The organism is Janthinobacterium sp. GW460-12-1-14-LB5, from assembly GCF_059423585.1.
Genome location: NZ_JBWKYD010000001.1, coordinates 1 through 112,704, shown reverse-complemented (window position 1 = coordinate 112,704; position 112,704 = coordinate 1). Strand labels below are relative to the sequence as shown.

110 protein-coding genes and 1 tRNA gene (1 of these 111 only partly in view) are annotated in these 112,704 nt (G+C 60.9%); 46 read left to right on the top strand and 65 right to left on the bottom strand.

The annotated features are described in order from the left end of the window. From AC07X6_RS00555 to AC07X6_RS00515, 9 genes are all read right to left on the bottom strand, one after another. Positions 1-493, bottom strand: the beginning of a protein-coding gene (locus AC07X6_RS00555) for an L-threonylcarbamoyladenylate synthase (RefSeq protein ID WP_494789726.1). 530 nt of this gene lie to the left of the window's left edge; the window shows 493 of its 1,023 coding nt (coding positions 1-493); the start codon lies at positions 491-493; its stop codon lies beyond the left edge, outside the window. After that, on the bottom strand, positions 490-1,686 hold the full coding sequence (locus AC07X6_RS00550) for a 5-(carboxyamino)imidazole ribonucleotide synthase (RefSeq protein WP_494789725.1): 1,197 nt from the start codon (positions 1,684-1,686) through the stop codon (positions 490-492). The genes AC07X6_RS00555 and AC07X6_RS00550 overlap by 4 nt, the downstream gene beginning before the upstream one ends. A gap of 15 nt (positions 1,687-1,701) precedes the next feature. Then, positions 1,702-2,199 (bottom strand): 5-(carboxyamino)imidazole ribonucleotide mutase, encoded by a 498-nt coding sequence (gene purE / locus AC07X6_RS00545; protein WP_230539065.1) that lies wholly within the window; start codon positions 2,197-2,199, stop codon positions 1,702-1,704. Between the two features lies 1 nt (position 2,200). Continuing rightward, entirely contained in the window at positions 2,201-3,094 is an 894-nt protein-coding gene (locus AC07X6_RS00540; protein ID WP_436541375.1) for a phosphoribosylaminoimidazolesuccinocarboxamide synthase, read from the bottom strand. Positions 3,095-3,200: 106 nt separating this feature from the next. Then, positions 3,201-4,265, bottom strand: coding sequence for a class II fructose-bisphosphate aldolase (fba, locus tag AC07X6_RS00535; protein ID WP_010401625.1), 1,065 nt, complete (start codon positions 4,263-4,265; stop codon positions 3,201-3,203). Positions 4,266-4,343: 78 nt separating this feature from the next. Beyond that, positions 4,344-5,792: a pyruvate kinase gene (gene pyk, locus AC07X6_RS00530; RefSeq protein WP_494789724.1), complete on the bottom strand. Its 1,449-nt coding sequence runs from the start codon at positions 5,790-5,792 to the stop codon at positions 4,344-4,346. 110 nt (positions 5,793-5,902) lie between these two features. Further along, the gene (locus tag AC07X6_RS00525; RefSeq protein WP_230539068.1) at positions 5,903-7,114 is read right to left on the bottom strand and encodes a phosphoglycerate kinase; all 1,212 of its coding nucleotides are present in this window, start codon (positions 7,112-7,114) and stop codon (positions 5,903-5,905) included. Positions 7,115-7,191: 77 nt separating this feature from the next. Beyond that, the gene (locus AC07X6_RS00520; RefSeq protein WP_166446440.1) at positions 7,192-7,542 is read right to left on the bottom strand and encodes an AzlD domain-containing protein; all 351 of its coding nucleotides are present in this window, start codon (positions 7,540-7,542) and stop codon (positions 7,192-7,194) included. Next, the gene (locus AC07X6_RS00515; RefSeq protein WP_230539070.1) at positions 7,535-8,281 is read right to left on the bottom strand and encodes an AzlC family ABC transporter permease; all 747 of its coding nucleotides are present in this window, start codon (positions 8,279-8,281) and stop codon (positions 7,535-7,537) included. Before AC07X6_RS00515 ends, AC07X6_RS00520 begins: the two co-directional genes overlap by 8 nt. Before the next feature lie 258 nt (positions 8,282-8,539). Between AC07X6_RS00515 and AC07X6_RS00510 the strand changes: the two genes are divergently transcribed. From AC07X6_RS00510 to AC07X6_RS00495, 4 genes are read left to right on the top strand one after another with little or no spacing between them, the layout of a single operon-like run. Continuing rightward, positions 8,540-8,734 carry a zinc-finger domain-containing protein gene (locus AC07X6_RS00510; protein ID WP_034780619.1) on the top strand — a complete coding sequence of 65 codons (195 nt, stop codon included), beginning with the start codon at positions 8,540-8,542 and terminating at the stop codon, positions 8,732-8,734. A 58-nt stretch (positions 8,735-8,792) separates the two neighbouring features. Next, a complete protein-coding gene (locus AC07X6_RS00505) occupies positions 8,793-9,218 on the top strand; it encodes a YybH family protein (RefSeq protein ID WP_230539071.1) in 426 nt (141 codons plus the stop codon). Beyond that, positions 9,218-10,243 carry a YheT family hydrolase gene (locus tag AC07X6_RS00500; protein ID WP_494789723.1) on the top strand — a complete coding sequence of 342 codons (1,026 nt, stop codon included), beginning with the start codon at positions 9,218-9,220 and terminating at the stop codon, positions 10,241-10,243. The genes AC07X6_RS00505 and AC07X6_RS00500 overlap by 1 nt, the downstream gene beginning before the upstream one ends. Next, positions 10,236-10,826 carry a DUF2946 family protein gene (locus AC07X6_RS00495; protein WP_494789722.1) on the top strand — a complete coding sequence of 197 codons (591 nt, stop codon included), beginning with the start codon at positions 10,236-10,238 and terminating at the stop codon, positions 10,824-10,826. Before AC07X6_RS00500 ends, AC07X6_RS00495 begins: the two co-directional genes overlap by 8 nt. Before the next feature lie 3 nt (positions 10,827-10,829). Here AC07X6_RS00495 and AC07X6_RS00490 read toward each other — a convergent pair whose 3' ends face one another. Continuing rightward, positions 10,830-12,419 (bottom strand): M48 family metallopeptidase, encoded by a 1,590-nt coding sequence (locus tag AC07X6_RS00490; protein ID WP_494789721.1) that lies wholly within the window; start codon positions 12,417-12,419, stop codon positions 10,830-10,832. Between the two features lie 197 nt (positions 12,420-12,616). Between AC07X6_RS00490 and moaC the strand changes: the two genes are divergently transcribed. Next, positions 12,617-13,123 (top strand): cyclic pyranopterin monophosphate synthase MoaC, encoded by a 507-nt coding sequence (gene moaC, locus AC07X6_RS00485; RefSeq protein WP_494789720.1) that lies wholly within the window; start codon positions 12,617-12,619, stop codon positions 13,121-13,123. A gap of 212 nt (positions 13,124-13,335) precedes the next feature. On the opposite strand, the gene AC07X6_RS00480 is transcribed toward moaC, so the two are convergent. Together AC07X6_RS00480 and AC07X6_RS00475 are read right to left on the bottom strand one after the other, a co-directional pair. Beyond that, positions 13,336-14,220: a sialate O-acetylesterase gene (locus AC07X6_RS00480; RefSeq protein WP_494789719.1), complete on the bottom strand. Its 885-nt coding sequence runs from the start codon at positions 14,218-14,220 to the stop codon at positions 13,336-13,338. Positions 14,221-14,511: 291 nt separating this feature from the next. After that, positions 14,512-14,772 carry a hypothetical protein gene (locus tag AC07X6_RS00475; RefSeq protein WP_494789718.1) on the bottom strand — a complete coding sequence of 87 codons (261 nt, stop codon included), beginning with the start codon at positions 14,770-14,772 and terminating at the stop codon, positions 14,512-14,514. A gap of 23 nt (positions 14,773-14,795) precedes the next feature. Here AC07X6_RS00475 and AC07X6_RS00470 point away from each other — a divergent pair, with 23 nt between their 5' ends. Next, positions 14,796-15,353, top strand: a complete 558-nt coding sequence (locus AC07X6_RS00470; protein ID WP_494789717.1) for a hypothetical protein — start codon at positions 14,796-14,798, stop codon at positions 15,351-15,353. Between the two features lie 133 nt (positions 15,354-15,486). Here the strand turns inward: AC07X6_RS00470 and AC07X6_RS00465 are convergent, their stop codons facing one another. From AC07X6_RS00465 to AC07X6_RS00450, 4 genes are all read right to left on the bottom strand, one after another. After that, positions 15,487-16,248, bottom strand: coding sequence for a hypothetical protein (locus AC07X6_RS00465; RefSeq protein ID WP_494789716.1), 762 nt, complete (start codon positions 16,246-16,248; stop codon positions 15,487-15,489). Continuing rightward, positions 16,232-17,245 (bottom strand): acyltransferase family protein, encoded by a 1,014-nt coding sequence (locus AC07X6_RS00460; protein ID WP_494789715.1) that lies wholly within the window; start codon positions 17,243-17,245, stop codon positions 16,232-16,234. Before AC07X6_RS00460 ends, AC07X6_RS00465 begins: the two co-directional genes overlap by 17 nt. Positions 17,246-17,262: 17 nt before the next feature. Next, complete coding sequence (locus AC07X6_RS00455) at positions 17,263-18,054, bottom strand: sialate O-acetylesterase (RefSeq protein ID WP_494789714.1); 792 nt, start codon at positions 18,052-18,054, stop codon at positions 17,263-17,265. A 946-nt stretch (positions 18,055-19,000) separates the two neighbouring features. Next, a complete protein-coding gene (locus tag AC07X6_RS00450; protein WP_494789713.1) occupies positions 19,001-19,378 on the bottom strand; it encodes a DUF6713 family protein in 378 nt (125 codons plus the stop codon). Positions 19,379-19,541: 163 nt separating this feature from the next. On the opposite strand from AC07X6_RS00450, the gene AC07X6_RS00445 reads away from it, so the two are divergent. Continuing rightward, positions 19,542-20,264, top strand: a complete 723-nt coding sequence (locus AC07X6_RS00445; RefSeq protein WP_494789712.1) for a flagellar brake protein — start codon at positions 19,542-19,544, stop codon at positions 20,262-20,264. 21 nt (positions 20,265-20,285) lie between these two features. Here AC07X6_RS00445 and AC07X6_RS00440 read toward each other — a convergent pair whose 3' ends face one another. The 7 genes from AC07X6_RS00440 to recA all read right to left on the bottom strand — a co-directional run bounded on the left by AC07X6_RS00440 (position 20,286) and on the right by recA (position 27,334). Then, positions 20,286-20,750, bottom strand: coding sequence for a pilin (locus tag AC07X6_RS00440; RefSeq protein WP_230539078.1), 465 nt, complete (start codon positions 20,748-20,750; stop codon positions 20,286-20,288). 216 nt (positions 20,751-20,966) lie between these two features. Further along, positions 20,967-21,848: a succinate--CoA ligase subunit alpha gene (sucD, locus tag AC07X6_RS00435; protein WP_034746085.1), complete on the bottom strand. Its 882-nt coding sequence runs from the start codon at positions 21,846-21,848 to the stop codon at positions 20,967-20,969. Between the two features lie 13 nt (positions 21,849-21,861). Beyond that, the gene (gene sucC, locus AC07X6_RS00430) at positions 21,862-23,031 is read right to left on the bottom strand and encodes an ADP-forming succinate--CoA ligase subunit beta (RefSeq protein ID WP_230539079.1); all 1,170 of its coding nucleotides are present in this window, start codon (positions 23,029-23,031) and stop codon (positions 21,862-21,864) included. A 75-nt stretch (positions 23,032-23,106) separates the two neighbouring features. Beyond that, entirely contained in the window at positions 23,107-23,667 is a 561-nt protein-coding gene (locus AC07X6_RS00425) for a DUF2889 domain-containing protein (RefSeq protein WP_230539080.1), read from the bottom strand. Between the two features lie 278 nt (positions 23,668-23,945). After that, the gene (locus AC07X6_RS00420) at positions 23,946-25,484 is read right to left on the bottom strand and encodes a methyltransferase regulatory domain-containing protein (protein ID WP_494789711.1); all 1,539 of its coding nucleotides are present in this window, start codon (positions 25,482-25,484) and stop codon (positions 23,946-23,948) included. 155 nt (positions 25,485-25,639) lie between these two features. Further along, positions 25,640-26,095: a recombination regulator RecX gene (recX, locus tag AC07X6_RS00415; protein WP_494789710.1), complete on the bottom strand. Its 456-nt coding sequence runs from the start codon at positions 26,093-26,095 to the stop codon at positions 25,640-25,642. 135 nt (positions 26,096-26,230) lie between these two features. Continuing rightward, on the bottom strand, positions 26,231-27,334 hold the full coding sequence (gene recA / locus AC07X6_RS00410; RefSeq protein WP_230539082.1) for a recombinase RecA: 1,104 nt from the start codon (positions 27,332-27,334) through the stop codon (positions 26,231-26,233). 241 nt (positions 27,335-27,575) lie between these two features. Between recA and AC07X6_RS00405 the strand changes: the two genes are divergently transcribed. The 5 genes from AC07X6_RS00405 (at position 27,576) to AC07X6_RS00385 (ending at position 33,521) form a co-directional block, all read left to right on the top strand. Next, positions 27,576-28,310, top strand: a complete 735-nt coding sequence (locus tag AC07X6_RS00405; protein ID WP_230539083.1) for a response regulator — start codon at positions 27,576-27,578, stop codon at positions 28,308-28,310. After that, positions 28,307-29,845: a sensor histidine kinase gene (locus AC07X6_RS00400; RefSeq protein WP_494789709.1), complete on the top strand. Its 1,539-nt coding sequence runs from the start codon at positions 28,307-28,309 to the stop codon at positions 29,843-29,845. Before AC07X6_RS00405 ends, AC07X6_RS00400 begins: the two co-directional genes overlap by 4 nt. Further along, positions 29,838-30,152 carry a DUF4212 domain-containing protein gene (locus AC07X6_RS00395; protein ID WP_494789708.1) on the top strand — a complete coding sequence of 105 codons (315 nt, stop codon included), beginning with the start codon at positions 29,838-29,840 and terminating at the stop codon, positions 30,150-30,152. The genes AC07X6_RS00400 and AC07X6_RS00395 overlap by 8 nt, the downstream gene beginning before the upstream one ends. Next, positions 30,149-32,197 carry a sodium:solute symporter family protein gene (locus AC07X6_RS00390; RefSeq protein WP_494789707.1) on the top strand — a complete coding sequence of 683 codons (2,049 nt, stop codon included), beginning with the start codon at positions 30,149-30,151 and terminating at the stop codon, positions 32,195-32,197. Before AC07X6_RS00395 ends, AC07X6_RS00390 begins: the two co-directional genes overlap by 4 nt. A 109-nt stretch (positions 32,198-32,306) precedes the next feature. Further along, positions 32,307-33,521: a 6-phosphofructokinase gene (locus AC07X6_RS00385; RefSeq protein WP_494789706.1), complete on the top strand. Its 1,215-nt coding sequence runs from the start codon at positions 32,307-32,309 to the stop codon at positions 33,519-33,521. Positions 33,522-33,631: 110 nt separating this feature from the next. On the opposite strand, the gene AC07X6_RS00380 is transcribed toward AC07X6_RS00385, so the two are convergent. Beyond that, positions 33,632-34,489, bottom strand: coding sequence for an IclR family transcriptional regulator (locus AC07X6_RS00380; protein ID WP_494789705.1), 858 nt, complete (start codon positions 34,487-34,489; stop codon positions 33,632-33,634). Positions 34,490-34,652: 163 nt separating this feature from the next. Between AC07X6_RS00380 and AC07X6_RS00375 the strand changes: the two genes are divergently transcribed. Both AC07X6_RS00375 and AC07X6_RS00370 read left to right on the top strand, forming a co-directional pair. Continuing rightward, positions 34,653-36,269, top strand: coding sequence for a GMC family oxidoreductase (locus AC07X6_RS00375; RefSeq protein ID WP_494789704.1), 1,617 nt, complete (start codon positions 34,653-34,655; stop codon positions 36,267-36,269). 123 nt (positions 36,270-36,392) lie between these two features. Further along, a complete protein-coding gene (locus AC07X6_RS00370) occupies positions 36,393-37,724 on the top strand; it encodes an MFS transporter (protein WP_494789703.1) in 1,332 nt (443 codons plus the stop codon). A gap of 72 nt (positions 37,725-37,796) precedes the next feature. On the opposite strand, the gene purM is transcribed toward AC07X6_RS00370, so the two are convergent. Beyond that, a complete protein-coding gene (gene purM, locus AC07X6_RS00365; protein WP_034788683.1) occupies positions 37,797-38,840 on the bottom strand; it encodes a phosphoribosylformylglycinamidine cyclo-ligase in 1,044 nt (347 codons plus the stop codon). Between the two features lie 188 nt (positions 38,841-39,028). Between purM and AC07X6_RS00360 the strand changes: the two genes are divergently transcribed. The 6 genes from AC07X6_RS00360 (at position 39,029) to panB (ending at position 44,352) form a co-directional block, all read left to right on the top strand. Next, positions 39,029-40,111: an AI-2E family transporter gene (locus tag AC07X6_RS00360; RefSeq protein ID WP_034746048.1), complete on the top strand. Its 1,083-nt coding sequence runs from the start codon at positions 39,029-39,031 to the stop codon at positions 40,109-40,111. A gap of 76 nt (positions 40,112-40,187) precedes the next feature. Then, positions 40,188-40,856, top strand: a complete 669-nt coding sequence (gene hda / locus AC07X6_RS00355) for a DnaA regulatory inactivator Hda (protein ID WP_230539092.1) — start codon at positions 40,188-40,190, stop codon at positions 40,854-40,856. Next, positions 40,856-41,527 (top strand): histidinol-phosphatase, encoded by a 672-nt coding sequence (locus AC07X6_RS00350; protein WP_076566473.1) that lies wholly within the window; start codon positions 40,856-40,858, stop codon positions 41,525-41,527. Before hda ends, AC07X6_RS00350 begins: the two co-directional genes overlap by 1 nt. Beyond that, positions 41,520-42,890, top strand: coding sequence for a polynucleotide adenylyltransferase PcnB (gene pcnB, locus AC07X6_RS00345; RefSeq protein ID WP_474293065.1), 1,371 nt, complete (start codon positions 41,520-41,522; stop codon positions 42,888-42,890). The genes AC07X6_RS00350 and pcnB overlap by 8 nt, the downstream gene beginning before the upstream one ends. Further along, positions 42,890-43,366 carry a 2-amino-4-hydroxy-6-hydroxymethyldihydropteridine diphosphokinase gene (gene folK, locus AC07X6_RS00340; RefSeq protein ID WP_494789702.1) on the top strand — a complete coding sequence of 159 codons (477 nt, stop codon included), beginning with the start codon at positions 42,890-42,892 and terminating at the stop codon, positions 43,364-43,366. Before pcnB ends, folK begins: the two co-directional genes overlap by 1 nt. Before the next feature lie 110 nt (positions 43,367-43,476). Further along, complete coding sequence (panB, locus tag AC07X6_RS00335; protein WP_230539095.1) at positions 43,477-44,352, top strand: 3-methyl-2-oxobutanoate hydroxymethyltransferase; 876 nt, start codon at positions 43,477-43,479, stop codon at positions 44,350-44,352. Between the two features lie 98 nt (positions 44,353-44,450). On the opposite strand, the gene AC07X6_RS00330 is transcribed toward panB, so the two are convergent. The 7 genes from AC07X6_RS00330 to AC07X6_RS00300 all read right to left on the bottom strand — a co-directional run bounded on the left by AC07X6_RS00330 (position 44,451) and on the right by AC07X6_RS00300 (position 52,748). Beyond that, positions 44,451-45,938, bottom strand: coding sequence for an aldehyde dehydrogenase (locus AC07X6_RS00330; RefSeq protein WP_494789701.1), 1,488 nt, complete (start codon positions 45,936-45,938; stop codon positions 44,451-44,453). 30 nt (positions 45,939-45,968) lie between these two features. Further along, complete coding sequence (locus AC07X6_RS00325) at positions 45,969-46,820, bottom strand: ABC transporter permease (protein WP_230539097.1); 852 nt, start codon at positions 46,818-46,820, stop codon at positions 45,969-45,971. Beyond that, a complete protein-coding gene (locus tag AC07X6_RS00320) occupies positions 46,817-47,746 on the bottom strand; it encodes an ABC transporter permease subunit (RefSeq protein WP_494789700.1) in 930 nt (309 codons plus the stop codon). The genes AC07X6_RS00325 and AC07X6_RS00320 overlap by 4 nt, the downstream gene beginning before the upstream one ends. A 7-nt stretch (positions 47,747-47,753) precedes the next feature. Beyond that, the gene (locus AC07X6_RS00315) at positions 47,754-48,902 is read right to left on the bottom strand and encodes an ABC transporter ATP-binding protein (protein WP_474293075.1); all 1,149 of its coding nucleotides are present in this window, start codon (positions 48,900-48,902) and stop codon (positions 47,754-47,756) included. 184 nt (positions 48,903-49,086) lie between these two features. Next, positions 49,087-50,547 (bottom strand): aspartate aminotransferase family protein, encoded by a 1,461-nt coding sequence (locus AC07X6_RS00310; RefSeq protein ID WP_494789699.1) that lies wholly within the window; start codon positions 50,545-50,547, stop codon positions 49,087-49,089. Positions 50,548-50,558: 11 nt separating this feature from the next. After that, positions 50,559-51,929, bottom strand: a complete 1,371-nt coding sequence (locus tag AC07X6_RS00305) for a glutamine synthetase family protein (protein WP_086145915.1) — start codon at positions 51,927-51,929, stop codon at positions 50,559-50,561. 54 nt (positions 51,930-51,983) lie between these two features. Further along, positions 51,984-52,748, bottom strand: a complete 765-nt coding sequence (locus AC07X6_RS00300) for a gamma-glutamyl-gamma-aminobutyrate hydrolase family protein (protein WP_494789698.1) — start codon at positions 52,746-52,748, stop codon at positions 51,984-51,986. A gap of 281 nt (positions 52,749-53,029) precedes the next feature. Here AC07X6_RS00300 and AC07X6_RS00295 point away from each other — a divergent pair, with 281 nt between their 5' ends. After that, positions 53,030-54,175 (top strand): MFS transporter, encoded by a 1,146-nt coding sequence (locus AC07X6_RS00295; RefSeq protein WP_494789697.1) that lies wholly within the window; start codon positions 53,030-53,032, stop codon positions 54,173-54,175. Positions 54,176-54,179: 4 nt separating this feature from the next. Here the strand turns inward: AC07X6_RS00295 and AC07X6_RS00290 are convergent, their stop codons facing one another. The 5 genes from AC07X6_RS00290 to AC07X6_RS00270 form a co-directional block, all read right to left on the bottom strand. Next, a complete protein-coding gene (locus AC07X6_RS00290; RefSeq protein WP_494789696.1) occupies positions 54,180-54,962 on the bottom strand; it encodes a hypothetical protein in 783 nt (260 codons plus the stop codon). Continuing rightward, positions 54,959-55,525, bottom strand: coding sequence for a sigma-70 family RNA polymerase sigma factor (locus tag AC07X6_RS00285; protein ID WP_494789695.1), 567 nt, complete (start codon positions 55,523-55,525; stop codon positions 54,959-54,961). Before AC07X6_RS00285 ends, AC07X6_RS00290 begins: the two co-directional genes overlap by 4 nt. Before the next feature lie 49 nt (positions 55,526-55,574). Then, entirely contained in the window at positions 55,575-57,461 is a 1,887-nt protein-coding gene (locus AC07X6_RS00280) for a beta-propeller domain-containing protein (protein WP_494789694.1), read from the bottom strand. A 96-nt stretch (positions 57,462-57,557) separates the two neighbouring features. Beyond that, positions 57,558-58,181 carry a trimeric intracellular cation channel family protein gene (locus AC07X6_RS00275; protein WP_035822575.1) on the bottom strand — a complete coding sequence of 208 codons (624 nt, stop codon included), beginning with the start codon at positions 58,179-58,181 and terminating at the stop codon, positions 57,558-57,560. Positions 58,182-58,185: 4 nt separating this feature from the next. Beyond that, on the bottom strand, positions 58,186-60,615 hold the full coding sequence (locus tag AC07X6_RS00270) for a penicillin-binding protein 1A (RefSeq protein WP_494789693.1): 2,430 nt from the start codon (positions 60,613-60,615) through the stop codon (positions 58,186-58,188). A gap of 138 nt (positions 60,616-60,753) precedes the next feature. On the opposite strand from AC07X6_RS00270, the gene AC07X6_RS00265 reads away from it, so the two are divergent. Continuing rightward, positions 60,754-61,647, top strand: coding sequence for an HTH-type transcriptional regulator ArgP (locus AC07X6_RS00265; RefSeq protein WP_474293089.1), 894 nt, complete (start codon positions 60,754-60,756; stop codon positions 61,645-61,647). A 14-nt stretch (positions 61,648-61,661) separates the two neighbouring features. On the opposite strand, the gene AC07X6_RS00260 is transcribed toward AC07X6_RS00265, so the two are convergent. From AC07X6_RS00260 to AC07X6_RS00245, 4 genes are read right to left on the bottom strand one after another with little or no spacing between them, the layout of a single operon-like run. Beyond that, a complete protein-coding gene (locus AC07X6_RS00260; protein ID WP_494789692.1) occupies positions 61,662-62,534 on the bottom strand; it encodes an ABC transporter permease in 873 nt (290 codons plus the stop codon). Then, a complete protein-coding gene (locus AC07X6_RS00255; protein WP_494789691.1) occupies positions 62,531-63,376 on the bottom strand; it encodes an ABC transporter ATP-binding protein in 846 nt (281 codons plus the stop codon). Before AC07X6_RS00255 ends, AC07X6_RS00260 begins: the two co-directional genes overlap by 4 nt. A 1-nt stretch (position 63,377) precedes the next feature. Further along, a complete protein-coding gene (locus AC07X6_RS00250) occupies positions 63,378-64,391 on the bottom strand; it encodes an ABC transporter substrate-binding protein (RefSeq protein WP_494789690.1) in 1,014 nt (337 codons plus the stop codon). Between the two features lie 34 nt (positions 64,392-64,425). Beyond that, entirely contained in the window at positions 64,426-65,310 is an 885-nt protein-coding gene (locus tag AC07X6_RS00245) for a TauD/TfdA dioxygenase family protein (RefSeq protein WP_474293095.1), read from the bottom strand. Between the two features lie 211 nt (positions 65,311-65,521). On the opposite strand from AC07X6_RS00245, the gene AC07X6_RS00240 reads away from it, so the two are divergent. Beyond that, entirely contained in the window at positions 65,522-66,016 is a 495-nt protein-coding gene (locus AC07X6_RS00240) for a tetratricopeptide repeat protein (RefSeq protein WP_494789689.1), read from the top strand. Between the two features lie 18 nt (positions 66,017-66,034). On the opposite strand, the gene can is transcribed toward AC07X6_RS00240, so the two are convergent. The 7 genes from can to AC07X6_RS00205 form a co-directional block, all read right to left on the bottom strand. After that, positions 66,035-66,706, bottom strand: coding sequence for a carbonate dehydratase (can, locus tag AC07X6_RS00235; protein WP_131685712.1), 672 nt, complete (start codon positions 66,704-66,706; stop codon positions 66,035-66,037). A gap of 135 nt (positions 66,707-66,841) precedes the next feature. Further along, complete coding sequence (gene dnaJ, locus AC07X6_RS00230; RefSeq protein WP_086147258.1) at positions 66,842-67,975, bottom strand: molecular chaperone DnaJ; 1,134 nt, start codon at positions 67,973-67,975, stop codon at positions 66,842-66,844. A 160-nt stretch (positions 67,976-68,135) separates the two neighbouring features. Beyond that, positions 68,136-70,079, bottom strand: coding sequence for a molecular chaperone DnaK (dnaK, locus tag AC07X6_RS00225; RefSeq protein ID WP_070290878.1), 1,944 nt, complete (start codon positions 70,077-70,079; stop codon positions 68,136-68,138). 91 nt (positions 70,080-70,170) lie between these two features. Further along, complete coding sequence (gene grpE, locus AC07X6_RS00220; protein ID WP_230539110.1) at positions 70,171-70,707, bottom strand: nucleotide exchange factor GrpE; 537 nt, start codon at positions 70,705-70,707, stop codon at positions 70,171-70,173. Between the two features lie 346 nt (positions 70,708-71,053). Further along, positions 71,054-72,163 (bottom strand): ferrochelatase, encoded by a 1,110-nt coding sequence (gene hemH / locus AC07X6_RS00215; RefSeq protein WP_494789688.1) that lies wholly within the window; start codon positions 72,161-72,163, stop codon positions 71,054-71,056. Positions 72,164-72,269: 106 nt separating this feature from the next. Then, positions 72,270-73,937 (bottom strand): DNA repair protein RecN, encoded by a 1,668-nt coding sequence (gene recN / locus AC07X6_RS00210; RefSeq protein ID WP_230539112.1) that lies wholly within the window; start codon positions 73,935-73,937, stop codon positions 72,270-72,272. A 48-nt stretch (positions 73,938-73,985) separates the two neighbouring features. Then, on the bottom strand, positions 73,986-74,957 hold the full coding sequence (locus AC07X6_RS00205) for an NAD kinase (RefSeq protein WP_230539113.1): 972 nt from the start codon (positions 74,955-74,957) through the stop codon (positions 73,986-73,988). Between the two features lie 256 nt (positions 74,958-75,213). Here AC07X6_RS00205 and AC07X6_RS00200 point away from each other — a divergent pair, with 256 nt between their 5' ends. The 4 genes from AC07X6_RS00200 (at position 75,214) to gloA (ending at position 77,898) form a co-directional block, all read left to right on the top strand. Further along, positions 75,214-75,480: a hypothetical protein gene (locus AC07X6_RS00200; RefSeq protein WP_494789687.1), complete on the top strand. Its 267-nt coding sequence runs from the start codon at positions 75,214-75,216 to the stop codon at positions 75,478-75,480. A 51-nt stretch (positions 75,481-75,531) separates the two neighbouring features. Then, positions 75,532-76,842, top strand: coding sequence for a PQQ-dependent sugar dehydrogenase (locus AC07X6_RS00195; RefSeq protein ID WP_494789686.1), 1,311 nt, complete (start codon positions 75,532-75,534; stop codon positions 76,840-76,842). Between the two features lie 101 nt (positions 76,843-76,943). Continuing rightward, positions 76,944-77,366, top strand: a complete 423-nt coding sequence (locus tag AC07X6_RS00190; protein ID WP_494789685.1) for an OsmC family protein — start codon at positions 76,944-76,946, stop codon at positions 77,364-77,366. Positions 77,367-77,490: 124 nt separating this feature from the next. Further along, positions 77,491-77,898, top strand: a complete 408-nt coding sequence (gloA, locus tag AC07X6_RS00185; RefSeq protein WP_494789684.1) for a lactoylglutathione lyase — start codon at positions 77,491-77,493, stop codon at positions 77,896-77,898. A gap of 4 nt (positions 77,899-77,902) precedes the next feature. On the opposite strand, the gene AC07X6_RS00180 is transcribed toward gloA, so the two are convergent. Further along, positions 77,903-78,817 carry a LysR substrate-binding domain-containing protein gene (locus tag AC07X6_RS00180; RefSeq protein ID WP_494789683.1) on the bottom strand — a complete coding sequence of 305 codons (915 nt, stop codon included), beginning with the start codon at positions 78,815-78,817 and terminating at the stop codon, positions 77,903-77,905. Positions 78,818-78,901: 84 nt separating this feature from the next. On the opposite strand from AC07X6_RS00180, the gene AC07X6_RS00175 reads away from it, so the two are divergent. After that, positions 78,902-79,369, top strand: coding sequence for a DMT family transporter (locus AC07X6_RS00175; protein WP_230539118.1), 468 nt, complete (start codon positions 78,902-78,904; stop codon positions 79,367-79,369). A gap of 69 nt (positions 79,370-79,438) precedes the next feature. Here the strand turns inward: AC07X6_RS00175 and AC07X6_RS00170 are convergent, their stop codons facing one another. The 4 genes from AC07X6_RS00170 to AC07X6_RS00155 all read right to left on the bottom strand — a co-directional run bounded on the left by AC07X6_RS00170 (position 79,439) and on the right by AC07X6_RS00155 (position 82,728). After that, positions 79,439-80,779: a TolC family outer membrane protein gene (locus AC07X6_RS00170; protein WP_230539119.1), complete on the bottom strand. Its 1,341-nt coding sequence runs from the start codon at positions 80,777-80,779 to the stop codon at positions 79,439-79,441. A 141-nt stretch (positions 80,780-80,920) separates the two neighbouring features. Then, entirely contained in the window at positions 80,921-81,244 is a 324-nt protein-coding gene (locus AC07X6_RS00165) for a rhodanese-like domain-containing protein (protein ID WP_219132534.1), read from the bottom strand. 13 nt (positions 81,245-81,257) lie between these two features. Further along, positions 81,258-81,908 (bottom strand): protein-L-isoaspartate O-methyltransferase family protein, encoded by a 651-nt coding sequence (locus AC07X6_RS00160; protein ID WP_215403331.1) that lies wholly within the window; start codon positions 81,906-81,908, stop codon positions 81,258-81,260. A 169-nt stretch (positions 81,909-82,077) separates the two neighbouring features. Continuing rightward, positions 82,078-82,728: a TetR/AcrR family transcriptional regulator gene (locus AC07X6_RS00155; protein ID WP_230539120.1), complete on the bottom strand. Its 651-nt coding sequence runs from the start codon at positions 82,726-82,728 to the stop codon at positions 82,078-82,080. 318 nt (positions 82,729-83,046) lie between these two features. Between AC07X6_RS00155 and AC07X6_RS00150 the strand changes: the two genes are divergently transcribed. Together AC07X6_RS00150 and AC07X6_RS00145 are read left to right on the top strand one after the other, a co-directional pair. Then, entirely contained in the window at positions 83,047-83,916 is an 870-nt protein-coding gene (locus tag AC07X6_RS00150; RefSeq protein ID WP_494789682.1) for a head GIN domain-containing protein, read from the top strand. A 137-nt stretch (positions 83,917-84,053) separates the two neighbouring features. Beyond that, the gene (locus tag AC07X6_RS00145) at positions 84,054-84,314 is read left to right on the top strand and encodes a YkgJ family cysteine cluster protein (RefSeq protein ID WP_494789681.1); all 261 of its coding nucleotides are present in this window, start codon (positions 84,054-84,056) and stop codon (positions 84,312-84,314) included. A 9-nt stretch (positions 84,315-84,323) separates the two neighbouring features. Here the strand turns inward: AC07X6_RS00145 and AC07X6_RS00140 are convergent, their stop codons facing one another. From AC07X6_RS00140 to AC07X6_RS00115, 6 genes are read right to left on the bottom strand one after another with little or no spacing between them, the layout of a single operon-like run. Further along, positions 84,324-85,352, bottom strand: coding sequence for an alcohol dehydrogenase (locus AC07X6_RS00140; RefSeq protein WP_494789680.1), 1,029 nt, complete (start codon positions 85,350-85,352; stop codon positions 84,324-84,326). Between the two features lie 26 nt (positions 85,353-85,378). Continuing rightward, positions 85,379-86,491 (bottom strand): flavin monoamine oxidase family protein, encoded by a 1,113-nt coding sequence (locus AC07X6_RS00135; RefSeq protein WP_494789679.1) that lies wholly within the window; start codon positions 86,489-86,491, stop codon positions 85,379-85,381. Then, entirely contained in the window at positions 86,452-87,162 is a 711-nt protein-coding gene (locus tag AC07X6_RS00130; RefSeq protein WP_492957338.1) for a cupin domain-containing protein, read from the bottom strand. The genes AC07X6_RS00135 and AC07X6_RS00130 overlap by 40 nt, the downstream gene beginning before the upstream one ends. 34 nt (positions 87,163-87,196) lie before the next feature. Next, positions 87,197-87,541, bottom strand: a complete 345-nt coding sequence (locus AC07X6_RS00125; RefSeq protein WP_070220483.1) for a carboxymuconolactone decarboxylase family protein — start codon at positions 87,539-87,541, stop codon at positions 87,197-87,199. A 51-nt stretch (positions 87,542-87,592) separates the two neighbouring features. Beyond that, positions 87,593-87,874, bottom strand: coding sequence for a hypothetical protein (locus AC07X6_RS00120; protein ID WP_494789678.1), 282 nt, complete (start codon positions 87,872-87,874; stop codon positions 87,593-87,595). Between the two features lie 60 nt (positions 87,875-87,934). Then, the gene (locus AC07X6_RS00115; protein WP_070220755.1) at positions 87,935-88,708 is read right to left on the bottom strand and encodes an SDR family NAD(P)-dependent oxidoreductase; all 774 of its coding nucleotides are present in this window, start codon (positions 88,706-88,708) and stop codon (positions 87,935-87,937) included. A gap of 224 nt (positions 88,709-88,932) precedes the next feature. On the opposite strand from AC07X6_RS00115, the gene gcvA reads away from it, so the two are divergent. From gcvA to rfbD, 9 genes are all read left to right on the top strand, one after another. Next, positions 88,933-89,865 carry a transcriptional regulator GcvA gene (gcvA, locus tag AC07X6_RS00110; protein WP_494789677.1) on the top strand — a complete coding sequence of 311 codons (933 nt, stop codon included), beginning with the start codon at positions 88,933-88,935 and terminating at the stop codon, positions 89,863-89,865. Positions 89,866-89,962: 97 nt separating this feature from the next. After that, entirely contained in the window at positions 89,963-90,733 is a 771-nt protein-coding gene (locus AC07X6_RS00105; protein WP_494789676.1) for a DeoR/GlpR family DNA-binding transcription regulator, read from the top strand. A 33-nt stretch (positions 90,734-90,766) separates the two neighbouring features. Then, complete coding sequence (locus AC07X6_RS00100) at positions 90,767-91,915, top strand: MFS transporter (RefSeq protein WP_494789675.1); 1,149 nt, start codon at positions 90,767-90,769, stop codon at positions 91,913-91,915. Between the two features lie 156 nt (positions 91,916-92,071). Continuing rightward, positions 92,072-92,917: an undecaprenyl-diphosphate phosphatase gene (locus tag AC07X6_RS00095; RefSeq protein ID WP_494789674.1), complete on the top strand. Its 846-nt coding sequence runs from the start codon at positions 92,072-92,074 to the stop codon at positions 92,915-92,917. Positions 92,918-92,923: 6 nt separating this feature from the next. Continuing rightward, positions 92,924-94,747 carry a DNA helicase RecQ gene (gene recQ, locus AC07X6_RS00090; RefSeq protein ID WP_494789673.1) on the top strand — a complete coding sequence of 608 codons (1,824 nt, stop codon included), beginning with the start codon at positions 92,924-92,926 and terminating at the stop codon, positions 94,745-94,747. After that, the gene (locus AC07X6_RS00085) at positions 94,747-95,229 is read left to right on the top strand and encodes a hypothetical protein (RefSeq protein WP_494789672.1); all 483 of its coding nucleotides are present in this window, start codon (positions 94,747-94,749) and stop codon (positions 95,227-95,229) included. Before recQ ends, AC07X6_RS00085 begins: the two co-directional genes overlap by 1 nt. Before the next feature lie 44 nt (positions 95,230-95,273). Then, positions 95,274-96,254 carry a LysR family transcriptional regulator gene (locus AC07X6_RS00080; RefSeq protein ID WP_494789671.1) on the top strand — a complete coding sequence of 327 codons (981 nt, stop codon included), beginning with the start codon at positions 95,274-95,276 and terminating at the stop codon, positions 96,252-96,254. Between the two features lie 149 nt (positions 96,255-96,403). Further along, a complete protein-coding gene (locus tag AC07X6_RS00075) occupies positions 96,404-97,690 on the top strand; it encodes a Glu/Leu/Phe/Val family dehydrogenase (RefSeq protein ID WP_034785857.1) in 1,287 nt (428 codons plus the stop codon). 238 nt (positions 97,691-97,928) lie between these two features. Continuing rightward, on the top strand, positions 97,929-98,801 hold the full coding sequence (gene rfbD, locus AC07X6_RS00070) for a dTDP-4-dehydrorhamnose reductase (RefSeq protein WP_494789670.1): 873 nt from the start codon (positions 97,929-97,931) through the stop codon (positions 98,799-98,801). 16 nt (positions 98,802-98,817) lie between these two features. On the opposite strand, the gene galE is transcribed toward rfbD, so the two are convergent. From galE to AC07X6_RS00055, 3 genes are all read right to left on the bottom strand, one after another. Next, positions 98,818-99,837, bottom strand: coding sequence for a UDP-glucose 4-epimerase GalE (gene galE / locus AC07X6_RS00065; RefSeq protein WP_494789669.1), 1,020 nt, complete (start codon positions 99,835-99,837; stop codon positions 98,818-98,820). 154 nt (positions 99,838-99,991) lie between these two features. Further along, entirely contained in the window at positions 99,992-100,672 is a 681-nt protein-coding gene (gene trmB, locus AC07X6_RS00060; RefSeq protein WP_494789883.1) for a tRNA (guanosine(46)-N7)-methyltransferase TrmB, read from the bottom strand. A gap of 92 nt (positions 100,673-100,764) precedes the next feature. Then, positions 100,765-100,838: transfer RNA gene (locus AC07X6_RS00055), tRNA-Gly, on the bottom strand. A 298-nt stretch (positions 100,839-101,136) separates the two neighbouring features. Here AC07X6_RS00055 and AC07X6_RS00050 point away from each other — a divergent pair. The 7 genes from AC07X6_RS00050 to rfbC all read left to right on the top strand — a co-directional run bounded on the left by AC07X6_RS00050 (position 101,137) and on the right by rfbC (position 107,910). After that, the gene (locus AC07X6_RS00050) at positions 101,137-101,388 is read left to right on the top strand and encodes a hypothetical protein (RefSeq protein ID WP_230539130.1); all 252 of its coding nucleotides are present in this window, start codon (positions 101,137-101,139) and stop codon (positions 101,386-101,388) included. Positions 101,389-101,696: 308 nt separating this feature from the next. After that, complete coding sequence (locus AC07X6_RS00045; protein ID WP_230539131.1) at positions 101,697-102,053, top strand: diacylglycerol kinase; 357 nt, start codon at positions 101,697-101,699, stop codon at positions 102,051-102,053. 252 nt (positions 102,054-102,305) lie between these two features. After that, on the top strand, positions 102,306-103,724 hold the full coding sequence (locus AC07X6_RS00040; RefSeq protein WP_494789668.1) for a mannose-1-phosphate guanylyltransferase/mannose-6-phosphate isomerase: 1,419 nt from the start codon (positions 102,306-102,308) through the stop codon (positions 103,722-103,724). A 77-nt stretch (positions 103,725-103,801) separates the two neighbouring features. Further along, positions 103,802-105,265, top strand: a complete 1,464-nt coding sequence (wbaP, locus tag AC07X6_RS00035; protein ID WP_494789667.1) for an undecaprenyl-phosphate galactose phosphotransferase WbaP — start codon at positions 103,802-103,804, stop codon at positions 105,263-105,265. Between the two features lie 102 nt (positions 105,266-105,367). Next, on the top strand, positions 105,368-106,447 hold the full coding sequence (rfbB, locus tag AC07X6_RS00030; protein WP_494789666.1) for a dTDP-glucose 4,6-dehydratase: 1,080 nt from the start codon (positions 105,368-105,370) through the stop codon (positions 106,445-106,447). Then, positions 106,447-107,340 carry a glucose-1-phosphate thymidylyltransferase RfbA gene (gene rfbA, locus AC07X6_RS00025; RefSeq protein WP_494789665.1) on the top strand — a complete coding sequence of 298 codons (894 nt, stop codon included), beginning with the start codon at positions 106,447-106,449 and terminating at the stop codon, positions 107,338-107,340. The genes rfbB and rfbA overlap by 1 nt, the downstream gene beginning before the upstream one ends. A 24-nt stretch (positions 107,341-107,364) precedes the next feature. Then, the gene (gene rfbC / locus AC07X6_RS00020; RefSeq protein ID WP_494789664.1) at positions 107,365-107,910 is read left to right on the top strand and encodes a dTDP-4-dehydrorhamnose 3,5-epimerase; all 546 of its coding nucleotides are present in this window, start codon (positions 107,365-107,367) and stop codon (positions 107,908-107,910) included. 725 nt (positions 107,911-108,635) lie between these two features. Here rfbC and AC07X6_RS00015 read toward each other — a convergent pair. From AC07X6_RS00015 to AC07X6_RS00005, 3 genes are all read right to left on the bottom strand, one after another. Next, positions 108,636-109,874: a glycosyltransferase family 4 protein gene (locus tag AC07X6_RS00015; RefSeq protein WP_494789663.1), complete on the bottom strand. Its 1,239-nt coding sequence runs from the start codon at positions 109,872-109,874 to the stop codon at positions 108,636-108,638. A gap of 185 nt (positions 109,875-110,059) precedes the next feature. Then, positions 110,060-111,241, bottom strand: a complete 1,182-nt coding sequence (locus AC07X6_RS00010) for a glycosyltransferase family 4 protein (RefSeq protein WP_494789662.1) — start codon at positions 111,239-111,241, stop codon at positions 110,060-110,062. Positions 111,242-111,331: 90 nt separating this feature from the next. After that, positions 111,332-112,570, bottom strand: coding sequence for a hypothetical protein (locus tag AC07X6_RS00005; protein ID WP_494789661.1), 1,239 nt, complete (start codon positions 112,568-112,570; stop codon positions 111,332-111,334). Between the last annotated feature and the right edge of the window lie 134 nt (positions 112,571-112,704).

The following is a 112,704-nucleotide window of genomic DNA, read 5'->3' as shown; positions in this document are numbered from 1 at the left end:
AGCCGCTACCCAGTTCTGCCGCGAATTCATCGCGCACGTGCTGCGCCGTGGTGGGGCTGACGTTGCCGAACTTGTTCGCCGACGGCGCCGCCAGGCCGCCTTTGCCGCCCTTGAAAGTGCGTAGCAATGCGATAGCCACCGGATGCGACGGGCAGCGCAAGCCCACCGTATCCTGGCCGCCGGAAACGGCGTCGGGAATATGCGCGGCGCGCTTGACGATCAGGGTCAGCGGACCGGGCCAGAAAGCGGCCACCAGCTGCCGTGCTTCCTCGGGGATGTCGTCGGACCAGTGCCCCAGGTCGGCGCCAGGCGCCACGTGCACGATCACGGGGTGGTCCGAAGGCCGCCCCTTGGCTTCGTAAATGCGCGCCACGGCGACCGGGTTTTCCGCATCGGCGCCCAGGCCATACACCGTTTCCGTCGGGAAAGCGACGAGGCCGCCCCCTTCCAGCACGGCGGCGGCCGCCGCCAGGTCGTGTGCGGGCACGCTCACGGCGCGATTCCCAGGATCAGGCAAGCGTCGCGCAGGCGCTGCTGCGCCTGCGGCAACGTTGCCGCGATGAAGGTCAGGTGGCCCATCTTGCGGCCACGGCGCGGATCGTCCTTGCCGTACAGGTGCAAACAGGCGCCCGGCAAGGCCAGGATGCGGTCCCAGGCAGGTTCGCAGGCAACATCGCTGCCGTCGGCAAACCAGGCGTCGCCAAGGATGTTGAGCATCACGGCCGGCGAATGCTGGCGCACGTCGCCCAGCGGCAGGCGCGCCATGGCCCGCACTTGCTGCGCGAACTGGCTGGTGACGCAGGCATCCATCGTGTAGTGGCCGCTGTTGTGCGGACGCGGCGCCATTTCATTGACCACCAGGCTGCCATCTTCAAGAACAAAAAATTCGATGCACAGCACGCCGACATAGCCGAGTTCGGCAACCATCGCCTGCGCCGCCTGCTGCGCCCTGGCGGCGCAATCGTCGGACACGTTCGGGCCCGGCACCGTGGTAGTAAACAACACGCCGTCGCGGTGCACGTTTTCGGCGATCGGATACACGACCGATTCGCCGTCCACGCCGCGCGCCGTCAGCACCGACACTTCATACGCCAGCGGCAGCATCTTTTCCAGCAGGCAAGTTACATCGCCCATTTCCGCGAACGCGGCGCGCACGTCGTCGCGCGTGCGCACGCGGAACTGGCCCTTGCCGTCATAGCCCATGCGCACGGTTTTCAAGATGCCTGGCAGCAAGTCGTCGGCGATGCCGTCGATATCGTCCTGCGTGGCGATCACCATGTGCGGCGCCGGCAGCACGCCGGACTTGGGCGCGCAGTCGACAAAGAAACGCTTTTCCGCGATGCGGTCTTGCGCCACCGACACGCCATGGGCGTTGGGCGCCACGAACACGCGTTCGGCCAGGCGCGACAGGCTGCCGGCCGGCACGTTCTCGAATTCGGTGGTGACGGCCAGGCATTGCGCCGCCAGGGCGTCGAGCCCGGCTACATCGCTGTAGCCGGCATTCACCAGGCGCTGCGCCACCTGCCCCGCAGGGCAGGCGTCGGACGGTTCCAGTACGGCAACCTGGTAGCCCATGCTCTGGGCGGCCTGGGCAAACATGCGGCCGAGCTGGCCGCCGCCCATCACGCCCAGCCACGCCGGTGGGTTGGCGGCGGGCAGCAATGGGGAAGTCGATTTACTATTCATTATTTTTCAAACACATTATTCAGGCAAGACCATGGCCTTGGCGGCGGCCGTTTGCGTCACGCGGAACGCTTCCAGCCGCTCGGCCAGGGCGTCGTCATTGGCGGCAAGCATCGCCACCGCCGTCAGCGCCGCATTCGCCGCGCCCGCTTCGCCGATGGCGAAGGTGGCCACCGGCACGCCCTTGGGCATTTGCAGGATGGACAGCATGGAATCTTCGCCGCGCAGGTATTTCGATGGCACGGGCACGCCCAGCACGGGCACGATGGTCATCGCCGCCACCATGCCAGGCAGGTGGGCGGCGCCGCCGGCGCCGGCGATGATGGCGCGCAAGCCGCGCGCGCGCGCGCTTTTCGCGTACGCATACATCTCGTCGGGCATGCGGTGCGCGGAAATGACTTGCGCTTCGTATGGCACGCCAAACTGTTTCAGCATGGCAACAGCGTTCTGCATCACGTCCCAGTCCGAAGACGAACCCATGATGACGCCGACCAGCGGCTTATTCTGCTCGCTCATCTCAGGCCTTCAGCTTCTCGCCCGTCAGGCGTTCGATGGCTTCGAAGTACTTGGCCTGGGTTTTTTCGATGACGTCGGCCGGCAGCGCTGGCGCCGGTGCGGTCTTACCCCAGGTCAATGTTTCCAGGTAGTCGCGCACGAATTGCTTGTCGAACGATGGCGGCGAGATGCCAGGCTGATACGAATCGGCAGGCCAGAAGCGCGACGAGTCGGCCGTCAGCACTTCATCCATCAGATGCATGACGCCATTGTCGTCCAGGCCGAATTCGAACTTGGTGTCGGCGATGATGATGCCGCGCGTGGCAGCGTACTCGGCGGCCGTCTTGTACAGCGCGATGGCGACGTCGCGCATCTTGGCGGCCAGGTCGGCACCGATACGCTCTTCCATTTCAGCAAAGCTGATGTTTTCGTCATGTTCGCCCAGCTCGGCCTTGGCCGCCGGTGTAAAAATCGGTTCCGGCAGCTTTTCTGCCTGTTGCAGGCCCGCTGGCAGCTTGATGCCGCAGATGCTGCCCGTGTCCTGGTAATCTTTCCAGCCCGAACCGATGATGTAGCCGCGCACGACCGCCTCGACCATGATGGGTTTCAAGCGCTTGGCCACGACGGCGCGGCCCTTGACTTGCTCCACTTCCTCGGGCGCCACCACGGATTCCGGCGCCACGCCGGTCAGGTGGTTCGGCACGATGTGGCCCAGTTTCTCGAACCAGAAGTCGCTCATCTGGTTGAGAACCTTGCCCTTGCCGGGGATAGGCTCGTTCATGACGACATCGAAGGCCGACAGGCGGTCCGTGGTGACGATCAGGATCTTGTCGTCGCCGACGGCGTAGTTGTCGCGGACCTTGCCGTGGCCCAGCAATGGCAGGGAGTGGATGGAAGTCTGATAGAGGCTGTTCATAGCGGGGGAATAGTTGGATGAAACGAAACCGGCAGGCAGGGAAGGCGCCCGCCGGTCGAGAAAATCGGGCACGGAGCATTGCTTCCGGCCCGTTCCAGACAGAATTTTACTTCACAATTTGCGACAGCTCGCCGGCCTTGTAGCGCTCGGCCATTTTTTCCATCGTGATGACCTTGATTTTCGACGCCTGGCCTTCGCAGCCGAAAGCCTGCATGCGCGCGCGCACGATTTGCTCGGCGGCGGTGCGGGCTGGCTTCAGGAAGTCGCGCGGGTCGAATTTCGACGGGTTTTCAAACAGATACTTGCGGATCGCGGCCGTCATCGCCAGGCGGATATCGGTATCGATGTTGATCTTGCGCACACCGTGACGGATGCCTTCCTGGATTTCTTCGACTGGCACGCCGTAGGTTTCCTTCATGTCGCCGCCGAATTCGCGGATGATGGCCAGCAATTCCTGCGGCACCGACGAGGAACCGTGCATCACCAGGTGGGTGTTCGGGATGCGCGCGTGGATTTCCTTGATGCGGTCGATGGCCAGGATGTCGCCCGTCGGCTTGCGCGTGAACTTGTAGGCGCCGTGCGAGGTGCCGATGGCGATCGCCAGGGCGTCGCACTGGGTGCGCTGCACGAAATCGGCCGCTTGTGCCACGTCCGTCAGCAGTTGCTCGCGGGTCATGGTGCCGTCAGCGCCGTGGCCGTCTTCCTTGTCGCCCTTCATGGTTTCCAGCGAACCGAGCACGCCCAGTTCCGCTTCCACCGTCACGCCGATGGCGTGCGAGAATTTCACCACTTCACGCGACACTTCCACGTTGTATTCGTAGGAAGCGACCGACTTGCCGTCCGCTTCCAGCGAACCGTCCATCATCACGGAAGTAAAACCCGAGCGGATGGCGGCCATGCAGACGGCCGGCGACTGGCCGTGATCCTGGTGCATGACGACGGGAATGTGCGGATACGCTTCGACGGCGGCGTCGATCAGGTGGCGCAGGAACGCTTCACCGGCGTACTTGCGCGCGCCAGCGGACGCCTGCATGATCACCGGGCTGTTGAGCGCATCGGCGGCAGCCATGATGGCTTGCACTTGCTCCAGGTTGTTGACGTTGAAAGCAGGAATGCCATAACCGTTTTCGGCGGCATGGTCCAGCAGTTGACGCATGGATACGAGAGACATGGTAATACTCCAGAGAACAATAGAAACCGTTGCGGCGCTTCGCGGTTCATGACCGCGGCGGCGCCTGAATTCTTACGTTTAGTCGAATTCGCCTACTTTGACAATTTTCAAGGCATTCGTGCCGCCCACCTGGCCCATCGGCTCGCCCCAGGTGACGACGATCATGTCACCCTTTTTGACGATGCCCTGCGCCACCAGCAGCTCTTCCGCCTGCTTCAGCACTTGCGCGCTGGGGGCGTTCTGCATCAGATGATACGCCCGAACATTGCGGTACAGCGTGGCTTTGCGCAAAGTCGTCACGCTTGGCGTGAGCGCGTAGATCGGCGTATCGATACTGTGGCGGCTCATCCACAAAGCGGTGGAACCGGATTCCGTCAGCGCCACGATGGCTTTGACGCGCAGGTGATGCGCCGTAAACAGCGCGCCATAGGCGATCGACTGGTCGATGCGGGTAAACGTAACGTTGAGGAAGTCGGCGTCGAGCTTGTTGTATTCGGACTGTTCCGCTTCCACGCAGATGGCGGCCATCATTTCCACCGTCTCGATCGGGTACTTGCCCGAGGCCGTTTCGGCCGACGTCATGACGGCGTCCGTGCCGTCGAGCACGGCATTCGCCACGTCGGACACTTCCGCGCGGGTAGGCACGGCGTTGACGATCATCGATTCCATCATCTGCGTTGCCGTAATAGCAAGTTTGTTCGACGCGCGCGCCATCTTGATCATGCGTTTCTGCAAGGCCGGCACGGCCGCATTGCCCACCTCGACCGCCAGGTCGCCGCGCGCCACCATGATGCCGTCGGACGCGTCGAGGATTTCTTGCAGCGCGGGAATGGCTTCCGCGCGCTCGATCTTGGCGATCATCATCGGCTTGTGGTGGTACGGTTCGCCGGCGATATTGGCCAGCTGGCGCGCCATTTCCATGTCCGTCGCGCATTTCGGGAAGGAAATGGCCAGATAGTCGGCCTGGAAACTCATGGCCGTCTTGATATCTTCCATATCCTTGGCCGTCAGCGCGGGCGCGGACAGGCCGCCGCCCTGGCGGTTGATGCCTTTATTGTTCGACAACTCGCCGCCAATCTTGACGGTGGTGTGGATTTCGCTGCCTTGGATGCGCTCGACGATCAGCACGATGAGGCCGTCATTCAGCAGCAGCACGTCGCCCTTGTGCAAGTCGCGCGGCAGGGCCTTGTAGTCGAGGCCGACCCGCTCCTGGTTGCCCAGTTCACCGTTTTCGCCCCACTTGGCGTCGAGGATGAAGCGCTCGCCCGCTTCCAGCTCGATGCGCGTGTTTTCAAACTTGCCGACGCGAATCTTCGGCCCTTGCATGTCGGCCATGATGGCCACTTCGCGGCCGCACTCAGCGGCCGCCAGGCGTACCAGCGCCGCGCGGTCGATATGGTCTTGCGCCTTGCCATGGGAAAAATTCAAGCGCACCACGTCGACGCCCGCACGTATCATTTTGACCAGGATATCGAAGTCGGTGGAGGCGGGACCGATTGTTGCTACGATTTTTGTACCGCGTGGCATAGGATTCCTTGTGCGCGAGCGAAGGTGATCAAGGCCGGCTCGATGCTGCATCCGGCAAGGTAAAAGCGCAGCGGTCAGGCTGCGCTTGGTGGCACTACAGTCAGGCTGGATCAGCCTGCGCGTTGCATCAGGATCTCTACGGCGGGCAAAGTCTTGCCTTCCAGGAACTCCAGGAAAGCGCCGCCGCCCGTCGAGATATAGCTGATTTGATCGGTAATGTCGTATTTGGCAATCGCCGCCAGGGTGTCGCCACCGCCGGCGATGGAGAACGCTTTCGATTCGGCAATGGCCAGGGCCAGGGTCTTGGTGCCGTTGCCGAACTGGTCGAACTCGAACACGCCGACCGGGCCGTTCCACACGATGGTGCCGGCGGCGGCGATCTGCTGCGCCAGCAGGGCGGCCGTTTTCGGGCCGATATCGAGGATCATGTCGTCGTCCGCCACGTCGGCCACGTCCTTGACAGTGGCGGCAGCCGTCGGCGAAAACTCCTTGGCGCACACGACGTCGACGGGAATCGGCACTTGCGCGCCGCGCTTGGCCATGATCTCGATGATGGCTTTCGCTTCCTCGACGAGTTCCGCTTCCACCAGCGACTTGCCGACGTTCAAGCCGACGGCCTTCATGAAGGTGTTGGCGATGCCGCCGCCGACGATCAGGTTATCGACCTTGTCGGACAGGGCTTTCAGGATGGTCAGCTTGCTCGATACCTTCGAACCGGCGACGATGGCCAGCAGCGGGCGGGCTGGCGCGTGCAAGGCTTTCCCCAGCGCATCGAGTTCGGCGGCCAGCAGCGGACCGGCGCAAGCGACGGGCGCGAACTTGGCGATGCCGTGCGTGGACGCCTCGGCGCGGTGGGCCGTGCCGAACGCGTCATTGACGTAGATATCGCACAATTTGGCCATTTTTTGCGCCAGCTCATCGCTGTTTTTCTTTTCGCCCTTGTTGACGCGCACGTTTTCCAGCAGGACGACCTGGCCGGCGGCCAGGTTTTCCAGGCCGGCGCCATCGACCCAGTCTTGTTTCAGTGCAACTTCCTGGCCCAGCAGTTCGGACAGGCGGGCCGCCACGGGCGCCAGGCTGTCGGCTGGCTTGAACTCGCCTTCCGTCGGACGGCCCAGGTGCGACGTCACCATGACGGCGGCGCCAGCGTCGAGGGCGGCACGGATGGCCGGCACCGAGGCGCGGATGCGCGTGTCTTCGGTGATCTTGCCACTGTCATCTTGCGGGACGTTCAGGTCGGCGCGGATAAACACGCGCTTGCCTTGCAGTGCATTTTGGGCGATCAAATCTTGCAGACGGATGAAGTTGAGAACAGCTGACATGGCGATCCAGATGACGAGTGGAAGGAAGTGCGCTATTTTACCGCAATGCCCAGAGCAAATCCCCGATTTGTCCTGCTTTACTGAAAAACGTGCAACAGTCGCAAGCCCGTGAAAACCAGCATGCCGAAGACGATGGTTTGCAGCATATTGCGGCGAATCACAAAAAAGAGCGTGGCGGCAATACCGGACAACAGTTTCAAATTGGACAAGTCGAAGTGCACTTGCTGCCCCTCCATCAGCATGTCGGGCGCAATGATGGCCGCCAGCGCGCAGGCCGGCGCATAGCGCAGCATCTCGCCCACGCGGCGCGGAATGGTGATGTGGTGGCCGATCAGCCAGAAGGTGCTGCGCGTGGCGGCCGTGGCCACCACCAGCACGGCGATGGCGATCCACACGTCGGCCCTGCCCCAGTCTATGCCGTCAAACATGGCGTTTTGTCCATTTTTCTGTCAATTCTTCCACGGCCATGGCGCTGACCATGCCCGCCACCACAGCCACCAGCAAGCCCAGCTTATACGGCAGGCTGAAGGCCAGCACGGCCACCGCGCCCGCCACCAGCACGCCGCACAGGGCGGCGCGGCTGAGGATCAGCGGCACCGTCACGCACAGGATCGCCAGCGTGCCCGCAAAACCCAGCCCCCACTCGGCCGGCACGACGGCGCCCAGCACGATGCCGATGAAGGAACCGGTTTGCCAGGCCAGCCAGTTGGGGTAGATCAAGCCTTTCAGGAAAGGCAGCTTGGCCGGGTCCGGCGTTTCATGCGGGTAACGCTGCAGGAACAGGCCCACGGTGATGTCGCCCGCCACATAGCCGAGCGCAAAGCGCTGGCGCCACGGCAGATGCGCGAAATGGGGAGCCAGCAGCACGGAAAAGATAACAAAACGCAAATTGACGACGAGCGCCGTGGCGAAGATCACCCACACGGGCGCTTGCGCGGCCAGCAGGGGCAGGGACGCGAGCTGGGCCGAGCCGGCAAAGACAAACAGGGTCATGGCCCCAGCCTGCGCCACCGTCAGGCCGCTTTTCACCATGGCCACGCCTACCACCATGCCCCAGGCGGCGATGCCCAGCAAGGTGGGCGCCCCCAGGTTCAGGCCGGCGCGCCAGGCGTCTTTCAGCAGGGCATCGTCCTTGTCGGCCAGCACGGCGTTCACGCGGGTGTTCATGCGAGCCCCCGGCAGGCTGGGTGTGGTAACTGCACAACAATGGTGCATGGCGACAAGGGCGGCAACGGTGATACCGGCAAGGCAAATCCAGTCAGTGTGGCGCTGCAGCCGCCATATTTCCGCAAAAAACCGCGCCGCAGCCGTAGATGATCGAGCCGACATTTTAGCCATGATTTTTGCTGTCTGCCTGAATCCGTTAAAATCGTACTTTTGGCAGCAGCCGACTTCCTTCCATACAGCCTCACGGAGCATGACAAGATGACAAAAACCACCCAGCCAGCGGTCGAACTCGACAGTAAAGACTTGCCAGCCCACTGCCCTAACCCGGCCATGCCGCTGTGGTCGTCGCATCCGCGCGTGTTTCTGGAATTCAACAAGGACGGTATCGCCAAGTGCCCGTACTGCGGCACGGCCTACACCCTGAAGGAAGGCGCCAGCGCCGGCCATCATTAAACTGCCCAGCGGCGCGCCCCCAGCGCGCCGTTTTCATTTGCACCAGCCCGGAGTCGTCATGAAACGTCTGAAAGAACTCAATGGCAGCGCCGCGGAAGTCGAAGCGGCGTTCTACGATGCCTTGCACCGCGCCGACCTCGAAGCGCTGATGGCGCTATGGGCCGACGATGAAGAAATCGTCTGCATCCACCCGGGCGGCGCGCGCCTGATCGGCCATGCCGCCATCCGCGCCTCGTGGGAAACCATCCTGGCGGGCGGCGGCCTGCACATCGTGCCGGCGCAACTGCATGAAACGCACAACCTGATGAGTTCAGTGCACACGGTGATCGAAGGCGTGACCCAGGAAGAAGGCGGCCCGGCGCACTTGCTGGCGACAAATGTGTACGTGAAAACGCCGCGCGGCTGGCGCATCGTGCTGCACCACGCCTCCATCGCGCCCGGCGGCGCGCCGGCCGACGCTGCGGGAGCGCAGATCCTGCACTGATGTCTTTATCTCATTCCTACACCGCCCCGCTGTGGCTGCCCGGCGGCCATGCACAGACGATTTATCCGGCCGTGTGCCTCGCCAAGCCGGCCGTGGCCTTCCGCCGCGAACGCTGGCAAGCGCCCGATGGCGACTTCGTCGACGTCGACCTGGTCGACGGCCAGCCGGGCCAGCCCTTCGTGGTGCTGTTCCACGGCCTGGAAGGTTCATCGAACAGCCATTACGCGCGCGCCCTGATGGCCGAGGTGGCCGCACGCGGCTGGTCGGGCGCCGTGCCGCATTTTCGCGGCTGCTCGGGCGAAGCCAACCTGGCGCCGCGCTTTTACCACTCGGGCGATGCGCCGGAAGTGGACTGGGTCGTGCGCACACTGCGCCCGCGCGCCACGGGGAAATTCTATGCGGCCGGCGTGTCGCTGGGCGGCAACGCCCTGCTGTGCTGGCTGGGCCAGTCGCAGCACCAGGCCGATTTCATCGATGCGGCCGCCGCCGTGTCGGCGCCCCTTGATCTGGCGCAAGGCGGCAAGGCCTTGTCTTCGGGCGCGAACCGGCTGTACACGCGCATGTTTTTGAACACGCTCAAACCGAAATGCCTGGCCAAGCTGGAACAGTTTCCCGGCCTGTTTGCGCGCGACGCCATGCTGGCCGCGCGCGACTTGCACGCCTTTGACAATGTCGTCACGGCCCCCCTGCACGGCTACCGCGACGCCGACGATTACTGGCACCGCGCCAGCGCCAAGCACGTCTTGCCGGACATCACCGTGCCGACCCTGGTGCTGAATGCGCAGAACGACCCCTTCCTGCCCGGGCGCTTCCTGCCGCGCAGCGCCGCGCCGACGGTCACGCTCGAATATCCGCGCCACGGCGGCCACGTCGGCTTTGCGGCAGGTAAGTTGCCGGGAAGCACACGCTGGCTGCCGCAGCGCCTGATCCATTTTTTTGAAGGCGGCAACATGGCGCCACCGGCACCGCAAAGCTGTCACGCTGACGGTGCACGCACTCACACGGAAAACGCTACACATGAATGAACTCGTCAAGCAGGCCCTGGCCAAATGGCCGAACGTGCCGCACTGCTACGGCTGGCTGGGCCTGGATGCGCGCGGCCACTGGCGCATGCGCGACCAGCAGGCGCAGCAGCAGCAACTGCCTGGCGACAGGATCGCCCACGTGGCCCTGTTGAGCTTTATCAACCGCAATTACGCCCAGGACGAACGCGGCTGCTGGTTTTTCCAGAACGGCCCGCAGCGCGTCTACCTGAACCTGGAAGCGACGCCGTATATCGCCCGCAGCGATCCGCGGCACGGTTTTGTCTTGCAGACGGGCGCGCCGCTGGCGGCCATCGAGGCAGCGTATCTGTGCGACAACGGCGCCTTGATCTTGCGCAACGATCATATCGTGGCGCAGGTCGATGACCGCGACATGGCGCAAGTGCTGGACGCCTTGCACGTCGATGGCCAGGTGGCCAGCGACGAGGCCTTGCTGGCGTGGCTGGAAGAGCGCCGGGGCAAGCTGACCATATTGCATGACGGCAAGGAGATCGCCGTGCAGCCGCTGCGCTACGACGCCGTGCCGCAAACCTTCGACTTCCAGCCGATGCCGCAAGCCGAATAGGAGTCAGCCCTTCTGGTCCTTGATCTGCTCGCGGCGCTTTTCCTGCAGTTCCCGTTCGCGCGCATCGATCACGGCCTGGTCATAAAAGGTCGCGTCCGTCGACTTGCGGGCGATCGTCAGCTGGTCCAGCGCGGCCATGGTGGCGCCCTGCAACACATAGGATTCGGCCAGGGCCATGTGCTGCAAGGTCATCTTGCCCTGGTCCGCATAGGCTTTCGCCAGTAAATCGTACAATTCCGGCTCTTCCTTATAGAGCTGCACCTGATCGCGCAAATACAAGGTTGCCTGCTCCAGCTTGCCGGCAGCCATCAGCGCTTCCGCATACTGGTGGGCAATGCCGCGCGAGAGGGGAAACTGCTGGCGCGCAGAGTCCGCCGCCTTCAGGGCTTGCTGCGCCACTTCCTTCTTTTGCGCCGGCATCAACAGCACTTCCAGCCCCATCGCCGCCAGCAGCGAATTGGGGCCCTGCGTGCCGCCCGAGGTAAACACGTTGGGCCCGGCCGGCTGCTGCAGGGCGGCATTGGCCGCATCGAGTTCCTTCTGCGCCTCCGCCGGCTTGCCCTGCTTGACGGCGACAAAGGACAAGCCGTAATGGGCGGCCACCACCTGGAAGCGGCTTTGCTGTTCCAGCTGCGTCTTGAAGACGGCGCCGGCATTCAACAGGCCCTGCACGCTTTCATCCTGCAGCACGCGGGCGCGCGCCCGGGCCAGGTGGAAACTCAGGCTGTCCGGACGCTGCTTGTACGGCTGCTCGCGGATGCGCGCCTGGATGTCGGCGATGCGTTCCGTCGTCAGCGGGTGGGTCTGCAGGTAGGCGGGCATCAGGTCGCTGTACGAACGACTGGCCGCCTGCATGCGGCCGAAGAAGGCCACCATGCCAGTGGTGTCGAAACCGGCTTCGCCCATGATCTGGAAACCGATGCGGTCCGCCTCGCGTTCGGCGTCGCGGCCGAAATTGAGCTGGCGCTGGATGGCCAGTCCCTGGCCGGCGGCGAACACGCCCATGGCCACGTCGCCGCCCGCCCGCGAAGCGAGCGCCGCCAGCAGCATGGCCGCCAGCGGCATCAGGGCATCCTGGCGCTGCTGGCCCAGCATGCGCGCGATATGGCGCTGCGCCACGTGGCCGATCTCGTGCGACAGCACGGACGCCAGTTCCGCCTCCGTTTGCGCCGCCAGCACCAGCGCCGAGTGCACGCCGATGAAGCCGCCCGGCAAGGCAAACGCGTTCAACTGGGGATCGCGCACGGCAAAGAAGAAATAATCGTAATTCGTTTCGCCGCGCACGCTGGGGCGCGCCGCCACGAGGGCGTTGCCGAAGGTATTCAGGTATTCGAGCAAGGGCGCATCGTCGAGATAGTCGCGGTCGCCGCGGATGCCACGCATGATTTCCTCGCCGATCTTGCGCTCCATCGCTGGCGACAGGTCTTCGCGTGACGTATCGCCCAGGTTCGGCAGGTTCGGCGCCGGCGGCACGGCCAGCGGCGTCCAGCTGGAGGCCGGCTTGGCGGCAGCGCCGGCAACCTGCGCCGCAGGGGGGGACGTATAGGTTTGCGCCAGCGCAAACGGCGCCGCCAGCCACAATGCGGCCAGCATGGATCCGCGCCGGGAGCCGCGCCGCCATGCAGCACCGGCGTTTTCAAGTACGATCGGAAGGGGAGTTTTTGAATTCACGGGTGCTATCATACCTTGTTCGCGGCGCCGTTTCCGCGCGACAGGCATGCGATATGCTTGTGGCACGGCTTTGCATTCCGGCATGCCGCACCCTCATTTCCCGACCCTATTTTGACGCCATGACAACAGCAGACAAGCAAGCCCCCGCCGGGGAACTGACTCATTTCGACGCCACGGGCCAGGCCCATATGGTCGACGTGGGCAGCAAGGAAGACACGCGCCGCAGCGCCGTGGCCGCCGGCACCATCCGCATGCAGCCCGCCACCCTGGCATTGATCATTTCCGGCAATGCGAAAAAGGGCGACGTGCTGGGCATCGCCCGCATCGCCGCCATCATGGGCGCCAAGCGCACCAGCGACCTGATCCCCCTGTGCCACCCGCTGGCCCTCACGCGCGTCACCGTCGACTTCGAAGTGGATGAAGCGGCCAACAGCGTGCATTGCCGCGCCCAGGTCGACACCACGGGCAAGACGGGCGTGGAAATGGAAGCGCTGACGTCCGTGCAGATCGGCTTGCTGACGATCTACGACATGTGCAAGGCCGTCGACCGGGGCATGGTCATGACCAACGTGCACGTGCTGGAAAAGCATGGCGGCAAGTCGGGCGATTGGACGGCGGCGGTATGAATTCCAGCGGCAAGCACACGAGCTGAATCGACACCTAAGATCGTGGAGATCTCTGCGCCACGCAGGCACAAGCGTGGCGCTTGCATGAAGACAAGCAAGGCACCGATGCCCTGGCGGCTATCGCTGAAGCAAAGACATCAGGCCCGTTTTACTTTTCACGCAAACACCTTATGAAATTGCCACTCAAGCAACATAAATGATTCCTTCGGATATCATTCAAGAGCCGTTTTCATCGAATCAAGCCACATCGAGGACATTTTCTCTTGCCCTTTTTCGTTTAAATGACAGGCATCAAACCTATATTCATCGCTCAACAAATTATTGTTTGGCCCGGGATAATGCTTCAAATCAGGGGCATTGCCAAACTTTAATTGAGCAGATTCGATATTACGGTCATATGCCGCCCCGCAGCGAGAATGAACCGCAATCATCCAGCGGCGTACCATGACTTTGCTATTGACGTAGCCGATTACCGCACCCAATCGTTGGATATATAAATCCTTGTCGGTACCGTAATCGGAAGAACCTTGGTGCCAAAAAGCAAAATCAAATTTTATCCCCTGTGCCTGGATCACGCCGATCGCACTGTTAAGTTTCCCAAATGCAAAACCGCCTGCCTGCCAATCTGACACTTTAGTTCCAGCCACGCCGATCGGCATGAAAATCACTTTACGCGCGATGCCGGCGTCAATAATTTTCTTCCCCAGCGGCATCCACATGGACCCTTTATTGCAATCAGCCCATTCAAAGGGATCGCTTGCAACTTTGATCGAACCATCTTTTCCTATCTGGAATACATTATCCGCAACTGGATATGCATGTTCATTACAATTCGATGATATCGATTGACCTATGACCAAAATTCGTAGTTCCGGCGCGGGATCAGGGATGACGGGGGTAACTGGAGTGACCGGGATGACCGGGGTGACTGGGATAACTGGAGTGGTCGGGGTGACAGGGGGGACGGGAGCAACGGGGCTAATGATGGCAGCGTCAGGAGCGTTGCCAGAACCACCGCCACATGCGGCAATCAGCAAACCGCAAGTTAAGCCGAGAAGATACTTGGACAAGCGAAGATTTTTCATCATTGAAGTCATTTTGACATCCATAGAAAAACATCACGTCTCGCGCATACGGCGCCCGTATGCGCCCCACATTCAAGTAACCTTCCATGAAACTTCAAAGACATTGATATATTGACCACATATTTCGCAAAAGGCTAACAACACTCCACAAATATATCGAGTAACAAGCTCTCGTTATTGAGAAAAATCGAAGATTTGTCTTATGGAAATAAATGACATGGCTATCCTCCCCTACGCTTAGGCGTCGAGCAAAAAACCACAACGTGCTCAGTGTGTTACTGAGACGCAGGTGAAATACAGCTTTTAGAGGGTGTAGTCAAAATCAACAACGAAGTTGTGGCATGCTAGCTTGATGCAGGAGGAGCATGCCATGGCAACGACACAGCCACTCGACGGCACTGAGCCGTCAAGCAGCGCCGGCGGCAGACCGCCAGCGCTGAAGTCTGAGGTATCGCAATTTTGCACGATATCGTGATGGAGCGCGCCCTGGTCAGCTTGCAGGAAATCACCGACGAACTGCATCACCGCAGTGGTCTGCGCGTGTGCGCAGCAACGATTCGTCATGCGCTCCGCGCGCCAGGCGTCGTATGGTCGCCGTGCGAGCCGAGGGAGCCAAGCGATATGATTACACGGCAGCCCACAGGCCCGAGGCCATCTGTCCGTATGGCACGAACCTGGCAGATGCGGAATGGGAGCTGGTCGCTGATTTGTTCAAGCGTATGCCGGGACAGCGAGGCACGCCCATGCGTTACAGTTGCCGCGATCTCGTCAATGCGTGTTCTTACCTGCTGCGCAGCGTGTCGGTCACCGCCGCGAGCGTGCAAGACCGGGATGCGGCGGCAGCCGTGGTGACGCAAGCGTGCAACAAGAGCCCTCGCCTCGAAAAGCTCTATACCGACGGCGCGGATGGTGGGAGATGTGCACAGCCATCGACCAGGCACACCATATTCGCGTTGCAGCGGTTCGTCATCCAGCCAATGGCACGACCGGAACGCTGCACGATCCCAAGCCCCCCCCTGAATGCTGCAGATTTGAATGCCGGATTCATGGTTCTTCTCATGCGCTGGGTCGTCGAAAGACCCCATGCGTGGACTGAACGCTGGCGCCGCACGGTGATGCATCACGACCGCAAACTCGATATCTAGGCAGCCTGGGTGTGGTCATGCTAATCAACAGACTCACTATAAGAGCTGATTTCATCTATACCCTGTAAGATCACCTGACAAAAGCATGCTGCAATCAGCATCTATTACTATTGAAAATATAATATTTTCGATATTACTTAAAATAATACAACAAAGATTCTTTCTGATATTTCTCACTTGCAACATCTACGCTGTGTATCGTACTAAGCCATAACTGAGCCAATGCATCTTGCCCCAGCTCATTCAATCCACAATTTCCAGAACGATACTTTTCATCAAACTGCCTGACATCCGGGCCAGGAAACCGGTTCAATACAGCTTCCCAATTGACCGAAGAGGTATGTGCAGTATTTTTCTCGCCACATTTGCCATGGCGTCCAATAATCCATTTTTTCACAGGCATACCGAGACTCACGGATTTAACTATGCGCCGGACCTTGCCGTTATATTCAGACTCTACCAATTGAGCGTCAGCAAACCAACCTTGCCATAGCGCGTAATCAAATTTTATGTTTCTTGATTTTGCCGTTTTCATGACGGTCTGTAGATCTTTATACAAAATCTCTCCAGACAGCCAATCCGGTACTCGCTCACCCGATGGACTGAGAGGCATAAAAAAGACACGTTCCGCGAAACCCGCCTGGACTATTTTTTGACCTAAAAGCACAGAAATATTATTAGCGGCACAGTCGGCCCGCCCAGTCGAGAGACGTGCAGGACGCTCTTCTCCGGTTACATCAAGTAAATACACACCCGGAATCTGTTCATGTGCTGCTTCGCGACAATCCGAGGCTCCGCCCTCTTGCATCACAAGTATATGAAGGTCCCGGGCGCTTGTTGAAATCGAAAGCAAAAGCAACATTATTACTGTAAAAAACCTAACACCCAACAACATAGCGACTCCGTTTTTTCAAAACCTTCTTCATTACCAAAACAATAATTACAGACACAACAAAAACAACTCCAACTTCCAGGAATATTCTTCCAATTTCACTGGAAAATACATTTCTCGCCATTAATTTTGAAAAAGCATAAATTACAAACCCATGCACAAAAAATAAACCAAAGCTTATCTTTGCAAAATAGCCCAATACTCTATTCTCACGGTTCATGAACCGTTCAAAAATAAAAAATATAGAGACCAACAAAGCCAATTTTCCAATTGAAATATAATTTGGAAGCCCCAGTCCGCTAAAGAAATCTGGAGGAAATTTCGGCTGCTTAAAATAAAGCGATGCAGAAATGAAGAAAATAAAGAAAGACACTATGATAATTATTGTTTTAACAGACTTGCTAATATTATCCAGTGCGGCTGCATTACTTGCGGCCAGCACGCCAAACAAATAAAACCCCAAGAAATGCAAGAATGCCAGAATGGCATTTGAATTATTTATTGGCCTGGAAGAAAAAATACTAAAAAGCAATGCAAAAAATGTCACCACATACAATAATTTTGTTTTCGACAAAATATTAAAAATTGGCGTCATCAAAAAGAATACTATGATCATCGGTATAAACCATAGCGGGAAAACAATAGCCCATCCGACAAGCAAAGACCACAGCACATAGTTAACTGGCGTCAAATCAAACAGGATATTTTGTGAAGCATACAGCTTCAAAGACAAAGCAATAAATGCAAAGAAAAGATATGGCAGAATTACATATTTCACCTTCTTCAGCAAATACTCCACATAGTTAAATTTATTCGCCTCGAGATAACAAAAAAGATATCCTGAGATAAATACAAACCAAGCTGTAGCATCCGTTAAAAAAAAGTTAAGATACTTACCCACGCCTCCCATTCCCTGAATAGACGGGGTATGAGACAGAATGACAAACATTATTGCCATGCCGCGAAAATTATCCAAAAAATACCTAAAATCCAATTTCATTTATTATTCAATTCCATTTATTTAAGAGCAGACTTTACTGATTCCAACCACATCGCCGCCATTTCATCCTGGCCACTCTTCTTGAGGTGACAACTATCAGTTCTATACTCATCGCCCAATAAGTTACTATTCGCACCAACAAAACGCTTAAGCTGTGGCTTATTCCCTAACTCCATCTGAGCCGATTCAATATTACGATCATACGTCCCGAAGCAGCGCGAGTGTATACCTATCAGCCATCGGCTAATTTTTACCCGCTCATTGATATAATCAATTACTGAATCAAGACGATTCATATAATCAACTTTCCGCATTCCCGCATTTGATGAACCTTGGTGCCAAAGAGCAAAATCAAAACCAAGACCTTGCCCCTGAATTAAAGAAATTGCAGAATTCAATTTTTTAAATGCGACTCCATTCACCTGCCAATCTTCAACCTTGGATCCACTAACGCCAATCGGCATAAAAATCACTTTACGCGCGACACCAGAATCGATCAACTTCTTCCCAAGAGGCATCCACATTGAACCTTTTTCACAATCCGCCCATTCAAATGGATCAGCCGCCGCCTTTACTGTCCCATTGATCCCAATCTGAAATACATTATCGACCACACCATACTTATAATCATTGCAATTGGACGATATAGACTGTCCTATCACTAAAATACGAAGTTCTGGCAATGGATAAACAATGACAGGCGCGACAATGGGGTCATTTTGACTGCCTGCACTAGTGGAATTACCACCTCCACATGAGGTCACCATCCCCCCCATAAAAACAGCAAGAGCAAACTTAATTAATTTCATTTTTTCTCTGAATTGTCAATATTTTATGGTATGAAAAATACAAGACACATGCAATTTTTAGAATCTCACGACAGCCAGGCACTACAGATATTTACAGGCCTGCCGGTTATTGAAACCATACTGGCAGACACGTCTCATCACAGGTATGGGAAAAATGTATAGATAATCAACTAGAAAAAAATCAGAACCACGAAAAAAATACGATGTTGCACCACTGTGAAAAACCACGAAAAATCACTAAAGTGTAACATAGCCATGATGAAACAAGATTTTCCCTAAGAAAAATCACGCTTCGCGCCCTCACAGAAGAAACATTTGTTACAATTTGATACAACTCATGCGCATTATTGCTATCATTTCACTTCGGATTCGTAGCTACGGCACATCATGTCATCTTCGACTGAACTGGAAATAGATTGCCGAATCCGGTCAAGTTCGTTTCGTCATCAAAAAATGCGACACTAACGTGTGATGTTAATCACCTGATGGAGACCTTACCCTTTGTCGCTATGCCCGAAACTTACCTGCGGCAATACCGGGAGTTCCGCCTCACGATCCAAACATACTATTGGACAAACTAAGGAGGCCTATCAAAACTTACTGCGCGTCGTGATTTACGGTCTGCGATGCTCACTGTACCTTCGTACAGTTGCGCTTCTCGAGCCAACGGGGGCGCCGAGCCTCCCTTCCGCTCGTTACGGTTTTGTTAGGCGTTGTAAGGGTAATTGTCGCGCGCGACCTGTCCGGCATCCTGGTTATGAAGCAAAGGGCGTTTCAGGTCAGCCAACAAGGAAGTTGACGGTCAGGAGACTGATCTCAAGGTGACAACCATTTCCTGTCTAACGGCTCCAAGATATGACAAGGTTTGCACGCTGCGGCCTTCATGCGATGTGGTATCGCTTGCACATCCAAGATTATAGAGCGCGATGAATTCAGAGACCGCATTTCATAAAACATGCCGTGAGCGGTAAGCGCGCGTATGGTATGTAATCAACAACCATACGGCGCAGGCCAGGCAGAGCACGATAACGGCGATCGACAGGGGCAAGTGGAATTGCGCCTGTCCTGCCAGTGCAAAGCCTGCGTGGATCAGGAAGGTGGCCACACCCAGTACCGCGCAGCATATCGCATAAAAAGGCGCCTGCGGGCTGGCCAGCAACACATGCTTGTAGCCGGCCAGCAGCAGTGCAATGGCCGCGCCGTTAAACACCAGGAAACCCTGCACGCCGCCCGGCACATGAAACATCTCCCACTCTTTCCAGTAGGCAGCGTCGATTTGATGCAGGATCAGGAACAACATGGTCCAGAAGTAGCTGCGCGCCATAACATTGTCAGTCGTTTACGTTGACGCAATTGTAAAGCCTGAACCGCGTAGCGGCGCGCACGCACGGCACTTTTCGATGCCAATATGAAATTCATTGATATAAATGCTTTTTCATCAAGAAATCATGCATACTGCGTATCGACAATATTCAGATGAGCATCGCATGACTAGCAACAAACCCACCGCGGAAAGCAAGCTCCAGGACTTCGAATTCGAGGCCATGAATCTGCAGGTGGGTGGACGCATCCAGTTCATCACGCATCGCACCATCAAACCCATCCAGCATTTCTCGACCCTGATCGGCTATGTGAAAGATGAGTATCTGATCGTCAAGATTCCCATGGAAAACGGCGCGTCCATCGTGCTCAACGAGGGTGACAAGCTGACCATCCGCGTGTTTTCCGGCGTCACCGTGTGTTCGTTTTCCTGCAGCGTGCTGCGCATCTTCGGCCGCCCGCTCAACTACGTGCACCTGAGCTTTCCCGATGCCATCCAGGGCACCAGCCTGCGCACGGCCATGCGCGTGAAAGTGGAGATTCCCGCGCAGCTGAGCTACCGCGACGTGGCGGCCGTGCCCGTCTTCATCGTCAACCTCAGCGTCTCGGGCGCGCTGATCGAGGCGCCCGGGATGCTCACGCCCGACGACGACGGCGTAGCGCTCAGCTTTACCCTGCTTGTGCAGCCGAACAAGCATCAGATGCGCGTCAATACGCGCGCCCGCATCCAGAACGTCAGCGTGGGCAAGCCGTCGAACGGCCACGCCGCCGAAGTGGCGGAAATCTATACGTATGGCGTGCAATTCATCGACCTGGAACCGACCCACTACACGCTGCTGCAAAACCTCACCTATGAAGCGCTGATCGCGGACCGGCAAAAAATCGTCTGACGCTGGCGCGGCAGGCGCCGCTCACTGCGTCGCCACCACCTTGGGAATATTGTTCCTGGTAATGGCTTCCTTCGCCGCCGCATTCGTCACGCTGGTGCTGTTAAACCAGCTCAGGCTGCTGGAGCCGACCTGCAGCTCCATGCTCACCGTCTGGCCGCCCATGCCGCTGCCCAAGTCGCCCGCCAGGGTCAGTTCGATATTGCCCTTGTCGACCTTGCCGCTGGCCACTTCGCGCGTCGGACTGAACAAGGGGATGGCGCTGGGCACGGCCTGGGTGGGCGTGCTGCAGGCGGCAGCCAGCCCGCCGTTTTCCTGCACGCACAGGGCCACGGCCGTTTTCAACGGTGCGGCGGCGGCCAGCACGTTGCTGACCTTGGCCCGCATCGTGTAGTCGCCGTACTGGGGAATGGCCACGGCCGCCAGGATGCCGGCGATGGCCACCACGATCATCAGTTCTATCAGGGTAAATCCGCTCTGCGCGCGCATCGCATCCTCCCGGAGTGCAGTTGGTCACGCCGTGCATGGTGCAAGCGCCATGCCAGCGGCACGCCCGGGCAGCGGCGATACACATGGAAAGAAAAGCGACACTTTTTGGCAGGTTCGGACCGACGCCGTCGCCCCAGGCCGGAAAGCGGCATGTCGTGCGGACAAAAAAAAGGAGCCGAAGCTCCTTTTTTGTCCTGCATCAATACCGGGCTGAAATTACAGCATGGCTTTCAGCAGACGCGCCATTTCCGACGGGTTTTTGGTCACGGTGATGCCGCAAGCTTCCATGATTTCCAGCTTGGCTTGCGCCGTATCGGCACCGCCCGAGATCAGCGCGCCGGCGTGGCCCATGCGCTTGCCTGGAGGAGCCGTCACGCCAGCGATGAAGCCGACGACCGGTTTTTTCATGTTGTCTTTGATCCAATAAGCCGCGTTGGCTTCGTCCGGACCACCGATTTCGCCGATCATGATGACCGCGTCGGTATCCGGATCGTCATTGAACATCTTCATGATGTCGATGTGCTTCAGACCGTTGATCGGGTCGCCGCCGATGCCGACTGCCGACGATTGGCCCAGGCCCAGTGCGGTCAGCTGACCCACTGCTTCATAGGTCAGGGTGCCCGAACGCGAAACCACGCCGATACGGCCCTTCTTGTGGATGTGGCCTGGCATGATGCCGATCTTGATTTCGTCTGGCGTGATCAAGCCTGGGCAGTTAGGGCCCAGCAGCAAGGTTTTGCTGTTGGCTTTAGCCATGCGGTCTTTCAGGGCCATCATGTCACGGACAGGAATGCCTTCGGTGATGCAAATGGCCAGATCCATTTCAGCTTCGACAGCTTCCCAGATTGCCGCTGCCGCGCCTGCTGGCGGCACGTAGATCACGGAAACGTTGGCGCCGGTTTCTTTTTTCGCTTCGGTAACGTTAGCGAAAATTGGAATGCCTTCGAAATCTTCGCCGGCTTTCTTCGGGTTCACGCCTGCCACGAAGGCAGCTTTGCCGTTCGCGTAGTCGCGGCAACCGCGGGTGTGGAACTGGCCGGTCTTGCCGGTGATCCCTTGGGTAACGACTTTGGTATCTTTATTGATCAGAATGGACATGTTGATTCCTTAATTAAGCTTGACCGGCAGCAGCGGCAACGACGCTCTTGGCTGCATCTTCCATGGTGTCGGCTGCGATGATAGGCAGACCGGAATCGGCCAGCATCTTTTTGCCCAGGTCTTCGTTGGTGCCCTTCATGCGCACGACCAGCGGTACGTTCAGCGAGACGGCTTTCACCGCGGCGATGACGCCTTCGGCGATCACGTCGCAACGCATGATGCCGCCGAAAATGTTCACCAGGATGGCTTTCAGGCCTGGGTTTTTCAGCATGATCTTGAACGCTTCGGTCACTTTTTCTGCCGTGGCGCCGCCGCCGACGTCCAGGAAGTTGGCTGGCTCGCCGCCGAACAGTTTAATCGTGTCCATGGTGGCCATGGCCAGGCCGGCGCCGTTCACCAGGCAACCGATGTTGCCGTCGAGCGAAATGTAGGCCAGGTCGAATTTCGACGCTTCGATTTCAGCTGGATCTTCTTCGTCCAGATCGCGCAGGGCGACGATTTCCGGATGACGGAACAGGGCGTTCGGGTCAAAGTTGAACTTGGCGTCCAGGGCGATGACCTTGCCGCTGCCGGTAACGATCAGCGGGTTGATTTCGGCCAGCGAGCAGTCGGTTTCCCAGTAGGCTTTGTACAGGCCTTGCAGGTTGACGCGGGCGTCGGCGATGGAGCCGGCAGGCACGCCGATCTTGGCGGCGATGTCGTCTGCCTGGGCATCGGTCAGGCCCGTGCCCGGATCGATGGTCACGTGGTGGATTTTCTCAGGGTGGCTCTCGGCCACTTCTTCGATGTCCATGCCGCCTTCGGACGACGCCATCAGGACGATTTTCTGGGTAACGCGGTCGGTGACCAGCGAAACGTACAGTTCTTGCTTGATGTCGGCGCCTTCTTCCACCAGCAGGCGGTTGACTTTCTGGCCTTCGGCGCTGGTCTGATGCGTGATCAGCTGCATGCCCATGATCTGGTCAGCGTATTCCTTGACCTGTTCCATCGATTTTGCCACTTTCACGCCGCCGCCCTTGCCGCGGCCACCTGCGTGGATCTGCGCCTTGACAACCCATACCGGGCCGCCCAGGGTTTCCGCAGCCTTGACGGCTTCTTCGACGGACATGCACGGAATACCGCGTGGTACCGTCACTCCGTGCTGCCGGAGGATTTCTTTGGCTTGATACTCATGGATTTTCATGCTGGCTTCCCTTCTGATACTGATGTGTAAAAATACGGTTAGTGGTGCAAAAAAACAGGAAATACAGCGCCGGGGTCACGCTTTGGCTACCCAGCGCGGGTAATACTGTGCAACCGCCCCGCCATCGGTGCGCAGGGCGTGGCATTTGTCGAGTTGAAACGGCTTTTCATGCGATAAGTCAGCATTCGCACCGTCACGGGTCGACCAGACATCGCCGGCAAATGCCTGAACCGTCGCAGTCGGCAAGACTTGCGCCAGTTCGGTCAAATGGGTACAGCCGGCGATTCCCGCCAAGCGCTGTTTCAAGTCGCGGCGGAAATTCTTCAATAAATTCAGACCGATCAGCGCCCTGTAAGCGGGCCCGATGGTATCGCAAAAACCGGGATAGGGCACGGCATCGGAGGCAGCTTCGGCCTCGACGATGGTCAGTTCGCGATCGACGGTAATACGCAAGTGGAGGTCATGCAGAGGGGCGCCGGCGGGACGCGGGCCGGAGGCCAGGGTCGCGTCATAGCTTTTGATATCGGTGATATGGGCGTCAATATCCCACAGGCCGTCGTCGCGCATATACGCTTGGACGTCGATAACGCGGGAGTGCCGTAGGGCGCGCCGGGATACGGGAGTTGACAGGGGCATAAGACCGATGCCGCTTGCGCGGCCATAATTAGTAAGCAGCCATGTGCCTAAAGCACTCTGTTCGCAGCTTCTACGAACAGCAACCGCACCTGCGGCGCCGCAAAAACCCTAAAAGTGTAGCACACAGGGCGCTAGTTGCGCCGCAACATAATTTTTTATTGGTCTTGCCGCCTGCAACAAACCATCAATGAAAACCGCAAAATGAATGACAAACATTCACAATTCAAATAACTTGGGGGCAGGCATGCCGGCGGCGTCAACCTGGCCGCCGCCACGCCTCAGTCAGTCACGCCCAGCGCGCGCAATACGGGCAAGGTGCGCGCATAAAAATGCTGCGCGTGTGCCAGCAGTTCGGCCAGGTTTTCCTCTTCCGTCAACAAGGGCTGCTCGTCCCGCGTCAATAGCTGGTTCAGGCGCAGCAGCACAGGCCACGTCGCACGCACCCATTCTTGCGGGGCTTGCCAACCTTGCAGTTTCGCCCACAGGAATAGCTGTTGTAAATGCGATACAGCCACGCCGCTGCCCGTCATGGGACTGGCAAGGATGGTCAAATCAGTTCTTGCCAGTGCCTGTTCCAGCAGGTGCGCATTCAGGCGCGCCGTCTGCGGGCGCGCCACGGCGATGTCGGCCTCGTCCTGGACGGCCAGCACGCTGCCCTTGCTGATCAAGATCAACATGATCTGCAACAAGGCGGCCAGGCTGGCTTCTGTGCCAGCCAATTGCTGCTCCAGCTCACCTATCGTGTACACGCGATGGTCAGCCATGGCATCGAGCACGGGTGCATACACGCGCTCGTCCATATCGGCGTCGCCCAGCACGCCATGCACGCTCAACACCACCTCGTCGCGCGGCACGGCCAGCATCACGCGCACGGCCCGCAAGGCGCTGGCCTGGGCGAACGGCGTGAGCGTGCGTGCACCCTTGACCCAGTAATCCTTGCGGAACTGCTCGTTGACGAGAAAGGCCCGCGTCGTCTCACGAAAGATGGGATCTGGTATCTCGGCCAGGAACTGCTGGTGCTCGGCCGTAAGGTTCAGCATGTCGACCAGGGCGGTATAGGTAGCGGATGCGGCAAACTCGAGCTTGGCCTCGCCCAGCATGGCCGCAACGCTGGAAAAGGCCATCGGCTGCCAGTCGGCATTGAAATATTCGTGGGCAAGATAATGCCCATCCATCGTCTTGAGCTTTTCGAAGCGTTCCGCCAAATGCGGGTTGGCCTCCAGGTAACGCGGTTGCGCGGCGATCATCCTGCCGACAAAATCGATGGCGCCATCGACTCTGGCCAGCACGCCCTGGCCCGGGGCACTCATGACGCGGCTATGCTCCGCCATCAGGTCGCGCATCGGCATCATTGCGGCCCAGCCTGGCTGCGTGTTGTAACTGATGTAGACGACACCGCCCACTTTCAGTTTGCGCCGCAGAAAATCGACGATCAGGGCGCGATTTTCCGCCGAGATCCAGCTCCAGATCCCATGCAAGCAGATAAAGTCGAAATCGGGCAAGTCGTCGCGGCGACAAAACTGCGCGAACGATTCGTCCGTCAACTGCGCGCCAGCGCCAGCCGCGCCGGCCAGCTCCTGCGCGAAGGCGGCCTGGGATGCATTGAAATCATTGCCATGCCAGCGCGTGGCGGACGCCGCCGCATGGATATTGGCGCTGATGCCCTGGCCAAAGCCCAGTTCGCAAGCCGTGCCGCTGGCCGGCAAGGCAAGGCCGGCGGCCAGCAGGGGTAGCCGCAGGCGCAGAGGATTCAATTCTTCGTAATAGCCATAGGTATAGGCGATTTCGGCCACATAGCCGGCATTCCAGTTGCTCATCTTACATCCTGTCACGATCAGTGGTGCTGCGCGCATCGCACAGCGTTCGAGCGCCAGCATACCCGATCGCGCGGCGTCACCATACTGGAATCAGACGACGTTTGAAAGCGCAGTTCCTGGCGGCGCGGCGTGGCGGCCGGCCAGCCCTGGATGACCTATTCCTCGTCGGGATCCAGCCCCTTCAAGGCTACCTGCACGGCGCGCTGCGAAAAGCCGCGCTGCATCAAAAACCGCATCTGCTTGGTGCGCTGCTCGGCATCCTGCGCCACCTGGCCAAACTTGCGGCGCCACACCTCGCAGGCGCGCGCCACTTCCCCTTCGGCCAGGCCCGCCTTGAGTTCCTGCAATGCCTCACCGCCTATGCCATGGCTTTGCAGTTCCGCCATGATGCGGCTATTGCCAAAGCGGGCCGAGCGGCGGTGGATCAGCGACTCGGAAAAGCGCTCCTGCGACAGCCAGTTGGCTTGCTCCAGGCTGTCGAGCAAGGCTTCCACGTCATCGCCCTCCTGCGCATGGCGCTGCAGCTTGCGCCGCAATTCCATGCGGCTGTGTTCGCGCATCGACAAAAAGCGTAGCGCCCTGCCTTTCAGGCTTAGTTGTACTGCGGCCATACCCCCACCTTGTCTTTCATTCCACGATCACATCACCCAAACACAATCGCCGCCCGGCGCAACAGCGCGGGACGGCGATCATGGTCACACCTTGCCAGCCGCCATCCGCAAGCGCGAATGGTGGCTGACGGCAGCTTACTCGGCGGCTTTGGCTTCCGCCTTGGCAGCCTTGTCAGCGGCTTTATCCGCTTTTTCCGGCTTTTCAGCAGCCAGCGGCGGCAGTTCGCGCACGCCCAGCGAAGCGCGGACCTTGTTTTCGATCTCGCGGGCCAGCGCCGGACGCTCTTGCAGGAAGGCGCGGGCGTTGTCCTTGCCCTGGCCGATGCGTTCGCCGTTGTAGCTGTACCACGAACCGGATTTTTCCACGATCTTGGCATCCGAACCCAGATCCAGGATTTCGCCTTCGCGCGAGGTGCCGGCGCCGTACAGGATGTCGAAGTGCGCTTCCTTGAACGGTGGCGCGATCTTGTTCTTGACGACCTTGACCTTGGTTTCGTTGCCGATCACTTCATCGCCGGACTTGATCGAGCCCGTGCGGCGGATATCCAGGCGCACGGAAGCGTAGAATTTCAGCGCATTGCCGCCCGTGGTCGTTTCCGGGCTGCCGAACATCACGCCGATCTTCATGCGGATCTGGTTGATGAAGATGACCAGGGTATTCGTGCGGTTGATGGAGCCGGTCAGCTTGCGCAGCGCTTGCGACATCAGACGCGCTTGCAGGCCTGGCAGGGAATCGCCCATGTCGCCTTCGATCTCGGCGCGTGGCGTCAGTGCGGCCACGGAGTCGATGACGACCAGGTCGACGCTGCCCGAACGCACGAGGGCGTCGCATATTTCCAGTGCCTGCTCGCCAGTATCCGGTTGCGAGATCAGCAATTCATGCAGGTTCACGCCCAGCTTTTGCGCGTAACCGACATCGAGCGCGTGCTCGGCATCGATAAAGGCGCAGGTGCCGCCCAGTTTTTGCATTTCGGCGATGGTTTGCAGGGTCAGCGTGGTTTTACCCGACGATTCCGGACCGTAGATCTCCACCACGCGGCCGCGCGGCAAGCCGCCCACGCCCAGCGCGATATCGAGGCCGAGCGAACCGGTCGACACGACTTGCACTTCTTCGATCGGTGCGCTGGCATCCATGCGCATGACCGAACCTTTGCCAAACTGCTTCTCGATCTGCGCCAGTGCGGCGGCGAGCGCCTTGGCTTTTTCCGATGCGGGTACTACAGCTTTTTTATCGTCCATATGTTCTTTCAGCCGTTCTACAGGTGCGGATTCAGTGGAATCCGGCAGCCTGCGATAGCGCCAGTGGGTTAAATTCTTTACACAGACAGTACTGTATAAAAAAACAGTGATCAATGCAAGCGGAACGTGGATTTGTTTTGAAACAGATCAATACAAGCCTGGTTTCTCACAAAAACTCGCCACCTTGCGGGAAATGAAACACAATACAAACTTCTACCGCCGCAAGCATAGGAAGTGCACCATGCGTATTTTACTTGCCGAAGATGACAGCGTGCTGGCCGATGGCCTGACCCGCTCGCTGCGCCAGTCCGGTTATGCGATCGACTACGTCAAGACCGGCCAGGAAGCCGATACGGCCCTGTCCACCCAGGAATTCGACCTGCTGATCCTCGACCTGGGCCTGCCGAAGATGTCCGGCCTGGAAGTGCTGCGCCGCCTGCGCGCGCGCGCCTCGCTGTTGCCCGTGCTGATCCTGACGGCCGCCGATTCCATCGAACAACGCGTGAATGGCCTCGACCTCGGTGCCGATGATTATATGGCCAAGCCGTTCGCCCTGTCGGAACTGGAGGCAAGAGTGCGCGCCCTGACGCGCCGCGGCGCCGGCGGCGGCGCCACCATCATCAAGCACGGCCCCCTCAGCTATGACCAGGTGGGGCGCAGCGCCTACATCAACGACCAGATGCTCGACTTGTCCGCGCGCGAACTGGGTTTGCTGGAAATCCTGCTGGGCCGCACGGGCCGCCTCGTTTCAAAAGAGCAACTAGTCGACCACCTGTGCGAATGGGGCGAGGAAGTGTCGAACAATGCCATCGAAGTATATGTGCACCGCCTGCGCAAGAAGATCGAGGTGGGCGGCGTGCGCATCGCCACCGTGCGCGGCCTCGGCTACTGCCTGGAGAAATATTCGGAAGCGGCGCGCCTGCAAGCCGAAGCGGGCGAGGCGGCAAGCCCGGCCAACGGCCCCGCCAGCAAGTGAAGGCGCGCGAGGCGCCAGCGGACGAGGCGGACGACGACGACTGGTTCGAACCGCCCACCACGGAGCAGGATGACACCATCGAGCACTCGCTGTTTGGCGAAATCCTCGACTGGATGCTGGCGCCCCTGCTGCTGCTGTGGCCGATGAGCATCGCCATCACCTATCTGGTGGCCAAGGGCATCGCCAATCAGCCGTTCGACCATGCGCTGGAAGACAGCGTCACGGTGCTGACGCAACAGGTCAAGCAGGCCGATGGCGCGCTGCTGCGCCGCGTGCCGGACAAGAACAGCAATAACAAGGGCCGCGACTTCCTGCGCGGCGACGATATCGACACCCTGTATTACCTGGTGGTGGGCCCGCGCGGCGAATACCTCGACGGCGACCGCGACTTGCCGCCGCCGCAAGACCCCGACAAATACCGCAGCGGCATGGTACTGTTTCGCAACGACACCATCCACGGCGCGCCCGTGCGCGTGGCGTTCAGCTATCTCGACATTCCTGGCGGCAGCGACGACGACGCGCACCGCGCGCTGGTGCAAGTGGCCGAGACGCTGGAAAAGCGCGCCCAGCTGGCCAATGAAATCATCAAGGGCGTGATTTTGCCGCAGTTCATCATCCTGCCCGTGATCCTGGCCCTGGTCTGGTTTGCCCTGGCGCGCGGTCTGTCGCCGCTGGCCCAATTGCAGGAACGCATACGCGCCCGGCCGCCCGACGATTTATCTCCCATCGAATCGGGGCAAGTGCCCGAGGAAATCACGCCGCTGGTCGGTTCGCTCAACGAGATGCTGGCGCGCCTGTCGCTGTCGATCGACATGCAGAAACGCTTCATCGCCGATGCGGCGCACCAGATGAAGACGCCGCTGGCCGGCATGCGCATGCAATCGGAGCTGGCCCTGCGCCAGACCGACCACGATGAGATCCACCGCTCGCTGCTGCAGCTGGCGAAAAGCTCGGAAGCGGCCACGCGCCTGGTCAACCAGCTGCTGGCCCTGGCGCGCGCGGAAAACCAGCCGCAGGCGGGCACGGCCTTCGAGCCGATCGAACTGAGCGAACTGGCGCGCGGCGTGGTGCAGGACTGGGTGCAAGCCTCGTTTGCCCAGCATATCGACCTGGGCTTCGAACAGCCCGCGTATTCAATCATGATTTCCGGCAATGCCATGATGCTGCGCGAGCTGCTGAGCAATCTGATCGACAATGCCCTGCGCTACACGCCGGCCGGCGGCAGCGTCACGGTGCGCGTGCGCAGCACCCTGGAACTGGCCATCCTGGAAGTGGAAGACACGGGCCCCGGCATTGCGCCGGCCGAGCGGGCGCACGTGTTCGAGCGCTTTTACCGCATTCTTGGCAGCAACGTCGACGGTAGCGGCCTGGGCCTGGCTATCGTGCGCGAGATTGCCCAGCAGCATGGCGCCGAAGTCGATATTTTTAACAATCCGCGCGCCACTTCGCCCAAGCTGCCAGGCACCCTGCTGCGCCTGAGCATCGCCCTGCTGTTGCCGGAAGCGCCAGAAGAGGATGACATTACGTATGGATAAGCCCAGCCTTCCCGCGGCGCCGCTGCAGCCGGCGCGCTCGCCCGGCCCCGAGCTGCAGGCGCGCCGCGACGTGCACTGGCGCAAGACGCGGCGCCTGACGGCCATCCTGCTGCTGGTCTGGCTGCTGACGGGCTTCCTGACCGTGTTCTATGCGCGCGAGCTGTTGCACCTGAACCTGTTCGGCTGGCCCCTGCCCTTCTATATGGCGGCCCAGGGCGCCTCGCTCGTTTACCTGGCCATCATCGCCTTGTATGCCTGGCGCATGCGGCGCCTGGACCGGGAATTCCATGCCGAGGAGCAAGCATGAGCGGCCAGCGCAGTTTCTTCGCCCGGCTGAGCCGCTACTACCTGCTGTTTACCGCCGGTTTCGCCGCCTTCCTGCTGGCCCTGTCGGTGCTGGAACAGGAAGGCATGCCGCGCGCGTGGATCGGTTACCTGTTCATGCTCGTCACCATCACCCTGTACGCCACCATCGGCGTCATCAGCCGCACCTCGAACGTCACCGAATACTATGTGGCGGGGCGCCGGGTGCCGGCCATGTTCAACGGCATGGCCACGGCCGCCGACTGGATTTCGGCCGCCAGCTTCATCAGCCTGGCCGGTGGCCTGTACCTGAACGGCTTCGACGGCCTGGCCTTCATCATGGGCTGGACGGGCGGCTATTGCCTGGTGGCGCTATTGATCGCGCCCTACCTGCGCAAGTTCAGCCAGTACACGATTCCCGATTTCCTCGCCGCCCGCTACGGCAGCGGCACCGACAAGCGGGGCGCCAGCGTGCGCGTGGTGGCCGTGGCCGCCACCATCATCGTGTCGTTTACGTATGTCGTGGCGCAGATCTACGCCGTCGGCCTGATCGCCTCGCGCTTCACGGGCGTGGATTTTTCCGTCGGCATCTTCCTGGGCCTGGCCAGCATTCTCGTCTGCTCCTTTCTGGGCGGCATGCGCGCCATCACCTGGACGCAGGTGGCGCAGTACATCATCATCCTCGTCGCCTTTCTGATTCCCGCCATGTGGCTGTCGGTCAAGCACGCCGACAATCCCGTGCCGCAGATCGCCTATGGCAAGGTGCTGCCGCAACTGAGCGCGCGCGAACACGTGCTGGAAACGGACCCGAAAGAAAACGAAGTGCGCGCCATCTTCCGCCAGCGCGCGCACAGCTACCAGGCGCGCATCGACGGCTTGCCCGGTTCCTGGGAGCAAGGCCGCCTGGCGGCCCAGCGCCAGCTCGATAGTTTGCGCCAGCGCAATACCTCGCTGTTCGACATCCGCAACGCGGAGCGCTACCTGATCGCCTATCCCAAGAGCCCGGACGAGGCACGCGTGCTGTGGCAGGCGATGCAGGCGCAAAACCAGAAACGCGCCGAGCCGATCATTCCGCACGCGCAGCCGTTTCCCGCCGCCGACCGCGAGCAATCGGACATCAAACGCAACAATTTCCTGGCCCTCGTGTTTTGCATGATGCTGGGCACGGCCGCCCTGCCGCATATCCTGATGCGATCGTACACCACGCCGTCCGTGCACGAAACGCGCGTGTCCGTGTTCTGGACCCTGTTCTTCATCTTGTTGATCTACCTCACGATTCCCGCGCTGGCCGTGCTGGTCAAGTACGATATTTACTCGGCCTTGGTCGGCACGCAATACGCGAACCTGCCCACCTGGGTGTCGTACTGGGCCAACGTGGACAAGCTCAGCCCCCTGATCAGCATCGTCGACGTCAACCGCGACGGCATCGTGCAACTGGCGGAAATTTCCATCGATGCCGACGTGCTGGTGCTGGCCACGCCCGAGATCGCCGGCCTGCCCTACGTGATTTCCGGCCTGGTGGCGGCCGGTGGCCTGGCCGCCGCCCTGTCGACGGCCGATGGCTTGCTGCTGGCCATTTCCAACGCCCTGTCGCACGACGTCTATTACAAGGTGGTCGATCCCAGCGCCTCGACGCAAAAGCGCGTGACGATTTCCAAGTTGCTGCTGCTGGCCGTGGCCTTCATCGCCGCCTATGCCGCCTCGCAAAAGCCGGCGGACATCCTGTCGCTGGTGGGCGTGGCCTTTTCACTGGCCGCCTCGACCCTGTTCCCGCCGCTGGTGCTCGGTGTCTTCTGGCAACGCGCCAATTACCAGGGGGCACTGGCCGGCATGCTGACGGGCTTTGGCGTCTGCCTGTACTACATGCTGCACACCAGCACCATGCTGGGCGGCAATGCCAGCGGCCAATGGTTTCACATTGCGCCTATTTCTGCCGGCATCTTCGGCGTGCCGGCCGGCCTGGCCGCCGCCGTGCTGGTCAGCTGGCTGACGCCGGCGCCGGGACGGCGCAGCAGGGGACTGGTCGAGCATATCCGGGCACCGGAATAGATAGGCAGGCAGGCCCGCCAGATCAATTCCCCTTGCGGCATAGGGAAAAGACAGCGCCCCGCTAAAAAAGGAGTAGGCTGGAGGGCCGTTTTACTTGCGAGGAGATCCCATGCCGTCTGGAAAAATTCTTGTTGCCCAGGGAGGCGGCCCCACCGCCGTCATCAACCAGTCGCTGGTGGGCGTGGTGCTCGAATCGCGGCGTTTCCAGCATGTCACGCGCGTGTATGGCGCCCTGCATGGCGTGCGCGGCATCGTCAATGAAGAGTTTGTTGATCTGACGCAGGAAACCAGCCATAACCTGGAACTGGTGGCCGCCACGCCCTCGTCGGCGCTCGGCTCCACGCGCGACAAGCCCGATATTGCCTACTGCCAGCAAATCTTCGAGGTGCTGCGCGCGCACGAGATCGAACACTTCTTTTACATCGGCGGCAACGACTCGTCCGACACGGTGCGCATCGTCAGCGAAGAAGCGCACAAGGCCGGCTATCCGCTGCGCTGCATCCACATCCCGAAAACCATCGACAACGACCTGGTGGGCAGCGACCACACGCCCGGCTTTCCCTCCGCCGCGCGCTTCGTCGCGCAAGCGTTCGCCGGCGCCAACCTCGACAACGCGGCCTTGCCCGGCGTCTACGTGGGCGTGGTGATGGGCCGCCACGCGGGCTTTTTGACGGCCGCCTCGGCACTGGGCAAGAAGTTCCCCGACGACGGCCCGCACCTGATCTATCTGCCTGAGCGCGTCTTTGTCCTGGAACAATTCCTTGCCGACGTGAAGGCCATCTATGAAAAGTATGGCCGTTGCGTGATCGCCGTGTCGGAAGGCATCCACGACGCCTCGGGCGAACCGATCGCCAGCCTGCTGGCCAAGGAAGTGGAGCGCGATGCGCATGGCAATGTGCAATTGTCGGGCACGGGCGCGCTGGCCGACCTCCTGTGCGACGAAATCAAGGCCAAGCTCGGCATCAAGCGCGTGCGCGGCGATACCTTCGGCTATCTGCAGCGCTCCTTCATCGGCTGCGTCTCTGATGTAGATCAACGCGAAGCCCGCGAAGTGGGCGAAAAAGCCGTGCAGTTCGCCATGTGGGGCGACCGCGACGGCTCCGTCGCCATCAAGCGCACGGGCTTTTATTCCGTCGATTACGAACTGCTGCCGTTGACGGACGTGGCGGGCAAGACGCGCACCATGGAAGACGAATTCATCAGCGCCAGCGGCACGGACGTGACCGATGCTTTCAGGCTGTATCTGCGCCCGCTGCTGGGCTCGGGCATGCCCGATGCGTTCCGCCTGCGCGCGGCCAAGGTGGCGAAGGTCCTGAAACCTTAAACACCTGACCAAACCTACTGCGCGTCGCGCGTCGCGGCCTGCGATGCTCACTGTGCTAAAGCACAGCTGCGCGTCTCGGTCACGACTCACATCCGCTCGCTACGGTTTTGTTAGGTGTTGTGAACCGTTTCTGCCAGCAGCAGCGGCCGCAGCTTGACGGCCGCTTCTTTTAACTGCGGCACGTGCTGCATCAACTGCTCCACGGACTTTCTCGCCACGGGCGCGTGGCAGGCGACGGCCGCCACGATGCGCCCGTCCGCCGCGCAGATGGGCACGGCCACGGCCACCATGCCGTGCACGAATTCCTCGTCGTCGATGCCGATGCCCAGCCGGGCGATGCGCACGATCTCGCGTTCCAGCAGCGCCGGGTCGGTGATGCTTTTCGGCGTGCGCGCCTGCAGGCTCAGCATGGCCAGCAATGCACGCCGCTCCAGCAGGGTCATGTGCGCCAGGAATAATTTTCCGCTCGCCGTGCAATGCATGGGCGCACGCGTACCCAGCACCAGGTGCAATCGCAGCGGTTCCTGCGTTTCCACCCGGTCCACATACACGATCGCATTGCCCTCGGGAATGGCCAGATTGCACGTCTCGCCCGTGGCCGCCACCAGGCTGCCCAGGATGCTGCGGCTCACGCGGATCAGGGCATTGTTGCGCAGGGTCGCCAGCGCCAGGTTGGTGGACGCCGCCCCAGGCACATAGCCGCGTCCGACGGGCGTGCGCAGCACGTAACCGTGTTGCTCCAGGGTATCGAGCAAGCGCATCATGCTGGCCTTGGGTACCTGCATGCGCGCCGCCAGTTGCGACAGGGTCAAGGGCTGGCTGGCGCTGGCCAGGTGTTCGATCAGGCGCAGCACGCGCAAGCCCCGCGCCTCGTCGCCATGGCTGGCCGCCGTATTCGTCGCCACCGCGCCCCCCGCCGGGCTGTCTTCTTCGGCCTCGGCCGGCCGTTTTTGAAACGCATCATGCATGTTCTGTTTCACCTCTCGCGTATGCGGTGGTTTCCGCTTGTCCCGGTGCTGCACGTCTTTTATAAATGGAACCAGACGTTCCAAAAATAACCAATAAAGACCAGTGTATCGCAAAAAACGCCCGCCGAGGCGACGCGATACCGCAACGTAGGAGACAAGAGTAATGTTGCAAACACACTACGATTACATCGTGGTCGGCGCCGGCTCCGCCGGCTGCGTGCTGGCCAACCGCCTGTCGCACGACAGCAACAATCAGGTATTGCTGCTGGAAGCAGGCGGCAAGGACAACAATCCCTGGATACACGTGCCGGTCGGCTATTTCAAGACCATGCACGACCCCAGACTGGACTGGTGCTACCGCACGGAAGCGGACGCCGGCATCGCCGGACGCCAGCTGCAATGGCCGCGCGGCAAGGTGCTGGGCGGCTCCAGCTCGCTCAACGGCTTGCTGTACGTGCGGGGACAGAAAGAGGATTACGACCGCTGGGCCGAACTGGGCAACGCAGGCTGGAGCTATGCCGAGGTGTTGCCCTACTTCAAGAAATCGGAAGACCAGGAACGCGGTGCCAGCGACTACCACGGCGTGGGCGGCCCGTTAAAAGTGTCGGACCTGCGGCTGCGCCGCCCCATCGCCGAACACTTCATTGCCGGCGCCACGGAAAGCGGCATTCCCTTCAATGCCGACTACAACGGCGCCACGCAGGAGGGCGTCGGCTACTTCCAGCAGACGGCCAGCAAGGGCCTGCGCTGGAGTACGGCGAAAGCCTTCTTGCGGCCGGCCCGCAAGCGCGCCAACCTGCGCGTGGAAGTGCGCGCGCAAATCACGCGCGTGCTGTTCGAGGGCAAGCGCGCCGTCGGCATCGAGTTTCGGCAGGATGGCCAGTTGCGCCAGGCGCGCGCCAGCGGCGAAGTGATTTTATGCGCGGGCGCCATCGGCTCGCCGCAAATCCTGCAATGCTCGGGCGTCGGACCGCGCGCCCTGCTCGAGGACGTGGGCGTGCCGCTGGTGCACGACTTGCCCGGCGTGGGACAGAACCTGCAAGACCATCTGCAAATCCGCCTCGTCTTCAAGACGCGGCTGAAAACCCTGAACGATGAAGTCAACAGCCTGTGGGGCAAGCTGTGGGTGGGCATGCAATATGTGTTTTCCCGCTCGGGGCCGTTGACCTTGGCGGCCAGCCAGGTGACGGTGTTTACCAGGTCGTCGCCCGAGGTGGAGCGGCCCGACATCCAGTTCCACATGCAGCCGCTGAGCGCCGACAAGCCGGGCGAAGGCGCGCATCCGTTTTCCGCCTTCACGTCGTCTGTGTGCCAGCTGCGCCCGCACAGCCGCGGCCACGTATCGATCAAGTCCGCCGACCCCCTCGCCTATCCGGGCATCTACCCGAACTACCTGTCCGACCCGCGCGACCAGCAGACGGCCGTTGCCGCCCTGCGCGTGGCGCGCAGGATCGCCGCAGCGCCGTCGCTGGCGCCGCACATCATTTCAGAGTTCGTGCCCGGTCCGCAGTTCGAGACGGATGCGCAGCTGCTGGAGGCGGCGCGGCGCTTCAGCCAGTCGATCTACCACCCGAGCGGCACCTGCAAGATGGGCCACGACGCCATGGCCGTCGTCGACGACCGCCTGCGCGTGCACGGCATGCAGAACCTGCGCGTGGTCGATGCGTCGATCATGCCGGAAATTGTCTCGGGCAATACGAACGCGCCCACCATCATGATCGCCGAAAAAGCGGCCGACATGATCCTGGCGGACGCCGTGCGGCTGCCGCAGGCGGCCTGACCCACCCATTCCATTTCCGGCAAGGAGGATGCCAGCGGCGGGCAGGCGGCCCCGCACACAATGACCCGGCGACAAGCCGAGCATCAAAAAATACATAATCGATATCGATTGGAGACTAGATATATGGATAACAATCCGAACAATCCCAAAAAGGCCAAAGAGCTGCGGAAAGTCGTGATGGCCAGCGTGATCGGCGCCACCATCGAGTGGTATGACTTCTTTTTATACGGCGTCGTCGCCGGCATCGTATTCAGCAAGCTGTATTTCCCGGGCGGCGATCCGCTCGTCTCGACCATGCTGGCCTACGGCACCTTCGCCGTGGGCTTTCTGTCGCGTCCCATCGGCGGCGTAATCTTCGGCCACTTCGGCGACAAGATCGGCCGCAAGAGCATGCTGGTGATGACCCTGATGATAATGGGTATCTCCACTTTCCTGATCGGCGTGCTGCCGACCTACGACCACATCGGCTACTGGGCGCCGGGATTGCTGCTGTTCCTGCGCGTGCTGCAGGGCATCGGCCTTGGCGGCGAGTGGGGCGGCGCCGTGCTGATGGCGTATGAATATGCGCCGCCAAAGGAGCGCGGCTTCTATGCCAGCCTGCCGCAGATCGGCCTGGCCATCGGCCTGTGCCTCGCATCGGGCGTGGTGGCGATTTTGTCCTACAGCCTGACGGATGCGCAATTCCTCTCGTGGGGCTGGCGCGTGGCCTTCATCCTGTCGGCCGCCCTCGTCTTCATCGGCATGTGGATACGCCTGAACGTGATGGAAACGCCCGAGTTCCAGGCCGTCAAGGAAAAGAACGCGGAAACGCAGATTCCGTTCTTCGACCTGCTGAAGCGCTATCCGGGCAATGTATTAAAAGGCATGGGCGCGCGCTATATCGACGGCGTGTTCTTCAATATCTTCGGCGTGTTTTCCATCACCTATCTGACCAACACCATCAAGATCGCCCGCACGGAAGCGCTGATGGGCGTGATGGCGTCGGCCGTCGTGATGTGCTTTTGCATCCCCTTCTTTGGCCGCCTGTCGGACCGCATCGGCCGCAGCAAGGTGTTTTTCTGGGGTTCCTTGATCACGGGCGTGTCGGCCATCCCCGCCTTCTGGATCATGCTCAACCACGCCGACAATCCGCTGCTGCTGTGGTGTTCCGTGATCATCCCGCTGGGCGTGCTGTATTCGGCCGTGTACGGCCCGGAAGCGGCCCTGTTCTGCGACCTGTTCGACGCCAAGGTGCGCTATACGGGCATCTCCTTCGTGTACCAGTTCTCCGGCATCTTCGCCAGCGGCCTGACGCCCATCATCGCCACCTACCTGCTGAAAACGGGCAATGGCGAGCCATGGCACATCGTCGGCTATATCCTGTTCGCCTCCCTCGTCTCGGCCGTCAGCGTGGCCATGATCGGGAAAGGAGGCTCGCAACCGGATGGCCGCATGAAGCCGGCGCACGCAAGGTAAGCGGTAAGATATCGCGGCGTAAAAAAAGGCAGGCCTCTCGCGAGTGCCTGCCTTGTTTGTTCAAGCTACAGCTTAGATAACAATGGTTTGATGCTCATCACCCACGCGGGCGCGGATGGTGCCGATGCGCGAGACGGTTTCGCCGGCCGCTTGCAATTGCGCGATGGCGGCATCCGCGTTTTCCTGCGAGACGATGACGGTCATGCCGATGCCGCAGTTGAAGACGCGGTGCATTTCGGCGTCAGCCACGCCGCCGTGCTGTTGCAGCCACGTGAACAGCGGCGGCATGGTCCATGCCTTCGAGTCCAGCTCGGCCACCAGGCCAGGCTGCAGAACGCGCGGGATGTTTTCCACCAGGCCGCCACCGGTGATGTGCACCATGCCCTTGACTTCCATGGCATCCATCAGGGCCAGCAGTGGCTTGACGTAGATGCGCGTCGGTTGCATCAGCACGTCAGCGAGTTTACGGCCATGGAAGTCGCCTTCCAGGTCCGGTTTTGCCACTTCGATAATCTTGCGCACCAGCGAGTAACCATTCGAGTGCACGCCCGACGAGGCCAGACCCAGCACCACGTCGCCTGGGGCGATCTTGGTGCCGTCGATGATTTTCGATTTTTCCACGGCGCCGACGGCAAAACCTGCCAGGTCGTATTCGCCGGCCGGGTACATGCTCGGCATTTCCGCCGTTTCGCCGCCGATCAGCGCGCAACCGGCTTGTTCGCAACCCTGGGCGATGCCCTTGATGACGTCGGTGGCAATGGCCACATCCAGCTTGCCGCAAGCAAAGTAGTCGAGGAAGAACAGCGGTTCGGCGCCTTGCACCAGGATGTCGTTGACGCTCATGGCGACCAGGTCGATGCCGACCGTGTCATGGCGGTTCAGTTCGAACGCCAGGCGCAATTTGGTGCCGACGCCGTCGGTGCCCGAGACCAGCACCGGTTCCTTGTACTTCTTGCTGATTTCAAACATGGCGCCAAAACCGCCCAGGCCGCCCATCACGCCTTCGCGCAGGGTGCGCTTGGCAAACGGCTTGATTGCTTCGACTAAAGCGTCGCCTGCGTCGATATCGACGCCAGCGTCACGGTAGGAAAGGGAAACATTAGAAGTCTGGTTCATGGTGTGGTGGCAGCGGAGGCGGTAAAATAGAAGGCGGATACCCGCCGGCACGCGCGCGCAAGCATGTTTTTCAACATCATGCGGCAGGACGCCAGCGGGTGAATTCGGTCGATCAAGTCGCTATTTTATCAAACTGCCCCGCCATTTCGTAATTAACTGCCTTTTTTTAACGCAACAGCACAAACTACATGCCATTCGCCATCACCGCCGAGCAGAAGCAAACAGCATTTTGGATCGCGGTCTGGCTGGCATTCTTGCTGCTGCTCGTCAGCCTGGGCCCTATCCTGACGCCCTTCCTGGCCGCCGCCATCCTCGCCTACGTGCTCAATCCCGGCGTAGACCGATTGCAGCGCCTCCATTACAAGCGTTTTTACGTGCCCCGCCCGCTTGCCGTGCTGGTCGTCGTAGTGTTGTTTTTCCTCGCCATTACGGCGCTGGTGCTCATCGTCGTGCCCGTGCTGCAAAAGGAAATTCCCCTGCTGCAGGCGCAAATCCCGCAATTCCTGAGCAAGGCGAACGAGTTCCTCGCGCCGAAACTGCGCGACCTGGGCATCCGCGTACGGCTGGACGGCACGGGCATCAAACGCATGCTGAGCCAGCAGATGGCCACCAGCGGAGATGAAATCTGGAGCACCGTGCTGGCCTCGGCGCGCATCGGCGGCACGGCCGTGCTGGGCTGGCTGGCCACCGTGGTGCTGATTCCCGTGGTGCTGTTCTACCTGTTGCTGGACTGGCATCCGATGCTGGCGCGCATCGCCGGCGCCGTGCCGCGCCGCTGGGTCGGCCGCACCGTGGGCATGGCGCAGGAAGTCGACACGCTGCTGGCGCAATACCTGCGCGGCCAGTTGCTCGTCATGCTGGTGCTGGCCACGTATTACTCGGTGGCGCTGGCCATCGCCGGTTTTGAAGTCGCATTGCCTGTGGGCATCATCACGGGCTTGCTCGTATTCATCCCCTACCTGGGCTTCGGCCTGGGGTTGATGCTGGCGCTGATCGCCGCCCTGCTGCAGTTTGCCGACTGGAGCGGCGTCATCGCCGTGGCCGTCATCTATGGTTGCGGCCAGGTCATCGAAGGCTTTTTCCTCACGCCGCGCCTGGTCGGCGAGCGCATCGGCCTGAACCCGCTGGCCGTGATCTTCGCCTTATTGGCCTTCGGACAACTGTTCGGTTTCGTCGGCGTTTTGCTCGCTTTGCCCGCTTCTGCCGTCCTGATGGTCGCTTTTAAGCATCTAAGACGCCACTACCTCTCCAGCAGCTTCTATAATACCTAGTAAAAGCGGATATCATATCAACCTAGCAATACCACGATGCACATGCAGTAATGAAAAACAGGACAAGGCGTACGCCATGAAACAACTGGTGCTCGATTTAGGCACAGACCAGGCGCACAGCCTCGATACCTTCGAGGTGGGACAGAATGCCGAAGTGGCGCAGCTGATGCGCCAGTTCGCCGCGCGCACGTCGCGCGAACATTTTGCCTACCTGTGGGGCGAACTGGCCGCCGGCAAGAGCCACCTGCTCAAGGCCCTGGCCAGCACCGAGCGCGCGCGCTACATTTCGCCATTCTCGATCGAGTCCGAATTCGTGTATTCGCCCGACGTGGATTTGTACCTGCTCGACGACTGCGAAAAGCTGTCGCCGCTGGCGCAGATCGACGCCTTTGCCCTGTTCAATGAAATCCGTGCCAACCAGGCGTTCATGGTGTGCAGCGGCGCCGTCCCGCCCGCCGTGCTGCCCGTGCGCGAAGACTTGCGCACGCGCATGGGCTGGGGCCTGATCTACCAGATCCACGGCTTGACGGACGATGAAAAAATCGCCGCCCTGACCCAGGCGGCCACCACCCGCGGCTTGACCTTGTCACCGGGCGTGTTACCCTATCTGCTGTCCCATTTCCGGCGCGACATGCGTTCGCTGTCGACGATGCTGGACTCTCTCGACCTCTACTCCCTTGAAACCCAACGCCCGATCACCTTGCCATTGTTGCGCGAGTTGCTGCAGGCGGAAGCGAAAGAATGATGAATCTGGCCCTGTTTGACCTCGACCACACCCTGCTGCCCATCGACTCGGATCACGAGTGGGGCGAATTCCTGGTACGCATCGGTGCCGTGGACGCCGCCGAATTCACCCGCCGCAACGACGAATTTTTCGCGCAATACCAGGCCGGCACGCTCGATCCGGTGGAATACCTGGAATTTTCCCTCGGCACCCTGGCGCAATTCCCGCGCGAACGCCTGGAAGCGCTGCACCGCCAATTCATGGCCGAAGTGGTCTTGCCGGCGATCCGCCCGGAAGTCGTTGCCCTGCTGAAACAACACCAGGACGCGGGCGACCTGCTGGCCATCGTCACGGCCACCAACCATTTCATCACCAAACCCATCGCCGATGCACTGGGCGTCGAACACCTGCTGGCCGCCATGCCCGAATATGACGAGCAAGGCAATGTCACGGGCAAGCTGCTGGGCACGCCGACTCTGGGCGCGGGCAAGCTGACCCACACCCACGCCTGGCTGGAAAAGATGGGCAAGGAACTGGGACAGTTCGAGCGCAGCTATTTTTACAGCGATTCGCACAACGACATTCCCCTGCTGTCGGTCGTGACCCACCCGGTCGCAACCAATCCCAATGCCGCGTTGACAGCACACGCATCCCTCCACGGCTGGCCATCACTCCACTTATTCAATGATTAAAAAATTCATCCGCAAGATCCTCGGCGTTAAAAAAGAGGCAGCGCGCGACACCACGGCTCCCATCGTGCTCGGTCCTGCGCAACACGGAATCGACCCGAAACTGGTGTCGTCGAATGCCATCCGCGTCACCAGCAGCCTGCAGGAAGCGGGCTTCGAGGCCTTTGTCGTCGGCGGCGCCGTGCGCGACCTGCTGCTGGGCGTGAAACCCAAGGACTTCGACATCGCCACCAACGCCACGCCGGAACAGGTCAAGCGACTGTTCCGCCGCGCCTTCATCATCGGCAAGCGCTTCCAGATCGTGCATGTGATGTTCGGCCAGGATTTGCTGGAAGTGACGACCTTCCGCGGCGCCGGCGCCGACTCCGCGCCCAAGGATGAACATGGCCGCGTCCTGCGCGACAACACCTTCGGCCTGCAGCACGAAGACGCGCTGCGCCGCGATTTCACCATCAACGCCATGTACTACAACCCGGCCACGCAGGAAGTGCTCGATTACCACGGCGGCGTGGAAGACATCCGCGCCAAGACCCTGCGCATGATCGGCAAGCCGGAAGAACGCTACCGCGAAGACCCCGTGCGCATGCTGCGCGTGGTGCGCTTTGCCGCCAAGCTGAAATTCACCATCGAGCCGCACACGGCCGCGCCGATTCCCATCATGGCGCCGCTGATCAACAACGTGCCGGCGCCGCGCGTGTTCGACGAGATGCTGAAACTGCTGATGAGCGGCCATGCGCTGGCCTGCCTGCAGCAGCTGCGCAAGGAAGGCTTGCACCACGGCTTGCTGCCGCTGCTCGACGTGGTGCTGGAGCAGCCGCTGGGCGCGAAATTCGTCACCCTGGCGCTGGACGCGACCGACCAGCGCATCGCCGCCGGCAAGACCGTCTCGCCGGGCTTCCTGTTTGCCTCGCTGCTGTGGCACCAGGTGCTGGAAAAATGGACGGCCTACCGCGCCGCCGGCGAGTCGACCATCCCCGCGCTGCACCTGGCGGCCGACGACGTGCTCGACTCGCAAACGGAAAAACTGGCCCTGCAGCGCAAGATCGGCTCCGACATGCGCGACATCTGGTCGATGCAGCCGCGCTTCGAGCGCCGCGTCGGCAAAGCGCCGTACAAATTGCTCGAACACCTGCGCTTCCGCGCCGGCTACGACTTCCTGCTGCTGCGCTGCGCCTCGGGCGAGATCGACATGGATATCGGCGAATGGTGGACCGCGTTCTATGAAGGCGACGAAGAAACGCGCGAAGCGCTGCTCGTCAGCGCGAATGCCGCGCCGGGCGCCGTCAAGAAGAAGCGCCCGCCGCGCCGCAGCACGCGCAGCAAAACGGGCGGCGGCACCACCACTGGCGGCACCAGCGGCGAATAATGCCAGTGATTGCTTACATCGGCATCGGGGCGAACCTGGGCGACGCGCGCGCGAATGTACAGGATGCGCTTGCGCGCCTGGCGCGCCTGCCCGGCGCATCCCTCGTGGACGCCTCGTCCAGCTACCGCACGGCGCCCATCGATTCCAGCGGCGACGACTACATCAACGCCGTGGCGCGCATCACGACCACCCTGCCGGCGGAGGAACTGCTGCTGGCCCTGCACGCCATCGAGGCGGCGCACGGGCGCGAACGGCCTTACCGCAACGCCCCGCGCACCCTGGACCTGGACTTGCTGCTGTACGGCGATGAACAGATCGCCAGCGCCACACTGACGGTGCCCCATCCGCGCCTGACGGAGCGCGCCTTCGTGCTGGTGCCGCTGCTCGAACTGGCGCCCGCCATCGTCGTGCCCGGACGCGGCCCCGCGCAAGGCTATCTGGCGGGCGTGTCGGACCAGGCCATCAGCCAGCTCTGAGCCGCCGCGCCAGACATACACTACAATGCCGCCCCTGCACGCAGTCCTATAAAGTACTACACTAGCGGCGTCGCAATAGCATCACCCCCCTTTCACTCTAGAGAATACCTATGTCCGCTTATTTGCAAGGAACAGATCTGGCCGCAAAAGACAAGGCCGCCACACCGGCGCCGGCGCCATCCAAGCCTGTCGCCAACAAGGCCGTGACCATCCATACCCTGGCCACGTTGCGCGCCGCCGGTGAAAAGATCTCCATGCTGACCTGCTATGACGCCAGCTTCGCGTCCCTGATGGACCGTTGCGGCGTGGAGATCCTGCTGATCGGCGATTCGCTCGGCATGGTCTGCAACGGCCTCAACTCCACCCTGCCCGTCACCGTGGCCGAACTGGCTTACCACACGGCGTCCGTCGCGCGCGGCAGCAAGTCGGCCATGATCCTGTCCGACCTGCCGTTCGGCGCGTACGGCACGCCTGAAACGGCTTACGCCAACGCCGTCATCCTGATGCAGGCGGGCGCGCACATGATCAAGATCGAAGGCGGCGCCTGGCTGGCCGAGACCGTCCGTTTCCTCACCGAGCGCGGCATCCCCATCTGCGCCCACATCGGCCTGACGCCGCAATTCGTGCACCAGCTGGGCGGCTATAAGGTGCAGGGCAAGAGCACGGAAAGCGCCGCCGAGCTGAAAAACGACGCACTGGTGCTGCAAAACGCGGGCGCCGCCATCGTGCTGATGGAAGCCATGCCGTCGCAACTGGGCAAGGAAGTGACCGACATGCTGACGATTCCCACCATCGGCATCGGCGCCGGTCCCGACTGCTCGGGCCAGGTCCTCGTCATGCACGACATGCTGGGTGTCTTCCCAGGCCGCAAGGCGCGCTTCGTGCGCAACTTCATGGAAGGCGCGGCCAGCATCGACGAAGCCGTCACCGGCTACGTCAAAGCCGTCAAGGACGGCAGCTTCCCGGCGCTGGAACACTGCTTCTGATTGCACTTAGCGAGCCACTGATTGGCGCTTTAGTCCGCAGATGAAAGCCAGGGTCAGACCCGTCGGGTCTGACCCTGGCTTTTAGGCCAACAATACGCCTACCCCACCTGTATCCACGTCGTCTTCAGCTCCGTGTACTTGTCCAGCGCGTGCAGCGACTTGTCGCGCCCGTTGCCCGACTGTTTATAACCGCCGAACGGCACGGTGATATCGTCGCCGTCGTACTGGTTGACGTGCACGGTGCCCGCGCGCAGGGCGCGCGAGGTCTGGATGGCCTTGGTGATGTCCGAGGTCCACACGGCCGCCTGCAAGCCGTAGGGCGTGGCATTGGCCTGTTGGATGGCTTCCGCGATATTTGTAAAGCCCAGCACGGACAAGACGGGCCCGAAAATCTCTTCGCGCGCGATCATCATGCCGGCGTCCACGCCGAAGATGGTCGGCTGCACGTAGTGGCCGCCCGTATCAAGGCGCACGGCCTCGCCGCCGCCCAGCAGCTGCGCGCCTTCGCTCTTGCCGGCCGCGATATAGCCCATCACCGTTTGCATCTGCGTGGCGTCGACGATGGCGCCCATGACGGTGGCTTCGTCGAGCGGATCGCCTGGCTGGAAGCGGGGCAGCATGGCCAGCGCCTTGGCGATAAATGCATCCTTGATCGATTCTTCCACGAACAGGCGCGAGGGCGCGTTGCAGCTTTCGCCCTGGTTGAAGAAGATCGAGCCGACGGCGGCCGCCACGGCCTTGTCCAGGTCCGGGCAATCGGCGCACACGATGTTGGCAGACTTGCCGCCCAGTTCCGTCCACGCCCGTTTCAGATTCGACTGGCCCGCCATCTGCACGATCAATTTCCCTGTGCGCGTGGAACCCGTAAAGCCGATGCAATCGACGTCCATGTGCAGCGCCAGCGCGGCGCCGGCCTCGTTGCCGTAGCCTGGCAGCACGTTGAATATGCCCGCCGGCACGCCCGCTTCCAGCGCGATGTCGGCCAGGCGCAGCGCCGTCAATGGCGATTTTTCCGACGGTTTCAATATCACGCTGTTGCCGGCCGCGAGGGCCGGCGCGATCTTCCAGGCGGCCATGATCATCGGGTAATTCCACGGCACGATGGCGGCGACGACGCCCACCGGTTCGCGCGTGATCAGGGCCAGGCTGTTGGCGGGTGTCGGCGCGATTTCATCGTAGACCTTGTCGATCGCCTCGCCATACCAGCGCAGGCAGTTGGCCGTGGCGCCCACGTCCACGCTCTGGCTGTACTTGATCGGTTTGCCCATGTCCAGGGTTTCCAGCAGGGCCAGTTCGGGACCGTATTTCTGCACCAGGTCGGCGAACTTGATCAATATCCGCTTGCGCTGCGCCGGCGATTTACCGGCCCAGCGGCGGTCGTCAAAAGCGGCGCGCGCGGCCTGCACGGCCGCCTCCACGTCGGCGCCGTCGCAGCGGGCCACCTGCCCCAGCGAGCGCCCATCGATGGGCGACAGATTGTCGAAGGTCTGGCCGGCTCTGGCCCAGGCGCGCTCGCCGTTGATGAAGGCGCGCCCATCGATCTTGATCGCTGCGGCCCGTGCGTGCCAGCTGGTGTTTTCCGTCATGGTCGTCTCCTGTGTCAGTTTACAAGCAGCTTACTCCTGGTCCAGCGAATACGCCGCGGACATCTGTTTGCGGCGTCTGCGGTCTGCGCGCGCCAGCATCACGGCATACGCGATGACGGCGATGGTCACGACGAGGATGGTCAGCGCGGCGATGGCATTGACGCGCGGGTCGAGCCCCAGGCGCGCGCGCGAGAAGATCACCAGCGGCATCGTCGTCGAACCGGGACCGGACAGGAAAGCGGACAGCACCACGTCGTCCAGCGACAGGGTAAACGTCAGCAGCCAGGCCGAGGCCAATGCCTGCGTGATGTTCGGCAGGGTTACGAGGAAGAACACCTGGTGCGCGCGGCAACCGAGGTCCATGGCCGCTTCCGCCAGCGACTTGCTCATTTCCTGCAGGCGCGATTGCACCACCACGGCCGCATACGCCATGCCCAGCAGGGTGTGACCGAGCCAGATGGTCAGCACGCCCCGCTCGGGAAAACCGAAGACCTTTTGCATGGACACCAGCATCAGCAGCAGCGACAGGCCGATGATCACTTCCGGCATCACCAAGGGCGCGCTGACCATGGCGGAAAACACCGTGCGGCCGCGGAAGCGCTGGTAGCTGGTCAAGGCAAAGGCGGCGAAGGTACCGAGGATGACGGAAGACGTCGCCGACATGAAGGCGATCTTCAGGGATAAACCGAAGCCCGAGATGATTTCCGCATCGTTCATCAACTCGCTGTACCAGCGCAGCGAAAAGCCGCTCCACACCATGTCCTGGCGCGAGCTGTTGAACGAGAAGACGATCAGCACGATGATGGGCAGGTACAGGAACAAATAGCCCAGCGAGAGCCAGCCGCGCCCGAACCAGCGCTGCAGGAAGGTACGTCCGTTCATGTGCGCTCCTCCGCGTCCTGGTCGGTCTTGTATTTGTTAAAAATGGCCATCGGCACGAGGATCAGCAGGACCACCAGCACCGTCACGGATGAGGCCATGGCCCAGTCGTTATTGGTGAAATATTCATCCCACAGCACTCTGCCGATCATCAGGGTTTCCGGACCGCCCAGCAGCTCGGGAATCACGTATTCGCCGACGGACGGAATGAACACCAGCATGGCGCCGGCGATGATGCCCGACTTCGACAGGGGCACGGTGATGCGCCAGAACGCCTGCAGGGGCGTGGCGCCCAGGTCGGCCGCTGCTTCCAGGAAGCGCACGTCCATTTTCACCAGATTGGCGTACAGGGGCAGGATCATGAACGGCAGATAGGCATACACCATGCCGACGACCAGCGAAAACGAGGTGTTCATCATGTGCAGCGGTTCGCTCACCACGCCCAGCGCGAGCAACAGGTCGTTGAGCAAGCCGTGGTTGGCCAGGATGCCCTTCCACGCATACACGCGCAGCAGGAACGAGGTCCAGAACGGCAGCATCACCAGCATCATCAGCACGGGCCGGATCGATGGCCTGGCGCGCGCCATGAAGTAGGCGAACGGGTAGCCGATGAAGAGGCAGATGGCGGTGGTGATGGCCGCGTATTTGATGGAACTGAGGTAGGTGAGCAGATACAGTTCGTCGGCGGCGATGAACAGGTAGTTGGCGATTTTCACCTTCAGCACGACGATGCCGTCGACGTACGACAGCAGGCCGCCGAACGGACTGCCCGCCGTGTCCATGTCGGACAGGCTGATGCGCAGCACGATCAGGAACGGTACCAAAAAGGCGGCCGTCAGGAACAGCGCGGGCACGGCGATGACGGCGTTGCGCCCAGTGACCCAACGCAGGGTGACGAGCTTGCGCAGCGATTGCAGAATGGACGTCATGATGGCCTCAGCTGGTCAGCACGACGATGTCGGCGCCATCCCACCACACCCACACGCGCTGTTCGCGCTCGAGGCGCGCGGCGTCGTGGCGGGCCGCGTTGGTGCGCGAGACTTTCACCACTGTGCCGCTGTCGAGGCGTACGTGGTAGCTGGTTTCATTGCCAAAATACGCCATGGCGACGATCACGCCCTGGGCGCAGTTGTAGCCGTGTTCCGCTGGCGAAGCGCGTTCTTCCAAGGCGGGCGGTTCGGTCTGGATGCCGATCTTTTCGGGGCGCACTGCCACCGAGACATCCATGCCCAGGTTGCCCGTGATGCCATGCGCGACATAGTGGCGGCCGTCGGGCGTGTCGATGACCACGTGATCGGGTTCGTCTTCCGTGATGCGGCCATCGAACAGGTTGACGCTGCCGATGAAGTCGGCGACGAAGCGGCAATTCGGCGTCTCGTAGATTTCACCGGGCGCGCCCACCTGCAGGATGCGCCCCTCGCTCATGACGGCGATGCGCGTGGCCATGCTCATGGCCTCATCCTGGTCATGCGTGACCATCACGCAGGTCACGCCCACCTGTTCGATGATGTTGACCAGTTCCATCTGCGTGCGCTCGCGCAGTTTTTTATCCAGCGCGCCCAGCGGCTCATCGAGCAGCAGCAATTGCGGACGCTTGGCCAGGCTGCGCGCCAGCGCCACGCGCTGCTGCTGGCCGCCCGACAGCTGGTGCGGCTTGCGCTTCGCGTACTGCCCCAACTGCACCAGCGCCAGCATCTGTTCGACCCGCGCCGCCACTTCCGCTTTCGGCAAGCCGTCGCGACGCAGGCCGAAGGCGATGTTGTCCCACACGGACAAATGGGGGAACAGCGCGTACGACTGGAACATCATGTTGATGGGCCGCTGGTGCGGCGGCACGTCGACGATGCTGTTGCCCGCCAGGGCGATACGCCCCGAGGTCGGCGTCTCGAAACCGGCCAGCATGCGCAGCAGGGTCGACTTGCCGCAACCTGAGCTGCCCAGCAGGGCGAAAATCTCGCCCTTGTTGATCGTCACGGAAATACCGTCGACGGCGCGCACGCCATCGAATTCCTTGACCAGCTGATCAATCAGCAAGAAAGGCGCTTGGGCGTCGCTGGCCGACGCGGCAGGTGTTGCTATCGTCATGTGTGGGTAGCTTCTGGGTAAAAGGGTGTCAAAATGAAAAACTGGCCGCTATAGTGGCGGCCAGAATGGGAGTTTAGCGGAACTGCCGCCTTTGCGCTCCAAAAAATGCATAGATGCTGCTTATTTGGGTGAAAACCCAACGGCAAAGGCTGGGGTCAGACCCGGCGGGTCTGACCCGGCGAACCTACACCCAGCCCTTCGCCTTCACCTCGTCATACGTCTTGTCCAGGCACAGCCGTATCAGCGCCACCATCTCATCGATCTGCGCGCGCGTCATCACCAGCGGCGGGGCGACGATCATGCGTTCGCCCACGGCGCGCATGATGACGCCGTTGTCGAACATGTGGCCGCGGCAGATCATGCCCACGCCCTGCCCCTCGTCGAACAGCTCGTTGTCGTGCACGGTGGCGCCCTTGCGGCGCACCAGGTTCAGGCCCGCGACGAGGCCGCAGCTGTCCGCATAGCCGACCAGCGGATGCTCACCCAGGCTGGCGAAGCACTGCTTCAGGTACGGTCCCGTGTCCTCAGCCACCTTGGCCACCAGTTGCTCTTCCTCGATGATGCGGATGTTTTCCAGCGCGGCCGCGCAAGCGACTGGATGGCCCGAATACGTGAAACCGTGCGTGAATTCGCCGCCCTGCTCGATCAATACCTTGGCGACCCTGTCGCCCACCAGCACGCCGCCCAGCGGCACATAGCCCGAGGTGACGCCCTTGGCAAACGTGATCAGGTCGGGCTTGATGCCGAACAGTTCGGAGCCGAACCAGCGCCCCAGGCGGCCAAAGCCGCAGATGACTTCATCGGCGATGAGCAGGATGCCGTACTTGTCGCAGATACGCTGGATCTCGGGCCAGTAGGTCGATGGCGGGATGATGACGCCGCCGGCGCCCTGCACCGGTTCGCCGATGAAGGCGGCCACCTTGTCGGCGCCGATTTCGAGGATCTTGTCTTCCAGCCAGCCAGCCGCCTTCAGGCCGAAGGCTTCCGGAGTCAAGCCATGGCCCGACTCCAGGTAATTGGGCTGGCCGATATGCGCGATGCCCGGTATCGGCAAGCCGCCCTGCGCATGCATGCCGTCCATGCCACCCAGCGACGCTCCCGCCACTGTGCTGCCGTGATACGCGTTGTGGCGGCTGATGATGGTGTGGCGCTCCTGGTAGCCGAGGATGTCCCAGTAGCGGCGCACCATGCGCAGGTTCGTGTCGTTGCCTTCGGAGCCGGAACTGGTGAAGAACACGTGCTGGAACTGCGGCGGCGATATTTGCGCCAGCTTGGCGGCCAGCTGCGCGGCCGGCACGTTCGTCGTGCCAAAGAAGCTGTTATAGAACGGCAGCGTCTCCATTTGCCGGTACACGACTTGCGAGATCGACGTGCGGCCATAGCCCACGTTGACGCACCACAGGCCCGACATGCCGTCGACGATCTTCTTGCCCTGGCTATCCCACAGGTAGACGCCGTCGCCGCGCACGATCACCCTGGCGCCTTTCGATGCCAGGTCCTGGAAATCGGTGAACGGATGCAGGTAGTGGGCCGAGTCCATTTTCTGGATGGCTGCCGTGTCATACACCTGCGGCGCCGCGTTTTTCTGCGCCACGGAGGCTACAAAAGCGGCGCCTGGCGCCAGCGGATTGTTTGTTATGCTCATGCGTGTTCCTTTTAAACGTGTAACAACAAGTGTTCGCGCTCCCACGGACTGATGACGGTCATGAATTCCTGGTGCTCGAGGTCCTTGATGGCCGCATACACGTCGATGAAGCGCTCGCCCAGCACCGTGCGCAGCTTGTCTTCCGCGCGCAGCAGCTGCAGGGCCTCGGGCAAGCCTTGCGGCAGCTCGAACTTCATGTCGTAGGCGCTGCCCACCATCATCGGCGTCGCTTCCAGCTGTTCCGTCATGCCGAGATAGCCGCAGGCCAGGGTGACGGCCAGGGCCAGATAGGGATTCGCGTCGGCGCCGATGATGCGGTTTTCCACACGCCGGTCCTGCACGCCCGACTCGGGCACGCGGAAACCCACCGTGCGGTTGTCCAGGCCCCACTGGATGTTGATCGGCGCGGCCGTGTGGCGCACGATGCGGCGGTAGGAGTTCACGTAGGGTGCGACAATGGCCATGGCCGACGGCATGTAGCGCTGCAGGCCCGCGATGTAATGCTTGAAGATGGGCGCGGCCGAACCGTCCTCGTTGCTGAAGATGTTCAGGCCCGTCTTCGCATCCGTCACGCTCTGGTGCACGTGCATAGCGGAACCCGGTTCGCCCGCCATGGGCTTGGCCATGAAGGTGGCGTACATATCGTGTTTTAACGCGGCTTCGCGCAGGGTGCGCTTGAAGAAGAAGACCTTGTCGGCCAGACCCAGCGGATCGCCGTGCAGGAAGTTGATTTCCATCTGCCCCGCGCCGATTTCGTGGATCAGGGTATCGACGTCAAGGTTCATCAGTTCGCAGTAATCGTAGATATCCTCGAACAGCGGGTCGAATTCGTTGACGGCGTCGATGCTGTACACCTGGCGGCTCGTCTCGGCCCGGCCGCTGCGCCCGATGGGCGGTTTCAATGGCAAGTCGGGGTCCGTGTTCTTCGCCGTCAGATAGAACTCCAGCTCCGGCGCCACCACGGGTTTCCAGCCCTTGTCCGCATACAGTTTCAGCACGCGCCGCAGCACGGAGCGGGGAGCGAAATCGACCAGCATGCCGTCGGCAAAATAGCAGTCGTGGATGACTTGCGCGGTGGGATCGGTAGCCCACGGCACCATGGTGATGGTGGTGGGATCGGCCTTTAAAATCATGTCGCGGTCGGTGCTGGAAATGGCGCGGTCATAGCCGCCGTCGTCGACCGGATAATTGCCCGTCACCGTCATGCCCAGCACCGCCTCCGGGATGCGCATGCCGCGCTCCTGGGTGAATTTCCCGCGCGGCAGGATCTTCCCCCGCGCCACGCCCGTCAAGTCGGGCACCAGGCATTCGATTTCCGTGACGCGCTTTTCATTGAGCCACAAATCCATATCCGTATAGGTGAAATTTTCGCGTATTGCCATGCTTCCCTCTCGCTGGTCTTGATCAAACGCCGCGTGCTGCGGGCGGCGCGCCTGTCATTCTGTCTTTCTGTGCTGCTCCTGGTAATCGCGGCACGCCTGGCCGAAGGCGCCGAACAGCCGCATGGACTGCGGATTGTCTTCCACCTGCCATTCCGGGTGCCATTGCACCGCCAGCGCAAAGCCGGCGGCGCTGGCCACCGTATACGCTTCCACCAGGCCGTCGTCGGCCAGCGCTTCCACCAGCAAGCCATCGGCCAGCCGCGCGATGCCCTGGCCATGCAGGGAATTGACCATCATTTCGCTCTCGCCGCCCAGCAGCCGTGACAGCACGCCGTCGGGCATCAGCTTGATGCGGTGCGCGGGCGCGTACTGGCGCGCCAGCGGATCGAGCACGTTCTCGCGGTGGTCCATCATGCCCGGTACCGCCTGCACGGCCTGGTGCAGGCTGCCGCCCAGGGCCACGTTGACTTCCTGGAAGCCGCGGCAGATGGCGAACAGCGGCAGTTGGCGCACCAGCGCGGCGCGGATCAGGGGCAAGGTGGTGGCATCGCGCGCGGGGTCTTGCGGCAGGTCGGGATGCAGGATCTCTTCGCCGTACAGGCGCGCATCGACGTTCGAGGCCGAACCGGTCAGCATGACGCCGTCGGCGACCTGCAGCGCCGCTTCCAGGTCGGCGTCGGCGCCCAGGGCGGGCAGCAGCAGCGGCATGCAGCCGGCGCCGCGCAGCACGGCGTGCAGGTATTTGTCCTGCGCCATGTGCCAGGCGTGGCTGCCCAGCTGGCGCTGGCAGGCGGGAACGAGAACGATGGGACGGCGCATGGTGCTACCTCGCTGGCGTGACGATCCAATGACAGCGCCATGACAGCGCTGCCGCTCGCTTCACTGTACAGCAGAGCCGGTAGAGGCGGCCACACCGATGGACGTGGCCAGCAGGGGCATACATCGCCTACACTACGGCTTTGCAATATTGCCTTTCTTAAATCATCATATGCCCGTCCGGCGCCAAACACCAGCGCCGCAGGCAAAGTCCCTCACTTTCCCATGCATCCACACCGTTTTCCCGCCTTCCCGAACACCTTTTTCGCCCTGCGGGGGCAACCATGAAGCACATGCCGTGGCGCGACTTCTTCGCCCTCGTGGTCAGCATCGGCGTGGTGGGACTGGGTCTGGGCGCCACCATGCCGCTCACCGCGCTGACACTGCACCAGCGCGGCGTGGGCACGGACATCATCGGTATGATCACGGCCGTCAGCGCGCTCGGCATCCTGGCCGCCTCGCCATTCGTCTCGCGCTGGGTGGGACGCTTCGGCGCGCGCGCCACCATGCTGGGCGCCGTCTGGGTGGCGTCGCTGGCGACGATCGCCATGCAGTTCACCGACCACCTGCTGGCGTGGAGCGTGCTGCGCTTCCTGTTCGGCGGCGCCATGGGCGTGCTGTTTACCATCGGCGAAGCGTGGGTCAACCGCCTGGCACCCGACAATTCGCGCGGGCGCGTGGTGGCCATGTACACCACCAGTTTTACCTTCTTCCAGCTGATCGGCCCTGCCCTCGTGGCCCTCTTCAACGACAAGATCTCGTGGAGCTTCGCCGCCTGTGGCCTGCTGTTTCTGCTGGCCGTGCCGGGCCTGATGCTGATCTCGAACGGCGGCCCGCAACGCGAGCCAGAAGAACAGGGCGTGAAGTGGACCTTGATCCTGCCGCGCATGCCGATGATCGTGCTGGGCGCCGCCTTCTTTGCCCTGTTCGACACGCTGGCATTGAGTCTCCTGCCCCTGTACGCGATGGAGCACGGCATCGGCACGGACCTGGCCCTGCTGTCGGCCACCGTGGTGCTGGTGGGCGACACGGGCCTGCAATTCGCGCTGGGATGGATGGCCGACCGCTTCGGCCGCGCCAGGGTGCACGCGGGCTGCGGCGTGGCCGTCTGCCTGCTGCTGCCGCTGCTGCCGTTTGCCGTCGGCACGCCGTGGCTGTGGTGGACCTTGCTGCTGTTGCTGGGCGCGGCGGCGGGCGGCATCTACATGCTGGCGCTGGTGGCCTGCGGCGAGCGTTTTACGGGCTTGTCGCTGACCAGCGCCAGCGCCATCGTCAACGCCACCTGGGGTGTGACCAGTGGCGGCGGCCCTCTGCTGACCGGGGTCCTGATGCAATCGGCGGGGGTGAACGCCCTGCCGGCCGTGATGTGGGTATGCTGCGCCATTTTCGTCGGCAGCGCCGTGTGGGAGCGCAGGAAGGGGATCGTGTAACGCGCTACTTTTTTTCCAGGCGCTGCCGCAGCTCGTCGGCCACCGGATAATCGGGATAGGCCTGCCGGAACGCTGTCCACTCCTCGTGCGCCAGGGTATCCTCGCCCGCCTTGAGCAGGGCGTCGATCTTCACCAGCCATACGGAGGCGTCGAGCTTTGCCGGCGGCGGCAGCGGCGCGGAGCGGGCCGCCACGGGAGCGGGCATGGCCAGCGCGCGCTGCACGGGCGCCGGGCGTTGCAGGCCGGCTTCAGCCTGCATGGCGGCTTGCTGCTCCATCGCCTCCCGCATCGCAGGAGGAGGTGGCGGGGCCGGTGGCGCAGGCACGGGTACAGACACGGGTGCTGCCGCCGGCTCGGCCTGCGCCGGCGGCTTCGGTGCCGCCTTGGTCATGGCGCGCGGTGCTGGCCGCGGTGGCGCAGACTCAGTGGCAGGTGCAGCGGCCGGTGCGGACATCACCTCCTGCGTGAGCGGTTCCCCGACGACGGGAAATTGCGCCGGTTTCGACCCGAACCAGTCCACACCGATCAGGTTTACCGTCAACAGCACGGCGGCGGCCAGTCCCAGCGGCACGCGCCAGCGCTGCAGGTAATCGGGCGATTTCTTGGCCGGCAAGGTGCGCCGCACGCCATCGGCGCTGTCGTTCGCGGCAACGGGTTTTGCCAATGCTTTTTCAGCGTCGGCCAGGATGGCCGCATCGAGCGCGCTGGAAGGCGCGGGCTGCGGCAGGCTGGCCAGCAACGCGTTCAATTCCTCGTCATTCGGTTCGTCGTGATTGTGCGTATTCATGCCTGTCCTCCCGCGCCAGCGGCGCTGTCCAAGCCCGCGCGCAATTTCTGCATGGCGTAGCGCAGCCGGCTCTTGACGGTTTCCGCTTCCGCCCCCGTCACCGCGGCGATCTCGAGGATGCTCATGCCGCTGAACTGCTGCAGCACCAGCGCTTCCTTCTGTTCCGCCGGCAGTGCGGCGATGGCCGCATGCAGCCGCGCGTGCTGCTGTTTCTGCTCCAGCGACTGCGGCGGCGAGGCGCCCTCGTCCGCCAGTTCGCCCACGCCGTCGTGTTCCTGTCCTTCCCGCTGGCGCAGGAGGTCGATCAGGCGGTTGCGCGCGATCTGGTACAGATAGGTGCGAAACGCCGCCTGCGGCTGGTAGCCGGCGCGCGCCGCATGCAGGCTGGCCCACGCATCCTGCACGATCTCGTCCACCCACGCGCGGCGCGGCGAACGCCAGGCCACGAAGCGGTACAGCCCCTGGCTGTGGCGCCGGTACAGCTCGCGAAACGACGGCAGGTCGCCGGCGCTGTAGCGCAGCATCAGGTCTTCATCCGTCGCGGTCAATAAAGTGTCGGGCATGCGAATCAGTGTAGCCGAACTACGCGGCAGCGGCAATTTCCCGACGCCGTCAGCGTACAGTGGGCGCGATGGGCGCATAGCTGATGCGGCGCACTTCGCGGATCTGTCCATCCCTGAGCACCCCTTCCACCAGTTCATAACCGAGCAAGGCGAAGACCCGGCCCTGCAGGAACAGGGGCCGCGCATTGCCATACCAGTCCACGCACGATGCGCGGCAGCCGTCGTCCGGCGCCTGGCCCGGCCGCGCGGCAAGCGCGCCCAGTTCCGTCAATGTCAAACCGCTGTTGCGCAGATACAGGACGGAGGCGGCTGACTTGTTGAGGCCAGGCCGCTCGTCCGCGCCCAGGATGGGCAAGCCGATCAGGCCCTCATTTTGAGCTTGCGGCTTGTAGAAAAAGCCGTGGCTGCGCGACTCGCCCTGCGCCGCGTCGGCGCGGATGTAGCGCGTGGCGACCGCCGCCTGCGCCCCCAGGCCGATGGTGCTGAAGTGCAAATCCCTACCCTGTGCGCCAATCACCACCGCATCATTGCCCAGCGCCTCGATGCGCTCCACGCCGTGCGGCAGGGACAAGGCTTGCACGCCGCCCGCGTCGGCCCAGCGCACGGCGTACAGGGGCTGGCGCGGCCAGGCCTGGTCGGCCTTGCGGCGTCCCACATTGCCCGGATTGCCGTACAACAGATACGGCCCAACATAACGGTTCTGCAGGCCGTAGCCGCCACCACCGGGCAGCGGCTTGTAGCTGCCGGCGGGCGCACTGTCGCGGCCATCGGAAAACGACGCCAATGGCACGCGCAGCAGGGCCATGTCGCCCCGCCCCCGCGCGCCATCCCACATGGCGTCGCCCTGGCCCTCGGCGCGCAGCAGGACGTTCAAGTGGCCATCAGCGCTTTCCAGGAACGAGAACTGGTCGACGGGCGCGCCCGCCACCTTCAGGGCGCTGGGCGCCGAGCCATCGAGGGGAATGCGGAACACGCCCGAGTCGCTGCCGCGGCGCGTGGTCCACACGAAGACGGATTCGCCCGACACGTAAAACACGCGCCCCTGCGGCCCCATCACGGCGGTCGCTTCGCAACGCATGTCGCGCTGTGCCAGGTCGCACACGGTGACCGTATGCAGGGTCAGACCAAAGCCTGGTTCGGGCTCGTCATCGGTGCGGTAGATGCGCGTGGCAGGGGCGATGCGCTTGAAATCGGACGGCACGGCGTCGGGGCGCCAGCGGCGCAGCGCGGGGAAGCCGCCGAACGGGTCGCCCCGGCGCAAGTTCAGCGACAGGGGCGAATAGAACACCAGTTTGCTGCCGATCAGGCGGCTGGCGTAATTGCGCGACGAGTAATAATCGTTGGAGCGCAAATGGTAAGTCGAGCGGTAGGCCAGCTTGCCGTCCGCGTCGATGTCGAACAGGCCGATTTCCGTGCCGCCCCGGCTGTAGCTGTAGCCGATCACCACCACCGTGTCGCCATCGATCAGCATCTCGTCATACCAGCTGCCCGACGGGTCGCTGCCGGGCGCGAACGCGTCGAGCGAGGCGACTGGCTGCAAAGCATTGCCGCCCACCTGCACGGTAAACAGCTTGCCGCGCCGGAGCATCACCAGGTGCCTGCCGTGCAGCTTGACGATGCCGCCTTCGTCCACGCCCGCCGTCTGCACATTGGTGACGGATTCGGCCGCCTCTGCCGATGCCGCCGGCGCCGCTTTCGCCGCCATCGGCGCGGGAGGGGCCGGTGGCGCCGACATGTACTGCGCCGTGGCGCGCTGCAGTTTCTGCTGCTCCCTTTGCAGCGCCGCCTGGCGCGCCTGCAGCTGCTGCAGGTAGGCGCTCAAGGCTTGCTCGCTGGCGAACGGCGCCAGGGTCTTGCGCGGCGCCGTACCGGCGGCGTGGCTGCCTGCCGACAGCAGCAGGGACAGTATCAATGTGATCTTGAGGGCGCTGGACATCGCTTCTTCTCCGGTTGGCTGGGGTGTGCAACATGAAACGCAGCGGCGCAGAAAAAGGGGTTAAATTTGCGTAAAAATATGCAAGAAGCTGCCGTCTTACTCAAACCCGCGTATGCGGTCGCCATTGAAATTCGGCAGCCGCCACTCGAAATGCAAAGCCAGGAAACGGAACAAAAAGCCCGCGCCGATGGACGCCAGCTGCGCCACCGAGCTGTCGACCTTGAAGTGCAGCAGGCCAACGTACAGGGCGCCCGTGAACAGGGCCACGGTGGCATACACTTCACGCTGCAGCACGAGGGGAATCTGGTTGCACAGGATATCGCGCAGCAGGCCGCCGAAGACGCCCGTGATCATCCCCGCCAGCACGACGATGGCTGGATGCATCTTGGCCGACATGGCGATGTCGCAGCCAATCACGCAAAACGCCACCAGGCCCAGGCCGTCGACCAGCAAAAAGATGGCGCGCAGATGGTGCAGGTAGCGTGCGACAAAGGCCGTCACAATGGCCGCGCCGATGGTAAACAGCAGGTATTCGGGATGCGCGATCCAGCCCAGCGGATAGTGCCCCAGCAGCACGTCGCGCACGGTGCCGCCGCCCAGCGCCGTGACGGTGCCGATCATGCAAATGCCGAACAAATCCATGCCGCGCCGCATGCCCATGATGGCGCCGGACATCGCTTCGGCGACAATCGCCACCAGGTAAATCGTATATAGCAGCATGGTCTTACTCTTCCGAAAATGATTTGAGAATTTGTTCGCGTTCGCGCGCTTCGCTCAGGGTGCGCGCCTCGCTCGTGCCCGTGCTGGAGCCGCCATCGCCCGCTTCACCGTGGGCCATGCGCGTATCGGCACCGGCGCTGCCGCAGCCGACGCTGCTGTGGATAAAGGCGAAGTTATCCTTCAGGCAGTCGCCGGCCAGGTATTCGGCATACACATAGTCGCCGTCGAGCAGGGCCAGGCCTGGCGGTTCGGCCAGCACCTGCTCGCGGCGGCCCTGCACGGCCACCTGCATGTAGTCGCGCCAGACGGGCAGCGCCAGGGTGCCGCCGGTGGCATTGCCCAGGCTTTTCGGCTGGTCGTAGCCTAGCCAGACGACGGACACCAGGCCCGAGGAATAGCCGGCGAACCAGGCGTCGTACGCATTGTTCGACGTGCCCGTCTTGCCTGCCGCGTCGCCGCGCCCCAGCGCCAGCGCGCCGCGTCCCGTGCCGCTCTTGACGACGTCGCGCAGCATGCTGTCCATGACGTAGGCATTGCGCGTGGAGATGACCTGCGTGCCCGCTGCCGGCGCGCCCTTGGCGCGTGGCGCCGCGTCGGAAAACAGCACTTCTCCGCTGCGGCTGCGCACTTCCTTGATCAATTTGGGCGGCATCTGCATGCCGCCGTTGGCGAACACGGCATACGATTGCGCCAGCTGCAGCGGCGTGACGGCGCCCGCGCCCAGCGCCAGCGGCAGCGAGACGGGATTGCGCGCGCCCTCGAAGCCGAAGCGCGTGGCGTAGTGCTGCACGTAGCCGGGGCCGGCCGCCTGCATCAGGCTGACGGCCACCAGGTTTTTCGAGCGCACGAGGCCGCGCCGCACGCTGATGAAGCCTTCATAGTTGTTGCCGTAATTGCGCGGACGCCACGGCTGCGCGCCCGTTTCCTGCGGCAGCAGCAAACGCTGCGTGTCGTCCACGGCCGTGCCGGGGAAATATCCCTTTTCCAGCGCCGCCGAATACACGAAGGGCTTGAAGCTGGAACCGGGCTGGCGGTAGGCTTGCATGGCGTGGTTGTAGTGGTTGCGGTAGAAATCGAAGCCGCCCGCCATGGCGACGATTTCGCCGCTGTGCGCCTCGACGGAAATGAGCGCGCCTTCCATCTCGGGCAGCTGGCTCACGAGCCAGCGGTTTTTCGCCGCGTCGTGCACCACGCGGATCACGCTGCCCTCGACGATGGCGCGCTTGCCATCCCACTGCAGCTTGCCGCCCAGGCGCGCATCCGACGCCGTCAAGGTGATCTCGTCGCCATTGCGCAGCTGCGCCGTCAGCTGGCGCTTGCCGCCGCTCTCCACCTTGCGCACCAGCGCGGCGCGCACTTCTCCGCTGTCCGGGTAGGCGGCCAGCTGGCGCGCCACGCTGTCTGCGGAGGCGGCCAGGCGCGCTTCCGGGCCGCGATAGCCGCGCCGCGCCTGCGCGCTCAATAGCCCATCGCGCAGCGACTTGTCGGCCGCCCGCTGCGGCGCCATGCGGATGGTGGTCGTCACGTCCAGGCCCATGCTGTAGGCACCTTCCGGGTAGCTTTGCAATATCAGCTGGCGCGCTTCCTCGACCGCATACGCGGCCGCGTGCACGGAGCTGTTGCGGTCCTTGTTCAGGGCCAGTTTTTCCGCCACGGCGGCGTCGTATTCGGCCGGCGTGATGTAACCGAGTTCGCGCATGCGCTGCAGGATGTAGTGCTGGCGCACGGTGGCGCGCTGCGGATTGGCGACGGGGTTGTAGGCCGACGGCGCCTTCGGCAGGCCGGCCAGCATGGCCGCTTCGGCGATGCTCACTTCCGCCAGCGGCTTGTCAAAGTAAATGTTCGAGGCGGCGGAAAAGCCGTAGGAACGCTCGCCCAGGTAAATCTGGTTCATGTACAGTTCCAGCAGCTTGTCCTTGCCGTAGTGCTGTTCCAGCTTGTAGGCGAGCAGCATCTCCGTCAGCTTGCGCTGCACGGTCTTTTCGCGCGACAGGAAAAAGTCGCGCGCCACCTGCATGGTGATGGTGCTGGCGCCCTGCGCATGGCGGCCCGTGACGACGTTGGCCAGGGTGGCTCGCGTCAAGCCATAAAAGTCGACGGCGCCATGCTCGTAGAAGCGGGCATCCTCGATGGCCAGCAAGGCCTGGCGCATGCGCAGCGGGATCTCCTTCAGGGGCAGGAACTCGCGGCGCTCTTCGCCGTACTCGGCCAGCAGCTCGCCTTCGCTGGAAAAAATGCGCAGCGGCAGCGCGGGCTTGTACTGGGCCAGGTGCTCGACGGGCGGCAAGTCTTGCCACGCCTGGCGCAGCCACCAGCCGCCCGCCAGCGCGGCGGCCATGCCCAGGCCCAGGGTCAGTCCCAGGCCGAATTTCAGATTGCGCGCCAGCTTGGATTGCGGCTTGCGGGGGGTGTGGTCGTTCGCTTGTGCTTCCATCGTGGTATTCCCTTGCTGCCAGGAGGCCGCGCGCTGGCGCGTGGCACTCCATCAAAGAGGTATTGTGCACTGCAACACACCCATCCTTATGAAAAGTAAGTATTATTTAGTATTGATAAATTTTTCTTATGTTAGGCAGTGGTCATGGATCTCAATCCCAAGCACACGGAAGCGTTCCGCGCCGTCGTCGAAACGGGCAGTTTCGAACAGGCGGCGCTGCGGCTGCACCTGACCTCCCCCGCCATTTCGCAGCGGGTGCGGGCGCTGGAAAGCCAGCTCGGTAATGCCTTGATCGTGCGCAGCCGTCCCGCGCGCGCCACGCGCATGGGCCAGCGCCTGATGCAGTACCTGAAGCGCGCCAAGCTGCTGGAAGCGGACTTGCAGGCGGAACTGGCGGTGCAGCAGGATGCCCCGCTGACGCTGGTGCTGGCGCTGAATGCGGATTCGATGGGCACGTGGTTCTTCCCCGCCCTGTCCGAGGTGCTGATACGCGAGCGCGTGCTGCTCGACCTGACCGTGGAAGACCAGGACCACACGTACACCTTGCTGGAGACGGGCATGGCGATCGGCTGCATCAGCACGGAAGCCAAACCCATGCGCGGCTGCACGGCCGAGCCGCTGGGCGTGATGCGCTACTGGCTGGTGGCCACGCCCGCGTTCCGCCAGCAGTGGTTCGCGCACGGCCTGACGCGCAAGGCGGCGCGCACGGCGCCCGTCGTCGCCTACACGCGCAAGGACACCCTGCAGTCATCGTTCCTGCAAGAGGCGCTGGGGCTGCCCGAAGGGGCCTACCCCTGCCATTACGTGCCGGGCGCCACCTCGCACTTCAACGCCATCCGCTACGGCCTCGGCTACGGCATGGTGCCGGAATTGCTGCTGAAGGCGAACACGGATGGCGAGCTGGTGGAAATGCTCACCCCCAAGACGCCGGCCGACGTGGCCCTGTACTGGCACACGTGGAAGGTGCAGTCGCCGCGCATGGAGCAGCTGTCGCGGCAAATCATCGCGGCGGCGCGCAAGATCCTGAAATAAGTATGGTGAGATAACTACCGCTGCATGCCCCAGCGTTTCAGGGTCACGCGCTCCAGGGTGCGAAAGCCGATGTTTTCCACGATTAAACCGATGACGATGACGGCCGCCAGGCCGGCAAACACCTTGTCCGTGTACAGCTCGTTACGGTTCTGGAAGATATACCAGCCCAGGCCACCCTGCCCCGACGTGGTGCCAAATACCAGCTCGGCCGCGATCAGGGTACGCCAGGCGAATGCCCAGCCTATCTTCAAACCCGAGACGATGGACGGCAAGGCGCCCGGCACGAGGATGTGCAGCACCAGGCGCAAGCCGCTCAAGCCATAATTGCGGCCCGCCATGCGCAGGGTCTCGGGCACGCCCTGGAAACCCGCATACGTGTTCAGGGCCAGCGGCCACATCACGGAATGGACGATGACAAAGATCAAACTCGCACGTCCCAGGCCAAACCACAGCAGGGCCAGCGGCAGCAGGGCGATGGCCGGCAAGGGATTCAACATAGCCGTCAGGGTTTCCAGCACGTCGCGCCCGATGCGGCTCGACACGGCCAGCAAGGTCAGCACGAAGGCGGCCAGCACGCCCGCCGCATAGCCTTGCAGCAAGACGACGAGGGACGCGGCCGTGCGCGTGAGCAATTCACCGCTGGCGATGCCACCGATAAACGCCTGCGCCGTCTGCAGAAAACCGGGCAATAATAAATCGTTGTGCGTCCAGCGCGCCGCGCCTTCCCACAGCAGGGCCAGGCTGAGCAAAATCAAGGCCTTGCGCCACAGCGCGTGCTGGCTCCAGCGCTGCCAGCGCGACAGCGGCAGCTCGACGGTGACACCGGCCGGCGGCGGCGCCGCATACACGACCTCCTGGCGAATCGGTGGTTCCAGCAGCGCGCTCATCCGGCCTCCCGCTGCGCCGTATCCGCTTGTTGAGCAGGATCAACCTCCTCATCGAACAGCAAGCCATGGATGCGGCTGCTGGCCGCCTGGAATTCCGCGCTGCCCGCGCTGTGCAAGCCAAATTGATGGCTGTTGAGTTCGGCGCGCACGCGGCCCGGATGGGGCGACAGCAGCAGAATGCGGTTGCCCACCACCAGGGCTTCCTCGATCGAATGCGTGACGAAGACAAGCGTAAAGCGCAGCTCCTCCCACAGGCGGCTCAGCTCTTCCTGCATCTTGCGCCGCGTCAAGGCGTCGAGGGCAGCAAACGGCTCGTCCATCAGCAGCACTTCCGGCTGCATGGCCAGGGCGCGGGCGATGGCCACGCGCTGCTTCATGCCGCCCGACAAGGTATGCGGATGAGCGTCTTCAAAGCCCGCCAGGCCCACCTTGGCGATCCAGTGATGGGCGCGCTCGCGGGCCGCGTTCCTGTCCAGCCTCTTGCTGGCCAGCAAGGGGAACATGACGTTTTCCAGCACGGTCTTCCATGGCGGCAACTGGTCGAATTCCTGGAACACGACGACACGGTCCGGCCCCGGTTTGTGAATGGGCTGGCCCTGCATGGCGATGCTGCCCGCGCGCGGCGCGATGAAGCCGGCCACGGCTTTCAGCATGGACGACTTGCCGCAGCCCGACGGCCCCAGCAGCACGAAACGGTCGCCGCGGAACACGTCGAAACTGACGTCGTGCGTGGCGCGCACGGTGCGCTGCTCCGTGCGGTATTCCAGGCTGACATGCTTGACGCTGAGCAAAGGCTGTAAGGCGACTGGCGGACGTACCAGGTGAAAAGCGGGTGCATTCATGTCAGCCTCCTTGCGTGATGGCAGGGTCGTCAAAGAAGTAGTCGCGCCAGTTGTCGGGCAGATTGCGGATGGCGTTCACGCGGTGCAGGAATTGTGCCAGGCCATAGGTATTTTGCGGCGCGATCTTGAATTGCACTTGAGGATTTGCAAAGATTTTCAGCAGCAGATTGCGGTCAACCTTGCTCTTGTTCACCTTGATGTAGATGTCGGCCGCGCCCTGCGGATTGCTGCTCGCGTACTGCGCCGCTTCCGCCAGGGCGGCGATGAAGGCGCGGTACGTCTTCGGATTGTCCTTGCGGTACTTTTCCGTCGCATACAGCAGGGTCGATGAGCTGGGCCCGCCCTGCACGTCGTACGAGTTCAGGATGATGCGGGTGTTCGGGTTTTGCGCCAGTTCCTGCTCCTGGAACGGCGAATTGCCGAAGTGACCTGTCAACTCCGTGCCGCCGGCGATGATGGCCGCCGCCGCATCGGGGTGCGGCAAGGTTTGCGTGATCTTGTCGAGCCGCGCGAATTCCTTGTCGCCCCACTGTTTCGCCACGGCCATCTGCAATATCCTCGCCTGGACGGAAACAGAGACGGCAGGCAAGGCGATGCGATCCTTGTCCGTCAAGTCGGCCAGGGTTTTCACCTTGGGATTGTTGCTGATCAAGTAGTAGGGAAAATTACCGAGCGAGGCCACGCCGCGCACGTTCTGCCGGCCTTTGGTGCGGTCCCAGATGGTCAGCAGCGGCCCCAGGCCCGCCCCCGCGATATCGATATTGCCCGACAACAAAGCGTCATTGATGGCGGGGCCGCCGGACAGGGTGATCCACTCGACTTTGACATCGACGCCCTGCTGCTTGCCATGCTTTTCGATCAGTTTTTGTTCCTGCGCAATATTGAGCAGCAAGAAGGTGATGCCATGCTGGCCCGCGATGCGGATCTGGCCTTCGGCCCGGGCCATGGGCATGGCCATGCACAGCACGACAATGGTGGCGAGCAGGCGGCGGGAAAAGGTCAAGATCGGCAACATGGACACTCCTTGGGTCAGATCAACAGTCAAAAAATCAGTACGGCGCATCGCCTTCGATGGTTGTACGGTAGAGTTTGCGGCGCTGCTCGGGCGGGCACCCCGTCGCCAGGTGCATCAGGGAACGGTTGTCCCAGAACACCAGGTCATGCGGCTGCCAGCGGTGCACGTACAGGTGTTCCGGGCGTACGCTGTGCGCAAACAGTTCGTCGAGCAGGGCGCGGCTTTCATCGTCAGGCAAGCCGACGATGCGCGTGGTGAAATGTTCGCTGACGAACAGGGCGCGCCGTCCCGTTTCCGGATGCACGCGCACCACGGGGTGCGTCACGGGTGTGACTTCATCGATCTGCGCCTGCGTCAGCGCGGGCCGCCAGGGGTTGCGGCGGCGCAACTCCTCATACTGGCTCAGGTAGCTGTGTTCGGCGCGGGCGCCGCGCACGGCATGGCGCAGCGCGGCCGGCAAGCTTTCCCACGCCAGGTGCATGTTGGCAAATACGGTATCGCCGCCCTCGTCCGGCAATTCCTGCGCGTGCAGCATGGAGCCCAGGCTGGGCACTTCCTTGTACGACAGGTCGGAATGCCAGAAATGGCCCGCGTCACCCAGGCCGATGGGCTGACCATCTTCGACGATGTTCGAGATGATCAGCACCTCCGGCTGCGTGGGCAGCTGGAACTGGCGCAGCACGTGGATTTGCAGGGGGCCGAAGCGGCGGCTGAAATCGACTTGCTGCTGCGGCGTGATGCGCTGGTCGCGGAACACCAGCACGTGATGGTCGAGGTGGGCATGGTGCAGGCGCTGGAAGTCGCCCAGCGACAGCGGCTGCGCCAGGTCCAGCCCCAGCACTTGCGCGCCCAGCGGCGCGTCGAACGTTTCGATACGGAACTGGCTGGAAGAAAACGCGGATTTCAGGACGGCCGACATGGGAACTCGACTAGAGTCTGGGGAAGTCCACTGTATGCCTGCGCGTCCATCCTGCAAACGAAGCATTTACTATATGGATATGCGCGGCGCGTTGCGCCACGCTGCAACAGGCACTGTCACGCAATGGCACAGCAGTAACGGCTTCGCCCGGGAATGGCGCTAGCACGAAACTTGCTTATCTACCAATTTTCAACGCATAGACAGGAATGCCATGCCCACTCTCGCCCTCTTGCTTGCTCTGTTGCTCGCTGCGCCCTCCCATGCCCAGGATAGCCAGGATAGCCAGGATGAAGGCGATCTCAGCTACAAAGCCTATGTGCACAGCGACAAGCGCATCAAGTGTTTATACGGCTATGCGGCCGACAAGACGGGCGACCATGCGGCCGCCGTGGCCATCTTTGAAGATTGCATCCGGCGCTGGAACGATGTGTATTCGATGATTTGGCTGGCCCAGCTGTATGAAACGGGCATCGGCGTGCCGAAGAACCTGGAACAGGCGACGGTGCTGATGCGGCGCGGCGCCCATACCAACGATGACGCCGCCTATGCGCGGCTGGCGCGCTATCACTATGGCGTGGCGCTGGCCGAAGGCCGGGGCACGCCCCGGGATATTCCCCAGGCAAAAACCTGGCTGCGCCAGGCGGCGCAGGAGGGCGTGCGGGAGGCGGCCGATTACCTGGGCCGCCTGGAAGGCGCCGCGCCCTAGGCGCTGCGCCGACGTTGCCTACGCCGTCGCTTCGTAGCGGGCCAGGCGCGTTGCCATGCGCGGCGCCAGCTCGTGGCCCGCCGTGACCGTCACTTCCAGGTCGTTCAGCAAGCCATCCTTCAAGCCATAGACCCAGCCGTGGACGCTGAGTTCCTGGCCCCGTTCCCACGCATCTTGCACGATGGTGGTCTGGCACACGTTCAAGACTTGCTCGACCACATTCAGTTCGCACAGGCGGTCGCCGCGCTGGCGGCTCGTCAGCACGTCGCCCAGGTAGCGTTCGTGCTTCTGGCCCACGTCCTGGACGTGGCGCAGCCAGTTGTCGACCAGGCCGATGCGCGTGCCCGTCATGGCCGCATGCACGCCCTTGCAGCCGTAATGGCCGACGATGATGACATGTTTGACTTTCAGCACGTCCACGGCAAATTGCAGGACGGACAGGCAATTGAGGTCGGAATGCACGACCACGTTGGCGATATTACGGTGTACGAACACGTCGCCAGGCGCCATGCCCAGCAGCTCGTTGGCGGGCACGCGGCTGTCGGAGCAGCCGATCCACAGGTATTCGGGCGAGGTCTGCGCTTCCAGGTTCTTGAAGAAGTTCGGGTCTTTCGCCACCATCGAGTCGGCCCAGCGGCGGTTACGCTGCAGCAGTTCCGCCAGGGCCAGGCCATTTTTCTGTTCGGTCATATCGCTCCCATTGTGTAATACGACTGAATTGACGGCAGATCGCGCCCATAGGCCGGCGATGTGCGTACATTTATCAGTCGCAGTGAAAAAAACGCCGGGATGTTTCAGCATCCCGGCGCATGGTATTACGTGTGCTTACTCAAAAAAATCCTTGACCTTGTCCTTCCAGGTCTTGCTTTGGGGACTGTGCTTGGCACCGCCCTCGGTGGTCGACTTTTCAAAGTCGCGCAGCAGGTCTTTCTGTTTTTCCGTCAGTTTCACGGGTGTTTCGATGGCCACGTGGCAGAACAGATCGCCCGCATAACCGGAGCGCACGCCCTTGATGCCCTTGCCTTTCAGGCGGAAGGTCTTGCCCGACTGGGTGCCTTCCGGGATCGTGAACGACACTTTGCCGTTCAGGGTCGGCACTTCGATTTCGCCACCCAGGGCCGCCTTGGCGAACGAGATCGGCATTTCGCAATGCAGGTCGTCGCCTTCGCGCTGGAACACGGCGTGCGGCTTGATGTGGATTTCCACATACAGGTCGCCCGACGGGCCCCCATTCGTGCCCGGTTCGCCGTTGCCGGACGAACGGATACGCATGCCGTTGTCGATACCGACTGGAATCTTGACTTCCAGCGTCTTGTTGCGCTTGATGCGACCGGCACCGCCGCACGGCGTGCAGGGGTCGGTGATGACCTTGCCGCTGCCATGGCATTTCGGGCAGGTTTGCTGGATGCTGAAGAAACCTTGCTGCATGCGCACCTGGCCGTGGCCACCGCAGGTACCGCAAGTGGTCGGCGACGTACCCGGCTTGGCGCCGCTGCCGTGGCAAGTGTCGCACTTGTCCCAGCTCGGCACGCGGATGGTCGTGTCGAAGCCGTGAGCAGCTTGCTCCAGTGTAATTTCCAGGTTGTAGCGCAAGTCGGCGCCACGGTACACCTGCGGCCCCGCATTGCGGCTGCGTCCACCGCCACCGCCAAAGATGTCGCCGAAGATATCGCCGAAGCTGTCGGCAAAGCCGCCAGCACCGCCGCCGAAGCCGCCACCGCCGCCCATGTTCGGGTCCACGCCGGCGTGACCGTAACGGTCATACGCATCGCGCTTTTCCGGATTGGTCAGCATCTCGTAGGCTTCTTTGACTTCCTTAAACTTTTCTTCCGATTCCTTGCTATCCGGATTGCGGTCCGGATGGTATTTCATCGCCAGTTTACGGTAAGACTTTTTGATCTCTTCTTCCGAAGCATTTTTTGCGACACCGAGTGTCTCGTAAAAATCACGCTTTGCCATGTTGTCGGCACCTTGCAGTCTATCTACTGATGTAAAAATTACACGAAAAAGCCGAGTCGAGTGCTGCACTGGGCAACGACTCGGCTCGGCCGGTCTTCGCGGCTAATCCCGCGATGTAGCGTTCAGCCCGGCTGCCCCCGGTGAAGGGGGCGCAAGACAATTACTTGCTGTCTTTGACTTCTTTGAAGTCAGCGTCAACAACGTCGTCTTGCTTGGCACCTGCGTCCGATGCGCCAGCAGCTTGCTGTGCACCTTCCGCGCCGCCGGCAGCTTGCTGCGCTTGCATGTCGGCATACATTTTTTCGCCCAGTTTCTGCGATGCGCTCGACAGTGCTTCCACCTTGGCGTCGATCTCAGCCTTGTCGCCCGCCTTGATGCTTGCTTCCAGGTCGGTGATCGCCGCTTCGATCTTCTCTTTCTCGCCCGCATCCAGCTTGTCGCCGTATTCGGTCAAGGATTTCCGGGTCGAGTGTACCAGAGCATCGGCCTGGTTGCGCGACTCGGCCAATTCTTTGACCTTTTTGTCTTCTTCCGCGTTCAACTCGGCGTCTTTGACCATCTTCTGGATTTCAGCCTCGGTCAAGCCGGAATTGGCCTTGATCGTGATCTTGTTTTCCTTGCCGGTGGCCTTGTCTTTCGCGCCGACGTGCAAGATGCCGTTGGCGTCGATGTCGAAGGTCACTTCGATCTGTGGCGTACCACGCGATGCTGGCGGGATGCCTTCCAGATTGAATTCGCCCAGACCCTTGTTGCCGGCGGCGATTTCGCGCTCACCCTGGAAGACCTTGATGGTCACCGCAGGCTGGTTGTCGTCGGCCGTCGAGAAGACCTGGCTGAACTTGGTCGGAATCGTCGTGTTTTTGTGGATCATCTTGGTCATCACGCCGCCCAGGGTTTCGATACCCAGGGACAGAGGAGTGACGTCCAGCAACAGCAAGTCTTTGCGTTCGCCCGACAGGACCGAACCTTGAATCGCTGCGCCCACGGCAACGGCTTCGTCCGGGTTCACGTCCTTGCGTGGATCCTTGCCGAAGAATTCCTTCACTTTTTCCTGCACCTTCGGCATACGGGTCATACCGCCGACCAGGATGATGTCATCGATGTCCGACACTTTCACGCCAGCATCTTTGATGGCGGTACGGCATGGTTCCATCGTCGCCGTGATCAGCTCTTCCACCAGCGATTCCAGCTTGGCGCGGGTCATCTTCAGGTTCAAGTGGACCGGTGCGCCGTTCGCCATGGCGATGTACGGCTCGTTGATCTCGGTTTGTTGCGACGACGACAACTCGATCTTCGCGCGCTCGGCCGAAGCCTTGATGCGCTGCAGGGCGATCGGATCTTTTTTCAGGTCGATGCCGTTGATCTTTTTGAACTCGTCGATGATGTAATCGATGACGCGCTGGTCGAAGTCTTCGCCGCCCAGGAAGGTGTCGCCGTTGGTCGACAGCACTTCAAATTGTTTCTCGCCATCAACATCTGCGATTTCGATGATCGACACGTCGAACGTACCGCCACCCAAGTCATACACGGCGATTTTACGGTCGCCTTTTTCGGTCTTGTCCAGGCCGAACGCCAGCGCTGCCGCGGTTGGCTCGTTGATGATGCGCTTGACGTCCAGACCAGCGATACGGCCGGCATCCTTGGTGGCTTGACGCTGCGAGTCGTTGAAGTACGCAGGCACGGTGATGACGGCTTCGGTGACTTCTTCACCGAGGTAGTCTTCTGCCGTTTTTTTCATCTTGCGCAGGACTTCAGCCGAAATTTGCGGCGGCGCCAGTTTTTTGTCGCGTACGCCGATCCATGCATCGCCGTTGTCGGCTTTCATGATTTGGTACGGCATCAGCGCGATGTCTTTTTGAACTTCTTTTTCGTCGAACTTGCGACCGATCAAACGCTTGACTGCGTACAGCGTGTTTTTCGGATTGGTCACGGCCTGGCGTTTCGCTGGCGCGCCGACGAGAATTTCGCCATCTTCTTGATAAGCAATAATCGACGGCGTCGTGCGTGCGCCTTCAGCGTTTTCGATTACCTTTGGTTGACCGTTTTCCATGATGGAAACGCAGGAATTCGTGGTTCCCAGATCGATACCGATAATTCTACCCATGATTTTTTTCCTTTTATTTGCTAGATTTCAGATGGTTCTTATATGTGGCAAAGCGGCATGGTTTCAAGGCTTGCTTGATGCCGCCCTCTGATTATTTTGCTTGCGCGGTCGTGACAATGGCTGGACGCAGCAGGCGGTCCGCAATCATATAGCCCTTTTGCAAGACTGATACGATGGTATTGGCTTCCTGCTCCGCTGGCACCACGGCAACAGCCTGGTGTTTCATCGGATCGAGCTTTTCACCTTGCACTGGCAACACTTCCACCAGGCGGTTGCGCTCGAACGCGGCGTTCAGTTGCTTCAGGGTCATCTCGACGCCTTCTTTCAGCGATTCGATGGTCGGTGCCTCCACCGTCAGCGCCGTTTCCAGGCTGTCTTTGACCGGCACCATGGCTTCGGCAAAGCTTTCCACTGCGAATTTATGCGCTTTAGCAACATCTTCCTGCGCGCGGCGGCGGATATTTTCGCCATCGGCCTTGGCACGCATGAAGGCATCGTGCATCTCTGCCAGACGCGCTTCGGTACTGGCCAGCTGCTCTTCCAAAGTAGGCTCTGCGGGAGTCGATGGCGCAGTCGTCGCGGCGTCCGCTTGCGGATTAGGTACAGCTTGGTTTTCCTGATCTTGCATCTAGAAAGCTCCTACAATCAATGACTTAAATGGGTTAGGCTATACATCTTTACAACACTAACCGGCAGATGGGGCTATATCCTACTGTTTCAAGGGGTATCGGCGCGAGCGCCAAGGTTTACGTCAGCTAATGTTACAACTTATTACATTTCGTTTCCCATTTCGGGCCGCGAGCCGTGCGCGCCCTCTGATACAGCCGTCATCCCCAGCGAAGCCGGCATTCTACCAGTCCCGACCAGGCCATTGCCACTGACGGTGTTGCTATTTGGAAAACCTCGGTGGATGTGAAAAATGACAAAGCCGCGCAAGCGCGGCTTTACATGGCAGAAAAACATGCCTCTTGCTTCTAATTCGCTGCGCCCAGGGCCAGAGCCGCCGCGCGCGCCTGCTCGCCCGCTTTCTTGTCCGCCTCGCGCTGCGGCGCCGTCTTCATCGTCGGCCAGCCGATCATGTGTTGCTCGGCAATTTCCGCCATGCCGGCGATCCAGGCCGGCGTTTCGTTCAGGCAAGCAATGTAATGAAACTGCTGGCCGCCAGCCGTTTCGAAATCATGCTTGGCTTCCATGGCGATCTCTTCCAGGGTTTCCAGGCAATCGCTGGTAAAGCCCGGGCACAGCAAATCGACACGCTTGACGCCCTGTTGCGCCAGCGCCACCAGGGTCGGCGCCGTGTATGGCTGCAGCCATTCGGCCTTGCCAAAGCGCGACTGGAAAGTCACCACATATTGCTCTTTAGTTAATTTCAATTTTTCCGCCAGCAATCGCGCCGTTTTCAGGCATTGGCAGTGATACGGATCGCCCAGCAGCAAGGTGCGCTTGGGCACGCCATGAAAACTCATCACCAGTTTTTCCGGACGGCCATGCGCTTCCCAGTGGTTCAGCACGGAATCGCGCAAGGCGTCGATATACGTGTCGTGCTCGTGATATTGCTTGATAAAACGCAATTCCGGCACATTGCGCACCGTGGCGTAATGGGCGAATACGGCATCGTAGATGGAACCCGTCGTCGTACCCGAATATTGCGGATAGGCCGGCAAAATGGCGATGCGTTCGCAGCCTTCGCTTTTCAGCTTGGCCAGCACGTCGGGCAAGGAAGGCGAACCGTAGCGCATGGCCATGGCCACCGTCACCCCGTCATGGCCCCGCTCGGCCAGGGCGCCGGCCAGCAATTTGGCTTGCTTTTGCGTGTGCACCTTCAGGGGCGAGCCGTCGCGCGTCCAGATCGACGCATATTTCTTGGCCGACTGGCCCGAACGGAAGGGCAAGATGATCAGGTTCAGGATGAACCACCAGACGATGCGGGGAATTTCCACCACGCGCGGATCCGACAGGAATTGTTTCAGATAGCGCCGCACGGCCGACGAGGTCGGCGCATCGGGCGTGCCCAGGTTGACCAGCACCACGGCGCTGCGGTCGATGCTGCCATGCGTGTACGGCGGTTCAGTTTGAAATGACATGAAGGCTCTTCGAAGGCGTTGGATGGATTAGCCGCCCATTATAGTTACATTGCGTCAACATCGGGAGTACTGCCAGACGATGGCAGCACGCCTGCCACATCCCAGGTCAAATCGCGAGCAATTCGCGCGCATGCTTGCGCGTGGTGGCCGTGATTTCCAGGCCGCCCAGCATGCGCGCCACTTCTTCCACGCGGGCCTTGGCGTCGAGCATGTCGATGCGCGAGGCCGTCTTGCCGTTGTCCAGGGTACTTTTTGCCACCTGGAAATGCTGATTGGCCTGGCTCGCCACTTGCGGCAAGTGGGTCACGCACAGCACTTGCCGCCCTTGTCCCAGGCGTTTCAGCAAGCGCCCCACGACTTCGGCGACGGCGCCGCCGATGCCGCTGTCGACCTCGTCGAAGATCAGGGTCGGCGTGGTGGTGGCGTGCGAGGTGATGACGGAAATGGCCAGCGCGATGCGCGCCAGTTCGCCGCCAGACGCCACCTTGGCCAGCGAACGGGGCGCCGTGCCCGCGTGGCCGGCGACGAGGAATTCCACTTGCTCGAGGCCATGCGCGGCCGGTTCGCACGGGTGCAGCGCAATTTCAAAGCTGCCGCCCGTCATGCTCAGTTCCTGCATGGCGCGCGTGACGGCTTGCCCCAGTTCCAGGGCGGCGGCGCGGCGCGTGGCGGACAATCGCTCGGCGACGCCGCGGTACTCGGCCTCGATCTTCGCTTCCTGGCGCAGCAAACCTTCGATATCGGAAGCGTCGGCCAGGTGCTGCAGCTTTTCCGACAGTTTAGAATGTTCCTCAGGCAACTCTTCGGGCGTGACGCGGAATTTGCGTGCCGTGCTGTGCATGGCCTCCATGCGCGCGTCGAGCTGGTGCAGGCGCTCCGGGTCCAGTTCCACCCGGTCCAGGTAATTGTTCAACGCATACACGGATTCCTGCAGCTGGATGCGCGACGATTCGATCAGGTCGACGATCGGCTGCAATTCCGCATCGACGGACACCAGCTTGCCCAGCTTCTGGTTCAGGGCCGACAGTTGCGACACGATCGGATGATCTTCCTGTTCGGAAATGATCGCCAGGGCTTCCTGCGCCCCTTCCAGCAGGCTGGCCGCGTGCGACAGGCGGCTGTGCTCGTTCGTGATCTCCGTCCATTCGCCGGGCTTGGCGGCCAGTTTTTCCAGTTCTCCCACTTGCCATTCCAGCCGTTCGCGTTCATACAGCACGTTGGCGGCATTCGTTTCGAATTCCTCGCGCTGACGCACGAGTGCGCGCCAGCGCTTGTGCAGCGCCGCCACTTGGCGCGCATCCTGCTCCGCGCCCGCTTCGCGCGCCGTCGCCTGGCCGTCGAGCAAGGCGCGCTGCGCTTCGCTTTTCAGCAAGGACTGGTGCGCGTGCTGGCCGTGGATGTCGACCAGCATGTCGCCCAGTTCGCGCAGTTGCGCCGCCGTGGCGGGGATGCCGTTGATATACGCTTTCGAGCGGCCCGCATTGTCGATCACGCGGCGCAGCAGGGCGCCGCCATCGTCGTTGGCGAATTCATTGGCCACCAGCCAGGCCTGCGCCACCTCGCTGACGGAAAAATCGGCCGTGATGTCGGCCTTGGCCGCGCCTTCGCGCACCACGCTGGCGTCGCCGCGCCCGCCCAGCGCCAGGGTCAGCGCATCGATGAGGATGGACTTGCCGGCGCCCGTCTCGCCCGTCAGCACGCTGAAGCCGGCGGAAAATTCCAGTTCAATGGTATCGACAATGACAAAATCGCGAATGGACAGTGTATGGAGCATGGCTTCTGTGGTTAGGCGGCGCACCGCGGGTTGAGGTAGGGAAACTTATTAGCTGAGCTTGCCCTCGCCCGACGGGTACTCGTTCCAGTGCAGTTTTTCACGCAGGGTGTTGTAGTAGCTCCACCCTTCCGGATGCAGGAAGGTAATCGTGTGCGGCGAACGGCGGATGAGGATGCGGTCTTGCTGCACCAGGCTGGCAAAGGTCTGCATGTCGAAATTGACGCTGATATCGCGTCCGCGGACAATTTCCACCACGATCTGGCTGGAATCGGGCAAGACGATGGGGCGGTTCGACAGCGCGTGCGGGGCGATCGGCACGAGCACGATGCCGCCCAGGGTCGGATGCAGCAACGGGCCGCCGGCCGACAGCGAATATGCGGTCGAGCCCGTGGGCGTGGAAATGATCAAGCCATCCGACCGCTGGTTGTACATGAAGTGGCCGTCGACCTCGACACGCAATTCGGCCATGCCGGCGCCGCCGCCGCGCGAAACGACGACGTCGTTGACGGCCATGCCCACGTGGATCGATACGCCGTCGCGCAGCACGCTGCCTTCGAGCAAGGTACGGCGCTCGGCCTTGAAGCGCCCGCCGAGGATTTGCGCCAATACAGGCAGCATGCGCTCAAGCGGAATATCCGTCATGAAGCCCAGCCGCCCTTGATTGATACCGATCAAAGGGACGTCGAATGGCGCAAGCTGGCGCGCAATGCCGAGCATGGTGCCATCGCCGCCCATGACGATGGCGCAATCGGCGGCGGCGCCGATCTCGGCCGCGGACATGGCGCGCACGCCGGGAAACGCCAGGTTCAGGTGCGCAGCCGTCTCCGCCTCGAAGACCACCGTGTGGCCCAGCACTTGCAGGAAATCGACGATGCTTTTCACGGGTTCGGCAATGCCATCCGTATTCTGGCGCACGACCAGGGCGATGGTCTTGGCGCCCAGGTTGAAGCGCTCGCCCGGGGCTGGCAAGGTCGCGGCTGGCTGTTCGGCTCGCTGGTCGGCGTAGTTATCGACGGGCATAAAAATCTCGGTAGTGAATTCGGTGGCAAACCGCCCCTGGCTGTCGCGTCGCACGCCGGCATCGCATGATACTGTATATATGCACAGTATAGTGCGGCTGCCGTGTGCCCGCAAGGGGCGTTCCTGGTGTTGCACGCAGTGTAGCGCAGAAAAAGAATCGTCCATGCGTGCGCCAGCGCTCCGAACATGGACAAATCCGCTTGCAGGCGGCTTGCCGCGGCGGGACACTGCTTACACTTTACTTTCAGGAGGCCATATGGTTAGCAAGCATAGCGAACGCAAGATCAATACCGATGAAAAGGTGAAAAATGACGGCGTCGACCGCTTGCCGCATGAGCGCGACGAGTCGCCTGACGCGCAGAACGTGCGGCCGCGCAAGATCATGCAACAGGCGGCCAGCGACCTGGAACAAGGCCTGGTCGATACGGACCGCCACGCCCAGCCCGGCGCGGAAAAGGTCAAGCCCGCCGCGCCGCAGCAAGCCCGTCCCGACCCGCAACTGGAACCAAAGAAGGCGCGCTGACTCCAACTGTCACGCTCTGCGACTCGCATTGCTCATGTTCCGGAGTACGCCATGCATCGTTACGCCTGTTCGTTCCTGCTGGCCGCTGCCTGCGGCGCCCATCTCGCGCACGCCCAGGCGCCCGCCATGCCCGTGGGCTTCGGCCCGCAGCCCGTGCTGCCCGCGCCGGACAAGCAACTGATTCCCACAGTCAATGTTGCCCCCGTGCAGCGCTGGACGGCCGGGCAGCGCCCCGCTGTCGCGGCAGGCCTGGCCATCCATGCGTATGCGCGCGATCTCGACCATCCGCGCTGGCTGTACGTCTTGCCGAATGGCGACGTGCTCGTGGCGGAAACGAATGCCCCGCCGAAACCGGACGACAGCAAGGGCATCAAGGGCGCCATCATGCAGATGCAAATGAAAAAAGCGGGCGCCGCCACGCCCAGCGCCAACCGCATCACCCTGCTGCGCGGCGTCGATGCGCATGGCGTGGCCCGGACGCGCAGCGTCTTCCTGCAGGGACTGAATTCGCCATTCGGCATGGCCCTGGTGGGTAACGAACTGTACATCGCCAATGCCGACGCCCTGCTGCGCTTTCCTTACGTCACCGGGCAAACGGCCATCACGGCGCCGGGCACCAAGGTGATGGATTTGCCGGGCGGCCCCATCAATCACCACTGGACCAAGAACGTCATCGCCAGCCCCGACGGTAAATTTCTCTATGTCGCCGTCGGTTCCAACAGCAATGTGGGCGAAAACGGCATGGCAGCCGAAGATGGCCGCGCCGCCATCTGGCAAGTCACGCGCGCCACGGGCAAGGCGCGCGTGTATGCGACGGGCTTGCGCAATCCCGTCGGCCTGGCCTGGCAGCCCAGGACGGGCGCCCTGTGGACGACCGTCAATGAGCGCGACGAGCTGGGCAACGACCTGGTGCCCGACTACATGACCTCCGTCAAGGAAGGTGCCTTCTATGGCTGGCCCTACAGTTATTTTGGCCAGCACGTTGATGCGCGGATCCAGCCACCCCGTCCCGAACTGGTCGCCACGGCTGTTGCGCCCGATTATGCGCTCGGCGCGCACACGGCCTCGCTGGGACTGGCGTTTTATGACGCCACCTTGCTGCCCGAACGCTACCGGGGCGGCGCCTTCATCGGCCAGCACGGCTCGTGGAACCGCAAGCCTTTCAGCGGCTATAAAGTCCTGTATGTGCCCTTCGCCAATGGCGTGCCCAGCGGATCGCCGCAGGACGTCATCGCCGGTTTCCTCGACAGCAATGGCAAGGCGCAGGGGCGCCCCGTGGGCGTGGCCGTCGACAAGGCGGGCGCGCTGCTGGTGGCGGACGACGTGGGCAATGTCATCTGGCGCGTGACGCCGGCGCCGTGAGCGTATTGACGCCGCGCATGCGCCCCCTGTGTGGCGCAACGAACGGAAGCGCAAGGGTGGGGCGCGCATGATGGACCTTCGAACCACGCAAGGAGTACATCATGAAAAAAACAGGATCAGCCGTCTGGAGTGGCGGCCTCAAAGATGGCAAAGGATTCATTTCCACCGAAAGCGGCGCGCTCGACAATGTGGCGTACGGCTTCAACACGCGCTTCGAAGACGGTCCCGGCAGCAACCCGGAAGAACTGATCGGCGCGGCCCATGCGGCCTGCTTCACCATGGCCCTGTCCGGCCAATTGGGCGAGGCCGGCTTGCGCGCCACGGCCCTGAAAACGACAGCCGATGTCAGCCTGGAAAAAATCGATGGCAGCTATGCCATCACGGCCGTGCACCTGACCCTGGTGGCCACCATTCCCGGCGCCACCGACGAAGCGTTCCAGGATGCGGCCCTGCGCGCCAAGCTCGGCTGCCCCGTATCGAAGCTGCTGGCCACGGAAATCACGCTGGATGCCCATCTGGAGTAAATCCGGAGGCATTGACGTCACCGCCCGCTGCTGTCCTGCACCGGGGCAGCCAGGGCGGTCTCGGCAAGAAAGCCGTAAAACGCATAAAATCCTGCCATTCCCCTATTCAGATCAAGGATTTACGATGCGTATTTTGCACACCATGTTACGGGTCGGCGACCTGCAGCGCTCCATCGATTTTTACACGAACGTCCTGGGCATGAAATTGCTGCGCACCAGCGACAACCCGGAATACCAGTACATGCTGGCCTTCGTCGGCTACGGTTCGAACCCCGACCACGCGGAACTGGAACTGACGTATAACTATGGCACCACCAGCTACGAGCTGGGCACGGCATACGGCCACATCGCCATCTCGGCCGACGATATCGTCGCTGCCTGCGATGCGGCACGCGCGAATGGCGGCAACGTCACGCGCGAACCGGGCCCAGTCAAGGGCGGCAACACGGTGATCGCCTTCATCACCGACCCGGATGGCTACAAGATCGAATTGATCGAGCGCAAGTTCGACGGCCAGGGCGGCGGCCTGTAATACCTCAGCCTGGCTCGGCGGCCCTGGCAATGGCCGCGCGCAGCCAGGCGATGCCCGCATCGCCGTCCGTGCGGCGGTGCCGTATCATTTCAAACGCAAACGGCGCGATGGCGAACGGCGCAGAATGCTGCGCCAGCCCCTGCGCCGCGCTCCCCTGCACGCCGCGCCGCGCCACCGTCAGGATCAAATCCGTCCCCATCAATACTTCCGGCGCGACCGTCCAGTACGGCACGCGCACGGCGATGCGGCGCGCCTGGCCCAGCTGCGCCAGCGCCGCATCGACTTCAGCCGCCATACCGTCTTCGCCGGATGCCACCAGCACGTGCGGGCGCGCCAGATAGGTCTGCAGGCTCAAGCGCTCTCCCGGCGCCAGACTGGCCGGATCGAGCGCGCACACGAAGGTTTCCTCGAATAAGGTTTCTCTGTGTAACTGTTCAGGCAGTTGCGGGAACACGCCCAGCGCCAGGTCGATGTCGCCATCCTGCACGCCAGCGATCACGGCCGGGCGGCTGGCATAGCTGACTGCCAGGTCGATGCCCGGTGCTTCCACGCGCAAACGCCGCAGCAAACGGGGCAAGATCAGCGCCGCGCCGTAATCCGACATGGCCAGGCGAAACACGCGCTGCGCCGTGGCCGCCTCGAAGACGGCGCCGCCCAGCACGGAGCGCACGCTTTGCAAGGCTTCGGCCAGCGGCCGCGCCAATTCCAGGGCGCGCGCCGTCGGCTGGAAACCGCCCTTGCCGCGCAGCAGCAACGGATCGTCGAGCAGATGGCGCAGGCGCGCCAGCGCATGGCTGACGGCGGGCTGGCTCATGTGCAGGCGTTCCGCCGCGCGCGACAAATGGCGCTCGCTGAGCAGCGCATCCAGGATCACCAGCAAGTTCAAATCGACGGCCCGCAAATTATTCGTTTGATGCATAGTTGGATGACAAATTACGAATTGGATTTAATCATGACAGCATAATACGATGACGCCATCAACTCAACACGCAGGGAGTCGCACATGAACGGATGGATCACCTTGTTTGCCCCGCTGGCCATGCTGGCCGGCGCCGTCGTCCCCTTCCAGGCGGGCGCGAATGCGGCGCTGGGCCGCAACCTGGGCCATCCGCTGTGGGCCACCCTCGCCTCGCTGGCCGTCAGCGCCGCGCTCGCTTCACTGGTGATGCTGGCCTGGAGAATCCCGGCGCCCGATCTCCACCTCGCCGTGCGCGGGCCGGGCTGGTCCTGGCTCGGTGGCGCGGCCGGCGTGTTTTATATTACGGCCGCGCTGATGCTGGCGCCGCGCATGGGGTCCGGCCCCTTCATGGCGGCCGTCATCGGCGGGCAGATGCTGGCCGCGCTGGCCATCGACCGCTACGGCTTGCTGGGCTTTGCCGTGAAGCACATTTCTCCGCTGCACTGGGCGGGTGCGGGACTGGTGGTGGCAGGCGTGGTCTTGACACAAGTGGCCAACAGCCGCGCCGTGTGACAACAACGCCAGACGAAAAAAAACCAGCGCCGTTGCCGGGGCTGGTTTTCATGTAAAGCAAGAGCGCGCTTACTTGACGAGCAAGGCGTTGACGGGCATCAAATCCGTTTCCTTCAGCGTGCCGGCGGCCGCCTTCAGGCGCAAGCCGTTCATGATGGTGTCGTAGCGGGCTTTCGACAGGTCTTTTTGCGTCGAGAACAATTGTTTCTGTGCATTCAGCACGTCGATATTGATGCGCACGCCCACCTGGTAACCGAGCTGGTTCGACTCCAGCGCCGATTTGCTCGACACTTCCGCCGCTTCCAGCGCCTTGACCTGGGCCAGGCCGCTGTTGACGCCCAAGAATGCCTGGCGCGCGCCTTGCGATGCCGTGCGGCGTGCCGTTTCCAGGTCGTTGCGGGCCTTGTTTTCCAGCGCGATCGATTCGCGCACCTTGCTGGTGACGGCAAAGCCGCTGAAGATCGGGATGCTCCACTGCACGCCAATGGCATTATTGTTATTCCCGTTGCCATTGCCGCCACCGGACGTGTAGCTATGGCCCGTGTTGGCGATCAGGTCCAGGGTCGGGTAGTGGCCGGCGCGGTTGCGGCCGATGTCGCGCTTGGCCGATTCCACGTTGAACTGGGCCGTGACGACGCCGTAGTTCTGCTCTTCGGCGGACGACACCCACGGCTCGACGGCAGCCGGTTCCGGCGCGCTGATGACAACGCCCGCGCGCATCGGCGCCAGGGTGGTCGGCGCTTCGCCGATAATGGTTTGCAGCGCGCTGCGCTTGTTGGCCAGGTCATTGATGGCGGCAAATTCCTGCGCCACCACCAGGTCGTAGGCCGCTTGCGCTTCGTGCGTGTCGGTAATCGTTTGCGTGCCGACTTCAAAATTGCGCTTGGCCGATGCCAGCTGCTCCGTCGTGGCGACCTTTTGCGCCTGCGTGGCGCCCAGGTTGTCCTGCGCACTCAATACGTCGAAATACGCCTGCGCCACGCGCGTGATCAGGTCTTGCTGAACTTGCGCAAATTGCGCTTCCGCAATCGCCTGCGCCAGCTTGCTTTGCTGATAGGTTTCCCAGCGATCCCAGCGGAACAGCGGCTGCGCCAGGGTCAGGTTGTAGCTGTTCGTGCGCACGTTGACGGACGGCGAGGTGATCTTGTTGCCGCCATTGTTCTGGATAATCTGTTCCTGATTGCCACGCGTATTGCTGCCCGACGCGGAGATTTGCGGCAGCAAGCCTGCCAGCCCTTGCGGAACCCGCTCCATCCCGGCCGACAGGGCCGCGCGCGCGCTGGCGTACTGCGCGTCATTGGCCAGCGCCTGCTGGTACACCTGGATGAGATCGGCCGCCTGCGCTTGCAGCGAGCATGTCATCGAGACAAAGGCGCTGGTCATCAGCACGGCGATTAGGGGTTTCCGCATTGCATTTCTCCGTTGGAGTCGTCAAAAGTTGATGGAATCAAAAATCTGCTACCGCTTGCCTTGCGCCCGCCGGGTGAGCGGGGTACAGGCCTCCGCAGGCATGCAGGAAAACATGCCTGGGTGCATCTACTGCAACATAACTTAGTATTTAGGCATCGCGCTGTCGACTTGCAGCGCCCAGGCATGCACGCCGCCCGTCAAATTACTGATCTTGCCAAAACCATTGCGCTCCAGGAAGGCCGCCACTTGCATACTGCGCATGCCGTGATGGCAGATGCAGACGATCTCGGCATCTTCATCGAGGTCATCGATGCGCGCAGGAATCGAGTTCATCTGCATCAAGGTGGCACCGTCGAGGTGGCACAGGTCGAACTCCCACTGTTCCCGCACGTCCAGCAAAACAGGACGGGGGCGGGAAGGGTCAGCCAGCCAGGCGGCCAGCTGCGGTGCACTCAAATGCTCCATCGAATCGGTCGCCTCAGAACTGGAAATGCGACGGTGCCACGGCTTGCAGCGGCGTGACATTGGTTTCAAACAGCTTGCGCGTGTCGTAGGCCTTGTCCGAGCTGCGCGTGATCAAATGCGCCGACATGATCGGCGCTTCGCCGATGATGGCCAGGATGCGGCCGCCGACTTTGACTTGTTGCAACAGCGCTTCCGGCAACACGGCTAGGGCACCGGACACGACGATCACGTCGTACGGTGCGCCCTTGCTCCAGCCCTGGGCGCCGTCGCCCAGTTCCACGGTCACGTTGGTCACGCCGTTGGCGGCCAGATTCTGCTCGGCCAGGGTTTTCAATTGGGGAACGATTTCCACGCTCGTCACATGCCGCGCCTTGTGCGCCAGCAAGGCGGCCATGTAACCGCTGCCGGTACCGATTTCCAGCACATTTTCATGCTTCTTGACGGCTACGTCTTGCAAAATTCGCGCTTCCAACTTTGGCGTGAACATGCATTCGCCGCCGCCCAGTGGAATTTCCGTATCGACGAAGGCCAGATTTTTATAGGCCGCAGGTACGAAATCCTCACGCTTAACCACGTTCAACAGCTCCAGCACGTCGATATCCAGTACGTCCCATGGACGGATCTGCTGTTCGATCATATTGAAGCGGGCTTGTTCGATATTCATCTTTGGACTCGGTAAGTGAAGTAATAATCCGCCATTTTATCGTTGAACTGGCTGAAAGCACATGTTAACCATAAAGGCGGGGAATGGAGGAAATTTGCGACGATCTGCAGATTTGGGGGGGCGAACCTTGGAAAAGGGGCAACTGAACGGTGGAAGCAGGCCCAGCGGATCAGCTTTTCCCGGGTGCCTCCACCTGCAGGCTGCGCAAGCTCATGTCGATAAAGGCATCCATATAGGCAAGCGGATCGATATTCTTGACCTCGCATGGCAGGAAAGAGTGTGTCCACATCATCAGCATGGTGACGGGCGCGCTGAGGATGGTGCTGACCAGCACGGGATCGACCTGGCGGAATTCGCCGCGCTGCATGCCCCGTTCCAGCAGGGTGGCGATCAGCGCATTGCCGCGCGCGACCACCTCTTCGTTGTAAAACTGCGCCAGTTCCGGGAAATTGTTCGCTTCGGCCAGCATCAGCTTGGTCAAACCGGCCAGCTTGGTGGCGCCGAATTCTTCCCACCATTGCATCATCATGCTGCGCAGCAAGTCGGCGCTGGTGCTGTCCGAGGCGGCCATGCTGTCTTCCGCCTCGCCGATCGATTGCACGATATTGTCGCGCACCACGGCCTTGAACAGCTCTTGTTTATTCTCAAAGTACAAGTACAGGGTGCCTTTCGACACGCCGGCCCGTTTGGCCACATCCTCCAGGCGCGTCGATGCGAAACCCCGTTCGACAAACAGGTCGAGGGCGGCGGCGAGCAATTCCTGCGGGCGGGCATCCTTGCGCCGCTCCCAGCGGGGCTTGGTATCAATCGGGGCTTGCATGTATCTTTCCAAGTAACTTACTTTTGAGTCATTAATAGTAGCCCTGTCTATCGGCAAGGTCAAGCGCGGGGCACCGCCCGGCACGCCGAACACGGGTATTGTACGCTCCGTGCCGGCGTTGGCGACACCTCCACTGCCGCCGGACCTGTCGCGCCGGGTGAAGCAGAATGCGTTTCAGCCCCCGTTTTGCGCAGTTCATCGCATTTCCCCTCAGCTAGCGTGTCGGATTTGCTACCTTGCCATCGACAGCACGGCAGCCGCGGGGCGGCAGCCGGCTTTTTTCTTGTTCCGAACTAAAACAATCATAAAGGAAACACCATGCGTACCCTGCTGGCCCTGTGCTGTGCCCTTGCCCTCGGCGGCTGCGCCATCGTCATCAACCCCAACGATGGCGAAGTGCGCTATGCCGACTCGGGTGGCAATGCCATCCAGGGCAACGAACAAGTGAGTCGCGACGCGCGCCAGGTCAGCAACATCAACACGCTCGACATCGACAGCATGAAGCGCATCGATCTGAAAATCGACGTGCGCGTGGGGCCGGCAACGTCGCTGGTGATCGAAGCGGACAGCAACCTGCAGCCGCGCATCCATAGCGAAGTGAGCGGCAACACCCTGCGCATCTGGAGCGATACGAACATTCGCAGCAGCAATGGCATTCACGTCATCTATACGACGCCGCAATTGAAGAAGATCACCATTTCCGGCTCTGGCCGCCTGGTGGCCAGCGGTTTCAATGGCGAGGATTTCAGCCTGGAGCAGCGCGGTTCGATGAAGAGCGAACTGTCGGGCACGGTGGGACGCCTCGACGTGGCCAACAATGGCTCGGGCAGCATCAACGCGGCGGCCCTCAGCAGCGGCAACACGGACGCGGTGCAGAACGGTTCGGGCAACATCCAGCTGGGCAGCGTGCGGGGCGAACGCATCAACGTGGCCGTCAACGGCTCGGGCAGCATCAGCGCCAGCGGCGCCGTGCAGCGCCTCGACGCCAACGTGAATGGCTCGGGCGACATCAACCTGGCCGCCCTGCGCAGCGATGTTGCCTATCTGGCGAGCAACGGTTCCGGCGACATCGACGTCACCGTCCAGAATGAAGTCAACGCCCGCGCCAGCGGTTCCGGCCGCATCACCGTGCATGGCGACCCGGCCCGCCGCACCCTGTCGGGCAAGCGCGTCAGCATCGTGCGCTAGGCAAGCGGCGGGAAGCGGCAGGCCGCGCCGACTTGCTATACTGTCGGCCCCTGATCCCTTTCCAGCCATCGCCATGCCGTCCTGCGCCTGCTCCCTGGCAGCCGGATGGCAAGCTGGTCGTCCACTAAAGAATAACCATGAACTGCCGCGACCACTGCGGAGCGTGCTGCATCGCTCCCTCCATCACCAGTCCGATACCGGGCATGCCGAACGGGAAACCCGCTGGCGTCCGCTGCGTGCAGCTGGGAGACGATAGCCGCTGCCGCATTTTCGGACAGCCGGAACGGCCGGCGTTCTGCGCAGGATTGCAGCCGTCGGCAGAGATGTGCGGCGCCAGCCGCGAACAGGCGATACGCTGGCTCGACTACCTGGAGCAGGCAACGGCGCCGCAGATTTGAAGAGAATGCCTAGGCCTTCGGCAACATGGTCAGCACCATGCGGAACTTGACGTCCCCGGACTGCATGCGCTGATAGGCTTCGGCCGCACGTTCCAGCGGCATGGTTACGATACGCGGACGCACGCCGGCCAGCACGCTGAAAGCAAGCGTCTTTTCATTGTCATACGGCGTGCCGGTGATCGAGCCGAGCACGCCGCGTTCGCCCACCACCAATTTACCGGAAGACACGAGCAGCGGATCCTTGCCCGCGCCCAGCACGACCAGCCGTCCGGCTGGCGCCAGGCCATCCATCAGCGCCGTCACGGCGGCCGCGCTGGAGACGGTGGTGATGACCGCCTGCGCCCCGCCATGCGCTTGCAGCACGGCGGCCGCATCCTCGGCCAGGCTGTCGACATACACGTGCGCGCCCAGCTCCAGCGCATCCTGCGCAATATCGCCGCCGCGCCCGATCGCCACCACCTTGAAGCCCATGCGGCGCGCATACTGCAAGGCCATATGCCCCAGGCCGCCGATGCCCAGGATGGCGACCGTATCGCCCGCCTGCGCCCCGCTCTTCTTGAGCGCATTGAAGGTGGCGAGGCCCGCGCACAGGATGGGCGCCGACTCTTCCGCGTCCAGCTGCCCGGGAATCGACACCAGGCCAGTGGCGCGCGCCAGCATCATCTCGGCATAGCCGCCGTCGCGGCTGGCGCCCACGAACGGCTGGTCCTGACATAACTGGAAACGGCCTTGGCGACAGGGCGGGCAGGCGTTGCAGTGGCCGCCCAGGCGGCCGACGCCGACGCGCTGGCCGATTTGCCAGATGCCCGGCGTGTGTTCGCCCAGCGCGACGATGCGCCCGACCACCTCGTGACCGGGCACGCGCGGCGGCTGCAGCGCCGGGTCGGCGCCGTCGATATCGGCGCTGTCGGCGCCGCAGATGCCGCAGGCTTCGACGGCAATCAAGACTTCGCCCACGCCGGGCAGCGGCGTGGCGCGCTCGACCAGTTCCAGCACGCCGGGGCGGCTCACTTGCATGGCGCGGTAAGCTGTTTTCATCTTCAGTTTTCCTTCGTTGAGTTAAGTCACGGAATCGCCGGGCGCTGCTGCGCCGCTTGCCAGGCTTGCACGCCCAGAGCGGCCGCCTCGACCGCGCCGGCCAGATAGCCGGGAAAGCGCGGCGACCATTCGCTGGCGATGGCCGTCAGGCGGCCCTGCCAGGGACCGGCCGCAGGCGCCGCTGCCGGGGCGTGACCGTGCTCGCCGCCTGCGTCGAGGTCGGCGGCGGTGGCGGTCAGCGCATCCTGCGACCAGTCCTTGATGGCATCGGTGCGCGGCGCGGCCGCTTGCGGGCCGAACAGCCGTACCAGCTGGGCCCGGCAATGCGCCAGCAAGACCCCATCGTCCAGGTGCTGGCGCGTGCGTGCCGGCACGGCCAGGAAACCAAACAGGGCAGCGCTACCGCCCGGCATCGAGGCATCATGGATCTCGCCCAGCGGCCCGCTCTGGCTGCGCACCGAACCGGACAAGCCCTGTTCGCGCCAGAACGGCCGCTCGTAGACGGCGACGTACTTCGCATGGGGCGCCATCCAGGTGGCGGTGGCGGTCCACTCGCGCGCCAGCGCCGCAGGCAGGGCCGGCTCGTACGCGATACCGGCGGCAGCCAGGCGCGGCGGCAATGCCAGCAGCACGTGGCCGGCGCGCCACGCGGTGACGACGCCCGCCGCATCCGCGCTCGCCACTTCGACGTGCTCGGCCGCATGGCGCAGGCGCAGCACCTGTTGTCCGGTGACGATGCGCGTGCTGCGCAAGGTGCCGTGCAAGGCATCGGTCAGCGCATTCATGCCGCCAATCAGGCGCATCGATGGCGGCGCGCTCGCGTACGTGCGCATGCGCACCGGCGCCTCCCCCGCGGCGCGCTGGTACAGCATGTCGCCCTGGTCGTACTGGGCGAAGCGCTGCAGCCCCAGCCCCTCGACCAGCTGGTGCAGCGCGCACTGCTGCTCGGGCCAGAACCAGGCCGGGCCCAGGTCGAAGCGGTCGCTGCCGCCAGCTGCCTGCATGCCGGAGATACGCCCAGCGATGAAATCACGCGCTTCGAGCACGACGACATTGGCCACGCCCAGCCGCTCCAGCAAGTGGGCCGCGTACAGGCCGCTCAGGCCGGCGCCGATAATGATGATGCGTGCGTGTTGCATGCTGATCCTTTCAAAGTCGTGTCCGCCACATGCCGGACTTTCAGGTAAACGGTGGCTCCCTGCGCACCGGCAACGATGGCGGGCAAGGTGCCGGCAGGCAGGCGCATCCAGCTGCGCGGCGCGCAGGCATGCTGGCGCGCGCGCACCTCGCCCTCGAGCACCAGCAGTTCCTGGCCGCCGCCTGCCTCGGCCAGCAAGGCTTCATGCGGCATCAGCCGCTGCAGGCTGACCTGCTCGGCAGCATCGTCGAACAGCGGACAGACGGCCCGCCCCCGCTGCTCGCGCCAGTTGGCGGGGTCGCGGGTGTCGATGCGGACGTGGCGCTGTTCGCGCGGCTGCATCTGCTGCAACTTGACGAAGATCACCGCCCCCGCGCCGCTCGACGGCCGGTGGCTGGAGCCGGGCGGATTGCGCAAATACCAGCCGGCGGGATAATCCACGCCGTCTTCGGAAAACGTGCCGTCGAGGACCAGGATTTCCTCGCCGCCCGGATGCCGATGCGGCGGGAAGAAGGATTCGGGCGCATAGCGCACGATGCTCGTTGCGCGCGCTTGCTCGGCGCCGATGCGATCGAGCATGATGCGCTCGACGCCGCCCTGCGGCGACGCGACCCAGCGGTACTGGTGCGGCGCCAGGATGACGGGGCGCGAAAAATCGGCATTGATCAGCATGACAAACTTCCAGAGTTGAAAAAACGGCCAGCGCTTACTGCTTCGGCAGCTGTTGGTAGGCTTCCATCACGCGCGCCGAATACGTCAGCGCGGCGCCCGTATTGAGCGCGATCGCCACGCCGAGCGCTTCGGAAATTTCTTCCAGGGTCGCACCGGCTTCCACCGCTTTCTTCGTGTGCACCGAGATGCAGCCGTCGCAACGCGTGGTGATGGCCACCGCCAGCGCGATCAGTTCGTGGATCTTCGGCGCCAGGTGGCCGGTCTTGGCGGCGGCGCCGTCGATGGCCATCACGCCGCGCATCACGTCGGGGCTCTGCGCGGCGTAATCGCCGACTTTTTCCAGCAGGGAGTCGCGGTAGGTGTTCCAGTCTTGCATCATGATTTTTGCTCCAAAAAAGGGAATAGTAGGTAGCAGCGGGCGGGTGCCCGCTTACGCCACGGTATAAATGCGCACGTCGGGCGCCGCGTCCAGCAGCGGCGTGAGCGCCACCACCACGTCGCTGTTGAACAGCGCGCTTTGCAGATAGGCATTGGCGTTGCCCACGCTGTCGAAGCCATGCAGCACTTGCACGTCTTCCTCGCGGATCAGCAATTGCTTCGACTGCGCGCCCGCGATGCCGGCCAGGAACGGCGTCTTGTACTGCTGATAGACGCCAGCCGCCGCGGCGCGGTTGGCGTTGGCGATCTTGAGGGTGATTTGCAGATAAGCCATGCGATGCTCCTTGATGATCAGGTGAAGAAAAGGCGGGCAAGGCGGGCTTGCCCCAGGTATTTAGTTGCGGCCGGCCATCACGCCGCCATCGACGTCCCACACCGCGCCGGTCACCCAGGCGGCCTTGTCGGACAGCAGAAACGCCACCACTTCCGCCACGTCCAGCGGCGTGCCCACGCGGCCGATCGGGTGGAAACCGTTGAAGCCCTGCAGCGCCTCATGGACCTCCGCCTTCGGAATAAAACCTTCGTAGATCGGCGTCTGCACGACGGCTGGCGAGACGGCGTTGACGCGAATCTGCTTCGATGCCAGTTCCATCGCCAGATGCTGGGTCAGCGAGTGCAGGCCGGCCTTGGCCATCGAATACGCCGACGATGGCGTGGCGGCGATCGCCTGCTTGCCCCACATCGAGCCGATGTTGACGATAGACCCAGGGCGTCCGCCGGCGACCAGGTGCGCGGCCACCTTTTGCGTGATGAAGAACAAGGCCTTGTTGAGATTCATATACTGGTCGTAGTCGGCGGCGCCGTGTTCGAGGAACGGTTTGGGGAAGAACACGCCGGCCGCGTTGACCAGCAGATCGATGTCCGCATGCTGTTCGTCCAGCGTTTTGAGCAGCGCGGCCAGGCCCGCGTCGCTCGACAGGTCGGCGGTCACCGCCCACACCGTGCCGAGCGCCGACAATGCCTTGCGCGCCTCTTCGGTTTTCTCTGCGCGGTGGCCGACGATCACGGCGCTGCCGCCTTGCTCCAGCACCACGCGTGCCGTCGCCAGACCCATGCCGCTGGTGCCACCCACGACCAGCAGTTTCTTGCCTTCGAATTGCTTGCTCATTTTCATTCCTTTCCTATGCCCGCCGTCCAGGCAGGCGCTGTTGAAGAAAAACTTCCGGGCAGTTGTGTACTGCCGCGATGCAATGCATTCTGCGCTTGGCGGCGAACGGGAACAAACCAGATTAAATGTCAGTCATTGAAAGAAAATCTTTAGTGGTACGGCTGCGGAGTGACTAAAATAGGCACGCAGAGACGCACAATCACGCGACACCATGGAAGAAAATCATGAAGACACCGATCCATCTGAACGCCTTGCGGGCATTCGAAGCCAGCGCCCGCCACCAGAGCTTTTCAGCCGCCGCCGCTGAACTCAACGTCAGCCCCGCTGCCGTGGGCCAGTTGGTGCGCACCCTGGAAGACTGGCTGGGCGCGCCGCTGTTCCATCGGCACACGGCGGGCAAGACGCGGCTGGTGGCGACGCAGGCCGCGGAGCGCGCGTTGCCGGATTTGCGCGCCGGCTTTGACCGCTTGCTGCTGGGTCTGGAAAGGCTCAAGGAAGGTTCGCTCAACGGGGTGCTGACGGTGACCGTCAGTCCCGCCTTCGCCGCCAAGTGGCTGTTGCCACGGATTGAACGCTTTCAATCGGTCTGCCCGGAAACCGACGTGCGGCTCGATACCAGTCTGAAGCCCGTCGATTTCGTCTCGCAACGCATCGATATCGGCGTGCGCTACGGCACCGGCAACTGGCCGGGACTGAGCACCGACAAATTGATGGATGAAGAAGTCTATCCCGTGTGTTCGCCCGCGTTTCTGCAACAGCATGCGCCATTGCGGCAGCCGGCCGACCTGGCGCGGCAAACGCTAATTCACGACCTGTCGATGGATGGCCATGGCGATTTTCCAACGTGGGAAGCGTGGCTGCAGAAGGCGGGCGTGCGCGATAGCGCCGCCTCGCGCGGCATGAAGATCAACAATTCGGCGGCGGTGCTGCAGGCGGCGGCCGAGGGCCATGGCGTGGCGCTGGCGCGCAGCGTGATGGCGCATGACGATATCGCCTCCGGGCGGCTGGTACGCCTGTGCGGCGCGATGACTTTTCTTTCGCCGCTGGCCTACTACGTGGTCTACCGGCCGGAGTCCGCAGGCCTGCCGCGCCTGGCCACCTTTCGCGGCTGGCTGCTGGAAGAGGCAGGCAAGCAGGCCGCTGCGGTTGCACGGTAAGCCAGCCGTTGGCCGCCGTGACGCGCAGATAAGCATTGACCGCGTTTGCACGTTTGCGTATATTCATGCACATTCCTGCACGTTTTAATTAAAACCTATGTCCGCCACCCTGCTTCTCAAACAACGCCACGCGCTGATCCAGCAACAATTGCATGCCGACGGCCGCGTGCTGGCGCTGGACCTGGCGCGCCAGCTCGATGTCTCCGAAGACACGATACGGCGCGATTTGCGCGAGATGGCGGCGGCCGGCCTGTGCCAGCGCGTGTATGGCGGTGCCCTGCCGCTGGCGCCCGACGGCGGTACCTTGACGCAGCGCAAGCAGGAAGCGCCCGAACGCAAGGCGCGCCTGGCGCAGGCCGCCGTGTCACTCGTGCGCACGGGTCAGGTACTGTTTCTTGATGCGGGCTCGACCAATCTGGCCATCGCCTGCGCCTTGCCGCAGTTGGCGCTCACCGTCATCACCAACGCCCCATCCATTGCCATGGCCCTGATGGAACGTCCCGAAATCGAGCTGATCATGGCCGGCGGCAGGGTCGACCGCCGCGCCGGCGCCAGCCTGGGTCCGCAGGCGCTGCGCACGGTCGAGCGCATGCATCCCGACCTGTGCTTCCTCGGTGCCTGCGGCGCCGATGCGGACGCGGGCGTGACGGCGTTCAATTACGACGAGGCCGAGTTCAAGCGCAGCATCGCCGGCGCCAGCAAGGCCGTCGTCGCGGCCCTCACCAGCGACAAACTGGGCACTGCCGCACCGTTCGGCGTGCTGGCGACTGGATTGCTGCAGCATCTGGTGCTGGAAGCCGATGCCGACGCTGCCCACATCGCCGCCTTTGAACGGCTGGGCGTGCAAGTGCTGCGCGCCCGCGCCTGATTTTATCCACCCCGATTCTTGAAAAGCTTCCCCATGCACCTTACCGGCACCCTGCAACAACGCGCTACGCGCCTGGTCTTCTTCGCCGCAGGCCTCGGCATGGCCGCCTGGGCCCCGCTGGTTCCCTACGCCAAGTCGCGCCTGGGCCTCGATGAAGCGACCCTGGGCATCCTGCTGCTGTGCCTGGGCGCCGGCTCCCTGTGCGCGATGCCGTTTACGGGCATGCTCACGGCACGCTTCGGCTGCCGCAAGGTCATCTGCAGCGCCGGCTTGCTGCTGACCGCCATCCTGCCCGGCCTGGCGCTGGCCGCCACGCCGCTGCAACTGGGCCTGGTGCTGCTGGTGTTCGGCGCGGCCATGGGCACGTTTGACGTGGCCATCAATATTCAGGCCGTGATCATCGAAAAAGCCAACGGCGGCGCCATGATGTCGGGTTTTCACGCGCGGTTCAGCGTGGGCGGCTTTGCCGGCGCGGCCTGCATGGCCCTGCTGCTGTGGCTGGGCCTGACGCCGGCCTGGTCGTGCGCGGTGGTGATGCTGCTGCTGTGCGGCGTGCTGGGCGCTGCGCAAGGCCATCTGCTGCCGACGGCGTCCGCTTCCGGCGAAAAGACGCCGCTGTTCGTGATGCCGCACGGCGCCGTCATTTTCATCGGCTTGCTGTGCTTTATCGTCTTCCTGGCCGAAGGCGCGATTCTCGACTGGAGCGCCCTGTTCCTTACCACCACGCGCGGCGTAGAAGAAGCCAAGGGCGGCCTCGGCTACGCCGCCTTCGCCATCGCCATGACCTTGGGCCGCTTCACGGGCGACAAGGTGGTCAGCCGCTTTGGCGGAAAGCGGGTGCTTACTTTCGGCGGCTTGTGCGCGGCCAGCGGCTTTTTCCTGGCCGTGCTGGCGCCGCATGCCAGCCTGGCCATGGCCGGCTTCGTGCTGATCGGCCTGGGCGCCGCAAACATCGTGCCCATCCTGTTTACGGCGGCGGGCAACCAGAGCGCCATGCCGGCCAGCCTGGCGGTGGCGGCCATCACCACCATCGGCTATGCGGGCATCCTGGCCGGGCCGGCCGTAATCGGCTTCGTGGCGCACGCCACCAGCCTGAATATCGCCTTCGCCATGCTGGGCGCCGCCCTGCTGCTGGTGGCGGCCAGCGCGCGCCTGGCCGCGCCGGCAAAACAGGCTTCCTGAACTCTCCCCTTACCTGGCGGGCAGCGGCAAAAAACCGCTGCCCGCCAGCGCCCAAATCGGCTCGACGGGCCTCCGGCATGGTAAGCTTCGACCCCGCGCACATTGCTGGCGCCACGCGGTCACCCCATCCTGTCAATTACACCCTTGTATACATCTATGGATCTCATTCTTGCGTTAAAAGCCATCATCATGGGGCTGGTCGAAGGCTTTACCGAATTCTTGCCGATTTCCTCCACGGGTCATTTGATCCTGGCCGGCAGCCTGCTCGACTTTACCAAGGATGTTTCGAAAGAAGTCATGGATGTCTTCGAGATCGCCATCCAGGCCGGCGCCATCCTGGCCGTGTGCTGGGAGTACCGCCAGCGCATCGGCAGCGTGCTGACCACCTTCAGCACCGAGGCCAAATCGCGCAAGTTCGTGCTGAACGTGGCCATCGCCTTCCTGCCGCTGGCCATCATCGGCCTGGCGATTGGCAAGATGATCAAGCATGCGCTGTTCAAGCCAGTACCGGTCGCCATGGCCTTCATCATCGGCGGCATCGTGATTTTGCTGGTGGAGCGCCGCGCGCGCACCAATCCCGTCACCGTGCGCGTCAACTCGGTCGATGAAATGACGCCGTTCGACGCCCTGAAGGTGGGCTGCGCGCAAGCGTTCGCGCTAATTCCCGGCACCAGCCGCTCCGGCTCGACCATCATCGGCGGCATGCTGCTGGGCCTGTCGCGCAAGACAGCCACCGAATTCTCGTTCTTCCTGGCCATCCCGACCCTGCTGGCGGCCACCTTCTACTCGCTGTATAAAGCGCGCGACATCCTGTCGGCCACCGACATGCCCCTGTTCGGCCTGGGCACCGTAGCCGCCTTCATCTCCGCCTTCCTGTGCGTGCGCTGGCTGCTGCGCTACATCAGTTCGCACGACTTCACGTTTTTTGCCTGGTACCGCATCGTGTTCGGCTTGCTGGTGTTGGCCAGCGCCCACTACGGCTGGGTTGTTTGGGCAGAATAAGGCACTATGAATCAAGATCTTAACCAGCGCGCGCTGCACCTGCTGCAGACCGTTTTCGGCTACCCGGCCTTCCGCGGCCAGCAGGCCGACATCGTCGACCACGTCAGCCATGGCGGCGACGCGCTGGTGCTGATGCCCACCGGCGGCGGCAAGTCGCTGTGCTACCAGATTCCCGCCCTGCTGCGCGATGGCGTCGGCGTCGTCGTCTCGCCGCTGATCGCCCTGATGCAGGACCAGGTGGACGCGCTGGAGGAAGTCGGCGTGCGCGCCGCCTTCCTCAATTCCACGCAAACCTACGAAGAGGCGAGCCGCATCGAGCGCCTGGTGCGCACGGGCGCCATCGACGTCGTCTACGTGGCGCCCGAGCGCCTGATGACGCAGCGCTGCCTGGACCTGTTCCAGGCCTCGAAGATCTCCCTGTTCGCCATCGACGAGGCGCATTGCGTGGCCCAGTGGGGTCATGACTTCCGTCCCGAATACATCAAGCTGTCGGTGCTGCACGAGCAGTTCCCGGACGTGCCGCGCATTGCGCTCACGGCCACGGCCGACCCGCAGACGCGCGCCGAAATCGCCCTGCGTTTGCAGCTGGAAGACGCGCGCCAGTTCGTCTCGTCCTTCGACCGCCCAAACATCCGCTACCAGATCGTGGAAAAGGCGAACGGCCGCAAGCAGCTGCTCGACTTCATCAACACGGAACACGCGGGCGACTGCGGCATCGTGTACTGCCTGTCGCGCAAAAAGGTCGAAGAGACGGCGGAATTTCTGAACCAGAGCGGCATTCGCGCCCTGCCGTACCACGCCGGCATGGAGTACGCCAAGCGCAGCGCCAACCAGGCGCGCTTCCTGCGCGAGGAAAACATCGTCATGGTCGCCACCATCGCCTTCGGCATGGGTATCGACAAGCCCGACGTGCGCTTCGTCGCGCACCTCGATCTGCCGAAAAGCATCGAGGGCTATTACCAGGAAACGGGGCGCGCGGGCCGCGACGGCATGGCCGCCAACGCCTGGATGGCGTACGGCTTGCAGGACGTGGTGCTGCAGCGGCGCATGATCGACGAATCGGAAGCGGACGACACCTTCAAGCGCGTGCTGGGCGTGAAACTCGACGCCATGCTGGGCCTGTGCGAAACGCTCAGCTGCCGCCGCATGCGCCTGCTCGAATACTTCGGCGAACCGGCCTCGCCGTGCGGCAATTGCGACACGTGCCTGGTGCCGCCCGTGTCGTTTGACGGCACGGTGCCCGTGCAAAAACTGCTGTCGGCCATCTACCGCGTCGACCAGCGCTTCGCCGGCGGCCACGTGATCGACGTGCTGCGCGGCGTGGAATCGGAACGCATCAAGACCTGGCACCACGATTCGCTGTCCGTCTTCGGCATCGGCTCGGACCTGGGCGAGGCGGAATGGAAATCGATTCTGCGCCAGGCCATCGCGCTCGGCCTCGTCTCGGTCGACCATGAACAATACAGCTCGCTGAAACTGACGGACGCCTCGCGCCCCGTGCTCAAGGGCGGCCAGAAAGTGCAGCTGCGCCAGTACCAGAAACCGGTGAAAACCAGCAAGCGCAGCACCAGCGTGGCAAAAGGCTATGTCGAGACGGACTTGTCTACCAGCGAGCAGGCGATCTTCGACAAGCTGCGCTGGTGGCGCGTGGAGACGGCGCGCACGCACAACGTGCCCGCCTACGTGATTTTCGTCGACGCCACCCTGCGCGAAATCGCCAAGGCCAAGCCCACCTCGCTGGAACAGATGCGCGGCGTGAGCGGCGTGGGCGAGAAAAAACTGGCCTCGTACGGCGACGAAATCGTCGCCATGATCCTGGAGATGATTTAATGGAAGCACTCTCGCCGGACCTGATTTACCAGGCCGTGAAAATCCTCGGCGCCCAGCCCGACGCCGATGACGCGGTGGAAGCGCAAGTCCGTACCCTGGTCGGCGACGACCTGACGGTGCGCCGCCTGGCCGACGTGGTGCCGGAAGCCTTCGGCCTGGTGCTGGCCTCTCACCTTCCCGGTGCCGGAAACATGACCTTGCCCGGCACCTTCTGCGCCCAGGACGAGGATGGCGAGTGGGTGGAGTTCCCCCTGCGCCGCGAACCGATCTTTGTCGTCGCCGCGGACATCGCCCAGCATACTTTCCACAACGGCCCGCGCGCCCTGATAAAAAATCTCGCCGACCGCAGCTCTTTGCTGTCGGCCATCAACAAGGCCCTGAACGCGGGCGGCTCGCTCGACGGCACGACCCTGGGCCCGCCGTCCTTCTTTGGCCTGCCCGCCGCCCTGTACCAGCCGGCGGCATCGCCCGATACGCCCTGACCACGTCATCTTGCCCCTGCCCTTGATAAAGGAACGCCGCCGCGATGGAAACCAAATGGCTGGAAGACTTCATCTCGCTCGCTGAAACGCATAATTTCAGCCGTTCCGCGGCCCTGCGCCACGTCACCCAGCCGGCCTTCTCGCGGCGCATCCAGTCGCTGGAAAACTGGCTCGGCATCGATCTGGTCGACCGTACCTCGTACCCGACGCGGCTGACGCCGGCCGGCGCCGTGTTCTACGAGCAGGCGCTGGAAATGCTGGGGCAAATCAATGGCGTGCGCGCCCTGTTGCGCGGCAAGCGGGCGGCCACGCAAACGAGCGTCGATTTCGCCGTGCCGCATACCCTGTCGCTGACCTTCATGCCGAAATGGCTGACGGCACTGGAAGACGGTTTTGCACCGATCAACAGCCGCCTGATGGCGCTGAACGTGCACGACGCGGTGCTGCAGCTGGTCGACGGCGGCTGCGACCTGCTGCTGTGCTATCACCATCCGCGCCAGCCGGTGCAGCTCGATCCGGGCCGCTACGACATGCTGGTGATGGGCCGCGAAACCGTGCGCGCGTATGCGCGCTGCGGCCAGGACAAGGTGCCGGACTTCGTCCTGCCCGGCAGCGCCAAGGAGCCGCTGCCCTTCCTCTCCTACACCAGCAATGCCTACCTGGGACGCATGGTGGAACTGCTGGTGGCCGACGCCAAGGCACCCCTGTTCCTGGAAACCTGCTACGAAACGGACATGGCCGAAGGCCTCAAAATGATGGCGCTGGAGGGGCGCGGCATCGCCTTCCTGCCCGAATCGGCAGTCATGCGCGACGTCAAATACAAGCACCTGGCGCGCGCCGACGGCGGCGCGCCAGGCTGGGAAATCGAACTGGAAATCCGTTTGTACCGCGAACGCCCGTCCAGCCTGCGTCCCGGCAAGCAGATCGTCGAAAGCCTGTGGCAATACCTGGTGCAGGCGCAGGAAAGCGCCGCGCGCGGCGGAAAAAAACGCCGGCGTGCAGCCTTCACCACAATTCCATCCTGACCTCCAATCTATGCAATAAATGCATAACCGGATGCGCACAAAGCATTGGCCGGGGCATGAGGCTATCGCCTACGATGCGGTTCCGCTGCGCGCAGCTGCATCTCGGCTGTGCCTCTAACGTATTCGTATTGTCCAGGAGCTTATCAAGCATGACCAGCAAGCACGCACTTCCTTCCTACCTCAATCCTGAAGACCTTGGCCCATGGGGCGTCTACCTCGAGCAGATCGACCGCGTTACGCCGTACCTGGGCAACCTGTCACGCTGGGTGGAAACGCTGAAGCGTCCAAAGCGCATCCTGACGGTCGACGTGCCGATCGAGCGCGATGACGGCACCATTGCCCACTACGAAGGCTACCGCGTGCAGCACAATCTGTCGCGCGGCCCCGGTAAAGGCGGCGTGCGCTTCCACCAGGACGTGACCCTGTCGGAAGTGATGGCGCTGTCGGCCTGGATGACGGTCAAGAATGCAGCAGTCAACGTGCCATACGGCGGCGCCAAGGGCGGTATCCGTGTCGATCCGAAGACCCTGTCGCGCAACGAACTGCAACGCCTGACGCGCCGCTACACGAGCGAGATCAGCATGATCATCGGACCGAACAAGGATATCCCGGCGCCGGACGTCAACACGAATGAGCAAGTCATGGCGTGGATGATGGACAGCTATGCCATGATCGGCGGCAATATGTCGACCGGCGTGGTAACGGGCAAGCCAATTTCGCTGGGCGGCAGCCTGGGCCGCCGCGATGCGACGGGCCGCGGCGTGTTCGTCGTCGGTTGCGATGCGGCCGCCAAGGTCGGCATGTCGCTCGAAGGCGCGAAAGTCATCGTGCAAGGTTTCGGCAACGTGGGCGGCGTCGCTGCACGCATGTTCGCTGAAGCCGGCTCGAAAGTCGTGGCGGTGCAAGACCACAAGACCACCGTCGTGCACGCCGGCGGCCTGAACATCCCGCAACTGCTGGCACACGTGGCCGAAGTGGGCAGCGTCGAAGGCTTCCCGGGCGCCGAGGCATTCGTGCCGCGCGAAGATTTCTGGGGCATCGATTGCGACATCCTGATCCCGGCCGCGCTGGAACAGCAGATCACGGCCGAACGCGCACAAGTCATCCGCGCCAAGATCATCCTGGAAGGCGCCAACGGCCCGACCCTGCCGGCAGCGGACGACATCCTGACCGACCGCGGCGTGCTGATCGTGCCAGACGTGCTGGCCAACGCCGGCGGCGTGACCGTCAGCTACTTCGAATGGGCGCAAAACTTCTCGAGCTTCTTCTGGACGGAAGAAGAGATCAACAGCCGCCTGACCCGCATCATGCGCGAAGCGTTCGACGCGGTCTGGCAAGTGTCGCAAGAGAAGAAAGTGTCGATGCGTACCGCCACCTTCATCCTGGCGTGCACGCGCGTCCTGCAAGCGCGCGAAGTGCGCGGCCTGTACCCATAATGGCTGCCTGAGAAAAAGCCTGGGGCGTTGTCGCTTCGCCTCGCCCTGGGCATTTTTCAGGCGCCATTGGGTTATTGGCGCTGTAAAAAAATCCCGCCACACTTGCGTGTGAGCGGGATTTTTTATGGGCAGCGCATGGCAACGCTTACCGGACAAGATACTGAAAAACTGGCGGGCGAATCACTCCATCGAGTCGCCTTCAGGCATACTATTGGCACCAATATAAACAGGAATACTCATGAGCCGAATTTTAATCTCCGGAAGAACCGGGCAAGTTGGCTATGAGCTCGAACGCAGCCTGCAAGGCTTGGGCGAGATCATCGCGCTTGATCGCAGTCAAATGGATTTGAGTAATCTGCAACAGGTACGGGACGTCATTCGCAGTGTGAAACCTACGCTGATCGTCAACCCTGCCGCCTACACCGCAGTCGACCAGGCGGAACGCGAACCGCAACTTGCACTGCGCATCAATGGCGAAGCGCCTGGCGTCATGGCAGAGGAGGCTAAAAAGCTTGGCGCCACGCTGATACATTACAGTACCGACTACGTGTTCGACGGGAGCAAGGACAGTGCCTATCTGGAAACTGATCCTACTTGTCCGGTGAATGTTTACGGCAGCAGCAAGCTGGCGGGCGAACAAGCCATTCAAGCCACAGGCGTCACCCACCTTATCCTACGCACCAGCTGGGTGTATAGCACGCATGGAAAAAACTTCCTGCTCACCATGCACCGCCTGGCCCAGGAGCGCGACGCGCTCAATATCGTGTCAGATCAATTCGGCGCTCCGACATGGAGCCGTACCATCGCCGACACTACCGCGCACATCGTGGCTCAGAGCCTGGCCGCCGCCGACCAGCAAGCGTGGTGGGACGAGCATTCCGGACTCTACCATTTGACGGCACAAGGAAAAACCACCTGGTTTGGCTTTGCCGAAGCGATCATGGCCCATGCATCGGTCACGAAAAAGCCGCAGCTGACACCCATATTGGCGTCCGAGTACCCGGTTCCTGCGCAACGACCCGCCAATTCGGTACTGTCGTCGCAAAAACTGATGGAGACGTTCTGCGGCTTACCCAACTGGCATGATGCATTACTGCTGTGCCAAAACTGAATACATCGGCCATCTCTCAGGCAAGATAGCCTTGCGGGTTCTGATGCTGCCAGCGCCAGTGGTCGCGGCACATGTCGTCGATATTTTTCTGCGCTTGCCAGCCCAGCAATTCCTTCGCTTTGTCGGCCGAGGCATAGCAGCTGGCGATGTCGCCCGGGCGGCGCGGCACGATGCCATAGGGAACCTTGCGGCCGCTGGCGGCCTCGAAGGCGCGCACGGTGTCGAGCACGCTATAGCCGTGTCCCGTGCCCAGGTTGACGGTAAAGCCGCCCTCGGTGGAAAACAGGCGGTTCAACGCCGCCACATGGCCCAGCGCCAGGTCGACCACGTGGATGTAGTCGCGCACGCCCGTGCCATCGGGCGTAGCGTAGTCGTTGCCGAACACGGCCAGGCGCTCGCGGCGGCCCACTGCCACCTGGGCGATGAAGGGCATCAGGTTATTCGGGATACCGGCAGGATCTTCACCGATCAGGCCACTGGCATGCGCGCCCACCGGGTTGAAGTAGCGCAACACACCGACTTGCCATTGCGTGTCGGCATGCACGAGATCGGCCAGGATCTGCTCGACCATCAGCTTCGAGCGGCCGTACGGATTGGTCACGGACAGGCGCGACGTTTCCAGGATCGGCAAGGCTTCCGGATCGCCATACACGGTGGCCGACGAGCTGAAGACAAAACGCTTCACGTTCGCCGCCGCCAGCACTTCCAGCAGCGCCACGGTGCCCGATACATTGTTGTCCATGTACATCAGCGGCTGGGCCACCGATTCGCCCACGGCTTTCAAGCCGGCGAAATGGATCACGGCATCGATGGCGTGCTCGCGCAAGACGGCCGCCATGGCCATGCGGTCGCGCACGTCCGCTTCATAGAAGGGCACGCTTTTACCGGAGATGCGCTCCACGCGCGCCATCGCTTCGCGCGCGCTATTACACAGATTATCCACCGCGATGACCTCAAAGCCTGCAGCCAGCAATTCGACACAGGTATGCGAACCGATGAAACCGGATGCGCCGGTCACGAGTATTTTCTTGGACATAATATTACTCAATGCAAAAAAGATAAGACTACCGTAATTCCCGCGCCCTGCCTAGCCAGCGCACGCTAGCGTGCGCATGAAAAAAGCCTGCGGCGTCACCGCGGCAGGCTTGTTCTCGTGCAAACGGCACAGGTGGGCAAACCGCCAAAGAAATTTACTTCTTGATGAACACCAGATCCCACACGCCATGGCCCAGCTTCAGGCCGCGGTTTTCAAACTTGGTCAGCGGACGATACGCCGGCTGCGGTGCATAAGCATCGGCGCTATTGCGCAGCTGCGGCTCGGCACCCAGCACATCCAGCATTTGCACCGCATAATCTTCCCAGTCTGTGGCGCAATGCAGATAGCCACCCGGCGCGAGCCGATCGGTCAATTGCTTGACGAATGGCGACTGGATCAGGCGGCGCTTGTTGTGGCGCGCCTTGTGCCACGGATCGGGGAAGAAAACGTGGATACCGGCCAGGGAATTGGCTGAGATCATGTGCGTCAGCACTTCCACGGCATCGTGCTGCAGCAGGCGCAGATTCGACAGCGACTCTTCGCCGATCAGCTTCAACAAGCTGCCCACACCCGGCGTATGCACTTCGACGCCGATAAAATCCTTCTCCGGCATGGCTTTGGCGATATGTGCCGTCGTCGCGCCCATGCCAAAACCGATTTCCAGGATGACCGGCGCCTTGCGCCCGAATACCTGCTCGAAGTCCATGGATTCCTTGGCGAAAGGCAACAGGAACTGCGGCCCCAAGGTCTCAAGCGCGCGCGCCTGCGCGACAGACAGCCGTCCCGCGCGGGTCACGAAGCTGCGGATGCGGTGTTCGGTCGGATCGTACATCATCGGCCGCGCCGGGCCGTTTGCTGGGATATCAGAGGACATGGGAATGAAGAAAATAGTGGCCGTGCCGCACAAAACCAGGCGCCAGCGAAAAATGGAGCGGGTGAAGGGAATCGAACCCTCGTCGTAAGCTTGGGAAGCTTCTGCTCTACCATTGAGCTACACCCGCGAAGCCTGCATTTTACGCGGGATGGGAAGGACTTGGCAAACTTGTGCGGCGCTTTTGAATTCATCAGCAATCCTTGCGGAAATTAATAAAAAATATTAAATTCGCATCGGCATGCCAACGTTTTTGTTGATGCTGAACAACATCGTGGGAAGTTTGGTGCAGTGAATGGCCTGGTATACGGCTAAAATAAAAGAAATTATTGTCGCCCTGAACGGTGTGGCGCAGACTAGTCGAAGAAATGTTGCTACAATCGAGTGACAGTTTAGCATTCCCGCTGTTCAACCTAAAAGGATATCCCATGAAGAAAATTCTGATCGCTTCGGCAATCCTGTGCTTCGCTTCCGCACAAGCCATGGCTCAATCGGCACCAGCTCCTGCACCAGCAGCAGCTGCACCAGCAGCTGGCGCTACTGGCGCCGCCGCAGCTGGCACTGTTGCCGGCCTGAGCACGAGCGCCCTGATCGCCATCGGCGCAGCAGTTGCCGTTGTGGCCGGTGCAGCAAGCTCGGACTCGACCACCGCGCACACGACCCCAAGCCACGCCAAGTAATCTGTTGATGCCTTTGGCTGAGACAGACAAGGCCAAGCCACCGGGCTGACGTCAAGCCGCACAACGCTGGCCTGGTCCCACGAGAAGCAAGCCTTGTCATACAAAGCGCCACTTCCTCGATAAAAGCCCCTTTTCATTTTCTTGAAAACGGGCTTTTTATTTTTCTTCAATGATGCGCGCGCTGTTAACGCCAGCCTTTCCTATTCCTGATGCTTGGTCCTCTCCATGTGCGGGCGATACGCATCTGTTTTCAGAAAGAGCATCGGTCGTCAGGAAAATGAGTCGCCCTGACCAATCATGCATAGTTAATGAAAAACCAGCCTTTCCATAAACGCATGGGGTTTGCCCTGCAAGGCTTGAGTTCCGCCTTCCGCATGGAATCGAGCTTCCGGCTGCAATGCCTTGCTGCCCTCATGGTATTGATCGTACTGGCCTGGAACCGACCGGCCATGATCTGGTGGGCTTTATTGTTGCTCAACTGTGGCATGGTCCTAGCGGCGGAGCTCTTCAACACCGCCCTCGAAAATTTGATTGATCATATCCACCCGGCCCTCCATCCCTGTATCAAGACCGTCAAGGATTGCGCCGCAGGCGCCGTGCTCATTCTCAGTCTCAGTGCCATCTGCGTGTTTGTTGCTTTTTTGCTTGAAAACGTTGTGTGCTAAGGGGGAATACTGGGGGAGCAAACTACAATACAGGACGCGCTAGAATACCTGCCTCTCAGATTCCATAGAGTCGGGAGAAAATACAAAGATTCCTGTAATTCATTAAAATACTGCCCCTGCTTGCAACATTGATTTTTTGGCAGCATGTATGTCCGCCTCCTGTTGAAGAGCGCGGCAATCCGGGCAAGTTTTAGTGGATGCCGAATGACCAATCATTCAGCTCTATCCAATATTATTTACATTGAAGCATAAATGACTATTCCCCTCCTACCGGTAATTCTTTGTGGTGGCTCCGGCACACGTTTATGGCCGCTTTCGCGCGAAGCATTCCCAAAGCAGTTTCTGCGCTTGTCGACTCAGGGCAGCATGCTGCAACAAACGCTGCAGCGTCTGGCCGGCATCGACAATATGTCGCCAGCATTACTGGTATGCAACGAATCTTCACGCTTCATTGTCGCGGAGCAGGTGCGTGAAATCGGCCTGGAACATAGTCGCATGTTACTTGAGCCCATGCGCCGCAATACAGCACCGGCGATCGCCTCAGCCGCCCTGCAGGCGATGGAGCATGGCGAAGATCCGCTATTGTTGGTGTTGCCATCGGACCACGTCATTCTGGATACCCCGGCTTTCCATCGAGCAATCGCGCTGGCGCGTACTGCTGCAGAGGCAGGTAATTTGTTGACTTTCGGTATCACACCAACGTCTCCAGAAACAGGATACGGCTATATTCGCACCGAAGGCACTGCAACCGGGCAAGTTCAGCGCGTACTTGAATTCGTGGAAAAGCCGGCCTTGGCGCTTGCAGAACAATATATCGCCAGCGGTGATTACTTCTGGAACAGCGGCATGTTCCTGTTCCGCGCCAGCCGCTACCTGGCGGAGCTGGAATGCTTCCACCCCTCCGTCCTGGCCGCGTGTCGCGCTGCCATCAGCGCCGCGAAAAGCGACCTCGACTTCATCCGCCTGGACCAAGATGCCTACGCGGCCAGCCCCGATATCGCCGTCGACTACGCCGTCATGGAGCGCACCAGCCATGCGGCTACCATCGCCCTTGATGCCGGTTGGAATGATATCGGTTCCTGGAAAGCCGTACTCGACGTGGCAAAAAAGGATGCCAGCCAGAATAGCACCCAAGGCGACGTGCTGGTCCAGGATTGCAACGATTGCCTGGTACACAGCAGTAGCCGCCTGGTCACCGCCATCGGCATGCGCAATACCGTTATCGTGGAAACCGCCGACGCCGTGCTGGTCATGGATGCGGATCAGGCACAACAGACAAAAACCATGGTCGCACAGCTGATTGCCAGGGAGCGTCCCGAGGCCACCATGCACCGTGAAGTCTTCCGTCCGTGGGGCTCCTATGATTCCATAGGCAAGGGCGATCGCTTCCAGGTCAAGCGGATTACTGTCAAACCTGGCGCCAAGTTGTCATTGCAAATGCATCACCATCGCGCCGAGCACTGGATCGTGGTATCCGGCACAGCCCAGATCACCAATGGCGACAAGGAATATTTGCTGACCGAAAACCAGTCCACCTATATCCCCCTCGGCGTCGTCCATTCTCTGGCCAACCCTGGCAAGCTACCGCTGGAATTGATTGAAATTCAATCGGGCAGCTACCTTGGGGAGGACGATATCGTCCGCTTTGAAGACCGCTACGGCCGCGCTTGAGCAAGTCGGCATACAATCGCCATGCATGCGGCACCGCAAGAGTTCACACAGAAGTTTATAAGGTTTAGCAAGTCATCATGAAACCAATCGAAGGCATCTTTGTACCAGAAGTGAAATGGTATTGCAGCAACAGGGCAGAAAAATATTTCCTCACCTTTGCCGATGCACTTGCCATGTTCATGGCATTCTGGCTCGCTGGAAAATGGACACTCGATGCCGGGGACTTGAACAGCTTCGGACTGGATAGCTCGCGCCTGCTCAGTTACAGCCTGCTATCCGTGGTAATCCTAGCTATCTTCAAACTGAAGGGCCATCATGCCAAACGCCGTCCGTACTCGAATGAAATCAAGGAGCTACTGAAGATCGCCATGGTCATGGGCTTGATCGACGCGGCCCTGGTCTTTCTCGACAAGCGCGACTCCTCGCGCGAGGCACTCTTGGCTACCTGGCTGCTGGTGCCGTGCTGTGTGTTGCTGCTGCGCGGCCTGGTCAAATACCTGCTGATGAAAGCGGGCGGCTGGATACGCCCCATGGTCATCATCGGATGGGGTGACAATGCCTTGCAAACAGCACGCGCCTTCGATGAGGAAGCATTGATGGGCTATCGCCTGATTGCGTTCCTGATCCCGGAAGGCCAAGACCGTCTGGAGCATCATTATGTCAATCGCAGCAAGCAATCTGTGCCCTGCATTCAACTGGGTGAGAACCCGGAACAAACACTCAAGCTGCTGGGCGACCCGCATACGGTTGTCGCCCTGGAGCAAGGCGGCATCGATGCCTATCAAAGCATGATCCAGCAGGTCAGCCGTTGCGTTGCCAATATGCAAGTAGTACCAGCCGTACGCGGCCTGCCCCTGTACGGTATGGAGGTCAACCATTTCTTTACACATGAAGTCTTGCTGCTGACCATGCGCAACAACCTGGCGCGACCAGGTTTGCAGCTGATTAAGCGCTGCTTTGATCTGACGATGTCGATCACCGTGATGATCGTCGGCGCCCCCATCCTGCTGTGGATTGCGGCCAAGGTCTTGGCATCGGGCCGTCCCATCTTTTACGGCCACAAACGCGTGGGGCAGAATGGCAAGCATTTTCTCTGCTACAAGTTTCGCACCATGGCCGTAAATGCCGACGTCTTGCTCAAGGAGCTACTGGAGCATGATCCTGCAGCCCGTGCCGAATGGGACCGTGATTTCAAACTGAAGAACGATCCTCGCATCACCTCAATCGGCCACTTCCTGCGCCGGACCAGCCTCGATGAACTGCCGCAGCTATGGAACGTCTTGAAAGGCGAAATGAGCCTGGTCGGTCCGCGCCCGGTTGTCGATGCCGAACTGGAACGCTATGGCAACCAGGTCGACTATTATCTTGAAGCCAAACCCGGGGTCACGGGCCTATGGCAAGTCAGCGGCAGGAACGACGTCAGCTATGATACGCGCGTTTATCTGGATGCCTGGTATGTCAAGAATTGGTCTTTATTCAATGACATTGTCATCCTGCTGAAAACGGTCAAGGTCATTTTCAAGAAAGATGGCGCGTATTAATCACATTGCCAACCAGATATAGTTGCATTTTATGAATGCCCGACTACTCTCGCGCTCGAGATCAGCCGACGAGGGGGCATTCCAGTAAAAAAGGATAACAGCATGATTTTAGTGACTGGCGGCGCCGGCTTCATCGGTTCCAATTTTGTACGCGACTGGCTGGCGCTCAACGATGAGCCCGTAATCAATTTTGACAAACTGACCTATGCTGGCAATCTCAGCAACCTGGCCAGCCTGGAGCAAGACCCGCGGCATATCTTTGTACGCGGCGACATTTGCGATACCGCCCATATCTCCCGCCTGCTGGCAGAATACCAGCCACGCGCCATCGTGCATTTTGCCGCGGAAAGCCATGTCGATCGCTCGATCCATAGCCCCGGCGAATTCATTTCGACCAACGTCAACGGCACCTTCAGCCTGCTTGAAGCGGCACGCGCTTACTGGTCCGGCCTGGCGGGCGAAGCCAGGGACGGCTTCCGCTTCCTGCACGTCTCGACCGACGAAGTCTATGGCACCCTGGCACCGAATGACCCGCCATTCACGGAAACGACGCCGTATGCGCCAAACAGCCCGTACTCGGCATCGAAAGCGGCGTCTGACCACTTGGTGCGCGCCTACTTCCATACTTACGGCATGCCGGTGCTCACCACAAACTGCTCGAACAACTATGGCTCGTTCCATTTCCCGGAAAAACTGATTCCGCTCATCATCAGCAATGCCCGTGCCGGCAAAGCCTTGCCTATCTATGGCGATGGCATGCAGGTGCGCGACTGGCTGTACGTGGGCGACCATTGCTCGGCGATCCGCCGCGTCCTGGAAGCGGGACGTCTGGGCGAGGTCTATAACGTGGGCGGCTGGAATGAAATGGCCAACCTGGAAGTCGTGCATACCCTGTGCGACATCCTCGACACGCTCGATCCGAAAGCTGCCGGCAGCTACCGCGAACAAATCACCTATGTGCAGGACCGCCCTGGCCATGACCGCCGCTATGCCATTGATGCACGCAAGATCGAGCGCGAACTGGGCTGGAAGCCGGCCGAAACCTTCGCCACCGGCATCCGCAAGACGGTGCAGTGGTACCTGGACAACCAGGCCTGGGTACGTGACGTCCAATCCGGTGACTACCTGAAATGGGTAGAGAAAAACTACGCGACGCGCGACACGGCCCTGGAGCAGCAATAATGGGAGCAAGCATCGAACGCAAGGGCATCATTCTGGCCGGCGGCTCCGGCACGCGCCTGTATCCCGTCACCATGGCCGTATCGAAGCAGTTGCTGCCCGTGTATGACAAGCCGATGATCTACTATCCGCTGACCACCCTAATGCTGGCCGGCATACGTGACATCCTGATCATTTCCACGCCGCAAGATACGCCGCGCTTCCAGGAGTTGCTGGGCGATGGCAGCCAGTGGGGCATCAAGCTCAGCTACGCCGTGCAGCCGACGCCGGATGGCCTGGCGCAAGCGTTCATCATAGGCCGCGAATTCGTTGGCGATGCCCCATCGGCCCTGATCCTGGGTGACAACATCTACTACGGCCACGACTTCGAATCGCAATTGAGGCAGGCATCCGCACGTACCAGCGGCTCGACGGTGTTCGCTTACCACGTACACGATCCGGAACGCTACGGTGTCGTCGATTTCGATGAGCAACGTCGCGCCATCAGCATTGAGGAAAAACCGCTCAAGCCAAAATCGAACTACGCCGTCACCGGCCTGTATTTCTACGACAGCCAGGTGTGCGATATCGCTGCCAGCATCGTCCCGTCACCACGTGGCGAGCTGGAAATCACGGATGTCAACCGTACCTATCTGGAGCGTGAGCAATTAAACGTCGAACTGATGGGGCGCGGTATGGCCTGGCTCGACACTGGCACGCATGAATCCTTGCTGGAGGCTGGCCAATTCATTGCCACCATCGAGAACCGACAAGGCTTGAAGGTTGCCTGCCCTGAAGAAATCGCCTACCGTCGCGGCTATATCGACGCCGCCAAACTCGAGGCATTGGCGCAACCTTTGAAAAAGAACGCTTACGGTCAGTATCTGCTGCGTCTGCTCGAAGAAAAAATATACTAAAGCCTGAACGGCTCATTTCATACCATGCAAATTCAAACCACCGCCATACCAGACGTCCTGATCCTTGAGCCCACCGTATTCGGCGACGACCGGGGCTTTTTCTACGAAAGCTTCAACCAGAAGCGCTTTGCCGAACTGACCGGCGTCACGCGCGATTTCGTGCAGGACAATCATTCGAAGTCGGCCAAGGGCGTATTGCGCGGCCTGCATTATCAGATCCAGCAGCCGCAAGGCAAGTTGGTACGCGTCACCGCTGGCGAAGTGTTCGACGTTGCCGTCGACCTGCGCAAGAGTTCGCCGACCTTCGGTCATTGGGTCGGCGTGACCTTATCAGCTGCTAATAAACGCCAGTTGTGGATACCGGAAGGTTTCGCCCACGGCTTCGTGGTCACCAGCGACAGCGCCGAGTTTCTGTACAAGACCACCGACTACTGGGCACCGGAATTCGAACGCAGCATCCTGTGGAATGATCCTGCCATTGGCATCGATTGGCCACTCGCTGGCGAACCGCTATTGTCGGGCAAAGACAGGGTCGGAACGCCCCTGTCAAACGCTGACGTATTTATCTGAGTCGAAAACCTGTCCAGGGGTACAGCGCTACTCGGCATCGTAGCCGTACGGCGTTTATCGAGAAGCCCATCGGGATTGGTCGCAGCAAAGGAATCGGGTTACGGTCAATCAAGCAGGACCTCATCCGCAACATCATCTATCACGGATCAATAATCACGCAGTTACCACACAATCAAGCTGAGCAGGGACGCGTTCCAATAGTGATGCAGTTCAATGCACGATGCGTAACTAGTGACGAGAAGCGCAAAATATCCATTAAGTACTAGTATATTTTTCTGTCCTCCGTCGCCCTCGAAATAGATGCCAACTCAACCTGTCAGGTTAATTGCCACCACCACGGCAATCCAATATCAAGCCGTCAATAAATTTGTCAGACAACTTCCTATATTGGCAGGACGCGGTTTAGATTGGAAAAGGCGTTCCCCAGTGCAACGTGTAACACTGCGGTCAATGGACAGAATCTGGGTCGTAAGCCATCGACTTAGGCAGCGTCTCCGGTTCACGTTTAACACAGCTGAGAAGCTGTAGGTGATGGAATGGTGGCTCCATGACCGGGATCACGGAACACCCAGTGCGCGCTACTAGCGTGCCCAATGATGCGGTTGGCAACAGACGACCCGTTCATTTTTGAGTCGCCACGCGGTTGCTGATGGATCACGCTGTAGTTTTTACACTTGGTTTTAGAGGTTACTTCACTTGTTTAAACAAGAAAAATACGATTAACATTAACTAAAAATTTCATCATACTTCTCAAAAATTGATTTTTTTGCGTATATATCGTCGAATAATTTTTTACAATTATCAGAATAATGTTTGTTTTTTATCGGGTCACATAACTTCAATACAGACTGACTGAAATCATCCCATGTATTGGCTAATTCACCATGTACACCATGAATAAAATCAATTCCCTCGACACCAATGTCAGTTGAAATAATTGGCAAAGAACATGCCAAAGAATCAATTATTTTCAATTTAACACCCGAACCAAAAGCTAAAGGTGCAATCAACGCGCAAGCGTTAGACAACAGCGGTGATAACTGTTCGACACGCCCCAGAAACCTCACTGCCGGACCAAAAGGTTGACCACACTGATGAAGTTCGTCCGTGACCCCGCCTCCGATGATAGACAATGTCGCGAAGGGATTTTGTACTAATACTTCTGGAAACACCGATGTCAAAAATACCTTCAAACCCGCCGCATTATGCGGCAAATTCATCGATCCTAAAAATATGAAGTTAGGCTTGCCATCCCAATTTCGCGCCACAATTTCGGTAGCCGGCAAAAAAGGCGGAATCGCCATAAGGCGCATCTCACCATGACGTTTCTTGAAATAATCAACTTCACTGGAACTGATCAACAGCGATATATCGAAGTCGGAAGTAGCCTTGATTTCTGAATTTTCGATAATATTCGCTTCATATTTAAGAATAAATTTCTTCAATGGATCAAATTTATCAACAGCAAATCTTAAAAAGGAAGGTATGTTTTTCTGAAAATTACCAAATACACCGATCGATTTCAGATCGGAGGCAGCCATACGCATATATCTCAGCGAAAAGAGGTCATCTAGGTAAACAACCTTGCGCGCACCCGAAAATTGCAGGCTACCCGCATATTGTGCTAGCCGCACAGTATCAAAAATCACCATCTCCGGCCTGTACTCAGCGATCAGATCCTGCATTCTTTCCCGAATTTTACGACTATAAAAAAAACATTCCTGAATACTTTTTACACGCCTCAATAAAGTGTGGTTCAGCAGGTTGAAAATTATAAAAAGCAATGATGGGCGTTTAATCGTTGAAATGATTTTATTTCCGCCAAGGGATTCCCCGACCACCACCACATTGAACGATTTTCCGTATCTCTCTTGCAGATAATCAAATATTCCTGAAAGAACAACACTTTTGCCATTATTACGAGGTGATGGATCAATCGTCGTAAAAAAAAGGACTTTCGTCATTTACAATCCTATTACTAAAAAACTGGAATAGATAACAATCATTCCATTTCCCATATGTAGACACGCACCGAATAAGACTTATCCAGAGGATAACCTCTGAAAAATCCCACAACAATTATATAATATTATGCATATTGCAAAAAAACAAACAATACTAAAAGTACATAATAATTTTCAAAGAAACATCAAAAATCTTCTTCCAACGCCTTTATATAATTTAGCATATACTCATCATGCTGCGTAAAGTTATGTTCCAACACTTTCTTTGAGCGATGCAAATTTAAAATACCTTGCAGTTTTTCGTCAGAATAGACATTAGAAAATTTCTCCACCAAATCATCAATACCTTGATAAGAAAATCTAACATCCTCAACCAGCTCTGCCTGCCCACATGAGTTAGGTACCAGAGTCAAGCACCCAAGGCGCTGCAACTCCAATGCCGATATTCCGTAATGCTCGAATAAGGCGCAATGTAATCCCCATTTACAAGAGGAGATCGTGTCCTCTAGTTGTTCACGGTTCAACCCCTGCTTCCACTCCACATAACTTTTATCTGCAATCAGTTTGTTAATATCTGCAGCATATGCAGGATCGGCACGACCGATAATCAATAAGTCAATTGCGATACCACGCTCTCTTATTTTCCTAACAAACTCAACAGCGAACTCAATACGTTTTCCAGGCACAACACGTCCTAGCACTACGACAGTATCGCGACGCGCCGACCACCAACCGCCAAGCACATCATGAGTAAAGCACTGTTCTGTCTTTGCACCCATATACGTGTAATCCACCGCTATACCAGGGTAATGGCGCGTCACCTGCCCCATCGTCCACTTTGAATTTGCAAGGGCTGGAATTTTTTCCACATGCTGTCGACTCCAACCGGAAATCAACCGACACGATTGCACATACACCATGCGTGCCAGTCTGCGACTCAACTTGTGTGCCTGTTCCCCCAGATAGCTCAAGCTTTCAGCATCATGAAAAAATATTGGCACATGAATAAACTGAAAATTTTTCTTGCCGCTGACTGTCAACTCTCCGTAGCTGGAAACAACAAGATCATATTGTGATACGTATGACTTTGCTGCCCGTAATGCCACCGCATATCGTAGCAAGGATACCTTTCGGGATTTGATAAGCGACTGGAAAAATGGAAATGCCCGTATTATTTTCAGACGGTTTTCATCAATAGTAATACCAGACCAATCAGATAACGTTTTGGCGTTAAGCGCAGCTCCACAGTGCACGACATCGACGTCATATCCAGAACGCATTAGCGTATTAATTACGCGAATAGCGAAAAGTTCCGCGCCACCGAAGCTATAAATATCATTATGGATCAAAAGACATTTTTTTTTCATTATTTTCAGTTCTTAGTATATCAATATTTTTTAAAGTACTCGAAGAACTCATGCCGCCTCATACCATAAACAGAACAGACTAGTTGAATATCAACCATGATCTTTTTTAACATAGCCTTGATGTATAAGATAAGAAATGATAAGCCAATAAAATGGATATGTAATTGCTGCTTGCCACAACGAACAAATAAGAAGAAAAGCAATGACCAATAATCGAAACTCGCGCGGCAGGGCAATTAGCGGCCTACAAATAAATATAAAAATTATGAAGTAAAATAATAATCCTACATAACCGCCATACAAAATTATATTAAAAAATGGTGTTTGCGCAGAAGATCCCTTGTCGATAATATCAATGGACCGGAAGGCACTGCTCAGCCAGTCTGGATAAACTGTTGATGACGGTCCGGCAAAACCAAATGTACCGGTACCAAAATGCGCCCCTATCCCCTCATACCAACCAGCGGCGTTTGATACAAAACGGACGACAGAAGAAGGTTCAAGCAACAACCAGTTTGCAAGAAAATCACCATCAAATGCAGAAAGTGCAAAATTGAAAAAAACTCCCAGTCTGGAATTTTCCTTAAACATGATGAATGCAGAGACCCCAGCAACAGTCAATATCATTAATACATATATAATAATTTTTGATTTTCGTGATTTCCCGCCGTGCATTAAAAACTGGTTCAATAATATAAGCATGGAAAATACAATTCCGGTGATCGACAGGGTAGCCACCAACAAAATTGCAATTAATGCAAACAAAAATCCTTCTCCATCTTTTATTTCATCTTGGGTTCTATTCAATAAGTACATAATGTACAAACCAAATAAATTCAAAGAAGCATACGAAGGTTCCGAGGAGAAAAACGAGTTAAATCCATAGTAATAAATCGCCCCTCTGGGGAAAAATACTCCTAATACCGCGCGTGTTGGAGATGATGCAAGTAGTCCACATATAATTACAAAGAACAATAAGATAACAACCCAGCGCATCACCCAAGAATTGCACAATGGAATTAGTCGCCAGCCAAAAAGGATATAGCTTATCAACACAAAAATTTTCAGCGCGGATGCCAAATCAGTGGTAGCACCGAATGCCAAGCCAATTGCCGCCATCAACAAAAGGACCGATGCTGCCAGCATTAGCCGAAAAGATAATTTACCATCCTGCAAAAATGCCATTATCGCCAAGGCCATCAATACAATTGGTTGATATTCCCCCATAGGCAATATTTCAAAATTAACCGTCAAAAAACCGAACAACAACAGAGAAGATAACAGCAACTCTCTTGGTGATAAGGGTATTTTTCTAAAGATATTGATCATTGATAAATCCAGGATATTGATCTTGCGGCGCCTCTAAAAATTCAGCACGTTCAGTTCGCATGTTAATATTTCGTCGCACTCTTGTCGCAATCAACGCTTTTAAATATTTTCCACGAAATACTATCTGTAAACAC

Coding starts and splice junctions, on each gene's coding strand:
- AC07X6_RS00130 (WP_492957338.1), bottom strand. CDS start 87,162: ATGCTGATCAATGCCGATTTTTCGCGCCCCGTCATCCTGGCGCCGCAC.
- AC07X6_RS00205 (WP_230539113.1), bottom strand. CDS start 74,957: ATGCCCGTCGATAACTACGCCGACCAGCGAGCCGAACAGCCAGCCGCG.
- AC07X6_RS00540 (WP_436541375.1), bottom strand. CDS start 3,094: ATGAACAGCCTCTATCAGACTTCCATCCACTCCCTGCCATTGCTGGGC.
- AC07X6_RS00465 (WP_494789716.1), bottom strand. CDS start 16,248: ATGTTGTTGGGTGTTAGGTTTTTTACAGTAATAATGTTGCTTTTGCTT.
- hemH (WP_494789688.1), bottom strand. CDS start 72,163: ATGTCATTTCAAACTGAACCGCCGTACACGCATGGCAGCATCGACCGC.
- AC07X6_RS00445 (WP_494789712.1), top strand. CDS start 19,542: ATGACTAGCAACAAACCCACCGCGGAAAGCAAGCTCCAGGACTTCGAA.
- AC07X6_RS00050 (WP_230539130.1), top strand. CDS start 101,137: ATGAAGAAAATTCTGATCGCTTCGGCAATCCTGTGCTTCGCTTCCGCA.
- AC07X6_RS00390 (WP_494789707.1), top strand. CDS start 30,149: ATGAGCGGCCAGCGCAGTTTCTTCGCCCGGCTGAGCCGCTACTACCTG.
- recA (WP_230539082.1), bottom strand. CDS start 27,334: ATGGACGATAAAAAAGCTGTAGTACCCGCATCGGAAAAAGCCAAGGCG.
- AC07X6_RS00305 (WP_086145915.1), bottom strand. CDS start 51,929: ATGGCAATACGCGAAAATTTCACCTATACGGATATGGATTTGTGGCTC.
- AC07X6_RS00045 (WP_230539131.1), top strand. CDS start 101,697: ATGAAAAACCAGCCTTTCCATAAACGCATGGGGTTTGCCCTGCAAGGC.
- gloA (WP_494789684.1), top strand. CDS start 77,491: ATGCGTATTTTGCACACCATGTTACGGGTCGGCGACCTGCAGCGCTCC.
- AC07X6_RS00405 (WP_230539083.1), top strand. CDS start 27,576: ATGCGTATTTTACTTGCCGAAGATGACAGCGTGCTGGCCGATGGCCTG.
- AC07X6_RS00145 (WP_494789681.1), top strand. CDS start 84,054: ATGAACTGCCGCGACCACTGCGGAGCGTGCTGCATCGCTCCCTCCATC.
- rfbB (WP_494789666.1), top strand. CDS start 105,368: ATGATTTTAGTGACTGGCGGCGCCGGCTTCATCGGTTCCAATTTTGTA.
- AC07X6_RS00510 (WP_034780619.1), top strand. CDS start 8,540: ATGACAAAAACCACCCAGCCAGCGGTCGAACTCGACAGTAAAGACTTG.
- AC07X6_RS00455 (WP_494789714.1), bottom strand. CDS start 18,054: ATGAAATTAATTAAGTTTGCTCTTGCTGTTTTTATGGGGGGGATGGTG.
- AC07X6_RS00115 (WP_070220755.1), bottom strand. CDS start 88,708: ATGAGCAAGCAATTCGAAGGCAAGAAACTGCTGGTCGTGGGTGGCACC.
- AC07X6_RS00080 (WP_494789671.1), top strand. CDS start 95,274: ATGGAAACCAAATGGCTGGAAGACTTCATCTCGCTCGCTGAAACGCAT.
- moaC (WP_494789720.1), top strand. CDS start 12,617: ATGACAACAGCAGACAAGCAAGCCCCCGCCGGGGAACTGACTCATTTC.
- AC07X6_RS00330 (WP_494789701.1), bottom strand. CDS start 45,938: ATGACGGAAAACACCAGCTGGCACGCACGGGCCGCAGCGATCAAGATC.
- AC07X6_RS00480 (WP_494789719.1), bottom strand. CDS start 14,220: ATGACTTCAATGATGAAAAATCTTCGCTTGTCCAAGTATCTTCTCGGC.
- AC07X6_RS00085 (WP_494789672.1), top strand. CDS start 94,747: ATGGAAGCACTCTCGCCGGACCTGATTTACCAGGCCGTGAAAATCCTC.
- AC07X6_RS00360 (WP_034746048.1), top strand. CDS start 39,029: ATGCCATTCGCCATCACCGCCGAGCAGAAGCAAACAGCATTTTGGATC.
- sucD (WP_034746085.1), bottom strand. CDS start 21,848: ATGTCCATTCTGATCAATAAAGATACCAAAGTCGTTACCCAAGGGATC.
- AC07X6_RS00300 (WP_494789698.1), bottom strand. CDS start 52,748: ATGCGCCGTCCCATCGTTCTCGTTCCCGCCTGCCAGCGCCAGCTGGGC.
- purE (WP_230539065.1), bottom strand. CDS start 2,199: ATGAGCGAGCAGAATAAGCCGCTGGTCGGCGTCATCATGGGTTCGTCT.
- recX (WP_494789710.1), bottom strand. CDS start 26,095: ATGGCCGCAGTACAACTAAGCCTGAAAGGCAGGGCGCTACGCTTTTTG.
- hda (WP_230539092.1), top strand. CDS start 40,188: ATGAAACAACTGGTGCTCGATTTAGGCACAGACCAGGCGCACAGCCTC.
- galE (WP_494789669.1), bottom strand. CDS start 99,837: ATGTCCAAGAAAATACTCGTGACCGGCGCATCCGGTTTCATCGGTTCG.
- AC07X6_RS00440 (WP_230539078.1), bottom strand. CDS start 20,750: ATGCGCGCGCAGAGCGGATTTACCCTGATAGAACTGATGATCGTGGTG.
- sucC (WP_230539079.1), bottom strand. CDS start 23,031: ATGAAAATCCATGAGTATCAAGCCAAAGAAATCCTCCGGCAGCACGGA.
- AC07X6_RS00275 (WP_035822575.1), bottom strand. CDS start 58,181: ATGCTGCTATATACGATTTACCTGGTGGCGATTGTCGCCGAAGCGATG.
- purM (WP_034788683.1), bottom strand. CDS start 38,840: ATGAACCAGACTTCTAATGTTTCCCTTTCCTACCGTGACGCTGGCGTC.
- AC07X6_RS00285 (WP_494789695.1), bottom strand. CDS start 55,525: ATGCCCGACACTTTATTGACCGCGACGGATGAAGACCTGATGCTGCGC.
- trmB (WP_494789883.1), bottom strand. CDS start 100,672: ATGATGTACGATCCGACCGAACACCGCATCCGCAGCTTCGTGACCCGC.
- AC07X6_RS00075 (WP_034785857.1), top strand. CDS start 96,404: ATGACCAGCAAGCACGCACTTCCTTCCTACCTCAATCCTGAAGACCTT.
- AC07X6_RS00495 (WP_494789722.1), top strand. CDS start 10,236: ATGAATGAACTCGTCAAGCAGGCCCTGGCCAAATGGCCGAACGTGCCG.
- AC07X6_RS00315 (WP_474293075.1), bottom strand. CDS start 48,902: ATGACGATAGCAACACCTGCCGCGTCGGCCAGCGACGCCCAAGCGCCT.
- AC07X6_RS00280 (WP_494789694.1), bottom strand. CDS start 57,461: ATGTCCAGCGCCCTCAAGATCACATTGATACTGTCCCTGCTGCTGTCG.
- AC07X6_RS00350 (WP_076566473.1), top strand. CDS start 40,856: ATGAATCTGGCCCTGTTTGACCTCGACCACACCCTGCTGCCCATCGAC.
- AC07X6_RS00260 (WP_494789692.1), bottom strand. CDS start 62,534: ATGAGCGCGCTGCTGGAACCACCGATTCGCCAGGAGGTCGTGTATGCG.
- AC07X6_RS00325 (WP_230539097.1), bottom strand. CDS start 46,820: ATGAACGGACGTACCTTCCTGCAGCGCTGGTTCGGGCGCGGCTGGCTC.
- AC07X6_RS00245 (WP_474293095.1), bottom strand. CDS start 65,310: ATGTCGGCCGTCCTGAAATCCGCGTTTTCTTCCAGCCAGTTCCGTATC.
- AC07X6_RS00295 (WP_494789697.1), top strand. CDS start 53,030: ATGAAGCACATGCCGTGGCGCGACTTCTTCGCCCTCGTGGTCAGCATC.
- AC07X6_RS00165 (WP_219132534.1), bottom strand. CDS start 81,244: ATGGAGCATTTGAGTGCACCGCAGCTGGCCGCCTGGCTGGCTGACCCT.
- AC07X6_RS00200 (WP_494789687.1), top strand. CDS start 75,214: ATGGTTAGCAAGCATAGCGAACGCAAGATCAATACCGATGAAAAGGTG.
- AC07X6_RS00385 (WP_494789706.1), top strand. CDS start 32,307: ATGCCGTCTGGAAAAATTCTTGTTGCCCAGGGAGGCGGCCCCACCGCC.
- AC07X6_RS00005 (WP_494789661.1), bottom strand. CDS start 112,570: ATGATCAATATCTTTAGAAAAATACCCTTATCACCAAGAGAGTTGCTG.
- recQ (WP_494789673.1), top strand. CDS start 92,924: ATGAATCAAGATCTTAACCAGCGCGCGCTGCACCTGCTGCAGACCGTT.
- AC07X6_RS00320 (WP_494789700.1), bottom strand. CDS start 47,746: ATGACGTCCATTCTGCAATCGCTGCGCAAGCTCGTCACCCTGCGTTGG.
- AC07X6_RS00010 (WP_494789662.1), bottom strand. CDS start 111,241: ATGAAAAAAAAATGTCTTTTGATCCATAATGATATTTATAGCTTCGGT.
- pcnB (WP_474293065.1), top strand. CDS start 41,520: ATGATTAAAAAATTCATCCGCAAGATCCTCGGCGTTAAAAAAGAGGCA.
- AC07X6_RS00015 (WP_494789663.1), bottom strand. CDS start 109,874: ATGACGAAAGTCCTTTTTTTTACGACGATTGATCCATCACCTCGTAAT.
- AC07X6_RS00505 (WP_230539071.1), top strand. CDS start 8,793: ATGAAACGTCTGAAAGAACTCAATGGCAGCGCCGCGGAAGTCGAAGCG.
- folK (WP_494789702.1), top strand. CDS start 42,890: ATGCCAGTGATTGCTTACATCGGCATCGGGGCGAACCTGGGCGACGCG.
- recN (WP_230539112.1), bottom strand. CDS start 73,937: ATGCTCCATACACTGTCCATTCGCGATTTTGTCATTGTCGATACCATT.
- AC07X6_RS00310 (WP_494789699.1), bottom strand. CDS start 50,547: ATGAGCATAACAAACAATCCGCTGGCGCCAGGCGCCGCTTTTGTAGCC.
- AC07X6_RS00475 (WP_494789718.1), bottom strand. CDS start 14,772: ATGACGAATCGTTGCTGCGCACACGCGCAGACCACTGCGGTGATGCAG.
- AC07X6_RS00135 (WP_494789679.1), bottom strand. CDS start 86,491: ATGCAACACGCACGCATCATCATTATCGGCGCCGGCCTGAGCGGCCTG.
- AC07X6_RS00520 (WP_166446440.1), bottom strand. CDS start 7,542: ATGTTTGACGGCATAGACTGGGGCAGGGCCGACGTGTGGATCGCCATC.
- fba (WP_010401625.1), bottom strand. CDS start 4,265: ATGTCTCTCGTATCCATGCGTCAACTGCTGGACCATGCCGCCGAAAAC.
- AC07X6_RS00240 (WP_494789689.1), top strand. CDS start 65,522: ATGCCCACTCTCGCCCTCTTGCTTGCTCTGTTGCTCGCTGCGCCCTCC.
- AC07X6_RS00425 (WP_230539080.1), bottom strand. CDS start 23,667: ATGCCCCTGTCAACTCCCGTATCCCGGCGCGCCCTACGGCACTCCCGC.
- panB (WP_230539095.1), top strand. CDS start 43,477: ATGTCCGCTTATTTGCAAGGAACAGATCTGGCCGCAAAAGACAAGGCC.
- AC07X6_RS00175 (WP_230539118.1), top strand. CDS start 78,902: ATGAACGGATGGATCACCTTGTTTGCCCCGCTGGCCATGCTGGCCGGC.
- AC07X6_RS00195 (WP_494789686.1), top strand. CDS start 75,532: ATGCATCGTTACGCCTGTTCGTTCCTGCTGGCCGCTGCCTGCGGCGCC.
- AC07X6_RS00395 (WP_494789708.1), top strand. CDS start 29,838: ATGGATAAGCCCAGCCTTCCCGCGGCGCCGCTGCAGCCGGCGCGCTCG.
- can (WP_131685712.1), bottom strand. CDS start 66,706: ATGACCGAACAGAAAAATGGCCTGGCCCTGGCGGAACTGCTGCAGCGT.
- AC07X6_RS00470 (WP_494789717.1), top strand. CDS start 14,796: ATGGTCGCCGTGCGAGCCGAGGGAGCCAAGCGATATGATTACACGGCA.
- AC07X6_RS00500 (WP_494789723.1), top strand. CDS start 9,218: ATGTCTTTATCTCATTCCTACACCGCCCCGCTGTGGCTGCCCGGCGGC.
- rfbC (WP_494789664.1), top strand. CDS start 107,365: ATGCAAATTCAAACCACCGCCATACCAGACGTCCTGATCCTTGAGCCC.
- AC07X6_RS00160 (WP_215403331.1), bottom strand. CDS start 81,908: ATGAATATCGAACAAGCCCGCTTCAATATGATCGAACAGCAGATCCGT.
- AC07X6_RS00155 (WP_230539120.1), bottom strand. CDS start 82,728: ATGCAAGCCCCGATTGATACCAAGCCCCGCTGGGAGCGGCGCAAGGAT.
- AC07X6_RS00375 (WP_494789704.1), top strand. CDS start 34,653: ATGTTGCAAACACACTACGATTACATCGTGGTCGGCGCCGGCTCCGCC.
- dnaJ (WP_086147258.1), bottom strand. CDS start 67,975: ATGGCAAAGCGTGATTTTTACGAGACACTCGGTGTCGCAAAAAATGCT.
- AC07X6_RS00420 (WP_494789711.1), bottom strand. CDS start 25,484: ATGAGCAACTGGAATGCCGGCTATGTGGCCGAAATCGCCTATACCTAT.
- rfbD (WP_494789670.1), top strand. CDS start 97,929: ATGAGCCGAATTTTAATCTCCGGAAGAACCGGGCAAGTTGGCTATGAG.
- gcvA (WP_494789677.1), top strand. CDS start 88,933: ATGAAGACACCGATCCATCTGAACGCCTTGCGGGCATTCGAAGCCAGC.
- AC07X6_RS00040 (WP_494789668.1), top strand. CDS start 102,306: ATGACTATTCCCCTCCTACCGGTAATTCTTTGTGGTGGCTCCGGCACA.
- AC07X6_RS00290 (WP_494789696.1), bottom strand. CDS start 54,962: ATGAATACGCACAATCACGACGAACCGAATGACGAGGAATTGAACGCG.
- dnaK (WP_070290878.1), bottom strand. CDS start 70,079: ATGGGTAGAATTATCGGTATCGATCTGGGAACCACGAATTCCTGCGTT.
- AC07X6_RS00525 (WP_230539068.1), bottom strand. CDS start 7,114: ATGTCAGCTGTTCTCAACTTCATCCGTCTGCAAGATTTGATCGCCCAA.
- AC07X6_RS00170 (WP_230539119.1), bottom strand. CDS start 80,779: ATGCGGAAACCCCTAATCGCCGTGCTGATGACCAGCGCCTTTGTCTCG.
- AC07X6_RS00450 (WP_494789713.1), bottom strand. CDS start 19,378: ATGGCGCGCAGCTACTTCTGGACCATGTTGTTCCTGATCCTGCATCAA.
- AC07X6_RS00105 (WP_494789676.1), top strand. CDS start 89,963: ATGTCCGCCACCCTGCTTCTCAAACAACGCCACGCGCTGATCCAGCAA.
- AC07X6_RS00180 (WP_494789683.1), bottom strand. CDS start 78,817: ATGCATCAAACGAATAATTTGCGGGCCGTCGATTTGAACTTGCTGGTG.
- AC07X6_RS00150 (WP_494789682.1), top strand. CDS start 83,047: ATGCGTACCCTGCTGGCCCTGTGCTGTGCCCTTGCCCTCGGCGGCTGC.
- AC07X6_RS00490 (WP_494789721.1), bottom strand. CDS start 12,419: ATGCTGGCCGCATTGTGGCTGGCGGCGCCGTTTGCGCTGGCGCAAACC.
- AC07X6_RS00370 (WP_494789703.1), top strand. CDS start 36,393: ATGGATAACAATCCGAACAATCCCAAAAAGGCCAAAGAGCTGCGGAAA.
- grpE (WP_230539110.1), bottom strand. CDS start 70,707: ATGCAAGATCAGGAAAACCAAGCTGTACCTAATCCGCAAGCGGACGCC.
- AC07X6_RS00460 (WP_494789715.1), bottom strand. CDS start 17,245: ATGAAATTGGATTTTAGGTATTTTTTGGATAATTTTCGCGGCATGGCA.
- rfbA (WP_494789665.1), top strand. CDS start 106,447: ATGGGAGCAAGCATCGAACGCAAGGGCATCATTCTGGCCGGCGGCTCC.
- wbaP (WP_494789667.1), top strand. CDS start 103,802: ATGAAACCAATCGAAGGCATCTTTGTACCAGAAGTGAAATGGTATTGC.
- AC07X6_RS00100 (WP_494789675.1), top strand. CDS start 90,767: ATGCACCTTACCGGCACCCTGCAACAACGCGCTACGCGCCTGGTCTTC.
- AC07X6_RS00140 (WP_494789680.1), bottom strand. CDS start 85,352: ATGAAAACAGCTTACCGCGCCATGCAAGTGAGCCGCCCCGGCGTGCTG.
- AC07X6_RS00190 (WP_494789685.1), top strand. CDS start 76,944: ATGAAAAAAACAGGATCAGCCGTCTGGAGTGGCGGCCTCAAAGATGGC.
- AC07X6_RS00095 (WP_494789674.1), top strand. CDS start 92,072: ATGGATCTCATTCTTGCGTTAAAAGCCATCATCATGGGGCTGGTCGAA.
- AC07X6_RS00550 (WP_494789725.1), bottom strand. CDS start 1,686: ATGAATAGTAAATCGACTTCCCCATTGCTGCCCGCCGCCAACCCACCG.
- AC07X6_RS00125 (WP_070220483.1), bottom strand. CDS start 87,541: ATGATGCAAGACTGGAACACCTACCGCGACTCCCTGCTGGAAAAAGTC.
- AC07X6_RS00255 (WP_494789691.1), bottom strand. CDS start 63,376: ATGAATGCACCCGCTTTTCACCTGGTACGTCCGCCAGTCGCCTTACAG.
- AC07X6_RS00270 (WP_494789693.1), bottom strand. CDS start 60,615: ATGGAAGCACAAGCGAACGACCACACCCCCCGCAAGCCGCAATCCAAG.
- AC07X6_RS00250 (WP_494789690.1), bottom strand. CDS start 64,391: ATGTTGCCGATCTTGACCTTTTCCCGCCGCCTGCTCGCCACCATTGTC.
- AC07X6_RS00120 (WP_494789678.1), bottom strand. CDS start 87,874: ATGGCTTATCTGCAAATCACCCTCAAGATCGCCAACGCCAACCGCGCC.
- AC07X6_RS00380 (WP_494789705.1), bottom strand. CDS start 34,489: ATGCATGATGCGTTTCAAAAACGGCCGGCCGAGGCCGAAGAAGACAGC.
- pyk (WP_494789724.1), bottom strand. CDS start 5,792: ATGCCACGCGGTACAAAAATCGTAGCAACAATCGGTCCCGCCTCCACC.
- AC07X6_RS00515 (WP_230539070.1), bottom strand. CDS start 8,281: ATGAACACCCGCGTGAACGCCGTGCTGGCCGACAAGGACGATGCCCTG.